Origin of the sequence: Streptomyces sp. NPDC097640 (genome assembly GCF_040302705.1) — a bacterium.
Classification (GTDB): domain Bacteria; phylum Actinomycetota; class Actinomycetes; order Streptomycetales; family Streptomycetaceae; genus Streptomyces.
Map to the genome: position 1 here is coordinate 269163 of NZ_JBEOSB010000009.1, position 104253 is coordinate 373415.

Here is a 104253-nt window from a genome sequence, read left to right on the forward strand (position 1 = left end):
CGATCCGCGCGGCGAACGTGACGAACTGCTGGGCCATCTGGTCGGAGAGTCGCTGTGCGCGCTCCGGGGTGTCGGCCGTGCCCGAGATCTTGATGATGTTCCCGTCGGCGGCCTTGGCACTCACCCGATCCCGCAGCTCGCTGCCGCTGACCCCGTGCCAGCCGAGCGTGGCGGCCGCGCGGTCGACCACCACCGAACTGGTCGCGATCTCCACCTGGGTCAGCAGCTCGCGCTCCTGCCACGCCCCGGGCAGCAGTACCGATGCCGACGTCGTGTAGCGCGGCGGAAACACCAACGAGGTGCCGTAGCCGACGAGCGCGCCCACCAGCGCGAGGATGGTGAGGAACCGCCGGCGCCGACGGATAATCCGCCCGATCGTGACCAGGCGTATCGTGTCGTCGCTCAACGGCGCGGCCTCTTCCCTGCCCGGTCCGGGTCGCCCGCCGACACCGGAGCGTGGCCACGGCAGGCAGCGGCGTAGGCGGCGAGCAGCGACGCTTGCGAGTTCCGCCAGGAGAGCGACCCGCTGATCCGCTCCTGGCCGATCTTGCCCATCCGGGCCCGCTGCTCCGGATCGTCCAGCAGCAGCGCGATGAGCCCCGCGAACTCGGCCTCGTCGTTGGCGGGCGCGTAGACGGCGGCGTCACCGGCGGAGACCCGCGCCTCCCGGAGGTCGAACGAGACGATCGGCCGGCCCATCACCATGTACTCCAGGACCTTGTTCATGGTCGACACGTCGTTGAGCGGATTGTGCGGGTCGGGGGAGAGGCACACGTCCGCGGTGGACAGGTAGCGCACCAGGTCGGCGTCCGGAATGCGCCCCGTGAACTGCACCTGCTCCGAGAGCCCGAGCCGCCGGGACAGCTCCACCATCGCGTCGAAGGTGTCGCCGCCGCCGACGAACACCGCATGCCAGTCGGTCCGCCCGAGCTCGTCACGCAGCTTCGCGAGGGCCCGTAAGGCGTAGTCCACGCCGTCCTGCGGGCCCATGACGCCGAGGTAGCACAGCAGATGAGGCTTGCCGCGCTTCAGCTCGGGCTCGGGCGGCACGGGGTGGAACCGGTCGATGTCGGGCGCGCTGCGCACCACGAAGACGTCCTCCGGCCGCCGGCCGCCACGGCGCACCGCGACGTCCCGGTAGCTCTCGTTCGTGGCGAGCACGACGTCCGCGGCCCGGTAGGTCCGCCGTTCCAGCGCGCACACGGCGCGGTAGAGCAGATCCTCGCCGCGGCCGAACCGGGAGAGATACAGCTCGGGTACCAGGTCGTGCTGGTCGAAGACGAACCGCGCTCCGCGCCGCTTCAGCCACAGTGCCGGCAGGAACAGCAGGTCGGGCGGGTTGCAGGCGTGGACCACATCGACCGGGCCGACCTTCCGGGCCAGCCGGACCGTATGCCACAGCGCCGATCCGTACTCCCGCAGATAGCCGGCCGGCCCTCCGGTGGCCGCGCGCAACGGGTAGCGGTGGATCCGCACCCCGTCGATCTCCGCCTCCGGCTCCGTGTCCCGCTTTGTCCCCCGGGGACAGATGACGTGCACCGTCCAGCCCGCGTCGCGCAGCGTCGTGCACTCCTGCCACACCCGCCGGTCGAACGGCACCGACAGGTTCTCCACCAGGATCAGCGCGCGCCGGCCCGGCCGGTCGCCGCTGACCGTGTCACCAAACGATGTGTCACCAAGCAAGGCCCATGTACCCCGGTTCGGCCCGGCGCGCCTCGGCGTCGGGAAGGCGGATGAGGTCGACGATCACCGGGCCGTCGCCATGGGGCAGCGCCGACAGTACGGCCGGATCCCGGGTCCCGACCAGGCACACCTCGGCGTGCTCGAGCACCTCGTCGACGGAGTCCGCGAGCAGCTGTGCGAGGTGCGGCAGCCGGGTCTCGATGTACTCGCGGTTCGCGCCGATCAGCCGGGAGAGGCTCACGTTGGCGTCGTAGATCCGCAGGTCGTACCCCTTGCCGAAGAGCCTCTCCGCCAGCTCGACGAGCGGGCTTTCGCGGAGGTCGTCGGTGCCGGGCTTGAAGGACAACCCGAACATTCCCACCCGGCGCTTGCCGGTGCGCTCGACCAGCTCCACCGCGCGTTGCAGATGTTCGGAGTTGGAGGGCAGCACATGGGCGAGGATGGGCACCGAGACGTCGGCCCGCTGCGCCGCGTGGACCAGGCTGCGCAGGTCCTTGGGCAGGCAGGAGCCACCGAAGGCGAAGCCGGGCCGCAGGTAGGCGGGGCTGATGTTCAGTTTGCGGTCGGCCAGGAACACGTCCATCACCTGGTGCGAGTCCACCCCGAGCGCCTGGCACACCGCGCCCAGCTCGTTCGCGAAGCCGATCTTGAGGCCGTGGAACGCGTTGTCCGCGTATTTGATCGCCTCGGCCGTCGGGACCGGCACCCGGAACACCTCGCCGGGCAAGCCGTCGTACAGCGCCGCCACCACGTCGCCGCTCGCCGGGTCGAGCTCGCCGATGACGGTCTTGGGCGGGTCGAAGAAGTCCCGCACACTCGTGCCCTCGCGCAGGAACTCCGGGTTGACCGCGACCCCGACGTCCACCCCGGCCGTGCCGCCGACGTACTTCTCCAGGATCGGTACCAGCAGGTTCAGGCAGGTACCCGGGAGCATGGTGCTGCGGAACACGACGGTGTGCCGCCCACTGCGCCCGCCGCGCCCACCGCGATCCGCCAGCACGGCGCCGATCTGCTCGGTGACCCGTTCCAAGTACGTGGTGCACAGGCCGCCGTTGGGCTCCGACGGCGTGCCCACGCAGACCAGCGACACCTCGCTGCCCATGATGGCCTCGCGGACGTCGCCGGTGGCGCGTAACGCCCCGGTCCGCACGACCTCGGCGATGAGCTCGCCGATCCGCTCCTCGACCACCGGGGCCTTGCCGTCGTTGACCAGGTCGACCTTCACCTGGTTCACGTCCACCCCGATGACCTCGTGACCCATGCTGGCCAGGCACGCGGCCGATACGCAGCCCACGTAGCCGAGCCCGAAAACGCTGACTCTCATGACTCGTTCCTCCCCCCAGGCAGGCCCCTCCGGCCTGCGATCCGTGCGTTGGCGCCACGCTTGAGTTGCGGCCCCCCGCGCATCAGTAGGCCCCCTGCCCTTGGAGCACCGCACGCAGCGTCTTCCACAAGATCACTGTGTCCAGCGCGAGCGACCAGTCCTCCACGTACCGCAGGTCGAGGCGGACCGCCTCCTCCCACGGCAGGTCGCTGCGTCCGCTGATCTGCCACAGGCCGGTGAGTCCGGGCTTGACCAGCAGCCGCCGCCGGATGTCCGGGCCGTACGCGGCGGACTCCTCCGGTAACGGAGGCCGCGGACCGACGAGCGACATCGATCCGGTGAGCACGTTGAACAGCTGCGGGAGCTCGTCGATCGAGTACCGGCGCAGCACCGCTCCCACCCGGGTCACCCGCGGATCCCGGCGGAGCTTGAACAGCAGGCCGGCGCCCTCGTTGAGGTCGGCCAGCTCGGCACGTGCCCCGTCAGCCCCGGCGACCATGGTGCGGAACTTGAGAATGGTGAACTCGCGGCCGTCCTTGCCGACCCTGCGCTGGCGGTAGAACGCCCCTCCTCGACTGTCCACCAGCACGAGCAGCCCGACGAACACCATCAGCGGCGTGAACAGCATCAGCAGGATCGCCGCGCCCATCCGGTCGACGACCCCTTTGACCGCCCGGCGGCCCCCGGTGAAGGTCGGCATGCTGACCCGCAGCAGCGGTATCCCGAGCACCGCGTCGACGTGCAGCCGCGGACCGGCCACCTCCATCAGCACGGGGGCCACGATCATCTCGGCGTCGCTGCCTTCGAGGTTCCAGGCCAGCCGCTGGAGCCGGTCCGGTGACCAGTGCGGGTCCGGTGTGACCGCGACGACACGGTAGCCGTCGCGGCGGACGTGGCCCGCGACGTCCGTCAGCCGGCCGACGACCGGCACTCCGTCCAGGTGGTCACCGTCGAGCCCGAGACCGTCCGTCGTGCACACCGCGTCCACCCGCCAGCCGAGGTGCGGGAACTTGCGGGTCCGGGTGATCAGGTCGTGCACGGTGGCCGGACTCCCGGCAGCGAGCACCGGTCTCAGGCACCGTCCTTCCTTGCGCTCTCTGTGCAGCCAGAGGCGCAGCAGATATCGCGCGGTCATGGTGACGAGCGCGATCGCGGGGATCGCGACGAAGATCCAGAGCTTGATGTTGCGCGAGGTGAGCGCGATCCCGCCGAGCGCCAGGACGACGGTCGCCGTGAACAGCGAGCGTCCGAGCCGGCGGAATTCCTCGGCGCCCTGGCCGAGCACGGCCGGAGCCCACGACCGGCTCACCGCAAGCGCCCCCAGCACCAGCAGTTCGGTGCCGAATGCGAGAATCCCCCACTTCTCGTGCCAGTTGGCCGCGTCCCGGGCCCCGAAGAAGTTGCCGATCGCCGCCACCACGAAGGCGGTGGCCACGGTATCGCTGGTGATCACGGTACGGCGGTACCGCTGCTCCCAGTCGATCGCGGGCTGACTGATTGCCCCGTCCGCCAGACGCCCGCGCGCTGACGGAAACGGGCTGACTAATCCCCCTCGCCGCACAGAACCCCCCAGGTCCCCAGTGATTCGACGTGTTCGCCCAACACTGTTCCTCCCCCTCGGGAGGCCCCCGCCTCCCGTACTGTCCCTCCCCTCGGGAGGCCCCCGCCCCCCGCGCCGCGCTGTTCGTCCCCCCGGGAGGCCCCCGCCTCCCGCGCATGACATCCCGGCTATTTCAGCGCCACTTGAACAACCCACCCTGGCGGCAGCAGGCTCGCCTGCCCCGCCAGACCCCCGAGTTGCGCCGGAACCCGTCGAAACCTCGGGTGCTCCCCGCACCCAAGGCCCCTCTCGGGCTCCGAGAACTGATCCACCCCCATGTCCGGCGCCGGGAAGGCGACTGCTGGCTTCCGTAGCGCCGGACCTATAGATCATTAGTGGTCGCCTCATGCCCGAACGGCTGAAGCACGGTCAATCTAGACCATCGGGGCCGGTGTGTAGAGAGGATGTGTGTAAATTGTGCGCAAGCTTTGAGACAGGATCCACCGATCGTCGAGCGCCTATGTGGGCCTTGACGCCACCGGAGATGAAGAACTGATGGCAGCAGGCGTACGGCTGCTGGGGCGGGAGCGGTGCCCGGGGTCAGATGTCGAGGAAGCGGACGTCCTTGGCGTTGCGCTGGATGAAGTGGCGGCGGGCTTCGACGTCCTCGCCCATCAGGACGGAGAAGAGGCCGTCGGCGACGGCCGCGTCATCGAGGGTGACCTGGCCCAGGACCCGGTGGTCGGGGTCCATGGTGGTGACGCGCAACTCCTCGGCGTTCATCTCGCCCAGGCCCTTGAAGCGCTGGATGGAGTCGTCCTTGATCCGGCGGCCGTCCTGGCGTCCCCGTTCCAGGAGCATGTTGCGTTCGCGGTCGGAGTAGGCGTATTCGACGTGGTCCCGGCTCCACTTGATCTTGTAGAGCGGGGGGCGGGAGAGGTAGGCGTGGCCATCTTCGATCAGTGGCCGCATGAAGCGGAACAGGAAGGTGAGCAGCAGGGTGTTGATGTGCTGGCCGTCGACGTCGGCGTCCGCCATCAAGATGATCTTGTGATAGCGGAGCTTGGCGATATCGAAGTCCTCGTGCACGCCCGTGCCGAACGCGGAGATGATCGCCTGGATCTCCTGGTTGTGCAGGACTTTGTCGATCCGGGCCTTCTCCACGTTGAGGATCTTGCCGCGGATCGGGAGGATCGCCTGGTACTGCGGGTTGCGGCCGGATTTGGCCGAACCGCCGGCGGAGTCTCCTTCGACGATGAAGATCTCCGACATCGCCGGGTCGTTCGACTGGCAGTCGGACAGCTTGCCCGGCAGCGCCGCCGTTTCCAGCAGGCCCTTGCGGCGGGTCAGGTCGCGCGCCTTGCGGGCCGCGACCCGGGCCGTGGCCGCCTGGACGGCCTTGCGCACGATGTCCGCGGCGTCGTTCGGGTTGCGGTCGAACCAGTCGCTCAGATGCTCGTGGACGACCTTCTGCACGAAGGTGCGCGCCTCGGTGTTGCCGAGCTTGGCCTTGGTCTGGCCCTCGAACTGCGGCTCGCCGAGCTTGGCCGAGACGATCGCGGTCAGGCCCTCGCGGATGTCCTCGCCGGAGAGGTTGGCGTCCTTTTCCCGCAGCAGTTTCTTCTCCCGCGCGTAGCGGTTGACCACGGTGGTCAGGGCCGTACGGAAGCCCTCCTCGTGGGTGCCGCCCTCATGGGTGTGGATGGCGTTGGCGTAGGAGTACACGCTGTCGGTGTACTGGCCGTTCCACTGCAGGGCTACCTCGGCCGACAGCCGCCGTTCCGTGTCCTCGGCGGCGATGGTGATGACCGAGGGATGGACGGGTTCGCCCTTGCGGGCATTGAGGTAGGCGACGAAGTCGGTGATGCCGCCGTCGTAGCGGTAGGAGACCGTCTTCGCTGCCGGGTCCGAGTCGGCTTCGTCGGCCGCGGCCGTCGCGCGCGCGGAGGGCCGTTCGTCGGTGAGGGTCAGGGTGAGCCCGCGGTTGAGGAAGGCCATCTCCTGGAAACGCCTGGCCAGCGTCTCGAAGGAGTACGCGGTGGTCTCGAAGATGCCGCCGTCTGCCCAGAACGTCAGGGAGGTGCCCGTCCGGGAGGTGGCCTCGTGGCGGGCCAGTGGGGCGCTGGGAGCGCCGTCCTTGTAGTCCTGCGTCCACCGGTAGCCGTCGGTCCGGATCTCCGCCGACAGCCGGGTCGACAGCGCGTTGACCACCGACAGACCCACACCGTGCAGACCGCCGGAGACCGCGTACCCGCCGCCCCCGAACTTCCCGCCCGCGTGCAGCACGGTCAGTACCACCTCGACGGCCGGCCGCTTCTCCACCGGGTGCATCCCCACCGGGATGCCGCGGCCGTTGTCGACCACCCGCACCCCGCCGTCGGCCAGGATCGTCACGTCGATCCGGTCGGCCACCCCCGCGAGCGCCTCGTCCACGGAGTTGTCCACGAGCTCCTGCACCAGGTGGTGCAGCCCGCGCTCTCCCGTGGAACCGATGTACATCCCGGGCCGCTTGCGCACCGCGTCCAGGCCTTCCAGGACGGTGATCGCGTTGGCGTCATACGACGCCGTCCCGGCATGGCCGGGCTGCTGGGATCCGGGGGTACCGCTGGCGGTGTGAGTGTCGTGAGTGGTCACAGATGCTCTCTTTCGGGCATGGCGGACCGCGCTCCCACACCGCGGTGCGGGAGCGGCCGGACAGCTGGCGGAGGCGGGGCGCGGCAGCCCGAACAGGGCCCCGAGGCTCACGGGCCTCGGGACCGTCGACTACCGGGACGCTGTCCAGGATATCGGAGATGCCCCTTGCCGATGGGGCGAGAATGCCTCCATGTGGCGCTGTGCGGCCCCCGAACCGCCTGAGCCAATCCCCCCTGCCTCAGTCCCTCGAAAATGCGACAGAGGGCTACTCGGCGGCTTTCTTGGCGCCTTGTCGCGTAGCGCCCGTGGCACTATTTCCGGCGTGACCCTCCGCGGTCACCAGTCGCGCCGCGCCAGACCGCAGGCCTCCCGCCGAACGCTGCCCCAGTGGGGTGCTCGGAGCCAGAGCGCGTAGCCGACACACAGCGCGTTCGCCACAAGGCCGGTGGCCCACAGGGCCCCGGTCAGTAGGTTGACAGTCATGACAGATCGCCGTCCTTCCGCGGTGGCTCCACCTCGCCCCAGCCGTGCTCTTCCGCCGCGTCCCTTCGGCGCCGGCGGGTCAGCCGGCGGCTGATCCGGCCGAATGCCCCCGGCCGGTTCCAGGCCCGGAACTCTTCCGCCCGGCGGGCACTTGTGCGTTCCAGGCATCCCTCGACGGTGGCGATATCGGCCTCGGACAGGTCTCGCGCCACCGGACGGAGCACCGAGTCCAGCAGCTCTGTACGCGTCTCCTGCCAGGCCTCGCCGGCTTGAGGGTGCGAACTCCAGGCATGGAAGCACTCGGCCGCATACGCGGGGTCGGTCCGCAGCCGGTCACGCACCCGGCCGGATCGAGCCGCGCGGCCGTACGCGCCGATGAGGTCGGGATCGTGGCTGTGGATGAGTGCGTACAGTTCTCCGTCCGGGCTTTCGGTGGACAGCAGCCGGTATGCGAGAGCCCCGAAAGTGTGCTCGAGAACGGTGCGTTCCACCGGTTCCGCCGCCGCCCGGAGCGACACCGCCCGGTCGGTCCAGCCGGGGCCGGCCGAGCCGCTCCGCAGCTCGCGTGCCAGCTCCAGGAGGAGCAGGGAGGCGCGCTCACGCGGTGTCAAATCCTCGGTGAAGCAGCGCAGCAGGTCCTGGGCGAGATCGGGTACGTCGAGATCGTCCTCAGGCCCTTCGAGCGCGGCCCTGACCAGGCTGGGCCAGGTACCCGCCGTGAGGTGGGTGTCCGACCCGGCCTCGACCAGCATCAGCCGCGCCTCCCCGGCGGTGGGCGTACTGTCCTGCCAGATCAGCCGGACCGCCGTGCGCAGGACGAGCGGATCGGCGAACATCGAGACTCCGCTCGCACGCACCACGGCCTTCAGCGCGCCGACACGGTCGCCGCCGCCCGCGGTCGCCTGCGGCGCCTCGGCGCACATCCGCAGATGGGGCAGGGCCTGGCTCTCCGCGAAGCGGAGCGGGATCCGCTTCAGCAGCCGGGCCGCGGCGTCCGGATCGCCGGCGGCCAGGTCGTCGAGCTCGCCGAGCAGTGTGGTCCGCAACGTGAAGTGTTCCTCCACGGCGAGGCGTACCGCGGGAGTGTGCGCATCCTCCGGAGCGGCCAGCAGCTCGTGGGCCAGCCTGCGCGCCACCTCCGGCAGCAGGTCCGAGCAGTCCACCCCGAGCAGGTTCGCGATGCGCAGCAGCTCCAAGGGGCGTGAGGCGCCCCGCTCGGTGTCCGCCACGCCCGCGCGCAGCTCGGGCGCCAGTTCGCCGGCGAGACGTTGGCGCAGCTCCTCGGTGAGGGCGTCGGGGCGCAGGGCGTCCAGCCCGGGCACCGACCCGGGCGAGCAAACAGCCTCGGTGAGGACCAGCGACGTGAGCGGCTCGATGGAGCCGATCGGTACCCGGCCGTCGAGCGCCGTGAACAACCGGATCAGGGCCGCCCTTTCGGGATCCGTCCGGTCCCCGGCGGGCGCGCCCAGCGCCGCCACCAGACGGTGCAGCCGCTCCTCGCCCAGTGCCTCCCGGTGGCTGTGCGCCCAGTCCGCCGCCTCGGCGCGGCCGGTGGTGTCGAGCCCAAGCCCGGCGCACAGCGCGACGCAGGCGAGCGGGCCGGGGGCGAAGCGGTCGTCCGCGAGCGAGGCCGCCTCCCGGAACAGCTCGGGGGCATCACCCAGCCAGATGGCCGCGGCCGCCTCCGCCCAGGCGTCGGCCACCGGCTCCCGGGGCTTTCCGCCGGCGCAGTCGTACACCCGATAGCGATGGTCGTAGCCGGTCAGCCCCCCACGATCCTCCGGCAGTACGCCGATCACTTGCTGCCGGGCGAGCTCCGGCCGCCTCGTATAGGTGGTGAAGGTCAGCCGGTGGGCGTCTTCGCGTGGCAGCACGGTGCTCGCCAGCGCGATCCACCGGGCCACATCCGCGCTGTTCCGCTCGATGACGATGATCCGGGGCGCGGACTCGTCCTGGCTCAGCCCGCGCAGATCGGCGAAGAAGCCCGCGAGCCACGGCGAGCGAGCGGCCGCGAACATCACCAAGCCGTCCCGGTCGAAGCGACCCGAGGCAGGCAGCGCTTCCAGCGGCTCCGGCACCCCGCCGTCCGGGGTGCGGCGGGCCCACTGGGGGGAACCCCAGGCGGTGATGGGCAGCGCCCCGCGCGGCGGTGTCGTGTCCGTGGGGAGATGCAGCGCGTGCGCATGGAAGTTGCCCTGGCGCCCGCTGTGGTCGACTCCCGTATAGACCGTGCGGGCCAGCAGCCAACTTCCGTCCGAGAGCCTGCTGTAGCTGAACGCCTCGGGGAACGTGGCCAGCTCGGCGCTGGTGGGACGTGGAGGGGCATCGCGTGGCGGCTCATAGCCGATGAGCTGCTCGGCCTCTTGGAGCAGCGATGCGGGTATCCCGGGGGTGAGCGCGGTGAACCGGAACCCCGAACCGTCCGCCCCCGGGGGCGCCGAGGTGTAGTGCAGCTGTGTCAGGCTCATGCTCCAGCCTCCCCGCCGGCCGACTTCCCGGGCTTCGTACATTTGTTCACGCGAAGGAGCCCGTCTTGGTCACAACCACCGTCATCGGGGTGGTCACCGTCCACCGGAAGGGGGCAGCGCCTGGCCGGACAGAGTTCCGGGTAGCCCGAGGCGATGCCCGAACTCTGGCCCCACTGATCGTCCCCCTGCTCACAGTTGGTCTGTGCGAACGATTATCCCAGCAGATCCACTCCTGGAGTGTGAAGACTTTGCAGGATACGGACCCGGGCGAGGGGGCCGGTCGTCGCCGGTGGGGCCGTCCGAGTTCAGGGCCGGCGCCGCCCGACGCTGACGTAGGAGTAGGCGAACCCCTCGCCCGCGCGTGGTGCCCGGGTCCAGGATCGGGTGGTGAAGGTGCGGAGTCGGCCCTGGGTCAGCGCGAAGCGAGGAAGCGAGAGCCCGAGTTCGGCGTGCAGCGCCTCCAAGGCGCGCAGTTCGCACTCCAGGTCAGTGTCTTCCGGGCGGAACAGCCGTGCGGGGTCCAGGGCCTCGGGTATCGCGCCGGAGCGCTGTATCTCCGTACCCCGCACGGTGAACGCGTAGATTTCCTCGCCCTGTTCGGCCACCGACAGGTGGAACGCGGCCGGGCGGTCACCGGAGGACGAGCTCCTCGGGTCGCGCCACACCACCACCGCGCGGCCGGACGAGGAGGCGGCCGGAGCGGGGGACAGGAACAGCTTGTTCACATGGCGGGAGCCGCCGTCGAAGGCGAAGGCCCACGCTCCGGCGGTGCGGCCGACGGCGACCACGGCCCGGTCCTCCCAGCGTTCCACGCCCTCCCGCTCGTGGGGCCGGGGTGCCCGCCGGAACGGGTCGCGCGGATCCGCGGGCGCGCTCAGTTCGGCGCCCTCCTCGCCGATCAGGGCGGGCAGGCGGGCGGGGTCGATGCCCTCGACCCAGACACAGCGGTATCCGTCGCGCGGCCCCCGGTTCGCCGCGGGCTCAGTCAGCCAGGCGAGGCCCGGCGGGTCGAGATCGGGCACCGGATCGGGAGCGGGCCCCCGCTCCCCGGCCCGCGGTGTCGCCAGGATCTCCCGCCCACGCTCCGGGGTGATCAGCGGACCCAGGACCGGATCGGCGAGCAGGCCGATCGGGGCGATCAGCCAGGGCCCGGGCGCCTCCCACAGCGGGAGCGCGTCCCGCAGCACCCGCCACGCGGCGCCGGTCGCCCCCCAGCGGGCCGACTCCCAGGCCTCGGCGACGGCCCGGCCCCATGGACCGGGAGGCGCGTAACGATGGGTGCCGTCGCGCATCGTGCTCAGCACGGCCTCGGCGGTCTCCCGAGCGGCCCCGCGAGCGGCCATCATCCCGAGCCAGCGGTCGTCCCCGCCCAGCCGCCATTCGCCGCGTGCCGGAGTCATGGCCTCCACGGGCAGAATCTCGGGCAGGTAGCGCGGGTCGGCCACCAGGTAGCCGTAATCCCGGGGACTGCGCGGGGCCAGCAGATGCCGGAGCTGGTTCAACAGGACGGCGCTCCGCGGCCGTCCGAAGGACAGCGCCTCCTCGAGCAAGGGCAGGGCGTCCTCGTACCGTCCGCGCAGGGCCAGCAGGCGGGCCTCCTCCACATGGGCGTCCTGGGCGCGCGTGGTCGCGTTCACGAAGTCGGGCCGCTCCGCCCGGTCGGAGTGGAAGTCGCGGTACATGGCCTCCATGTACACGCGGAACGACGGGTAACGGTCCGGCAGTTCACCGCTCCAGCCCTTGTAGACGTAGAGCGCCCACTCGCCGTCCTGGTCGCGGTCGCCCGGGTCGAGCAGGGCGTGCGACATGTCGGAGTCCGTCTCCAGCCGTAGCGCCCGTTGCCACATCCCGGCCAGCAGGACGTCTTCCCTGCGCGGGTTGTCGCCCAGATTCCGCTCGTACAGCGGGGTCATGCCGTACGGATCCTGGAACCAGTCGATGTCCGCGGCGCCGCCGAGCTGATAGACCCCGGCCGTCTCGTCCACGTGCCATCCGTCGCTCACGGCGAGGAACTCCCGGTACGAGGGCGGCAGCCGCCGTCCCAGCCGCTCCTCGGCCGCGGCGATCGCCGCCTCGTCCGCCCCGGGCCTTCCCGGGGGGACGACGGTCTGCCCGCCGTCCTCGCCGTCGTCCTCGTCCTCGTCCTCGCGCGGAGCCCACTCCGCCTGCCAGCGCCCCAGGAATTCGTGCCAGTTGAAAGACTCGCCACTCATGGCCGGATGGTGTCATCCGGCGCCGACAACAGTGTCGGACAGTAGTGCCGCGACCGCCTCCGGGGCCTCATGCATTGCGTCATGGCCGGTAGGGAGGTCGTGGACCTGCCATTCGGGATCGGCTTGAAGTCGGGTGCGGAGTTCAGCGAACGGCGTCCGGTCTTCCCATCCCGAGCAGTAGATGAACTCCCGGCGGGGGACCTGGGCGAGCGTGCCGGTGAGCCGGATCGTTTGCAGGAACGAGGCGAGGGGATGGGGACGGCGCCGGGGATCGCCGCCGTCCGGCGGTCGGACGGCATAGCCGGTGGTCGCAGCGCCGGCGGCGAACGCCTCCCGGTAGCGCTCGGTCGTTGACGACCAGCACGACTCGCCATCGCGTGGTACGTAGGCGTCGAGATGCACCAGTCGCGAGATCCGGCCGTCAGCGCGATCGGCGGCCGCGGCGATCACCATCCCGCCGTAGCTGTGGCCGACCAGCGTCGCGCTGGTGATGTGGGCGCGATCGAGGAGCTGCAATACGTCGTCGGCGTGCGTGTCGAGGTTGGCGGCCGCGACCGTCGCGTTGTCGTCGTCCGGCCGCAGACCGGTCAGGGTCAGGGCGTGAACGGCATGACCGGCACGCTCCAACAGCGGAACCACCGCCTCAAACGACCACGAGCCATGCCAACCGCCGGGCACGAGGACGAACGTCGCCATGCGTTTCTCCTTCTCTCAAGCCGTGGTCCGGTCGGGCGCTTTGCGCAACCGAAGACCACTTCGCATGGAGGCAGTGTCACCGGATGAAGGGATGGCGGGCTAACGATAGGATGCCAACTGATGCCTGTTCGCCGCCAACCTTCCCTGATCGCCGGTGTGACATCACATGTGTGGCCGTCCGGCGGGCGCCACCTGTGGCCATCCGGCGAAACAAGCGCGGTGCAGTCGCACGCACGGGGACACCTGGTATACGCGGCCGGCGGCGTCCTGACAGTTCACACCGAACGCGGCACCTCGATCGTTCCCGCCAACCGGGCCGCCTGGACCCCCGCCGGGTTCACGCACTACCACCGCGCCCACGGCGACACCGACATGCGGATCGTCTTTCTCGCGCCATCCCTCGCCCGGCTCATACCGGACCATCCCGCCGTGTTCCTGGCCTCCGGCCTCGCCCGCGAGGTCCTGCTCGCCCTGACCGGCCCCCGCAACTACGACGACGCCGCGCCTGCCTACAGCCGCTCGGCGCGCGCTCGCCTCCTTCGAGTCCTCGTCGATGAACTCCGCGAAGCACACGAGCAGCCACTGCACCTGCCGGAGCCACGGGACGACCGGCTGCAAGCCATTGCCCGGAAGCTGTACGAGACGCCGGCGGACAACGCCACGCTGTCCGAACTCGGGAAGACGATCGGAGCCAGCACCCGCACCCTCAGCCGACTGTTCCGCAGCGAACTCGGCATGACCTTCTATGAGTGGCGCACGCAGCTACGCGTCTACCACGCGCTCGTGCTCCTCGCCGACGGCCACGACACCACCCGAACCGCCTACGCCTGCGGATGGGCCAACCCCAGCAGCTTCATCTCAGCGTTCACCAACATCATCGGAACGACCCCGGGCCGTTACCGAACCAGTCGCCAGACCACCGCCCACACATCTCAACCCCCGACGGTGGTCCAGCCCTCGGGGTGACCGCTGCCCACCGGCCACCACACATGACGATGCGGCTGGATGATCCGCTAATCTCATCGCCTTGGCAGTGCTCCATCGGTTCCTGGTGAGGTTATGGCCCACTCAGCCCCGCACGATCTGCCGCTGTCCTTCGGGCAGGAGCAGCTCTGGTTCCTCGACAGACTGCGGCCGGGCAACTCGGTCTACAGCGTCGCTGTCGCCCTGCGCATCCGGGGAGACCTGGACATCGAGGCGCTGCGCCGGGCCTTTGGCGAGATCGTGCGGCGCCACGACACACTCCGGGCCCGCTTCCCCGACAGGGCCGGCGTGCCGGTGTGCGTACAGGCCGACAGCGCGGACCTTCCGCTGTCGTTCACCGATCTCGGCGGGCTCCCGGAAGACCGGCGGGAACCCGAGGCGGAGCGGCTGTTGAGCGAGGCGGCCGACGCTGCCTTCGATCTTGCGGCGGGGCCGCTGATCCGGTTGGAGCTGGTGCGCCTGTCCGGCGAGGACCACGCGCTGGCCGTCGCCGCGCACCAGATCGTCCTCGACAGCGCATCCATGGAGGTGCTGCTCCGCGAGTTCGGGCAGGTCTACGCGGCGTTCCGGGACGGCCGGCCCCCCGTGCTGCCCACGCCCCTCCCGCGGTACGTCGACTACGCGCGCGAGCAGCGCGGCCGGTCGTACGCCGCCTCGCTGGAATACTGGCGGAAGCGGCTGGATGGCGTGCCCGCGATGCTGCGGCTGCCCACCGACAGACGCCGGCCGGCCGCCCGCAGCGGACGCGGTGCGGTGGAGAGGTTCGAGATCGGCCGGGAGTTGACGGAACGGCTGACCGGCTTCAGCGACAGCCGGGGAACCACCGTGGCCACCACGGTCCTCGCGGCGTTCAAGACCCTGCTTGCCCACTACTGCGACCAGCGGGACATGACGGTGGGCACCACACTGCCCAACCGGCCGGAGGGCGAACCGGACCGCGCCATCGGGCACTTCGCCAACACGGTGGTGCTGCGCAGCGACCTCTCCGGCGAGCCCGGTTTCGGCGAGATCCTCCGCCGCGTGGACGCGGCGGTGCGGGAGGCCGGGGCCCACGGCGACGTGCCGTTCGAAGAGCTGATCAGAGTCCTTCAGCCGGAACGTGATCCGAGTTCCACCCCGCTGTTTCAGGTGCTGTTCCGCTCGTCGGAAGGGTTGGAGGAAACACCGGAGTTCGCTCGCCTCGCGGTGGAGCGCATCGACCTGCCGCGCACCGCGGCCAGGTTCGATCTCACCCTGGGGGTCAGGCAGCTGGGCGAACACCTGGCCTGTGAGCTGGAATACAACACCGACCTGTTCGAGCCCGCCACGATCCGGCGCGTGGCCGGACACCTGCGGCAGCTGCTCGAAGACGCCCTGACCCATCCCGACCGGCCCATCAGCGCACTGCGCCTGCTCACCCCGGCCGAACGCGAGCAGATCCTGACCGGCTGGAACGACACCGGCGCGGAGGGCCGGGAGCCCCGGTGCCTGCACACCCTCTTCGAGGAGCAGGTCTGCCGCACGCCGGAAGCGCTCGCGGTGGTGTGGCGGGATCAGCGCCTCACCTACCGCCAACTGGACGAGCGGGCGAACCAGATGGCGCACGCCCTGCGCTCCCGGGGGGTCGGGCCCGAAACCGGCGTCGCCATCTGCCTGGAGCGCTCGGCCGCGACTCTGATCGCCCTTCTCGGGGTGTTCAAGGCGGGGGGCACGTTCATCCCGCTGGACCCGGACTACCCGGCGGAGCGTCTGGCGTTCATGCTGTCGGACTCCAAGGCCTCGCTGCTGCTGTCCGACGCCGCCACGGCAGCGGCCCTGACCGGAGCCGACGCGGTACCCGTCCTCCTGATCGACAGGGACGCCCCGGAGATACGGTCGCAGCCGACGGCCCCGCCGGTCAGCGGCGTCCTCCCGGCGAATCTCGCGGGCATGCTCTACACCTCGGGCTCGACCGGAACCCCCAAATGCGCGATGCTCACGCACGCGAACTTCGCCAACTACTTCTACTCGTTCGAGGAGCGCTACGGCCTGAGCCGGAGCCTGAGGGCTCATCTCCAGATGGCGAGCTTCTCCTTCGACATGTTCATGGGCGACGCCACGCGCGCGCTGTTCACCGGCGCCACACTGGTGGTGTGCCCGCGCGAGGTCTCGCTGTCCCCTCCGGAGCTGCTCGACCTGATGCTCCAGGAAGGCGTCAACAGCGCGGAGTTCGTGCCGCCGCTGCTGCGGGTGTTCCTGGACCATGTCGAGGAGAGCGGGCAGTCGCTGGAGTTCCTGGACTTCCTCATGGCGGGTGGCGATGTCTGGTACGTACGCGACTTCGAGCGCGCGCGGCGCCTCTGCCACCCGGGGACGGTGATGGCCGGGACCTACGGCCTCACCGAGTCCGCCATCGACAACACCCACTTCGCCGAGGGGCACCCCGGCGACGACCCCGACGGCGCCCTCCCGGTCGGCCGCCCGCTGCCGGGCAGCCGGACCTACATCCTCAACAGCGCGCTTCAGCCGGTCCCGCCCGGAGTCGCGGGTGAGCTCTATGTCGGGGGTGACGGTGTCGGGCGCGGCTACTTCGGCCGGGCGGACCTGACCGCGACCCGTTTCGTTCCGGACCCGTTCAGCGGGATCCCCGGGGCGCGGCTCTACCGCAGCGGTGACCTGACCCGGTACCGCCCCGACGGCACGATCGAGATCGTCGGCCGCTCCGACCACCAGGTGAAGGTCCGTGGCTTCCGGGTCGAACTGGGGGAGATCGAGGAAGCCCTGCGCGGCCACCCGGATGTCGAGGACGCCCTGGTCCTCGTGCACGACAAGGCCCCCGGGGACCGGCATCTGGTGGCCTATGCGTCGGTCGCCCCCGGCCGGTGGCCGATCTCGGCCGAAACACGGCCCGACTGGGAGCGGGAGACCCGGGCCCGGCTGCGCGACCATCTGCGCGGGCGGCTGCCGGGCTTCATGGTCCCTTCGGCGATCGTTCTGCTGGAGAGCATGCCGCTCAATTCCAACGGAAAGCTCAATCGCCGAGGGCTGCCGAGCCCCGAACAGGAGCTGACCGCCCAGGCGGGCGGCGCCGCGGAGCCACGCACCCCGGCCGAGGAGATCATCGGGGGCATCTGGAGCGATGTCGTGGGGGTCGGCGGCATCGATGTGCACGACAACTTCTTCTCCATCGGCGGCCATTCACTCCTGGCCACCCAGGTGCTCGCCCGGATCCGTACCGCTTTGGGTGCCGAGCTCCCGGTTCGCGCGATCTACGAGAGCCCGACGATCGCGGGACTCGCCGAACGGGCGGAGGCGTCGCTGCGGGCCGGCACCCCGACGACGCCGCCGATCGTGCCCCTGCCCCGTGTCGCCGGTCAGCGGCTCCCGCTGTCGTTCGCCCAGCGACGCCTGTGGTTCATCGACCAGTTGGAGCCGGGCAGCCCGGCGTACAACATCGCCTCTCCGCTGCGGTTGCGTGGCGCGCTCGATCGGGAGGCGCTGCGCCGGAGCCTGGAGGCGCTGGTCGAACGCCACGAGGTGCTGCGTACCGTCTTCGGCGCCGATGACGGCGAGCCGTGGCAGGAGATCCGGCCCGCGCCGTCCTGGGAACTGCCTCTCACCGATCTCGCCGATCTCGGCGGGCCAGGCCCGCGAGAGCGGGCGCGCGAAGCCGAGCGGCTGGTCAGCGAGGAGGCCGTGCGCCCCTTCGACCTGGCCCGGGGACCGCTCATGCGGACGGAGCTGCTGCGGCTGGCCGCCGACGAGCACATCCTGCTGCTGACCATGCACCACCTCGTCACCGACGGCTGGTCCGGCAGCGTCTTCTTCGAGGACCTGGCCGCCCTCTACGCGGCCGGGGGTGACCGGGAGCGGGCGGGCCTGGCCGAGCTTCCGGTGAGCTACGCCGACTACGCGGTGTGGCAGCGCGACTGGCTGCGAGATGGGACTCTCCGACACCAACTGGTCTACTGGAAAGAGCAGTTGGACGGCGCGTCGACGGCCATCGACCTGCCCTTCGACCGGCCTCGCGAGTCCGGCGGCAGCTCGGCGGGGCGTGTCGTGGAATTCAGCGTCCCCGTTCATGTTCTGGAGGGGATTCGCACCGTCAGTCATGCCGCGAGCGCCACGGTGTTCATCACCCTGCTCACGGCCTTCCACTGCCTGATGGGCAGGCTCACCGGTCAGAGCGACATCGTGGTGGCCGTGCCGACCGCCGCCCGGGGCCGTACCGAACTCGACCGCCTCGTGGGTTTCTTCGTCAACACCCTGGCGCTGCGCGCCGACCTTTCCGGGAATCCCACCTTCCGGGCGTTGCTCGACCAGGTACGGCGAGTCGCGCTGGACGGCTACGCGCACCAGGACGTCCCGTTCGAGAAGATCGTCGAGGAGCTGAACCCGGACCGCAGCCCATGGCACAACCCGCTGGCCCAGGTGCTCTTCGTCCTACAGAACAACGCCCCGGAGACGGCCGAACTGACCGGACTCACGGTGGAGCCCGTACCGTTCGACGTCCGCACCTCACAGTTCGACCTCGGCATGCAGCTCTGGGAGACCGACACCGGGCTCCAGGGCGTGCTCTCGTACCGCACCGAACTCTTCGACGCGGACACCGCCGAGCGGATCACCTCCTTGTGGAGCACGCTGCTGCACAGCGTGGCGGCAGCCCCGGACACCCGCCTGTCCGACCTGACCCTCTCCGCCACCCGCCCGCTTGCTCCACCGCCGACCGGGGCGGAGCGCCCGCCACCGCCGATCGCCGACGGGCGGACCGTCACCGCCCTCTTCGACGCCCAGGTCCGGCGCACACCCGACCGGATCGCGGTGGTCTACGGCGCCACAGAGCTCACGTACGCCGAACTCGGCGAGCGGGTGGACCAGATGGCGCAGGCGCTGCGGGAGGCGGGGGTGGGGCCTGAGGCGACCGTGGCGGTGGCGCTGCCCCGCTCGGCCCACCTGGTGATCGCGACGCTCGCCGTGCTCAGAGCCGGAGGCTGCTGTCTTCCGCTCGACCCCGGCACGCCGCATCAGCGTCTCGAACTGCTGCCGGCCGCTTGCCCGCCCGTCCTGACCGTCACGGATCGCGCCCACGCCTGGTTCCTGCCGGCCGGCCTGCCCACGCTGGTCATCGGCGATCCGGGACCGGCCACCCCGCCGGATGTCAGCACACCGGCTCCACACCCGGCCGGCGCCGCCTGCGTGGTCCGGGCCGCGGGAGAGGACGGCGAACCCGTAGGGGCCGTCCTGTCCCATCAGGACGTGGTGCGTGTGATCACCGGGACCGGCCTCTGCCCCGGGCTCGGCGACGTCTTCGACCTCTCCGTATGGGAATGGTGGGGGCAGTTGCTGCGCGGCGGCCGCGTGACCGTCACGTCCCGCCCTTCGGCCGGGCAGGTCGCGGACACGGGCGCGAGCGCCGATGGGCCCCCGGCCTACGTACTGGACGGAGCCGGGCGGCGGGTGCCGCCCGGCGTCGTCGGCGAGCTGTACCTGGCCGGTCCGGGGCCCGCCCGGGGCTATCCGGGGCGACCGGCCCTCACCGCGGAGCGCTTCGTGGCCGATCCGTACGGGCCGCCCGGCGGGCGGATGTACCGCACCGGCCACCGGGCCCGGCTGCGCGGCGACGGCTCCGTGGACTTCGTGGGCGGGGCGGATCAGAGGGAGAGCGCGGTGGCGAGCGCCCTGCCGACCGTGGCCGACGGCCCCGGGGACAGCATCGCCGGATGAGCGCACGCGAGGGAGATCTCCTCGATCGCCCCGTCGATGAAAGGGGTCCATTCCCTGACCGGGTCCCGGCCCTCGGGCCGGTCCAGGGCGGCGGTGAAGAGGAGGAGCTCTCCCCGGTAACGCCGGGGTACGTAGCCCCGCCATAGCGCACGGTGATGCCTCAGGGCGGCCAGCACCCGCGGCAGCTCGTCCGCCGCCAGCCCGTCGAGCCCACCGATCGCCTCGTTGAGAAGTTCCACCGCGTCGTCCTCGCCCCCGCGGGGAAGCCCGTCGCCGTCGTCGTGGAACTCCGGATAGCTGTCGAGCATGCCGAGGAACCGCACCTCCTCGCCCGCCTCTTGGAGCTGTACGGCGACGGCATGCGCGACGAGACCGCCGAAAGACCAGCCCAGAAGCCGGTACGGGCCGGCGGGCTGTACGGAAACGATCTGCTCGCGGTAGTCGCGTGCCATCTCCTCGATGGTCGCGGGGTGCGTCGTGTCGTGCGACAGCGCCCGGGACTGTAGCCCGTAGACCGGCACATCCGGTGGGAGATGGCGGATCAGCCCGGTGTAGCACCAGCTGATGCCACCACCCGGGTGCACACAGAACAGCGGGGTGCCGGAACCGGCCGCCCTGAGCCGCAGAAGGACGTCGAAGGCCGCCCCGTCACGCTCACCGGACCGGTCCAGACGCCTGGCGAGGGCGGCGACCGTAGGCGCCTCGAACAGGTCGCGCAGCCGCACCTCCACGCCCAGCCGGGCCGCGATCCGGCCGACCAGCCGGGCGGCGAGCAGTGAGTGGCCGCCCAGTTCGAAGAACCCCTCGTCGGCGCCGATCCCGATGGCGCCGAGAGCTTCCGCGAACAGCTCGCACAAGACCTCTTCGACCGGCGTGCCCGGTCCCCGGCACGACTTTCCGATGCCGGCCGGCGGCGCGGGCAGGGCCGCCCGGTCGAGCTTGCCGTTCGGCGTCAGCGGCAGCGCCGGCAACGGCACCACGGCGGCGGGCACCATGTACTCCGGCAGCAGCCGCCGCGCCCGCTCGCGTACGGCCGAGTCGTCCATGCTCTCGGGGGTCGCGCCCTCGACGGGCACCACGTACGCCACCAGCCGCTGGTCTCCCCGTCTGTCCTCCCGAACCACCACCGAGACCTGGGCCACGACCGGGTCGGCGGCCAGAACGCTCTCGATCTCGCCGGGTTCGATGCGGAAGCCACGGACCTTGACCTGCTGGTCGGCCCGCCCCATGAAGTCCAGCACACCGGTCGGCCGCCACCGCGCCAGATCCCCGGTGCGGTACATCCGCTCGCCCGGGGCCCCGAACGGGCAGGCGACGAACCGCTCAGCCGACAGGCCCGGCCGGCCCAGATAGCCCCGGGCCAGGCCCGAGCCTGCGACATACAGCTCGCCCACGACACCGGGCGGCACCGGGGCGAGCGCCGAATCCAGCACATAGATCCGGGTGTTGGCCAGGGGACGGCCGATGGGCACCGTTCCGGGCGGGAGCTCGGCACCGGGCTCCACGGGGAAGTCGGCGCAGCTGACCGTGGTCTCCGTCGGTCCGTACACGTTGTGCACGGTCATGTCCGGGTGGCGGCGGCGCCATGCGCGAAGCGCCTCGGCGGTGAGGGCCTCGCCGGCGAGCAGCAGCTGGCCGGTGGGGGAGCAGGCGCCGGATGCCTCGGCCAGCAGCGGCAGATGACTCGGTGTGGCCTTCACGAAGGTGAAGGGCGCTTCGGCCGGCTGCTCCGGCTCCGCCATCTCTGCGATCTCGTCGATCGAGGTCGTGAACAGGCAGCCGCCGACCGTCAGCGGTGTCCACAGGGCGGTGACCGTCAGGTCGAACGCGAGCGAGGTGTGGAGCAGGACCGTCCCGGCGGTCGCCGGGTAGGCCCGGCGTGCCCAGGCCAGGTAGTCGGCCAGGGCTCCGTGGGTGACGACGACACCCTTGGGGCGGCCCGTCGACCCCGAGGTGTAGATGACATAGACCGGATGAGCCGGATGTGTGCGCACGGGCGGGCGGGTGGTGGGCCGGCCCTCCAGCTCGGCCCGGACCGGGGCGTCGTCGAGACGCAGCCGGGGAACGGCGGTCTCGGCCGCCGGGTCGTCCTGCCCCGTGGTGAGGACCAGCTCCGGCCGGGCGTCCCGGAGCATGGCGCCGAGCCGTTCCGCCGGATAGGCGGGGTCCAGCGGAAGATAGGCGCCTCCCGCCTTGAGGACGGCCAGGAGCGCGATGACGGCCTGCGCGGAACGGGGCAGGGCGACCGCGACCAGCTTCTCCGGGCCGACTCCGCGCCTGGCCAGCAGGTGTGCCAGCCGGTTGGCCCGCGCGTCCAGCTCCGCGTACGTGAGCACCAGGCCGCCGTCGGACACGGCCGGTGCGGCCGGGGTCCGGGCGGCCTGGGCCGAGAAGAGCGCGGGCAGGTCCGGGCCGGGCGCGTGTCGGTCGGTGTCGTTCCACGCGGTCAGCACACGGTGCCGCTCGGCGGCGTCGAGGATGTCGATGCGTCCGACGGGACCCTCCGGGCTCCGCGCGGCGCCGGCCAGGATCCGTACCAGGCGGGCAGCCATCTGCCCGGCTGTCCCGTGGTCGAACAGGTCGGTGCGGTAACGGAGTTCGCCGGTGAGCCCGGCCGGCTCCCCGTCGCGGCCGAATCGCTCTCTCAGACTGAGGGTCAGGTCGAACTTGGCGCTTCGCGTGTCCACGTCCTCGAGGCCGACCCGCAACCCCGGCAGATCCGGGACGGCATCCCCGTCGGGGTGGAAGACCAGCATCACCTGGAAGAGCGGATGCCTGGCCAGGGACCGTTCGGGGCTGACGAGTTCCACGACGCGCTCGAACGGAAGCTCACCATGTGCGTATGCCGTCAGGGCCTTGCTCCGCACCCGCTCGAGCAGCTCCCGGAAGGTGGGGTTGCCGGAGGTGTCGGTGCGCAGGACCAGAGTGTTGGCGAAGAAGCCGACCAGCTCCTCCAACGCCACCTCGTCGCGGCCCGCCGTCACGGTGCCGATCGGGATGTCGTTACCGCCCCCGAGCCTGGTCAGCAGCAGCGCCAGCGCGGCCTGGACCACCATGAAGGAGCTGGCCCGGGCCTCCCGCGCCAGCCGGGTCAGCCCGCGGTGGACCTCGGCGCCGACCTCGATCGGTACGGCCTCACCATGGAATCCGCTCACCGCCGGACGGGCCCGGTCGGCGGGCAGCGACAGTTCCTCGGGCAGGCCGGCGAGCTCGGCGGACCAGAAGGCCGACTGGCGGGACACCTCGCTGTCCGGGTCGTCCTCGTCGCCGAGCGTCTCCCGCTGCCAGAGGGCGTAGTCCGCGTACTGGACCGGCAGCGGGGCCCACCGCGGCGCTCGGCCATCCGCCTGGCACCGTGCCCGGTACGCGGTCCCGAGGTCACGGAAGAGCGGGCCGATGGACCAGCCGTCGCAGGCGGTGTGGTGAATCACCAGCGCCAGTACCGATTCCTCCGGCGCCAGCAGCAACAGCCGGGCGCGGAGCGGCAGCTCGCGCGCCAGGTCGAACGGGCGCGCGCCGAACTCCTCCAGCTCCTGCGCGAGTCCGTCCTCATGTGTCTCAGCCACCTCGAACGGCACGCTCAGCGCCTCCGGACCGAGGATGTCCTGGTGCGCCACCCCCTCCGTCTCGGTGAACACCGTGCGCAGACTCTCGTGGCGGACCACCACATCCCGCAGGGCGGCCTCCAGGGCGGCATGGTTCACGGCCCCGGAGAATCGCAGCGCCAGGGGGACGTTGTAGACCGCGCTGGGCCCTTCCAGCCGGTCGATGAGCCACAGGCGCTGCTGGGCGAAGGACAGCGGAATCAGGCCGGCCACCCGGACTCCCGGAGGGTGCGATTGAGGGTCACGGGTATCAGAGCGACCGCCAGCGCCACCGCCAGCACGGTGAACACGGCGTCGGGGGAGAGGAAGTCGAGCAGCAGGCCGCTGCCGAGCGTCCCGGCGGGCATGCCGAGGGTGAAGAGCATGAAGGTCGCGGCCATGACCCGGCCTCTCAGCTCGTCGGGGACCTGCTGGAAGATCAGCACATCGGTCATCACATCGAGCGCCGGGTCGCTGAGCAGCATCACCGCGAGTACGAAGAAGACCAGCACCGGGCTGCTGGACAGCGGCAGCACCAGGAGCGGCGGCACATAGAGCCAGGACGCGGCGATTAGCAGTTTCCCGGGGCCCATCAGCCGGTGCAGCCGGCTGACGAAGAGCACCCCGACGATCCCGCCCACCGCCTCGCCGGACAGGGCGAGGCCGGTGCCGGCACCGCCGACCCCCTCGCGCTGGAGGAGAACCAGGCACGACAGCACCGTGGCGGAACAGACCAGATAGAGCGCGAAGGTGATCCCCACCGTGGCCCGCAGCAGTGGGCTCCGGGCCAGGAAACGCATTCCCTCCAGGGCTCCGCCGCGCGCCTTCCCACTCGCCTCCGGTCTGCCGTCGAACCGGACCGCGCAGGCCGCGCCGAACGAGAGCAGCGACCCGATCGTCGCACCGATGAACGGGGCCGGGCGGTCGAGCCCGAAGAGGAATCCCGCCAGCGGCGGCCCCAGCAGCCCCGTGCCGTTGGTCCGCAACCCGTCCTGGGCGAGTGCCTGCCGCAGCTGTGCCTTGGGCACGACCGAGCGAATCGCGAGCGTCCGGACCGGGAACGCATAGGCCATGGTGGCGCCGACCACCACCGCGACCAGCAGGATGTGGGTGAGGGTCAGCCGGTCCATCGCGAGGGCGAGGGGGACGGTCAGGGACGCCAGGAATCGCAGGCCGTCGGCCACGATGAGGATCACTCTGCGGTTGTAGCGGTCCGCCACGGTGCCCGCGTGGATCCCGAAGAGCACCTGTGTCAGGAGCTGCACTCCGCTGAACGCTCCGGCGGCGAACGTCGATCCGGTCATCGCCAGCAACAGGAGCGGATACGCGGTGGAGGACATGCGCGAGCCGAGCAGCGAGGCCGCGGAACCTCCCCAGAGCATCTGGAACTGCCAGTTCCTGCGCAGCGGACGGATACCCGCGGCCGTCTCATCCGCTTCAACCGGCGTCATCCCCGGCCTCCGATCACCACTGCCCAAAATAATTCGGCAATGATTTCAGGGCGGAGATCAAATTTGCAAGGCTTGCCGTCGGGTTGAGGAATCTCCTAGATTGCCCGCAGTCATGACGGCGTATTCATCCGACGGGGAGAGGTTTGCCATGACAAATCCGTTTGATGGCGAGAACGGGCACTGGACCGTTATGCGGCCCGCCTGCCCGGTGGAGGCCATGGCAGCCGACTCGACGGGGGAAGCCGGATGAGTCTGGTCAATGTGCACAACGAGTGGGATCCGCTCGAAGAAGTCATCATCGGCACCGTGGCAGGCGCTCGCGTACCGGTCCCCGACAGGGGCCTTTTCGCTCTGGAGTACCCGGAATACGGCACGGTGGACAAAATCCCGTCCGGTCCGTATGCGCGGCATATTGTCGAGGAGACCGAGCATGAGTTGTCCATGCTCTGTGAGGAGCTCACGAAGCTCGGCGTGAAGGTCCGGCGGCCCGAGGCCCGTGATCACGCGGCGAAGCTCGCCACCCCGGACTGGCAGACCGACGGCTTCTACGACTACTGCCCGCGCGATGTCTTTCTGACCGTGGGCAGCACCGTCATCGAGACCCCCATGGTTCTCCGGTCGAGATTCCTGGAACCCTTCGCGTACAAGAACATGCTGCTGGAGTTCTTCGAAAGCGGAGCGCGATGGATATCGGCACCGAAGCCACGGCTCGGCGACGACATGTACGACCTGGACGCCGAGCCCGGGCGCCGGCTCGGAAACCTGGAACCGGCATTCGATGCCGCCAACGTGATGCGCTGCGGGACGGATCTGCTGTATCTGGTGTCGGACAGCGGAAATGAACTCGGCTGGAAATGGCTCCAGTCGGCGCTGGGGGACGCCTACACGGTTCATCCCTGCCGTGACATCTATACGGGGACCCATATCGACACCACCATCGTCCCGCTCCGGCCCGGACTCGTCCTCCTCAATCCCGAGCGCGTCAACGACAAGAACCTGCCGGACTACCTCCGCGGCTGGGACCACCTGTGGTGCCCGGACATGACCGAGACCGAGTATGCGGGCGAGCACCCCTACGGTTCCCCCTGGGTCGGTATGAACCTCCTGGTCATCAGGGAGGATCTGGTCGTGGCGGACGACCGGCAGCCCGCGCTCCTCCGCGCTCTCGAGAAGCGCGGGATCGACGTCCTTCCGATGCGCCTTACCCACGCGCGCACCCTGGGAGGATCGTTCCACTGCGTCTCCCTCGACATACGCAGAAGCGGAACACTGGAGACGTACCGCTGATGCGATCGGAGTTCACTGAAAAGGACCGCGTAACACCGGCCGTGTCCGCCCTTCAGCGTCGGCTGGCCATCGCCGAGTCACGACCCGGCGAACCATGGTCGGTACTCGTCGAGAATGTTCCCTGCTGGCCGGAGGGGACGCGGCCGGAATCCCGTACGGCTGCTCCGGATTCCGACGCCGCCCCGTACTTCTACGCGCCTTCGCAGGGGCTTCCGGTCCTGCGCGAGGCCATAGCCCGGCGCGAGCGCGAACTGTCCGGAAGCGCGGTCGTCCACCCGTCGAACATCGTGGTCAGTGCGGGCGGCATGCACGCCCTGGGGCTTGTGTTCCGGGACAGCGTCGCCAGGGGATACCGGAAGGCGGTCTGCCAGGCTCCGGTGTTCCGCGGAGTGCACGACGCGATGCTGGCGGCCGGGCTGTCGGTCGAGACGCTCCCGCTCACGGGCACGGCGGAGGACTGGAACGGGCTCGACCTGGTGTGCCGCGAGCCCACGGTCCTGTACGTCAATTTCCCGCACAACCCCACGGGAGCCACGGCGGCGCCCGGATATCCGCGTTTCCTGAGCCGGTTCGCGGATACGCACGACGTCCTGGTGGTCTACGACGCCGTTTACGATTCTTTCTCCTTCGGGCCGGAATTCTGTGCCGCTCCCGTCGATCTGGCCGTCAACAGGACCGATATGGTCGTGGTGAACTCCATGTCGAAGAACTACGGACGGCCCGGCGACCGGATCGGCTGGATCACCGGGCACGAGGAGACGGTCGGGCGGCTCGTCCCCCGTCTGGAGTGGGAGGCTGTTTCGATCAACAGCCGGGCGCAGCAGATCGCGGCGGACATCATCGGCCAGGGGAATGCCGCGCTGGTCGAGGGGGTTCGGGCCGGCCGCGACGCCATACGGCAGAGCGCGGCCGGCCACAAACTCCTTGACGCCCCGCTGCCGAACGGCGGCACCCAGCTCTGGCTGGACCTCCGGATGGCCGATGTCGAGGCTTTCGCCGACTTCGCTCTCGACGAATACCGGCTCGTGCTCACGACATCGGAGAACTACGCCCCGGTGATCCCGGGATTCATTCGCTTTCCCACCGGCCTGGCACCGCGGACCATCCGGGAAGGTCTCGCACTGCTCGATCGGGCCATGGACGCCTGGGCAGTCCGGCAGCGGACCTAGCCCGCCTTCCGGACAAGGAAGCCGAGTTCAAGGCCGGTCGAGTCGACCTCCGGGTCGGTGGTCAGGCATTCCACGACCGAACCACCCGCTTCGGCGAAGAGGTCCCGCCAGAAGTCGGCGGTCTCGAGCCGCTGCTCCGTCACCTGGTGCAAGAGGTAGTAGGGATTGTAGTAGGCCAGCCCCAGGCCATGCCTCATGACAGCGGGGTCGGTGGGCCGATGGTCGACCTCCACAACAATGAGATAGGACTCCGGCGCCTGCTCCAGAGCGGAGCGCACAAGCGCGACCACTGCCCCGCGGTCGCGCTGTTCCAGTACTTCCTGAAGGGAAAACGCCGTAATGAAGCAGACCGAGCGGTGCGGCAGATCGAGTGTGCGGGACAGGAAATCCTGAGCCGTGGACACATCGAACGTCACGTCCTCCGCGCGCCCCTGTTCCCGGGAGAGCGTACGAGCGCGCGCGATACTGCTCGCGTCCGGGTCGATGCCGATTCCCGGGCCGCGGTCCGCACAGATTTCGAGCAGGAACGAGCCGTCCCCGCAGCCGAGATCGACCACGACGCCGGGCGTGTCCGGCAACAGCGCCAGTAGGCGCCGTACCAGCGGGATGGCATCGTGGCGGCTGATCCCGCAGCTGCCCAGGCCCACCATGCCGCCGTTACGTCCCGCATACGCCCTCGGGTCGGCCATGACGGCCGGCAGTTCCCCAAGGGTCGCGGAATACCCGCCGATCAGCAGCTCGTACCACGGCCGGAACCGACGCGCCTCCTCCCCCTTGTGCGTCAGCCGTGGGGAGGTCTCCGTATCGCGCACGATGCCCTCGGCCGCGAAGTAGCGCAGGAGGCCGAGGAGGCGCTCGGGGTCCATGCTCAACCGCTTCGCCACCTCCGCCGACGACCGGTCGCCTGTCGTCCCGTCGGCAGCCAGTTCGTCCAGCAGCCCGGAGGTCAGGCCGAACTCGATCGCCTGCGCCAGGAAGAAGTGGCGCACCGGTTGCAGCGCCTCCACCAGGCGAGGTTCGAAATCATTCATTTGCGATATATCCCTTTCGAGCGCCCCGCGAATCCATAAAATATGGCATGCGAATATGGCAAGCGGCCATGCTCGGGCGGCGTGACGCAGAATACGATTGAGCTGCGGACCTCGGCACTTGAAGCCGTAGTGTGAGGGAAGATAGGCAGGTTGGCGGTAATGCCCGAAAAGAAGTCTTCAGACGGTCCTTCTGCGTCAATGGCGCCTCGCCCCGAGATGTTGCCGTTGTCCCCGGCGCAGCGTGGCCTGTGGTCCCTGTATCAGCTGCATGGCCCCGACGCGACGCACAACGTCCCGCTGGTCACCCGGATCCAGGGGGCGGTGGACCGCGACGCGCTGACCGCGGCACTGGCCGACCTCACGGCACGGCACGAGGCCCTGCGCACGCTCTGCGCCGAGCGCGACGGGGTGCCCGTTCAGATCGTCATCCCCGCCGACCAGGCCCGGCCCCGGCCGCGGTTCACCGACACCACGGCCGAGCAGACGGAGCAGGCCATCGCCCGGGCCTGCGCCCACGCCATCGATCTGTCCGCCGACCTTCCCCTGCACGCCGAACTCATCACCACCGGCCCACAGGACGCCACCCTCGTATTGAGTGTCCACCGCATCGCCATGGACACCTGGTCCGTACGCCCGTTGCTCAGGGATTTCGACACCGCCTACACGGCGCGCGCGGGTGGCGGGGCCCCACAGTGGGGCCCTTCGCCCCGTTACGCCGATCACGTGACCGAAGCGGTCAACCGGCTCCAGCAGCTGGGCGACCGCCAACGCGGTTACTGGAAAGACCAGTTGCTTCACCTGCCCGAGGAGCTGAGGTTGCCCGCCGACCGGCCTCGCGGGGAGGGGGCCGGCGACCGGGCCGCCACCGTGGACTTCACGGTCGGCGCGGAGCCGGCGCGGGCGCTGTGCGCCTCGGCCCTCGGCCGAGGCGTCAGCATGTCCACGGTGGCTCAGGCGGCCGTCGCCGCCCTGCTGCACCGCGTCGGCGCGGGCGACGACATCCCGCTCGGCATACCGGTCTCCGGCCGACCCCAGGGAGAATCGCGGGAGCTGGTCGGCCGCTTCGCGAACTCCCTGGTGCTGCGGGTCGACCTCTCCGGGGCCGGGGCCGGGGCCATGGGCTTCGATGAACTTCTCACCCAGGTCCATGCCACGTTCCTGGCGGCCCACGAGCACCGGGACCTGCCGTTCGAGGAACTGGTCGAGGCGACCGGCACGGCGGTCCGCCGCGGGCCGGCGCAACATCCGCTCCTCCAGGTGATGGTGGGCCCGCTCGCGGCCGTCGCCGCCCCCGAGGCGTACCCGATCGATCAGCGGGCGGACGGGTACGACCTCCGGTTCGACTTCGCCGAACAGGAGCCCGACGGCCGCCTTCACGGGCGGATCGCCTACCGCCCCGATGTCTTCGACACACACACGGCCGAATCGCTCGCCCGGCGACTGGTCCGCCTGCTGGAGCACGTGGCGGCGGACCCGGAACAGCCGGTGGGCCGACTGGACGTGCTGGTCGCGGACGAGCGGGCGTGGGCCGTGGACGGGTGGAACGACACCGCCCATGAGGTGCCGTCCACGACCCTGCCGGAGCTCTTCCGGGCGCAGGTGGCGCGGACACCCGACGCGACCGCGCTGGTCTTCCGGGACGAGCGGCTGACGTATGCCGACCTGGACGCACGCGTGGAGCGGCTGGCACGGGTGCTCGCCGGGAAGGGCGCGGGGCCGGGGGAGACGGTGGCGGTCGCGCTGCCGCGCTCGGTGGAGCTGGTGGCGACGCTGCTCGCGGTGCACCGTACAGGGGCGGCCTATCTGCCGCTGGACACCCAATATCCCGCCGAGCGGACCGCCTTCATGCTGGACGACGCCCGTCCGGTCCTCGTCCTGGACGGGGCGGCGCCGGACGGCCCTCCCGGTGAGTTGCCGAAGGCGTACGCTCCGAACCTGCCGGCCTACGTGATCTACACATCGGGCTCGACCGGCCGCCCCAAGGGTGTGGTCGTGCCGCACGCGGGCATCGTCAACCGACTGCTGTGGATGCGGGACGAGTACGGGCTGAGCGCCGCCGACCGGGTGCTCCAGAAGACGTCCGCGAGCTTCGACGTGTCGGTGTGGGAGTTCTTCCTGCCGCTGATCACCGGGGCCACACTGGTCGTGGCCGAGCCCGACGGCCACCGCGACCCGGCCTATCTCTCCGAGCTCATCGAGACCGAGCGGATCACCACCGTCCACTTCGTGCCGTCGATGCTGGAGGTGTTCCTGGACGCGCTCGCGGCAGAGCCGTCAGCGGCCGGGTGCACCACGGTGCGGCGCGTCATCTGTAGCGGCGAGGCCCTGCCCGCGCCGCTCGCCGGACGCTTCCACCGGCTCCTGCCGACCGCCGAGCTGCACAACCTCTACGGCCCGACCGAGGCATCGGTGGATGTGACGGCGGCCCGGGTCACCCCCGGCGCGGAACCGGTCCCCATCGGCCGCCCGGTCTGGAACACCCGGGTCTACGTCCTGGACACCGCCCTCCAGCCGGTGCCTCCGGGTGCCGTGGGGGAGCTCTACCTCGCGGGCGCCCAGCTGGCCCATGGCTATCTGTCCCGCCCCGGCCTGACCGCGGGGCGGTTCGTGGCCGACCCGTACGGGGATGCCCCCGGCGCTCGCATGTACCGCACCGGTGACCTGGGCCGACGGACCCGGGACGGGGTGCTGGAGTACCTGGGCCGGGTGGACGACCAGGTCAAGGTGCACGGCTTCCGGATCGAGCCCGGCGAGATCGAGGCGGTCCTGAGCCTGCACGAGTCGGTGGCCCGCGCCGTCGTGGTGGCCCATGAACAGCGGCTGCTGGCGTATGTGGTGCCCGCCCCGGGCCGGGTGCCGAACGCCACCGAGCTCCGTGCTCACGTCCGGTCGGTACTGCCCGAGCACATGGTCCCGTCCGCCGTCACCGCCCTCGACGCCCTGCCGCTCACGCCGAACGGCAAGCTGGACCGCAAGGCCCTTCCGGCGCCCCCGGCGCACGCCCCGGGCCCCGATGGTCCGGCGGCCCTGGGCGAGACCGAACGGGAGCTGGGCGCGCTCTTCGCCGAGGCGCTGGGCGTGCCCCGGGTCGGCCCCGACGACGGCTTCTTCGACCTGGGCGGTCACTCACTGCTCGCCATCCGCCTGATCAATCGCATCCGAGTCCGGTTCGGCGTCCGGCTGAAGGTGCGCACCCTGTTCGAAGCCCCGACCGTCGCCCAACTCGCCCCGCACCTAACCGAGGAGTCGGCCGACCGGACACCACCGGGGGTGGTGGCGGTCGTGCCGCGCCCCGAGGTGCTGCCGTTGTCCCCCGTCCAGCGTGGCCTGTGGTTCCTCCATCAGCTGCACGGCCCCGACGCGACGCACAACGTCCCGCTGGTCACCCGGATCCAGGGGGCGGTGGACCGCGACGCGCTGACCGCGGCACTGGCCGACCTCACGGCACGGCACGAGGCCCTGCGCACGCTCTGCGCCGAGCGCGACGGGGTGCCCGTTCAGATCGTCGTCCCCGCCGACCGGGCCCGGCCGCGGCCGCGGTTCACCGACACCACGGCCGACCAGACGGAGCAGGCCATCGCCCGGGCCTGCGCCCACGCCATCGACCTGTCCACCGACCTTCCCCTGCACGCCGAACTCATCACCACCGGCCCCCAGGACGCCACCCTCGTCCTGACCATCCACCACATCGCCATCGACGCCTGGTCCATGAGGCCGCTGACCGCCGATCTGGCCCGCGCCTACGCGACCCGCACCCGGGGTGAGGCCCCCGACTGGGAGCCGCTGCCCGTCCAGTACGCGGACTACGCGCTCTGGTACGAGGACACGCTCGGGGACGCCGGTGATCCGGCCGGTGCGCGGAGCCACCAGCTCGACTACTGGCGTGCGGCCCTGGCGGGCCTGCCCGAGGAGCTGACGCTGCCCGCCGACCGGCCCCGCCCGGCCCGCGCTTCCCGCCGCGGCGGCCAGGTCGGACTGCCGATCGACCAGGAACTGGACCAGCGGCTGCGCCAACTGGCCCGGACCCACGGGGTCACCCCCTTCATGGTGGCCCAGGCCGCCCTGGCCGCCCTCTTCACCCAGCTGGGCGCCGGCACCGACATCCCGCTGGGCACCGTCGTCGCGGCACGCCCCGACCACACCCTGCATGACCTCGTCGGCTATTTCCTCAACACCCTGGTCCTGCGTACCGACACCAGCGGCGACCCCGCCTTCTCCGACCTGCTCGCCCGGGTTCGCGCGACCGATCTGGCCGCCTTCGAGAACCAGCAGCTCCCCTTCGACCGCCTGGTGGAAGAACTCCAGCCGACGCGCTCCCCGTCACGCAATCCCCTCTTCCAGACGGCACTTGTCTGGACCGACGCCGCCGGCGCCGCCCTCGAGCTGCCCGGTCTTCGCTGCGAGCCCGGCCCGGTGCCGCTGGACGTCGCGAAGTTCGACCTCGAATTCGAGTTCAGCGAGCACCGCGGCGCCGGGCTCACGCTGAGCGTCGGATACGCGGAGGACCTCTACGCCCCCGCGACCGCGCTCAGCCTGGGCCGGCGGCTGATCCAGTTGCTGGAGCAGGCGACGGCCGCCCCCGATGCCCGGCTCAGCACCTACCAGGTGCTCCTCCCCGACGAGAGGAAGCGGATCCTCGCCGAGTGGGGCCACGGCACCGAGGTCGAGCCGGCGACCGTCCCCGACCTGTTCGAGGAGCAGGTGCGGCAGCGACCGGGCGCCATCGCCGTCGAGGACGGCGACGGGGGACTCACGTACGCCGAGTTGAGCCGATGCGTCAACCGGCTGGCACGCTGTCTGATCGAGCGCGGAGTGGGTCCCGAGGTCACCGTCGCCGTGTCGATGGAGCGCGGGCCCGGCCTCCTGGTGGCCATGCTGGCGGTGCTCACCGCGGGCGGGGTGTACCTGCCGATCGACCCGGCGTATCCCCCGACGCGCATGGCCTTCATGCTGGCGGACACCGCGGCCACGATGGCGCTGGTGGACGACCCCGCGCGGCTCGGCGACGCGGACATCGAAACCACCGTGCTGGGCGGCCTCGACCTGGCGGGCTTCCCCGCCACCGAGGTGAGCGACGACGACCGCCTCGGGCCGCTGAATATCGCCTCCACGGCATATGTGATCTACACCTCCGGTTCCACGGGGATGCCCAAGGGCGTCGCGGTCCCCCACACCGGGATCACCCGGCTGGTCAGCACCCAGACATCCGCCTTGGGAGTCGGCCCGCAGAGCGTGGTGCTTCAGCTGGCCTCGATCGGCTTCGACGCGTCCGTGTGGGAGGTCGTCATGGCCCTGCTCACCGGCGCGAGGCTGCGGTTCAGCCGGCCCGAGGCACTCGCCGAGGCCGAGCACGGCCGTACGCCCGCGCACGGCCGTACGCCCGCGCACGGCGCGACGCACGTGCTGCTCCCGCCGGCGCTGCTGTCCGCGCTGCCCTCGGCCGCCCTGCCGGCCGGAACGACGATCATCACCGCGGCCGAGGCGATACCGCAGACGCTGGCCGACCTCTGGTCCGTCGAGAACCCGCTGTTCAATCTCTACGGGCCGACCGAGGTCACCGTGGGATCCACCGGCACCTTCCTGGCCCCGGGCCGCCCCGTCACCATCGGCGGACCCGTCGCCGGCACCCAGGCATACGTCCTGGACGACGCCCTGCGGCCGGTGCCGCCCGGAGTCGGCGGCGAGCTGTATCTCGCGGGCCCGGGCGTGGTCCGGGGATACGTCGGACGCGCGGGACTCACGGCCACCCGGTTCGTCGCGTGCCCGTTCGGCGCGGCCGGGGAACGGATGTACCGGACCGGTGACATGGTCCGCTGGACGGCCGACGGCAACCTGCTCTTCCTGGGCCGTACCGACGACCAGGTCAAGCTCCGCGGCTTCCGGATCGAGCCGGGAGAGATCGAAGCCACCCTGACGGCCCTGCCCGGAGTACGGAGTGCCGTGGTGACACTGCGCGAGGACCGGCCCGGCGACAAACGACTCGTCGCCTACGTGATAGCGGACACCGGCGCCGCGCTGGACACGGCCGCGCTCGCCGACCGGCTCGGCGAGCGCCTGCCCACGTACATGGTGCCGTCGGCCTTCGTGCAGCTGGCGGCACTGCCTCTGACGATCAACGCCAAGCTGGACCGTGCCGCGCTGCCCGCCCCCGACCACACGGCCGCCTCGACCTCGCAACTCCCCCGCAACGCCCGGGAAGAAGCCCTGTGCACGCTGTTCGCCGACATCCTGGGGGTACCCGGAGTCAGCCGGGACGACAGTTTCTTCGAGTTGGGCGGGCACTCACTGCTCGCCATGCTCCTGGTCAACCGCGTCCGCGCGCAGTTCGGGACCGGCCTTGACCTCCAGACCGTCTTCGAGGCTCCCACAGTCGCCGAACTGGCGCCTCACCTGGACAACGGCCGACGCGCTCGCCCGGTACTGCGCCCGAGGGACAGATCCTGACTGACCGATCCGTGCTGGCGCGCTGGAAGTGGTGCCGAACCCACACCGCCCCGGTCAGCCACCACGGTGGTGCAGGGCGGTCTCGACCGCCCTGACCACCAGGCGGGCGGCGAGGACGATGAGCAGGATGTCGGCCGTCATCTGCGTCATGACGATGACGCGGGCGGTCTGTGAGTAGGCGGTGATGTCGCCGAAGCCCACGGTGCTGAACATGCTGAGGGCGAAGTACAGGGAGTCGGTCCGGGTGAGCGGCTCGCTGAAGCTGCCGGGTTCGGAGCGTTCGAGCAGGTAGTAGGTGGTGGCGAAGAGCAGGAGGAACAGGGGGAGGGTGGTGGCCAGTGCCTCGACCGCCCGCAGCCGGGGATGCCGGGAGCGGGCGATCGAGCGGATCTGCCAGGTGAACAGGGCCAGCAGTGCCAGGAGCCCGAGGACGAGAGCGGTGGTTGCGCTGCCGGTGAGTCTCGGGCCCATGGGCAGCAGGTAGTAGGCGGCGACGAGGCCGGTCGCCGTCGACACGGCGCGCACTGCCGCCGGGAGCGCCGGCGCGCGCCCGAATGTCCCGGAGCGCCGGGGCCGGGGGGTGGATCCTTCCCCGGGCCGGTGGCTGGGGCCGCTCATGTCCTGGCCTCACGTCCTGTCCGGGCGAGGCGGGCGGTGGGCAGGTGGCGAGTGAAGGCGAGGCCGGTGAGGGTGATGCCGACGGTCGCCAGGATGGCGGTTCTCAGGCCGGCGAGCTGGGCGGCGGCGTAGTCGTCGACGAGCGCCTCGGTCTCGGACGGCGGCAGCCCCTCGCGCTCGGCGGCAGCGCGCACGTGGTCGGTGCTGACGAAGCTGATGCCGGCTTCGATGGCGATGCCGGTCTGCTGTCGTGCGGCCTCGGAGATCCGCGGGTTGTCGGCGATGAGTGAGGTGAAGGCGCCGGCGAGAGCGCCGATGAGGATGGCGCCGATCAGGGCGGTGCCGAGGGAGGAGCCCAGGTTCTGGGCGGTGTACTGCAGGCCGCCGACCTCGCTGCGTTCGGCCTCCCCCACGCTGGACTGGACGACGTTGCCGAGCTGGGAGGCGAGCAGGCCCAGCCCGATGCCCAGCACGGCCATGGCGAGCGCGAAGGACAGGTCGTCGATGCGCGGACGGACGGTCGCGAGCAGCCACACGATCGCGGCGAGCAGCACCAATAGACCGAGACGCACAGTGATGCGGGGGCCGGCGACGCGGCCGAGGAGGGGACCGCTCATCGATGCCACCAGCATGGTGACCGATATCGGCAGCAGCCTGAGGCCTGTCTGGAAGGCGTCGAAGCCCTGGACGACCTGGAGGTAGAGGGGGATGACGAAGAACAGGCCCAGCAGCACGAGGTTCTGGACGAGCAGCATGGCAAGTCCCGCCCGCAGGGGCGGGACGCCCAGCAGCGAAAGCCGCACCAGCGGCTCCCGGCCGCGGCCTTCCAGGTGTCGCTCCCATGCCCACAGCAGCCACAGGGCCGCCGCTCCCGCGGTGATGACGAATACGGTGGGGGAGAAGCCGAGCACCGTGAACGGGGGGTTGCGGGGCTCCAGCCATCCCCAGGAACTGCTCTGCAGGACACCCAGGACGATCAAGGCCAGGCCAAGAGCGGACAGGATGGCGCCTCCGAGGTCGAGGCGGACTGGGGGGCCGGTCCGGGGGTGGTCCTGGATCCAGCGGACGCCGCACAGGATCAGCGCCACGACGACGACCTCGCCGGCGAAGACCACCCGCCAGGTCAGGTACGTGGTCGCCCAGCCGCCGAGCAGTGGCCCGACCGCGATGCCCGCTCCGGCCAGGCCGCCGATGACGCCGTAGGCCACGGCGCGCTCCCGGCCTGTGTAGGTGCCGCCGACGAGGGCGGCCAGAGCGGGGAGGACCAGCGCGGCGCCGAGCCCCTCGATCACCGACCACCCAAGGGTGAGGACCCACAGGGTGGGGGCCGCCGCGGTGAGCGCGGACCCCGTGGCGTAGACGACCAGTCCGATGGCGAAGACCCGGCGCCGCCCGAACATGTCACCGAGCTTGCCTCCGGTGATCATGAAGGCGGCCATGACCAGGGTGTAGACGGTGATGACGGCCTGGATGGCGGTGACGTCGGTGTGGAAGTCCTCGACCAGCCGGCTGATCGAGACGTTCATCACCGAGGTGTCCAGCACCATCAGGAACTGGGCGGTGCCCAGCACGGCCAACGCCCGCCAACGCCGCATCGCACCCACCTCCGCATTCCGGTCCCGCGAGCCCACGCATGCGTGTGTGAGCGGCAGCCGCGACGCCAGCATAAGGGGACAAAGGGAATGTTTCGTACTCTCGGTGATGCGGAGTGCCACGGTCGGCGTGAGCCATTCACACCGCCGCTTCACCTCGTCCCGGCCCCCGGGCCGTGGCCGACCGGCGTTCGCCGGGGGTCATGGCAGGTCGTGGCCCAGGTGTCGCGGTCCGGGTTCCGCGGTGCTTGAGTGGCGCGGCAGGTGGAGCGTGAAGGTCGAGCCGACGTTCGGAGTGCTGACCGCGGTGACCGTTCCCTTGTGCGCTTCGGCCAGGCGGCGCACGATGGCCAGCCCGAGGCCGCTCCCGCCGCTCTGCCTGCCGCGGGACTTCTCCGCGCGCCAGAACCGGTCGAAGACATGCGGCAACTCGTCGGCCGAGATCCCGGTTCCGGTGTCCGCCACGTCGATCACCACGGTCTCGGGATCGGCACGGGCGCTCAGGGTGACGGATCCTCCCGCGGGTGTGTGGCGAATCGCGTTCGACACGAGGTTGCCCACCATCTGCCGTGCCCGTACGGGATCGGCCATGACCACGATGGCCTCGCCGTCCGCCACGGTGACAGTGACACCTGCTGCCGCCGCGGTGGCCTGGTTGGCCATGGCCGTGGCCGACAGCAGTTCGGAGACCTGCACGGGCTCCGGAGCCAGGCGCAGCTCGCCGGCCTCGGCTGCCGAGAGATCCCGGAGATCGTCGATGATGTGCTGAAGCTGGCGCGACTGTCCCAGCAGGGAGGTCACCAGATCGACGTCGGGACGTGCGATGCCGTCCTCGACCGCCTCGAGCCAGCCCCGGATGTTGCTCACCGGGGTGCGCAGCTCATGTGCGATGTCGTTGGTCATGTCCCGGCGTACTGCCTCCAGTTGTTCGCGGCGTTGCGACATCGCGTTGAACGCGGTCGACAGCCTCGCGATCTCATCGCCTCCCCGTACCGGCACACGTGTGGACAACTCGCCGGCTTCCATGCGCATGGCCGCTTCGGTGAGTGTTCTGAGCGGCTTCACCAGGCGGATGCCCGCCAACGTGGTCACGGCCACCGTCATCACGAGCACGGCCGCGGACCAGCCGGCGATGCGGAGCTTGTTCGCGGGGGAGAGGTCGAAGAACGTCGTCGCGGTACGCCCGGGGCTGCCGACGTACATCAGGGCGGTGGGTGCGACGTACGGCGCCAGTTGCTGACTGCGGCTTGTCGTCAGGCATGAGGAGACTGCCGAGGCCGGGGGCGCGTGGCGGGTTCGCGCCTCCCAGCTGCCGTCGAGGGCCAGGCTCACTCCGTCCGTCTGCCGACGGGCGAGGCACGAGTTGACGAGCGCGTTGAGCGACGCCAGGGCTTCGGCTTCCTGCGGTGTCGGATCAGCGAGCACGGTGGTGGAGCAGCGTTGGTCACCGAGGGCGGGCACACCGCCCGGTGTCGGCACCACCACTCTCGGCCGTCCACTGGGCATCATCTGAACGTGGGCCCGGACGCCGTCGAACGAGCGCAGGCAGATGACCACCCGGTCCGCGGTGACCTTCAGCCGTTCACTGTCCTCCTTGGACAGCCTGAACGGGCCCACGGCCCGGGGGTCGATCCGCTCCGTCCCCAAGCCGTCATCCGTGCCCTTGCTCAGCTCCGGGTCGACGGCCAGCGGGTCGACGACCGCGGTCGCCTTGTGCGGAGGCTGGAAGGGACGGTTCTGGCCGGCAGCCGAGTCCGCCAGGGGATGGCCGCCCTTGCCGAGAAGAACGATGCGGTGACCGGTCGACTGCGCCAGCCGGTTCACGGTGGGACGGACGCCACTCCAGCTCGGATGAGTCGCGGCGTATCCCAGCAGGGTGTCGTAGACCCGGGCATCGTCGGCCAGCGCCTGTCCCCGCTCACGGCTGAGTACGACGGCGGTGGTCTGGAGCACCACCCACGCGGTCGCGGTGATCGAGCAGACCGACACGAGAGCCGACACCGCCAGCAGACGTATCAGGAGACTGCGCCGCAGCGGTACGGCGGAGATCCGGGCCCTACCCACGCGGCGGAGTCCGCTGGTCGTCCGTGAGCTTGTAACCCACTCCGTACACCGTCACCAGAGGCATGACGTGCTCCGTGTCCGGTTGTGCGTCCTTGATCTTGCGGCGCAGGTTCATGATGTGGACATCGACTGTTCTGGGGGTGATGAAGGGGTCGGCCCCGTGCAGACGCTCGAGGATCTGCGCCCTGGACAGGACCTGGCCCGGGTGCTCGGCGAGCATGTCGAGCACGCGGAACTCCCCGAGCGTGCAGCGGATCGCACGTCCGTACGCCCACACCTCGTGACGGGCACGGTCGACCGTCACCGGGCCGGCCCGCAGAACGGGGGAGTGTGCTTCCCGGTCGGCAGCGGTATCCGTACCCCGGTCGCTCCGCCGTAGCAGCGACCGGATGCGCGCCATGAGTTCGCGCGGGCTGAACGGCTTCGTCATGTAGTCATCCGCGCCCAGGTCCAGGCCGAGCAGGAGGTCGTCCTCGGACGCTCTGGCCGTCAGCATGAGCACGGGAAGGTCCGCGAGACGGGGCTCCGCACGCACGACGCGACACACATCGAGCCCATCGACCCGCGGCATCATCACATCGAGGACCAGCAGGTCCGGGCGTTGGCCGCGCAGCAGGTCGAGAGCCGCGCGGCCGTCATGAGCCAGGGACACCAGGTGGCCCTCGTGCTCCAGGTAACGGCGGACCAGTTCGGCCTGGTCGGGGTCGTCTTCAGCCACCACCACATGTGCACACGTGGCGTCAGTCTAGGAACAGGACAGCGGTCTTCCGCCCGTTCGGGGCCTGCTCCGCGCGGGAATACCGGACCACCAAAGGTCCCTGACAGTTGCCTGACAATGCTGCTGAAAGCTGTTCGGCATGTACACGAATTCGCCCCTGACCCCCCATCCGATCGACGCCCGCCGCCCGGGCCTTCGGCTCCTCGCCGTCGGCCTGGCCGTGGCCGCCGGAATGACACTGGCCGCCTGTAGCAGCGGCGAGGGCGGCCGGAGCAGTTCCGGCAAGAGTGTGGACAGTTTGGCGTCCGGCACACCGACAAGCGGAGACGCGGCATCGAAGGGCGGCACCCACGACTCGGCCGTTGAGGCCAAGCGTTCCCAGCTGAGGCTGGACACCTCCCCGGAAGAGGACCAGCGGCTCACGGACGCCTACAACGCGTGCCTCCAGGCTCACGGTGTCCCGATGAACCAGGAGAGGGCGGCTGCGGCAGGCGCCAAACAGGCACCCCCCAAGGTGGGCGAGGCGGATTCCCCCAAGTACCGGCCCGCCTACGACGCCTGTCTCGTCAAGCTGCCGCGGCAGCCTCCCGAGACCAGCCCCGAGACCAACCCTCACTACGCGGACGACTACCGCGCGTACGTCAAGTGTCTTCAGAACCGCGGCATGAAGATCCACCTCATCTCCGACACGAGTGTCAGCCCGGACGGCCTGGCCTGGACCTTCGACGACGACACCACGGGCAGCCTCCCCGAATCCAAGATCGACCAGGCCGACCGGTCCTGTTCGCTGGAGGCGTTCGGTGGCAAGTAGCAGCTCGCCCCAGAAGCGGCCGCGGCGGGCTGCCCACAACGCGACCGCGGTCGCGGTGGTGCTCGCCGTCGCCGCGGGCGGGATCTACGGCGCGAAAGCACTGTCGGACCAAGGCAAGCGGCAGCAACCCGGCCCCGCCGCGGCTCCCTCGGCCCAGACCACCCGGGTCAAGCGGGCTGATCTCTCCGATTCCCAGACCCTGCCCGGAGTGCTCGGCTTCGAAGGGCGTATCACGGTGAAGGGAACCGGGAAGGGCGTCATCAGCCGACTGCCCGCCTCCGGCTCGGTCGTCGCGCGAGGAAAACCCCTGTACTGGGTCGATGACGAGCCGGTCACGGCGTTCTTCGGCGACACTCCGTTCTTCCGCACGCTCGACAAGGCGGGAACGACCGGGCGGGATGTGACCGTCCTCGTCGAGAACCTGGAGGCTCTCGGTTACGACATCGGTCCCCGGCCCCGGCAGTCGTCGGAGCCGGCTCCGGGCGGTGACGCTGGTGGCATCGGCACCGAACTGACCACCGGAGTACTCGAAGCGCTCAAGCGCTGGCAGCACGACACGGGCCGGAAGCCGACCGGAACACTGGACCCGGGCCGGGTGATGGTCCTGTCCGGTCCCTCGCGCGTCGACGCCGTCATGGCGCAGCTGGGCGACCCGGCCGCCGAGTCCGTACTCACCCTGACCGCACAGCAGAAGACGGTCACGGTCAAGGTCGACGCGGGGAGCGCCGACTCCATTCACAAGGGCGCCGAAGTCACCATCGTCCTCCCCGACACCAAGAGTGTTCCCGGCAAGGTCGTGTCCGTCAGCACCACCGTGCAGGGCGGTGGCGACACCGACGCGGGCGACGGCACCGACACGGCCCCACGCTCCAGGTGAAGGTGCGGCCGACGCACAGCGCCGATGTCGCCAAGATCGACGCAGCGTCCGTACAGGTTGTCTTTACAGCCGAGACCAGGAAGAACGTCCTTGTGGTCCCGGTAGGCGCCCTCCTCGCCCTGAGCGAGGGCGGATACGCGTTGCAACGCCCCGGCGGGAAGCTGGTCGGCGTCACGACCGGCCTCTTCGCCAAGGGGCTCGTGGAGGTCAGGGGCGCCGGCGTCGAGGAAGGCGGCGTGGTGGTGACGGCATCATGACCATCCCGCCGGGAACGCGGGGCGCCGACTGCCAGGGCCATGACCGGGCTCCGATCGTGCTCGCCGTGCGCAACGTCAGCAAGGTGTTCGCGGGAGGGGTCACCGCCCTCGATGACGTATCCCTGACCATCCGGGCGGGCGAGTTGCTGGCGATCGTCGGCCGCTCGGGTTCCGGCAAGTCCACCTTGCTGAACATCATGGGCACCCTCGACCGACCGACCGGCGGCACGGTCCGGATCGGCGACCGGGACGCCGCACGACTGTCCGACCGGGAACTGTCCGCGCTGCGCGGACGATGGCTGGGATTCGTCTTCCAGCACTTCCACCTCACGGACGGCCTCACCGCGGAGGAGAACGTCGCCACAGGACTGCTCTACGCGGGCGTGCCACGCCGTCGGCGTCACCCGATGGCCGTGGCCGCCCTGGACCGCGTCGGTCTCGCCCACCGCACCCGCCACCTGCCGCACCAGCTCTCGGGAGGCGAACGCCAGCGGGTGGCCATCGCCCGAGCACTGGTCAACGAGCCCGCGCTGGTACTCGCCGACGAGCCGACCGGCGCCCTCGACACCGTGAACGGACAGTCCGTGCTCACTCTGCTCACCCAGCTGAACAGCGAAGGCACCACCATCGCCGTGATCACCCATGACCGGGACATCGCATTGCGCCTGCCACGCCGGATCGAGATGCGTGACGGGCGTGTCATGACGGACTCACACGATGAGGCGCTCACCTCCGGGAGCGGCGCGTGACCCGCGGGAAGGCTCACCACGAAGACCCGGCCCGGCCCGTGCGGCTGGCGCCGTCGGACGTCCTGCGCCTCGGCCTGCTCGGGATCCGCGTCCGCCGGATGAGGGCGGCTCTCTCCGCGCTCGGCATTTCGATCGGCATCCTCACCCTGGTCCTGGTCACCGGCATCCCGGCGTCGAGTCAGCGTGCCCTCAACGAGCAACTCGCGGCGCTGGGGACGAACCTGCTGCGGGCCCAGCCACAGCCCAACCAACGGCCCCCCGTGCTGCTGCCGCCGGAAGCGGCGAAGATGGCTGCCAGGATCGGTCCGGTGAGCCGCACGAGTGCCGTCGCCAACACGCATACGATCGTCCGGCGCTCCGACCGGACAGACCCCAACGACGGGCTCGGGCTCAGCGTTCTCGCCAGCCAGAACGACCTGCTTCCCACCGTGAACGGCCGCGTGAGATCGGGCCGCTTCCTGAGCCCGTCCACCGACCGGCTGCCCACCGTCGTGCTCGGCCACCAGGCCGCCGCCCGGCTCGGTATTCCTCGCATCGTTCCGGGTCAGCAGGGACAGCAGGTCATCATCGATCAGACGTGGTTCAGCGTCATCGGCATCCTCGACCCGGTACCACTCGCCGAGGACCTCGACCGCTCCGTACTGGTGGGCTGGCAGACGGCGAAACGGGAGCTCGGCTTCGACGGACACCCCACCGTCGTCTATGTGCGGGCCGATGAAGACGCCATGGAAGCCGTGGCCGACGTCCTTCCCGCCACCGTGTACCCGCAGCTCCCCGGGCTGGTGCAGGTCAGCCGGCCATCCGATGCCCTGGCCGTCAAGCGTGCGGCGGACAGCACGTTCTCGGCTCTCTTCCTGGGGCTGTCGGGGGTGGCACTGCTGGTCGGCGGCATCGGAGTCGCCAACACCATATACATCTCCGTCCTCGAACGGCGCGGTGAGATCGGTCTCCGGCGTGCGCTGGGGGCCAACCGCAGTCAGATCCGGGGCCAGTTCATGACCGAGTCCGTGGTGCTCTCGCTGCTCGGCGGCGTGGCCGGGACAGTGATGGGCACTCTGGCCACGGTCGCCTACGTGACGTATCAGGGCTGGCCGCCGGTGATCCCGATGACCGCCATCGCCATGGGCACGGGCGGGGCGACAGCCATCGGCGTCCTGGCCGGGGTCTACCCCTCCGTACGTGCCGCCCGCCTGGCACCCACCGAGGCGCTGAGCACCGCGTGAGCGCCGGAGAGGGGAGGGGTTGATGAGTGCCATGGCGACGGAGAGCCGCCCTGCGGGAGGGATGAGTGAGCGGCGGCGTTCGCGGTTGCGGTTGGAGATTTCGCGGGAGGCGGCGCGTCTGTTCTGGAAGCAGGGTGTGGCTGCGACGAGTGGTGATCAGATCGCGGATGCGGTGGGGTTGTCGACGCGTACGATCTGGCGGCATTTCCGGAGCAAGGAGGCGTGTGCCGAGCCGATCGTGATGCAGGGCGTCGTGACATTGATGAGTGTGCTGCGCGGCTGGCCGAAGGACAGGTCTCTTGAGGACCACCTGGTGGGGGAGTTGGTCCGGCTTCAGTATGAGACGCGGCCGGTCGATCTGGCGGATGAGATGCTGGCGATGAAGATGATCCGGCTGGCCGACACCGAGCCTGCGTTGCGTACGGCCTGGCTGATGGTCTGTGACCAGATCGAGCGGCAGATGCGGGTGATCATCGGTGATCGGCTGGGGCGTGCGGCGGGTGATCTGGAGGTGCGGGTGCACGCTGCGGCCGCTGCCGCGGTGGTGCGGGTGCTGGACGAGCAGATCGGCGTCGCCTTCCTCGTCGGCGCCGACGCCACGGAGCTGACGGAGGTGAAGGCCGCCGCCCACCGGTTCGCCCACGCGATCCGCGCGGCCACCGGCGGGGCCGTCGGTGACCCCATCGCCTGACCGAACAGAGATCGGCGGGGCACGGGCCGGGAGCAATGTGCGCGCGGCGCGGGTACGCGGTGTGGATTCCCGGCTCCGCGCCATGACACGCAACCTCCGCGTGTCCCGAGCCCTCTTCCCTACCGGCCATGACCGTACGCGCCGATGTGCGCTGGTCCGGGCCGCACACGGCTGACCGACTCCGGTTCCGACTCCACGAGGACACACCGCCCTGATGCCCGACGAACACCCACGGCCCGCCGATCAGCCGGTCCGCGTACCGGCCGGTGATGGTTCGCCACCTCGCGCTGCAGGAACCGTCCGAGCCGTCGTCTATCCTCGCGCAGACGGCCTCGGTGTACACGATCGACTTGGGACGGACATGCCGGAACTCGTACTGCATGCCAGTGGACGCACCTGGACCCTGGAGGCGTCCCGGAGCTACACCATCGGGCGTGACCAGCAGGCCGACATCTCGTTCATCGACCGCCGAGTCTCCCGGCGGCACGTCGTGATCCGTTGCGACGGCGGAACGTGGGTCATCGAAGATCTCGGCAGTGCTAACGGCACGTTCGCCGAAGGGCGTCGTATTCAGCGGATCGAGATCGGTCACGGTTCGATCATCCGGCTGGGAGAGGTCTCCACCGGCATGCGGCTGGACTTCACCGAAGCCTCGGCGGCGGTGAGTGACGATCAGGTGCGTGCCGACGTCCGGATACGCGAGGGGCAGCCCCAGGCCGAGGCCCGTCCCAAGGTCCGGGATGCGGCGGATCGGGGCACGTCGGTGGCCGCCGCCACACCCCCGGTGGTGCCCGGTCCCCGGCCGGGAGAGGTTCCGGGAGCCCCCATGGGGGCGGCGGCAGCCCGTGGCGACGACCAGTTCCGGCCCCTCCCTCACCACCCCGCATCCGGTTTCGCCCGTGCCGCAGTTCCCCCGACTCCCGGAGACGCGGGTGACCCCCGGGACAATCGCCGGTCCGAAGGACCCGCGGCCGGTCCCCGCGGAGCCGCCGCAGCCCTTTCCATCGACCGGGACCCCTCGGGCGTCTACCCACTCGTCCTGGGGCAACGGCTGCGTATCGGCCGCGGGCCGGAAAACGAACTCGTGGTGGAGGGCCCGTATGTCTCCCGCCACCACGCGGAGTTCCGGCCCCTGCCCGATGGCCGCTTCGAAATCGTCGACCTCGGAAGCCACAACGGCACCTATGTCAATGGGCAGCCCGTGGACCGCCGGATCATCGGCCCGTACGACATCGTCGGTGTCGGCCACTCCACCTTCCGGCTCGCCGGGGACCGGCTGGAGGAGTTCGTCGACACCGGTGAGGTGTCCTTCACCGCCCGCAACCTGACAGTGACCGTCGGGCGCGGCAAGACCATCCTGGACGACGTCTCCTTCGGCGTCCCCGAGAAGTCGCTGGTCGCGGTGATCGGGCCGTCGGGCTCCGGGAAGTCCACCCTTCTGCGCGCACTCACCGGATACCGGCCCGCGGACCGTGGCCAGGTGTTCTATGACCACCGCGATCTCTACGCCCAGTTCGCCGAGTTGCGCCACCGTATCGGCCTCGTCCCACAGGATGACATCCTGCACAAGGAGCTGACCGTCGACGTCGCTCTGAAATACGCCGCCAGGCTCCGCTTCCCCGGTGACACCAAGGCGGCCGAGCGCAAGGCCCGTATCGACGAGGTGCTCCAGGAGCTCAGACTCGACGTCCACCGGGGCAAGAAGGTCGCCTCACTCTCCGGCGGTCAGCGCAAACGGGTTTCCGTTGCCCTGGAACTGCTGACCAAACCGTCCCTGCTCTTCCTCGACGAGCCCACCTCCGGTCTGGACCCGGGCCTGGACCGTAATGTCATGAAGTTGCTGCGGGAGCTCGCCGACGACGGCCGCACCGTGCTCGTGGTCACGCACTCGGTCGCCGAACTGGCCCTGTGCGACCGGGTGTTGGTCCTGGCGCCCGGTGGCTCCGTGGCGTACTTCGGTCCCCCGGGCGAGGCCCTGGACTTCTTCGGTCACGAAAGCTGGGCCGATGTCTTCTCCGCCTTCGAGGACCATCGCGACGACGACTGGGGCGGGCGCTGGCGGGCTTCCCGGCAGTACGACCGGTGCGCCGCCGAGATCGACTCGGCCGAACCGCCGCAGCAGTCGGGCACCCCGGCGACGCAGCCGCCCGCGCGAGCCCGGCGGCCCAAACCACAAAGCTGGCTGGGCCAGTTGTGGACGTTGATGCGCCGCTATGCGTCGGTCATCGCCTCCGACAAGGGCTTCATGGCGCTGATGCTGCTGCTCCCGGCCGTGCTGGGCGGAGTGAGCTGTCTGGTTCCGGCGACATTCGGACTCGCCCCGCCGCCGCCCGACAGCCGTTTCCGCTACAACCAGGAGTCCGGAACCATTCTGCTGGTGCTGGTCGTCGGCATGTGCTTCTCCGGCGCGGCCAACTCCGTACGCGAATTGATCAAAGAGCGGGTGATCTACGAACGGGAGAGAGCCACGGGGCTGTCCCGATCGGCGTATCTGATGTCGAAGGTGATCGTCCTCGGTCTGATCACCGCCGTGCAGGGTGTCGTCATCTGCGCCATCGGCTTCTCCGTCCGGCAGCTGCCCGCCCAGGGGCTGCTCATGCCCACGGCCGTCGAGGTCTGCGTGGTCATCAGCGCGCTGGGCTTCACCACCATGATGTTCGGTCTGGTCATCTCCGCGCTGGTGAGGACCCCGGAGAAGACCATGCCGCTGCTCGTGATGTTCGCCGTCGTCCAGGTCGTCTTCACCGGGGTTCTCTTCCAGCTGTTCGACTCTCCGGGCATCGAACAGATCGGCTGGCTGATGCCCGCCCGCTGGGCGGTCGCCGGCGCCGGGACCACACTCGACCTCGCGCACACCATGCCGCCCTGGAATCTCGACAAGCCGGACGATGTCGACCCGCTGTGGGCCCACACCGTCGCCCAGTGGGGCATCGACCTCGGTGTGCTCCTGGCCATCGGGCTGGTCTGCGGCTTCGCGGTGGCCCGCCTGCTGCGCCGGCACGAACCCGAGGTCATGCGGGACTAGGGCTTTATCACGCCCGGCCCGGCTGTGCGGAGGCCGACAAACTGGCGCTCCTGGCCTCGTCCACACTCACGCCGACCGACCCGACCAGGGGGATCGGCTGCCCCGAGATGAGGCGGTGGCTGTGCGACCGTTGACACTGGCTTGGGTGAGCCGGCACCTGGAGGTCGGCGAACGGGTCGTCAGAACCGAGGCGCCGCACGGCGGCATCACTGCCGAGGTGCGGAGGCTGACCATCGGTACGCGGGACGGAGGCACCCGTGACCTGGTGCTGCGGACCTTCGTCGACGTGGAGCACGCCGAGGACTGGCTGAACAGGGGGGCCGGCGCCCTGACCCTGCTCACGGGGACCGGCGTGCCGGCTCCTGGACTGGTCGCGGTTGATCCGACCGCCGCGCATTGCGAGTATCCGTCGCTCCTGAGGACACATCTGGCGGGCCGGACGGTCCTCGACGATGAGGGATTGGAGACGCGCGTTCCCCTGCTGGCCCGTCAACTCGTGGCGATCCACGCGTTGCGGCCTGCCGAACGGCCCCCGGAGTACGTGGCGTTGACGACCGCCGACACCGTCGTGGTTCCGAACGGCGCCGACGCGGCGGTATGGGCCGCGGCGATCGACGTGATCCGCAAGCCCGCGCCGCCCTACGAGGGGCGATTCCTGCACCGGGACTTTCAGCCCGGCAATGTGCTGTTCGACGTGCCGCCTTCAGGGCCGGCCGGTGCCCGGATCACCGGCGTCGTCGACTGGGCAGCGACCTCCTGGGGCCCGGCAGATCTCGATGTGGCGCACTGCTCCACCAATCTCGCGCTGCTGCACGGCCCCGCGTGGGGTCTGCGGTTCGCTGAGGCGTATGAGGAGGCCGGCGGGGTGCTGGCCGCGGCCGCCAGCGAGCGGCTGTACTGGCAGGTGCGGGACGGGCTGGCGTGCTCGGAGGAAGTGCGGCTGGTGGCGCAGGCATGGCGGGAGGCAGGGAGAACAGAGCTGACGACGCCAGCCGTGGAGGAGCGGCTGGATGCCTATGTCACCGCCCTGATGGACACGCTGGGCTGAGCCGAAGCAGGCCCGGGCCCGGCGGCGAGCGCCGGGCCCGGCTGCGACGGGGGCGTTCGTTCCGACGCCGAACAGCACTAACGGCCCTGGTGGGGGCACTGGATGTCGTGTCCGCCCGCGGCGAGTCCCTTGCCGTCGATGTCGAAGGGAACCAGGGCCATCTGAAGCCGCCCGCAGGCGCAGCGGCTCCAGACCACGACACCCTTGCTGGTGGTGTGCCGGGAAACGATGGTGTTCGTTTTGGTGTTCATGGCAGCAGGATGACCCGGGACAACCGTTGCGGTCTATTGCATGTTTTGCTGGTGCTGTGTGCAAAATCATTTCATGATTGACCTGCGTCGGCTTCATATGCTCCGCGTGGTGCACCAGCAGGGCACGGTCACCGCGGCAGCGGAGGCCCTGCACCTCACCCCGTCGGCGGTTTCCCACCACATGCGCGAGCTCGCGCGGCAGCTCAAGGTCCCGCTCCTGGAGCCGCAGGGCCGCCGCGTCCGGCTGACCCCGGCCGGGCGTCTGCTCGTCGACCACGCCGACGCGCTGCTGGCCCGTTGGGAGGAGGCGCAGACGGAGTTGGAGTCCTATCGGGCGGGCGTGGCCGGGCCGCTGCGCATCGCGGGTTTCAACACCGCGATCGGCGGCCTGATCGCCCCCGCGGCCGGGCGGCTGCGGCACAGCCATCCCGACCTCCTGGTGCAGGTGCGGGAGTGTGACACGGCGGAGAGCATGGACCTGCTGGTGGCGGGCAAGGTGGATCTCGCGGTCGTGGAGCCCATCGAGGGCGGGCCGCCGCTGGACGACTCGCGGTTCGAGCAGAGCCTGCTGCTGGAGGAGCCGTACGTCATGCTGGTGCCCGCCGACCACCCGCTCGCGCGGGTGGCATCGGTGCGGTTGGAGGACGCGGCGGCCGAGGACTGGATCGTCGCCGACCCCGGCACCTGCGACCACGCCCAGCGGGTGCGGATGCTGTGCGCGGTGGCCGGATTCTCGCCGCGGATCGTGCACGCCGCCACCCAGTGGCAGGCGGTCTGGTCGCTGGTCGGGAACGGGCTGGGAGTCTCGCTGGTCCCGCGGCTGGCCGAGGGCCCGGCGGGCCGGTCGGTGGTGCGGGTCCCGGTGTCGGGCGAGAACATGCCGACGCGGCGGATCCTCACCTGTGTGCGCCGCGGCAGTCGGCGGAACCGGCTTGTCGACCTCGGGATACGTGCGCTGGAGGCCGGTGTTGATGGCCATGCGCAGCGATCAACACCGGCCCGTTGACGTATCGCTTACGCCTCAGCGGATGTCCGGGGACGGTGAACCTTGTGGCGGACGAACAGCGCCGCCGGCACGGCCATGACGATCAGTACAACTCCGCCTATGACGTTGCCCAGGTGCACGGCGTCGGTGAACGCCCTCGGTACGGCAGTTCCCACCACGCGAGCGAGGGATGCGGGGATGTCTGTCGCACCGCCGCCGTGTGACGCACCCTCCACGATCCTGTCCGCCTGGGGCGAGGGGATGCCTGCCTCGCCGAGACGCTCATGCAGGTTCCGGGGGAAGCGACTGGTGACGATGGTTCCGAGGACACTGGGGCCGAGCACCGTTCCCAGCTGACGAGCCATGTTCACCGCTGCCGCCGCCATGCCCTGCTGGTGTGGCGGGACACTGTTGACCGCGGCAGCCGTCGAAGGTGCCGTCAGCAGGCCCGCTCCGACGCCCGCCACGAGCAGCCCTGGCCACATCGCCCCGTAACCTCCCGAGGCATCGGTCGCGAGCATCGCGAGAGACCCGGCTCCGATGAGGACCAGGCCCGCAGTGATCAGGAGTGTGAAGCCGACCCGTTGTACCAGCACCCGGGCGGTCACTACGGTGACCAGGAGGAACGTTCCGAACAGCGGCAGCAGGCGCACGCCGACGTCGAGGGGACTGGTCTGTCCCACACGTTCCATGTAGAGCACGCTGAGCAGGGCGACACCGACCAGTCCGAAAACGCTGACAGCGGCCACGCCCATGACGGCCGAGAAGGAAGCGTTCCGAAAGAGCCTCAGGTCCAGCATGGGGTCGGGGTGACGGAGTTCTACGCGTATGAACATGAACAGAGATACAGCGAAGACCACATACATGGTGATGATCGGCGCCTCGGCGTATCCCGTGGCGCCACCCTGAATGATCGCGTAGGTGGCCGAGGCCGTCATCACTGTGCCCAGGACAAGGCCCGCGAGATCGGGCTTGCGCGTGGGGAGTCTGGACTCGGCTACGAAGACCGGGGCCAGGAGGATGGCCATGCCGGCGATGGCGATGTTGGCGATGTAGACGGTGTGCCAGGAGAAATGTTCGAGCAGGGCTCCGGCGAGGATCGGGCCGATGGCCAGGCCCAGTCCGGAGCACGCGGCCCAGATGCCGATCGCGGCGGTGCGCTCGTGCGCGTCGGTGAAGGTGGCACTGACAATCGCCAGGCTCGTCGGCAACACGGCTGCGCCACCGAGGCCCGCGATCGCCTGTGCGGTGATGAGCATGCCGGCGCTGTCGGCGAAAACGGCGAGTACGCTGCCGGCCAGGAAGACGGCGGCACCCAGGCTGAACACGCGTCGACGCCCGACGAGATCGCCGAAGGTTCCGGCGGACATTACGAAGCTCACGACAGCGAGGCTGTACGCGCTGGTGATCCATACCAGCGTGCTCGAAGTGACGTGCAGGTCGCTCTGTATTTCGCCCAGGGCCGAGATGGTGGAGGTGACGTCGACGAAGGCCATCATGACGCCGAGACAAACCACCAGAAGGCCAAGCCAGCGGGACCGCCCGCCGCCGGGGGCCGTGGCGCGGGAAGCCTGAGCCGGAAGTGACGCTGTCATCGGACTGCCACCACCTTTTTCTTCGATACGCCCAGAGACACCACGGCTGCGGCAGCCATGAGTCCCATCGCGACAAACCATGCGTGCCGGTAGGTCTCGAGAGATGCTCCACCGGAGGCGGTGCCGAGCAGGGCGACCAGGATGCTGATGCCGACGACCGAACCGATCTGCATGGCCATGGTCACGATGGCGCTGCCGGTAGCCGCCTGCTCGGGGTGCAGGCCGACCGTCGCGGAGGAGACGACGGTCGGAAGCGCCAGCCCGGCGCCGGCCCCGAAGATCAGCCAGCTCGGGAGGACTCCGGACGCGTAGTTCGGGTCGTTGTGCAGCAGTACGACGAAGAGCAGGATGCCGACAGCGGCGATGGCGCTGCCGACCGCGGCGATGAAACCGGCCGGGACCCGGAATCGGCGCTGGAGGGCTTCACCGAGAGCGGCAGCCAGTGCGAAGGCCACGGGACCGGGAAGGCTGGCGCATCCGGTCTTGATGGCGGAGTAGTGCCAGTGGCTCTGGAGCCAGAGGATCGTCGACAGCAGGAAGCCGGCGAACGAGGCCAGTTGCAGGGTGGCGGCGAGGTTCGCCGAGGCGAAGATCCGGTCACGGAAGAGTGAGAGGTCCACCACGGGCGCCTGGTGACGTGACGAGCGGAGCAGGAACACGACCACCCCGACCACCGCCACGACCAGAGACGAAACGACGCGGACGTCCGACCAGCCCCAGTCGGGCGCCTTGACCACGCCGAAGGACAGTCCGCCGACCACGATGATCAGCAGGACACCGCCGAGCAGGTCGGGGATGCGGGCGTCTTGTTCGTGCTTGACGTTGGTCACGAGTCGCGCGGCCAGCGCCATCGCGAGCAGCCCGATCGGAATGTTCACCAGGAACAGCCACCGCCAGGAGACCTGGACCAGCAGCCCGCCGAAGATCGGCCCGCATACCCCGGACAGCGAACCTGCGGTGAACCAGATCTTGACGTACCGCTCCACCTTGTCGGCGGGAGCACTCGTCAACACCAGGCCCAGGCTGGCCGGGGTCAGCAGGGCGGCGCCCACGGCCTGAATGGCACGGAAGACGACCAGCACCCATACATCGCCGGACAGACCCGCCCCCAGGCTCGCCGCCACGAAGACAGCCATGCCAAGGAGGAAGCCGGCCTTCCGGCCGAAGCGGTCGGCAAGCCGCCCCGCGGGGACCAGAAAGGCGGCATAGACGATCGCGTACCCATTGAGCACCCAGCTCAGATCCGACAGGGACGTCGAACCGACGCCCTGCCCGATGTCCGGCAGGCCGACGTTGGTGATCCACACGTCGAGTTGGCCAAGGAAACTCGCCATGGCCAGCACGGCGAGGATGAGAGCCGGACGGGCGTTCGGGGAGCCTCCACCTCCCCGCTGTGTTCGTGGAGGGGCCATCTGATCTTGCGAAGACATGCGTCTCATCCGTTCTGAGGGATTCGCGGGATGCCGTGAGTGACGGACACCAGAGTTCTGGACCGTTCTGTCAGGAACGGTAAGAAGTTGTGGAACGGAATGTCAAGAATGGCTGTGCGGCCTGTACGCTGGCCGCATGGGGCGCCCACCAGGATTCGACAAGGACAAGGTCGTAGCGGCCGTCGAGCGACAGTTCCGCCGTGCCGGATACGCCGGCACCAGCGTTGACGACATCGCCAAGGCCGGCGGGCTGGGCCGGGGCAGCCTCTACGCCGCCTTCGGCGACAAGAGCAAGCTGTACCTGCGGACGCTGGAGGCATACTGCGACCGCAGTGAGGCACGCTGGGCGGCCGTACTCGAAGGCCCCGATGACACCGCGCTGGAGCGGCTGCACGCGTATCTCGTGGAGTCGGCGCGATTTGTGCATGACGACCCCGACCAGCTCGGCTGCATGGTGACCGGCTTCGTCGTCGAGGGGGCCGACCACGATCCGCGGGCCGGTGCACGCGTCAGGCAGGCCCTCACGAGAATTGAAGGTTCACTGACCGAGTGCGTTCAGGCTGCGCAGCGACATGGCGACCTCGATCCCGAGGCGGACGCCCCCGGAGTCAGCCACCTGCTCATGGCGATCAACCGGGGCATGGAAGTGCTGGCCAAGGCCGGGTCCGACACGGCCGCACTGGAGCGCGTTGCCGATCAGGCATTCGGCGGACTCCCGCTCACGGCGCGGGCCCGGTCTCGGCAGGCGCCCCGCCCAGTCGTCTCCGACGCTTCCTGAGCGCTCACGCGCGGGAGCAAGCAGTCAGGTCTGCTCCGGCTCCGCTTTGTGGCGGAACAGGGTCCGGTATTCCTGGGGCGAGGTGCCGAGGTGCCGGTGGAAGGCGGCTCGCAGGGAAGCGGGAGCGCCGAAGCCGGTGAGGCGACCGACCTGTTCGACGGGCACTGCGCTCGCCTCCAGCAGTTCGCGTGCTCGGTCGATACGCGCGTCGGTCAGCCAGGCGATCGGCGTGGTGCCGGTCTCCTCACGGAAGCGGCGGATCAAGGTCCGCCGGGACATATGGGCGTGTTCTGCGAGATCGTCGACGGTAACGGGGTCTGCGAGGTTGTCGAGCATCCACTCCCGCAGGGGAGCGAGCTCGTCTCCGCTGGCTTCGGGGCGGAACTGTTCGATGAACTGTGCCTGACCTCCTCGCCGTCGTGGCGGCGCGACGAGTCCCCGCGCGTGTGTGTTCGCCGCCGCCGCACCCAGGTCGGTGCGGATCAGGTGCAGGCACAGATCGATCCCTGCCGTCACGCCGGCGGACGTGAGGATGTCGCCGTCGTCGACGTAGAGCTGATTCGGCAGGACCTTGACGTGCGGGTAGCGCCGTCGCAGTTGCTCGGTCTGCTGCCAGTGCGTGGTGGCCGGGCGCCCGTCGAGCAGTCCGGCCGCGGCGAGGACGAAGGCCCCGGTGCAGATGGAGACGAGCCGGGCGCCTCGGGCGTGAGCCGCCCGTAGCGCCGCCAGGAATCCTGCTGACGGGACCGTGTCGAGGTTCTCGTACCCCGGGATGATCACGGTGTCGGCGTCGTCCAGCGCTTCGAGGCCGGCTGCGACGGTGATCGCGAAGCCGGATCCGGGCACGGGTCCGGGCGCGCTTTCGGCGCACACGGTCAGCTCGTAGTGCGGGTCTGTCGAGAAGATCTGTGTAGCGGTGCCGAATTCAAGCGCGAGCACACCGGGCAGCACGAGCACCGCAACGCGATGTCTGTTCGTCATGGTGGCACGATGGTAGCGCTGATTGGCATCCGTGCCACTTTTTGTCCCAGATTGACTCTCGTAGCGTCAAAATCATGACCGACGCTCCTCCAGTCCTTCCGGACAAGCTGCCCGACGACGTACTCGCCCTCCCCTCCGGGCCGCTGGTCGAGGCGAGCCTCGCCGCAGCCCGCGCGGCGGTGCATCCGTCGCTGGAGCCCCCGCCGGGGATGTCGACAAGGTCTGGGAGGCTATTGCCTTTCACACCACTCCGCAGCTCCCCGAACGAATGGGGCTGTTGACCTACCTGACGTACGAAGGCGTCTGGATCGACTTCGGCAGGAATGCCGACCTCGTGGCGGAGGAGCAGGGGGAGATCCATGCCGCGTATCCACGGCTCGAGATGATCAGCAATCTGGCCGACGAGGTCATCGCCCACGGTGCCCGCTCCGAGACGGCCGCGCCTCCCTACGCACTCGCCTACCACCTCGCGCAGGAACGGAAGGCGGATGGCGTCACCACCATGGAGCGCGGCGTGGTCAATGGGCCGTGGGGGGAGTAGCGAAGAGCCCTCACCGCCATGGCATTCCCCATGTGAAACCTTCCTGGCTTGCCGAGAAAGCCGGGGAGCCAACCGCGAGAACCGGAGTCAAATGATGTCGGGTTATACAGAGTTCACGTTCCAAGGACAGCCGGGTTACGACGAAGCAGCGGCTCGGGAGATCATCGCCAGTGTGATTCCCGTCAGGACGATCGCCATGTACTGCTTCGACCCCCGGGCGTCCGGGGCCGCGAAGGCGGTGGCCGATTACTTCGGCGACGAGGTCTACCCCGGTGAACTCGTCCTCGACGAGGCCGGCAGGAAGATGGGCTCCACAGCGACGGTGTTCCCCCTCATCGTCGGGGGCGGGCGCGCGGCGGACGCTCTTCGCTCGATCACGGTCTCCCAGCACCTCTTCGGAATCGAGCGGGTTGTTGTCGTACACCACTCCTTCTGCGGCGCCACCTCCTTCACGGCTGAGGGAATCACCGCGGCGTGGAAAAATGAGCAGCACACCGACATCTCGTCGTTGTACGACTGGGACGGCATCTCCATCGCCGACTTCGAAAAGTCACTCAACTACGACGTGAGTCTGATCCGCAACAGCCCGGGCACCCCGAAGCACATTGAGATCTACGGCCTTTTCTACGACATCGACTCCGGCGAGCTGACCGAGGTCGTTCGCGACGTTCCCGCCGAGGTCGCGTAGCCGAGCATGACATCGAATGGACCGAGGCCCGCCGGCCTCGGTCCATTCGCCGTTCCGCCCGGCCGGAACGGTCAGCGCTCGGCGGCGAATGACTCGACGTACGCCAGGGCCCCGTACAGCGCGTCGCGCAGGGGTGTGGACTCGCCGGCCGCCTGGTCCAGCAGTGCTCCGCCCTGGAACGCGGCGGCGAGCAGGTGGGCGAGCGCGGCCGGGTCGGCCTCCGGCCGCAGTTCGCCGCGCTCGCGCATCGTGCTCAGGCCGCGCTTGAACAGCTCCTGCCACCGCCCGAAGCCGTCGGCCACCGCGTCCCGGTGGGAGGGCTCGGTCTTGACGACCTCAGCGGCCAGGGAGCCGAACGTGCAGCCGCCGCGCATCATGTCCTGCGAGGCGACGTACATGTCGGCCCATCGGTACAGGGCGGCGAAGCTGTCCAGTTCACCCAGCTCGGGCGCCTGGTGGCGGGCGACGATGCTGTCGGCCTGCCAGGCGAGCACCGCGCGCACCAGGGACTCCTTGGTGGGGAAGTGGCGCGTCAGCTGCGAGCCGCTGACCCCGGCGGCCGCGCGGAGCTGCTCGTTGTTGGTGTTCTGTGCACCGTGTTCGTAGATCAGCTCGGCAGCCGCCTTGACGATGCGTTCGCGTGTGGCCAGGCCTTTGGCGGTCAGCTTCCGGCCCGGCGCTTCGCCGGTGGTGGTCATGGCGGCCATCGTAGCAAAAAAAGGGCTTGACAGCCCATTCTTTGAGGTGTCTCCTGGATGCAGGCCAAAAAAGGGCTGTCAAGCCCATTCTTTTGAGGAGGCGGACGGGATGTCCACACAGGCCGCACCGCAGGCGGTCGCGACGACACCGCACACCGGCCCGGCTCCGGCCGTCACCGAGGCGGGCCACCCGCGCCGCTGGAGCGTCATGGCGGTGCTGGGTGCCGTCGCCTTCATGGCGCAGCTCGACTTCTTTGTCGTCAACGTCGCCCTCGACGGGATCGGGCAGTCGTTCCCGGGCGCGGGCGTCGCGAGCGTGTCGTGGGTCCTGTCGGCCTACGCGATCGTGTTCGCTGCCGTACTCGTGCCCGCGGGCCGGGTCGCGGACCAGTGGGGGCGCAAGAAGGTGCTGCTCAGCGGGGTGGCGATGTTCACCCTCACCTCCGCCGTCGCGGCTGCCGCGCCGAATCTCGGCGTGCTGGTCGGTGCTCGCGCGCTCCAGGCTGTCGGCGTGGCTGTGCTCGTCGCCCTCACGGCCCGGCCCACGCTCACGGGATTCGACCATGCCTGGTGGGTCCAGGCCGGCGCGGGCCTGGCCGCGGGCGTCGCCCTGCTCGCCCTCCAATCCCGCCGCACAGTCTCTGGTTCCAGCCATGTGAGCGCGACCAGGAAAGAGAAGGTCGATGAGCGACAATAAGTGGATGGTCGGATTCCGCCGTCGTTCTGCGGTGGGAGTTGCCGCGCTGCCGCCCGGATGGCCGAGTTCGCGCCCGAGTGTGCGGGCCGACGTGGCGGCGAACTCGACGTACTGCGGGTGCGGGTGCGGGTGCATCGAGTCATCTCTGATCAGCCTTATGGCCGCACGCCTCAAGCACCTCGAACGACACGACGTGCTGCGTCGCACCACGCTGCCCGGCTATACCGATCGCGCCGCCTGGTCCGTGGTGGCGATGCGCCTCACAGCTCCGGGAGAGGCGGCGCGCTTCGACACGCTCACCGCACCCGGTCTGCGTCTGACCTAGAAACGGAGAAAAGTCATGGAACGCAACCTTCTGGTGATCGGAGCGACCGGCAAGACCGGTGGCCACACCGCCGAACTGCTGCTTCAGCGCGGCCACCACGTCCGCGCGCTCGTCCGCCGTGCCGATGGGCGCTCCGCGAGGCTTGCCGGCCTCGGGGCGCAGATCGTGGAAGGCGACGTCCTCGACCTCGACTCCCTGGCGGAGGCGACGAAGGGGATCGATGCCCTGTACTTCACCTATCCGATCTTCCCCGGCCTGATGGACGCCACGGCGAACGTGGCCCTGGCGGCGGAGGAGAACGGGGTGCAGGCGATCGTGAACATGTCGCAAATCTCGGCCCGCCGCGATTCCGCCAGCAACGCGGCACGCCAGCACTGGGTCGCGGAGCGTGTCCTGGACCGCTTCCCGGTGGCCGTCACCCACATCCGTCCGACCTTCTTCGCCCAGTGGCTGATCGATACCTGGGCCGACGGGACCGGCGAACTGCGCCTGCCCTTCGCGGACGGACGCCATGCCCCGATCGCGGAAAGCGACCAGGCAAGGGTGATCGCGGCCATCCTGGAGGACCCCGCCCCGCACGCCGGCAAGATCTACCCGCTGTACGGGCCGGTGGAGCTCAACCACGACGAGATCGCCGAGAAGATGTCGCAGGCGCTCGGCAGTCAGGTCACCTATGTGCCCATCAGCCTCGACGAGTTCAGGGCCATCCTCGAAAAGCGCGGAGCGCCGGAACACCTCATCCAGCACCTTCTCGCCGTCGCGGTCGACTACCGCAACGGCATCTTCGCCGGCACGAACGACGTCGTGAAGAAGATCGGCGGCACCGACCCCCTCGATGTGGAGAGCTTCGTCGCCCAGAACCGGGCGGCCTTCGACTCACGCACCGCCTGAACCCAGGAGAAAACAATGAGTGTTTGGTTCATCACAGGATCGTCCCGTGGGTTCGGCCTGGAAATCACGCGCGCGGCGCTCGCGGCAGGACATCAGGTGGTGGCAACCGCACGGAAGGCGGAAGCCGTCCGCGAGCAGCTCCCCGACGCCGGTGACGCGCTGCTGGCCGTGCCGTTGGATGTGACCGACCCCGAGAGCATCCAGGCGGCTGTCGACACGGCAGTCGAACGGTTCGGACGCATCGACGTCCTGGTCAACAACGCCGGCACCGGCCTGCTCGCCGCCGTGGAGGAATCCAACGACGCGACGGTGCGCGCGGTGTACGAGACCAACGTGTTCGGTCCGCTCGCCGTCCAGCGCGCCGTGCTACCGCTACTGCGGCGCCAGCGCTCCGGGCACGTCGTCAACATCAGCTCCATCGTGGGCTTCGCCACCGCGCCGGGCTGGGGCATCTACGCCTCCACGAAGTTCGCCGTCGAGGGATTCACCGAGACCCTCCATGCCGAACTGGCGCCCCTCGGCGTCCACGTGACGCTCGTGGAGCCGGGCTTCTTCCGCACCGACTTCCTCGACCCGGCCAGCCTGCACACCGGCACCGACGTGATCGACGACTACGCGGCCACCGCCGGCACCATGCGTGAAGCGGCTACGGGGCTCAACCACGCCCAGCCCGGCGACCCGGCCAAGGCCGCCCGCGCCATCGTGGAGATGGCCGCCGCCCCCGAGCCTCCCCTGCGCCTCCAGCTCGGAGCCGACACCCTGCAAGCCTTCGACGCCAAGCTGGACAACTTCCGCAAGGAACTGGACGCCTGGCGGCACGTCGCCCTCTCCACCGACCACGACTGAGCCGGGTCGGTCAGTAGCCGACGGTGAAGCGCTGCCGGCGGTGGACGGGCTGCTCGATCTCGTCGAGGAGGGCGACCGCGTAGTCCTCCACGGTGATGGCGCTGTTGCCGTCGTCGTCGGTGATGAGGTCGTCCAGGGCGGTGCGGTAGCCGCCGGTGCGGGTGCCGGGCTCGATCGTGGCCGCGGGGCTGATGTTGGTCCAGTCGACGTCGGTGACGGTCCGGTAGTAGTCGAGGGCGTCGCCGTGGGCGTGCATGATCTGGAGCAGGAACTCGGGCAGGCCCGGGGCGTCCCACACCTGCTTGCCGTCAGGGGTGCGCAGGGACCCGGCGCCGCCGACGGCGATCAGGCGGGGTGCCTGCCCGCCGAGGGTCCGCAGTCCTTCGGTGAGGGCGACGGCGGCAGGCTTGATGGTGGCGATGTGGCCGGGGCCGTCACCGCCGCCGACAGCGCTGACGACGACATCGTGGCCCGTCGCGGCGGCGGCGACCGACTGGGCGTCGAGGGCGTCGCCGGTGGTGACGGTCAGGTTCGCGTGGCGTTCGGTGACCTTGGCGGGGTCGCGGACGACGGCGGTGACGGTGTGGCCGCGGTCGAGGGCCTCGCGGACGATGGCGGAGCCGATGGTGCCGTTGGCACCGAAGACAGCAATGTTCGTCATGGCAGTGTTTTCCTTCGTGATCTTTCGGGGTGGTTCGGTGGGCGGTCAGGCGGCGGCGGGGGCCAGGTGCCGGTCGAGGGCCTCGGTGAGCTGGAGGGTGCTGGAGAGCGCTCCGCCGAGCCGGTGGGTGCCGGTGGGGGTGTGCAGGAGCAGGGTCGGGTAGGCGTCGACGCCGAGCCGGCGCAGTTCCCGGAAGCCGCCTTCGGCCTCGGCGCGGGCGGCCGGGTCGAAGAAGGCTTCGGCGACGGCGTCGGCGTCGAGGCCGTGCCCGGCGGCGATGGACCGGTACACGTCGAGGTCGGAGAGGCTGCGGCCGTCGACGTACCAGGCGCGCTGGAGGGCGCTCGCCAGTTCCAGGATGCGTCCGGGAGCCTGGCTGCGCAGCGCGACCAGGCCGACGGCGGCGTCGGTGGAGTCCATCACCACGGCCCCCTCGGCCAGAACCTGCTGGTAGCCGTCGCCGAAGGTGACCCCCGTGGCGGCGGCGATGCGCTCGTTGGCGGCCGGGATGTGCGGGTACGCCGCCGCGGGCAGGGCGCGCGGGCCGGAGAAGAGGCCCCCGGACAGCACCTGCAACTCGATCCGGTCCGCGTTGGCGTCAGCGAACCGCCGCAACGCCGGGCCCAAGCCGTAGCACCAGCCGCAGTAGGCGTCGAACGCGTACGTCAGACGGATACGGTCTGTCATTCGGGACCTCCTGACATGGGTAGAAGTCAGTCATCGATATCGGCCGGGAGCTGCGACGCCCCTGCCGCCGCTTATGCTCTCGACTGACGTCAAACGTAGGAGCCGCGAACGGTTCCGCCCAGGTACGGTGAGGTCTCGTCGTGGTGAAAAACGGACACGAAGCGATCCCGGAGATCCAGTACGTCCCTCCGGCGGCCGGCGAGGTCGGTGTCGAAGTGATGCCGATCGCCGAACTGCGCCGCCGCCTGCATCACCACGGCGGGGCGGACGGCGCCCGGGACGCCGAGGGAGCCGGCCGCGCACAGCGCCCGGACTTCCACCTGCTCCTCACGGTGGAACAGGGGCTGCTGTGGCACATGATCGACTTCGCCGACTACGCCGTCACCGACAGCACCTGGCTGTGGGTCCGCCCCGGCCAGGTACAGCGGTTCGGCGACCTCGGCGCGGCCACCGGCACTCTGGTGCTGTTCCAGCCCGACTTCCTCGACCCGGCGACCGCCACCGACGTCCGCCTCGACGACCCCTTCGGGCGCACCCTGTGGCAGATCACCGGAGAGGACGCCCCCGCCCTGCACCGGGCCCTCGACCACCTCGCCCACGAATACGGCACCACCCACATGCCGGCCCCCACCCGCTCAGCCATCCTCCAGCGGCTGCTCGCCGTACTCCTGCTGCGCCTGACCCACTTGACCGCACCCGTGGGCACCCGGCCCGCCGGGCACGCGGAAACCTTCCAGCGCTTCCGTGCCGCCGTCGAAACCGACTTCGCCCGGGCCCGCGACGTCGGACACTACGCGCGCGCCCTCGGATACTCGCCGCGCACCCTGACCCGGGCCGCGCTCGCCGCGGCCGGCGTCGGCGCCAAGGAGTTCATCGACCGTCGCGTCGTGCTGGAGGCCAAACGCCTCCTCGCTCACGGCGAAGAGCCCGTCGCGGGCATCGGGGCCCGCCTCGGCTTCCTCGACACCAGCAATTTCGTCAAGTACTTCATCCAGCGCACCGGCACCACACCAGCCACCTTCCGTAGCCGGTACCACCCGGCCCGGGCCGCCCGCTGAAGCCGTCTGCCGAGGACCGCCACCTGGTGCTGATCAATTCGTCGAAGAAATTGACCCGATCCTGGCGATGCACGGCACTCGGGCCTCAAGACGGCCGGCGCCCGAGCCGGGGATCCCTGGGGACGTGAGGCTTTGCGGGTGTTCCGCGGTTGGGCCATGCGATGTCGTCAACGGCGAGAAACGGCTCGCCGGACACGGTCGCGGGGGTTGCCCCGGTGAACGCCCTGACGTCCCGATGCAGGTGGGACTGGTCGGCGTAGCCGGCGTCCGCCGCGACTTGGGCCGCGCCTTCACCCGCGACCAGGCGGTGCGCGGCATGGTCGAAACGGACCAGTTTCACGGCGCGCTTGGGCGGCAGGCCGAGCTGTGACCGGAACCGGGACCACAGCCGCTTACGGCTCCACCCGACCTCGGCCGCGAGTCCGTCGACCCGGGCCAGGCCACGGCTGACGACGATCCGGTGCCAGGCCCAGGCCACCTCCGGGTCCACCGGCGGCCCCGCCTCATGCCGGCGGGCGAGCAGGGTGTCCGCCAACGCGAAGCGATCCTGCCACGACGCGACATCGCCGAGTTGCTCGCGGATCCGTGACGCCTCCCGGCCCCACAGGTCGCCCAGGGACACGACGGCCCCGTCGAGGTCGGCGGGGGAGACGCCCAGGACCGCGCGTGCGATCACGGGGGACAGGCGCACTTGTACGCACTCGACGTTCTCTCCCCGAGCCCGGACCGCGCCCGCGGACCCGAGCCCGGGCCCGGCGACGAGGCTTCCCCGTTGCTGCGGCCCGGTGGCACATTCAACGACGGGCGAACCGGCGCCGAACTCCAGGAGCATTGTCACGGCCGGGTGCGGGACCATCCGGAGCGCGTCCAGGTCACGGACCCGGAACCCGGCCATGGCGACACCGGCCACCCGGCTGGGCCGCCTCGGGCACGCGACGTCCCACACCACCTCACCGTGCACGAACGTCCGCATCGTCCCATGCTAGGTGAGCCGGCTGAGGGGAACATTCGTCCAATCCACCGGCGCGTACCGGCGGGGACAGTGGGCTCATGACTGTTTCTGACGGCGGTTCGTACGTGAACGGCGGCGCCGAGACCACCGAGAGTTCGACCCTGTCGCTGGACGACGGCGACATCTACGTGTGCCAGGACGGCCCCCGCGACGCCCCCGCACTCCTGCTCATCCACGGGTCCGCATCCTCGACCCGCTCGTGGGACGCGATGGTTCCGCTGCTGACCGGATCTCACCGCGTCATCCGGATCGACCTGCTCGGGCACGGCCGGTCGGGCAAACCGGCCGACCGCAGCTACGAGCTCCCGGACCAGGCACGTCGGGCCGGCGTGGTACTCGACCGGCTCGGCGTCGAGCACTCCGTGGTCGTCGGACACTCCAGCGGCGGCGTCGTCGCCACCGCCCTCGCCGAACAGCGGCCCGACCTGGTGACCGCGCTCGCGCTGGTCAACACAGGCCCCAGCCTGGACGCCTTCATCGCACCGGAGTCCGCCGCAACCGCCCCCTCCCAGTGGCCGCCGACCGACGAGCAGCTCCGCCGGTTCGCGAGCACTGGTTTCAGCCGCGAGGGCTACCAGTTCCCGGAAGAGCTCCTGGACGAGGTGCGCAGCATGACCTCCCACACGTTCAGCATGACGATGCGGGGCACCCGCTCCTACCTGGAGCAGCGGGCGCTGCCGGATCGGCTGGCGGTCCTGGGCAAGCCGCTCCTGGTGATCTTCGGCGAGGACGACCGCAGATGGCGATCCTCATCCGCCGCCGACTACCGCGCCGTTCCGGGCGCGGAGATCGAGTTGCTGCCCGGGCTCGGGCACTCGCCCCTGCTCGAGGATCCGCCGCGGACCGCCACCCCCCTGCTGGCCTTCACCGCGATCCACGCCGTACGGGTGGACTGAACGAACAGGAGCGCCGGCGTCGCCGGTCCGGTCCTGGCCCAGGAGTCACGGTCTCCTGTGGTCCGGCTGTGCAAGTCGGGTGAGGGCCGCCGCGACCAGGGCCTGTACGCCCGTGTCCAGGGTGGGCTGGAGGACCGGGGCGAAGCGGGGGCTGTGGTTGACCGGGATGTCCTGCGCCACCGTGCCGCGCTGCTGGGCAGCCTGGTACGTGTCCGGATCGATGCAGCCGAGGGCCCAGTAGGTATACGGGATGCCGAAGGCGTCCGGGATGCGGCTGAAGTCCTCGCTGGCGCTCTGTAGTTCGCTGGTGCCCGCGCGGTCCCCGAAGGCCGCGGCGAAGGCGGCCGCGACCTCGCGGGTCAACGCCCTGTCGTTGACGGTCGGCGGAAATCGGGTGCCTTCCTCGATGTCCGGCTCGCGGGTCGCCCCGGAGGCGTCGCATTCGGCTCTGACGATGCGCCGGACCGCGGCCAGAACGGCCTGGCGGGTGTCCTCGTCGTAGGTGCGCACGTTGACCAGCAGCTCGGCCGACTCCGGGATCACGTTGCCGCTCGTGCCCGCCTGTACAGAGCCCACCGTGAGCACGACCGGCCGGGTGGCGGCCAGCTCGCGCGAGACGATCGTCTGGAGGCGGACGACGATCATCGAGGCCATCACCACGGGATCGATCGCGGCCTGCGGTGCCGATCCATGAGCGCCTCTGCCATGGACAGTGATCTTGATGTTGTCCGCCGCGGAGAGAAAGGAGCCTGCGCGCGTGCCGACCTGTCCGGCGGGATGGGGGAGCACGTGCTGGGCGAATGCGACGTCCGGGCGGGGAACACGGTCGATGAGCCCGTCGGCGAGCATCCGGTCGGCGCCGTCGCCGGGCTCCTCGGCAGGCTGGAACAGGGCCAGCAGGGTGCCCTGCCACGGCGCTCGGGCTGCCGCCAACAGGCGGGCCGCTCCCAGCAGACAGGTGACGTGCATGTCGTGGCCGCAGGCGTGCGCGACGGGCACCTGCCGGCCGGAGGCGTCCGTGGCGCTGGTCGTGCCGGCGTACGCAAGGCCGGTCGCCTCGCGGACCGGCAGGGCGTCCATGTCGGCCCGCAGCAGAACGGTGGGCCCGGCGCCGTTGGCCAGCACGCCGACCACGCCGGTGCCGCCGATCCCGTCGTGCACCTGGTAGCCGCACGTCCTCAGGCGGTCCGTCACCCGGGTCGCGGTCCGGTGCTCCTGGTGGCCCAGCTCGGGGTGGGCGTGCAGGTCCTTGTAGAAGTCCTCCAGCTCGGACCGGATGTCGCCGAGCCCGGCCGCGACCGCATCCACGGAATCCTTGAGGGACATCTGCTGTGTGCTCCTCTCCTCGACCTGTTTCCTGGTGCGGGACCGGCTCGCCCGTTCGGGTCAGAAACCGCGGCCGCGCGACGACTTCGGGCGCCAGTCGCGGCTCCCGGGCAGTTGCCAGCCCCAGGTGAGCGAGGCCACGCGCAGTGAGATGCCGACGACGAGCCCGGCCAGGATGCCGATGGTGGGTGCGCCGAGCTGGCTACAGACCACCATCACCGTGGCCACCAGCACCGCGACGGTCGCGTACAAGGGAGTGCCGCCGAAGATGGCGGGAGTCTCCCCCAGCATCAGGTCCCGGATGGCACCACCACCGACCGCCGTGATGGTGCCCAGCAGCACGGCCGGCAGCCAGCCCAGACCGACGGCGAGGGTCTTCTGCGCCCCGACAACCGCCCAGACGCTGAGCGCCGAGGCGTCCAGCAGGTCGAAGGCCCGGGTCGAGGTCGGCCGGCTCAGGTCGGCCACAAAGGCCAGAATGATGCCGCCGACCGAGACGGCGAGGTAGGTGTAGTCGGTCAGGGCCACAGGGGTCCCGTGCTGCAACAGGGTGTCGCGCAGGATGCCGCCGCCCAGGCCGGAGACGATGCCGATGACCAGGAAGCCGAACAGGTCCAGATGCCGGGCCCGGGCCAGCACCCCGCCGAGCGTGCTGTTGACGAACACCCCGCTGAGGTCCAGCACCCGGGTCACCCCGGTCACGTTCTCCGGCGACAGCCAGTCGGCCACGGATCAGCACCTCCCCTTCCTCCCACCATCGAAGAAGGCGGAGGTCGGCAGAGGTCAGCCGCTCTGCCGAGCACGCGAGCGGGCCGAAAGACACGCGCGCGGATCCGCCGGCTGTCACGGAAGGATCGCGATGGCGCTCGACCAGTTCAGACCGAGCCGTTCCTGGGACGCCATGTGCAGGAGCTGGAAGGCTTCCAGCTCGCGTGCCCGGCGCAGCGGTCCCACGTCCAAGGGGCGCATCCCGCCTGATGAGACCAGGCCCGACACGGCCTGTTTCGCGGTGTCGTCATCCGCGGCGACGAAGACGTCCAGGGGCCGGCCGGCGACCTGTCCGGTGGCGAGCGGCCCGGCGAAGGTGGTGTTGAACGCCTTGACGACCCGGGACTCCGGTGCGGCGGCGGCGATTTGTTCGGCGGCCGAGGTGCCGGGGGGCACGACGAGTGAGTCGAAGGTGGAGAAGTCCACCGGGTTGGAGATATCGACGACGATCCTTCCTGCCAGGGCGCCGCGCCAGGCGGCTGCGATGTCGCGCCCGGTCGGATAAGGCAGGGCGAGCACCACGACGTCGGAATCAGCCGCGGCGTCGGCGTCGACGACCGTGACCTCCGCTCCAGGTGTGGCCCGGCTCAAGGCGGTGGCCAGGTCTTCCGCCTTTGCCTTCTTGTGATCGTGCAGGCGGACGGAGTGTCCGCCTGCCGTTGCCCGGGCACCGATGCCGCGGGCCATGTTCCCGGCGCCGACGATGGTGACGATCATGCGTCGCTCCTCAGTGGACGTCACATGCCTTCCACCCTCACACCCCCAGCGGGCCGCTGCCACTGGCGAGCGTCCTGGTATCGGCCATCACGGTGTCGAAGACGGCCGTGAACCTTGAGCCGCGGTCGCGGACCGACGCCCCGCGCCGCGCCTTCCACTCCCGCAGCCGGGCCCCGGCGGCGGGAGTGGTCGTAGTGGCCGTGCCTCCAGGACGCCGCTCAATGAGAGGCAATCACCCGGCGGCGTGGCGCACTGCGCTGCGGATGCAGCTCGACGGTGAGTGAGGCGGCGATGAAGACGGAGGAGTAGGTGCCGACCGCCAGGCCGATGAGCAGGGCGAGGGCGAAGTCGGTGAGGGTGTCGTCGGCGAGGACGGCAAGGGCGGTGAGGATGAGTGCCGCGCCCATACCGGTGTTGACGGTGCGGGGCAGGGTTTGCAGGATCGCCCGGTTCGCCAGGCGGGGAAGCGGTGTGATGCGGTCGCGGGCGAGCAGCTCGCGGACGCGGTCGAAGACGACGACGGAGTCGTTGACCGAGTAGCCGATGACGGTCAGCAGCGCGGCCAGGAAGATCCCGTCGATCGGCTTGCCGAGCCAGGCGAAGACACCGATGAGGACCACCACGTCGTGGACGAGCGCGGCGACGGCCGCGGTCCCGAAGATCCAGCGGAACCGGACCGCGAGATACAGCAGTTGGGCGCCCAGCGCGAGGGAGAGGGCGATGAGGGCGTTGCGGCGCAGTTCGTCGCCCATGCTGGGGCCGATCAGCTCGTCGCGGATCTTCTCCGTCCCGCCGCCGAGGCCGCCGATGGTTCCGGTGACGGTGGCCTCTTCGGCGTTGGTCAGGTGCTCGGCGCGCACCGTGAGCCCGGTGTCGCCGGAGGACTGCACGACCCCGCGGGGGAACCCGGCGTCGGTGAGGGCGGTGCGGGCCCGGTCGGGGTCGACGGGGGTGCTGGTGGCGTACTCGATCAGCCGGCCGCCGGTGAACTCGATGCCGAAGTCCAGGCCGCGGGCGAGGATGCCCGACGCGGCCACGGCGAGGAGGACAGCGGAGGCGGCCAGCCAGCGACGCGGACGGCGCAGCAGGAACGGATCGCGGCGCAGCAGCCGGTCGCGCACCCATCCGGTGCTCGCGATGCCGGTGATACGAGGGCGGCGGAAGACCGCGGGGCGGTTGACCGCGTATTCGGCGAGTACCCGGCTGATCACCAGGGCGCTGACCATCGAGGCGAGGACGCCGATGCCGAGGGTGATACCGAAGCCGCGTACCGGGCCGGAGGCGAAGGCGAACAGGAGGCCCGCGGCGATCAGCGTGGTGATGTTGGAGTCGGCGATCGCGCTGAGGGCACCGCGGAACCCGGCCGTCAGGGCCGAGCGCGCGGTGGGGCGGCTGCGGGCCGCGTACTCTTCGCGGGCCCGTTCGAAGACCAGGACGTTGGCGTCCACGGCCATGCCGATCGCCAGGACGAACCCGGCGAGGCCCGGCAGGGTCAGGGTGGCGCCGAGCGCGGCCAGGGCGGCGTAGGAGATGAGGCCGTAGCAGACCAGGGCCGCGGTCGCGAGCAGACCCATGAGCCGGTAGACGGCGATGATGAACAGCGCGGTCAGTGCGGTGCCGATGGCGGCGGCCCAGGCCGCGGCCTCGATGGCCGCGTCGCCGAGCGTGGCGCCGACGGTGCGCTGTTCGACGGTCTCGACGGGTACGGGCAGGGCGCCGCCGGAGATGAGCAGGGCCAGTTCGCGGGCTTCGGTGCCGTCGAAGGAGCCGGTGATCTGGGTGGTGCCGCCCGGGATACCGGCCCCGCACGGCACGGAGGGGTCGACCTGCGGCGAAGAGATGATCTTGTTGTCGAGGACGATGGCGACCCGGCGCTGCGGATCGCCGGCCGGATGGCACGCGGCCCGTGCGGTGACCTGCTTCCACCGGTCCTGACCGGTCTTGGTGAAGTCGACGGTGACATGCCACCCGGCACCGCCCTGCGTGTCGAACAGGGCGTCGGCGCCTTCCACGTCCCGTCCGGTCAGGTCGGCGGCTCGCAGCCGCAGGGGCTGTCCGGACTCGTCCGGCAGCACACGCTCCGCGGCCGGATCGGCGGGCGGCGGGGCGGTGGCGCCGTCGGAGGTTCCGGCCGGGCCGAGGACCGCGTGGACGGTGAGCTGCGCGGTGCGGCCCAGCACGTCGGCGGCCTTCTTCGGGTCATGAACACCGGGCAGCTCGACGAGGATGCGCTGGTCACCGGAGCGGACGAGGGTCGGCTCGGCCACGCCGAGCGCGTCGATACGGCCGCGGAGCACCTCCAGGGTGCGGTCGGTGGCCGCGGCGTCGGCTTCGGTGGTGGGGGTGGAGCGGGTTTCCAGCATGATCTGGGTGCCGCCGCGCAGGTCGAGGCCGAGGCGGACCGGCACGGTGAGGGCGATGGCCAGCGATCCGGCGACCACGGCGAGGGCGATCAGCGCACGCGCGCGCAGGGACTTGTTCCGCTTGTTCCGGCTGCTGTTCCGTTTGTTCTGGTTGTTCCGGCGTTTCAACACGAGCCTCCGGCAGGCACGTCGCGGCTCGCGCGGCCGCGACGGGAAAGGGTGATGGGGTGCGTCAGGTACCGGAAGGCGCCGGAGGTGCCCGGCCGCGCTGGTGGGCCGATCGGCCGGAAGTGAGGGGTGCGCACGCGGAAGGCGACGAAGCGCGGATACCGACGGCCGGGCCGGTATCCGTACCGCGGGGGTCGGTGGCGTGGTGATCCGGCGGGTACGGACGGTCGCAGGGGCGGTCGTGCCGGACCCGGGCCTGGGCCGCGCAGCCGGCGGCACCCGGGTCGTCCGCGCGGGGCCCGGGGTCCGGGCGCTCGGCGCGCGTGGCCGCCGGGGCGGTGGCGGTGGCGGGGGCGGGCACCGGCCCGGAAGCGGTGCGCGCGGTATCCGCGGGCACCAGCGCCAGCAGGACGGCGAGGAGCAGGATGAGCGTTCCCGCGAAGCGGTGAAGCCGGTGAAGCCCGTGGAGCCGGTGGAGCCCGTGAAGCCCGTGACGACCGGCGGTCGGGACGGTGCGGGGTGCTGGGCGCATGCACCGTCCCCTTTCTGCTGGGCGTTCGACTTCCTGCCGGGTGCTCGACACGGGGTGCCCCGGTGCGGGAGGGCGGGTGTCAGGGTTCGACGAGACCCGCGCGGATGGCGTAGCGGGTCAGCTCCAGCCGGTCGTGCAGCCCGAGTTTGTGCAGGAGGTTGGCCCGGTGGCGGTGCACGGTCTTGACGCTGATGAACAGGATCTCGGCGATCTCCTTGGAGGAGTGCCCCTCGGCGACGAGTTTGAGGACTTCCTCCTCGCGAGGGGTGAGGAACTGGTCGGGGTTCTCCTCGCCGTGCCGGACGCGGTCCAGGTAATTGCGGATGAGGGCGGTGACCGCGCCGGGGTAGAGGAACGGCTCGTTGCGCATCGCGGCCCGGCAGGCGGCGACCAGATCGCGGTCGGCGACGGATTTCAGCACATAGCCGCAGGCCCCGGCCTTGAGCGCCTGGAAGAGGTACTGCTCGTTGTCATGCATCGTCAGCATCAGGATGCGCAGGCCCGGTTTGAGCGCCACCAGCTCACGGGCGGCCTGCAAACCGGTCAGGCGCGGCATGGCGATGTCGAGCACGGCCAGGTCGATCTCCTGGCTCCGGGCCGCCTCGATGGCCTCGGCGCCGTCCCCGGCCTCGGCGACGACCTCCAGATCGGGTTCCCGGTCGAGGATCAGCCGCACACCGCGGCGTACCAGGGCGTGGTCGTCGGCGAGCAGGATGCGGATCGGCGTCGCGGCCGTGGAAGCCGGGGCCGTGGGAGCCGGTGCCGGGGCCGTGGTGGGTGCGGGCGAGGTCGGATCGTGCATGGTCAGGACTGCTTCCTGGGGACGGGGGTGATCAGGCGGATCCGGGTGCCGGTGCCGGGTGTCGAGGTGATGTCCAAGGTGGCTCCGGTGAGCAGGGCCCGTTCGCGCATACCGCGGATCCCGGCGCCTTCGCAGGCGGCCTCGATACCGCGGCCGTCGTCGGCGATCTCCAGCACCACCGCCTCACCCGCGCGGTACAGGCTCACCTCGGCCCGATGCGCGTCCGCATGGCGGGCCACATTGGTCAGGCTCTCCTGAGCCACCCGGTACAGGACGAGCTCGCTCTCCCGGTCGAGGGTGGGCAGATCGGCGTCGAGGCGGCGTACGACCCGCAGCCCGGTGTGGGTGGCGAAGTCCTGTGTGAGCGAGGTCAGCGCACTGACCAGGCCCAGGTCGTCCAGAACACCGGGTCGCAGGCGGCGCACCAGACGACGGACCTCGTCCAGGCTCTCCCGGGTGATCTCCTGGGCCTGCTGGAGGTCCTCGCGCAGCGGCTCGGGGGAGTCGTCCGCGGCGCGCTTGAGCACCAGCAGGATCGCGGTCATGCTCTGCCCGACCTCGTCGTGCAGCTCCTGGGCGATACGGCGGCGTTCCGCCTCCTGGGCCAGCAGCACCCGGGCGCTGGACGTGGCGCGCTCGTGCTCCAGCCGGTCGAGCATGGCGTTGAAGGTGCGGATCAGCTCGGTCACCTCGCTGCCGGCACCGGCGCCGGGCACGGGCAGCCGCTGGCCGGGGCGCAGCAGGTCGACGGTGGTCATCAGCCTGGTCAGCCGGCCCAGCGGGGCCAGGCCCCAGCGCAGCAGGGTGCCGTTGGCGACCAGCATGACGGCGAGACCGCCGACCAGGATGACCGCCTCGGTCAGCACCACCGGCACGGAGACGGTCACCGGCGCCCACAGCAGCAGCGCCGTGGCGGCGCCGAGCACCAGGGCGTTGAGCCCGAAGATCCGCCAGAACAGCGACACCGCGGAAACTCCTCCTTCTGCGACCCGACTGTGATCACCTCTACTGTCGGTCATCCGCTGTCGGTCATCCGCATCGCACCCCCGGCGGAGCTGCCGCGACTGGCCGCGACCGATCCCGCCCCAGCCTGCCTCCCGCACCGCGCGCGGTCGATGGGGCACGCCACCCATATCCGAGGTCACCGGGTACCCATCCGCCGTTCCCCGCCATCGCCTCGTGGTCACCGCTGTCCCGGGCAAATGGGGTCCGCGCCCGATGGGCTTCCGGCGCCGGGTCGAGCAGAGTCGAACGTGACCGAGCCGCCCGGTTCGGCCCGTGCCGCGGTCGTGGAGACCGGGGCCGGCGGAACCGGGCGGCCGCTGCCGCGCGCAGCGCGCTTTTACGTTTCCACGCTTCCACGTTTCCGGGAAAGGACCTCATCGTGCCGCTCGACACCGCCCAGACCGATCCCCGCCCCGAGCGGCTGACCGCTCACGAGGCCCGCCAGCGCCTCGAACACGCCCGCAACAGCCGCCTGGCCCAGCTGCGCGCCATCGACGAGGCCCGACAGAGCACGGACGACCATCTGATGTCCGTGCAGGCGGAGGCGATCCGGCAGGTCCTCACCGAGATCGACGAGGCGTTCGTCCGCGTCGACGACGGCTCCTACGGCACCTGCCAGGGCTGTGCCAAGCCCGTCCCCGCCGAACGCCTGGAGATCCTCCCCTACGCCCGGCACTGCGTCGCCTGCCAGCGCCGCGCCGCCGACTGACCGGCCCTGTCCCAACCGCCTTCGTCTCCGCGCTGCTCAAAGGGGTGAAGTGGTGAACCACCAGATCATCGGCGACCGTCCCGCGCACCTGTCGCCCGAGGACCTCGCCGCGCTGCGGGAGAACCTGCGCGAACAGCGCCTGTTCCGCCAGGAGCAGCTGCGGCAGATAGCCACGGCGCCCCACGCCGCGGACCCGCGCCTGTGCCGCTCCGCGGCACAGGCCGAAGTGCAGGGGAAACTCGCCGCCTCCGCGTGCATGGTCCTCGCCGACGTGGAGGCGGCGCTGCAACGCATCGCCGAGGGCCGCTACGGCAGCTGCCACCTGTGCCGGCGCACCGTCGAACGCGAACGCCTGATGATCGTTCCGCAGGCCCTTTACTGCGCACGGTGCCAGCAGGTACGGGAGGCCGGACGATGACCGTCATCCGCCGCCGGGCCGACTCCACCGCCCGGCACCGGCACCAGCCCTGGCCGTTGTGCCGGCAGTGCTGCGGCCTCGCCCTCGACCTGGGCAGCGCCCGCACCCGGGCCTGGATGGCCGGCCGCGGACTGATCTTCGACGTGCCCACCGTCACCTTCCCCGGGGCCGTCCACCCGATCCGGCGCGGCGCCATCGTCGACGTTCCGGGAACGGCCCGGATGCTCGACCGGCTGCTCGGCCACCGTCTGCCCCGCCTCACCCGCCCGCTGGTGATGGTCACCACGCCCGTGCTGGACGGCCCCGGCTACCGGGAACGTGCCCGCAGCGCCGTGGAGGTGTTGCGCCCGCGCGCGGTCCTGACCGTCCCCACCGCACGCGCCATCGCCCTGGCCGCGGACGCCGACCTCTCCCTGCCGCTGCTCGTGGTGGACGTCGGCGCCCACCTGACCGAAGTGGTGCTCCTCGTCGACGGCGTCGTCTTCGACGCCCGCCGCACCACCCTGGGCACCAGCGACCTCTCCGGCGCCGGTACCACGGCGGAGCTCAGCGAGGCCATCACCGTCATGATCACCTCAATGCTCCGGCAGGACCGTACGTCCCTCACCGCCGAAGCCCTGAGCCGCGGCGCCCTCCTGGCCGGCGGCGGCGCACTGCGCCCCGACCTCACCCGCCGGCTCATCGGCGGCCTGCACGCGCCGCTGCGGGCGGTCCCCGCACCGCACACCGCCGCGATCCGCGGCGCCGCCACGATCCTGCACGCCGCGCACGCCCATCCCTCGGCCGGCGGCACGCCCTCGCGCGGCCCCGGCCCGCGGTCCGGGTGAGCCCCGCGGCCCCAAGGGGCGCGCGGCTCATCCGGTTCCTCAGGCATCCGGTCGTGCTGTCAGCATTGCATCACCGTCCAGACCCGATCGAACTGTGCTGCCGTCAGGTCCTCAGCGCGAATCCCAAAGCAGAGTCCGCCAATCGCGTCATCCACGGCGGCCAGCTCCGCAGGCAGACCGAGATCCTGTGGCCGGCCCAGGTCCGTAGCCTTGCGCCATGGGGAACGGGATTGATCGCGTGGAGAACGGCTGGGACGTCCGCTCGATACGTGGGGTGGGCGTCGGCGAGGTGGTTGTCGGCAGCATGATGCGGCTGCACATCGGTTCGCATGGGATCGAGGTGCACAGTCCGGCCGAGTTGACGGCCGGCGGGCAGGCCTATGCCCTTCACGCTGCGGGCCGAATCAATCTGGACAAGGTGACGCTGCTGCTCGATCAGGTGGTCGTTGAGGTTCATGTATCCGATGCGGGTGCGCTGAAGGTTCGGTTTGCCGGCGGGTGGCGACTGGACGTTCCGGTGGTGCCCGACGGCTTGGGCTGGATCGTCGCCCTCCGGGGGCGCCACTTCATCAGCCCCGTGCCGGGTGGTGGCGTGAGGATGTCCGATCGACGAAGTGGCTGAGCAGCCGCTCCTGTCTACTGTGGCCCCATGGCGCTGATTTCCTACCTCCACCGTTTGAATCAACGGCACCCATGGAGTCACAACGACCACTACGGCCCCTGGATCGCGCGCCGGGTGGCCGGGTCCGGGGCTCGCCACGTCCTCGACGTCGGGTGCGGCGCGGGGAATCTTGCCGCGCTTCTGCGCCGTCGGGCTGTCACCGTCACCGGGCTCGATCCCTCCTCCCAGATGGCCCGCGCCGCGGCGGAGCGCTTCGCCGACGACCCCGCGGTCACCATCGTCGAGGCCGACTTCGCCGGGCGCGACCCGCAGCGGCGCTTCGACGCGATCACCCTGGTCGCCGTCCTGCACCACCTGCCGCTGGTGCCCACTTTGCGGGAGCTGCGCGGCTGCCTCGCTCCGGGCGGGCGCCTCGTGGTCGTCGGCTGCTATCGGGAGACCGGGCCTGCCGATCTCCTCATCTCCCACCTGGCCCTGCTCGTGAATCCGGTCATGGGGCTGGTCAAGCATCCGGCCCGCGCCGTTGCGCTGCCCCTGCACATGACGGCGCCTACCGCTCTTCCGCAGGAGACCCTGGAGGACATCCGGGCCGCGGCCGCGCAGGAGCTGCCCGGCGCCCGGATCCGGCGTCGCCTGTTCTGGCGGTACAGCCTGGTGTACGACGCTCCCGCCGGGCACAGCCCGGCCTGATGCCGTTTTGGCATCGGTCACCGACGTCGAGGGCGGTCACCGAGCCGCCCAGGGCCTCCATGGCGGCTGTCAGCCCCCGGGCCGCCGCGCCCTCGAAGAGACACTCCCGCCTCCGCCTCGCGTGCTGCCGTCCGTTCGTCGGCGCTGTTCACGGGGTGTGCGCAGGGTCGGTTGTGCGGGCGGCGGGTGTGGCGAAGGACGCGGCCAGCACGAGTATCAGGACCAGGAACAGTGCGTTGCGGAGTCCGAAGTGTTCGCCGAGCTGGCCGAGTGAGGGAGGTCCGACGAGGAAGGCGACGTAGCCGAGGGTGGCGGCGAGGGAGACCCTTGCGGCGGAGTTGTCGCCGGAGTCGCCGGCCGCGGAGAGCGCGACGGGGAAGCCCAGGGACGCGCCGATGCCCCACAGGACGGCGGCCGCTGCCGCGACGGCCTGGTTGTCGACCAGGATCACGAGTGCGATGCCGACGGCGCCGACGACCGCGCTGGCGCACAGGGCGGCCGCGCGTCCGTAGCGGTCGACGAACCGGCCGCCGGCGAAGCGACCGACGGTCATCGAGGCCGCGAAGACCGCGTACACGGCCGATCCGAGGGCCGGGTCGAAGCCATGGCCGTCGACCATGACCAGCGGCAGCCAGTCGTTGGCCGTTCCCTCGGCCATGGCAAGGGCGAGGATGATGCCGCCGATGAGCAGGAGCCTCGGTTCCCTCCACACCGCGGGGCGCGCGGAGGCCTGCGCGGGCGTGCCGCTGCCGTTGCTGTTGCTGTTGCCGGTTCGTCGGCCCACTCCGGCGGGAACGTATCGGATCGTCGGTGCCAGTACGGCCAGTACCACGGCGGTGACGATGGCCAGATGCCACAGGACGGGGAACGAGACGGCGGTCAGAATCATGCCGCCGGCCGCGCCGACCACCGTGCCGAGACTGTAGAAGCCGTGCATCGCGGGGAGGGTGGAACGGCCGAGCAGCCGTTCCACCTCCGCCCCTTCGATGTTGAGGGCCACCTCGCCGCCGCCCATCCCGAGGCCGATGAGTCCGAGCCCGAGGGCCACGACCGCGTCCGCGCCCGCAGCGGCCCCCAGGCCGATGACACCGGCCCCCGCGGCGGTCGCCAGCGTTCCGGCGGCGATGAGGGGCCGGGCGCCCCAGCGGGCAACGAGCGGCCCCGAGCACAGGATGCCCGCCATGGACCCGACCGAGAGCCCGAACAGGACCAGGCCCATGCGTCCGGTGGAGGCCCCGAGCAGGTCGCGCACGTCGGGGGTGCGGGTCACCCAGGACGCCATGGCCAGGCCGGGCAGGAAGAACAGGGCGAACGCGGCGGTGCGACGCCGGCCGGGGCTGACAGTCACGGGGAATGCCTCCAGGAGATGACCGAACACAGAAGTCTGTACGATCGTACACACTCCGGTGGAGTCGCCTTGTGACAGATTGGGGGCGTGAGCGGCACACGGCGCGCGATCCCGAACGACCCCGGACGCAGGGACCGGATTCTCGATGCCGCCCTCGATGTCATCGCCGAGGGCGGTGTTCACCGGACGACCCATCGCAAGATCGCTTCACGGGCCGGCGTCCCTCTGGGCTCGCTGACGTACTACTTCGACGGCATGGACGATCTGCTGGCGCTGGCGTTCGCCCGCCTCGCCGACACGATGTCCCAGCTCTACCGCCGCACCGTGGCCAGTGCCGGGTCGACCGCCGAGGCGGAGGCGGCCGTGGTCGAGCTGATCTGCGGGCCGGCCTACGCCACTGACCGCGACATGACGCTCATCTTCGAGATGTACGCCTACGCCAACCACAACACCGCCGTAGCCACAACCACCCGCTCCTGGCTGGCGCGCAGCCGCGAGAGCCTCGCCCTGCACTTCACCCCCGGAGTGGCCCGAGCCCTCGATGCCCTGATCGAGGGCTGGCCCATGCACCGCCGCTTCGACGCCGCCCCCCTCAACCGGCAGCTCGTCGCCGGAGTCGTGCACGCCGTCGTCGACGCCGCGCCTCACCTCCCCGACGAACAGCTCTGAACTCCTCGCCTACGCCGCGGGCGTTGCCGCGGCGCAGAGCAGGTGTGTGTCGCATTCCGGGACCGTCGATATGACGTGGATCACTCACTGGCTGCTTTGGGGCGGGCATGCGTGATCATGATCGGAATGGACACTCGTTTCGTTGGCATTGCTGAGCTGGTCGAGGCACCGTCCGTGGCGGTCGTAGTCGACGTCATGCGTGCTTTCACCGTGGCTGCTTGGGCCTTTGCCCAGGGGGCGGAGAAGATCGTTCTTGCTGAGTCGCTGGACGACGCTCTGGCGCTCAAGGCTCGCCACCCGCATTGGGTGGCGCTCAAAGACGGTCCGCCCGCGCCCGGGTTTGACATGGTCAACTCGCCGGGTCTGCTGCGGTCTGTTGACCTAGGCGGACGGACCGTTGTGCAGAAGACCACGGCAGGGACGGTCGGCGCCCTTGCGGTCAAGGAGGCGTCGCTGGTGCTGTGCGCCGGCTTCGTGGTGGCGGAGGCAACGGCTCGGCTCTTGCGGACGCGCAAGAGTGACAGTGTCACGTTCGTGGTCACCGGCGAAGATGGGCAGGCCGATGAAGATCTGGCGTGTGCTCAATACGTCGCTCGGAGGGTCACCGAGGCTGAGACGGATGCTGCCGAGTTCCTCCGCCGCGCTGCCGAGTCGCGCGCCGCTGCCGAACTGGCGGAGGGTGTGCGTCAAGGAGTCCATCCTGATGACGTCGCACTCTGTCTTGAGCTCGACCGGTTTCCCTTTGCCATGGTGGCGGCCTTGGAAGACTCACTCATGGTCCTGCGTCTGTGCGCCGTGCCTTCGCCGGCCGAAGCCGGGCAGGGGTAGGCGGCAGTGGTCAGCCTCGCTGTCGAAAGTCCAGCATGTAGAACACCTTGTCGTAGCGGCGTTCGCCGACGGCGACGAAGCTGGGCAGACGGCCGTATTCCGTGAAGCCCAGCGACCGGTAGAGGCGCAGGGCATTGGCGTTGTCGCCCCGGGCGTCCAGGGTGAGGACCTCGATCCCCGCCTCCCGGGCGTCAGCGATCAAAGCAGCGGTCAGCGCCCGACCGACACCACGACCATGGACAGCGGCAGCGACCGCGATCTTCTCCAGATCGGCGTGCGGCCGATGGGTCGGCCGGGCGTAACGCAGCCAGTACCCCAACCCGACAAGCCGACGGTCGAGGTAAGCGGCGCGCAGGGCCGCGTCCCCGGCCTGCACCGCGGAGACGACGTGGCCGAGAAGTTCCGCCACCTCATCCCGCGAGGGTGGTTCGACCCAGCCCAGCGCGGCACCTCCACCGACCAGATCCGCCAGCATCCGGTGGGCCGACTCCGCAAACCGGGCCTCCAGCTCCGGATCGGAAGTCAGCTCCATGGCGTCAAGGATGACGGGCTCAGGGGTCACACCGCTGATCACAGTCGGCAGCATAGCCAGCACAGTTGACCCCCTTCACCCAGCCACCGCCGCTTGAGATCCGTCACCCGAAGCAAAGATCAACGTTCTTGTGGATGCAGACACGCAGCACGGTGGAAAGCTGCTGGGCGTCCTCGATGTGTCTTCCCATGCCGGCATCGAGAGGTTCCGAATTCCACCGACCGATGATCGCGTCCAGTTTGGGAAGAACGGCAGCGCAGTCCTCGGGAGACAGGTTCTTGCTGTGATCGTCCGGATGATTGAGAAACGGCTCAAGCTCGGTTGAGACCTCCGCCCATGGCCGGTCTCCTCCGAAGCCGGTCATCTCGTCAAGGTCGAAGCCGTCAGCGTGGGCCAGCCGGCGACGGAACTGAGCGAAGCCCCCGTACGAGAAGCAGGCGTCCGGCCCGTCGATGTCACCATCACTGGGAAACAGACACAGCCCCATGACATCCCCCCTTTCCAGGATGTACATGGTCGGCGCCCTCGATGCCGATGGCAACGGGATATCCGGCGTCCCCTCCGCCTCGGGCGCGTCGGCCGTGGCTGCTTCGGCGGCCTCGGCGCCGAGTGAGCCGGCGGAGGGGCAGGCGGTGGCCGGGCGGCGGCCGGAGTGGCTCAGACCGTGGAGCGCCCGCGCTCGGTGTCCTGCTGCGGCGTGTCCGCGATGACCGGCCTGCGCTCGATCAGCCGCTTGATGCCGAAGGTGGCGACAGTGGCCACGGCCATCGCGGCGACCAGGAACCACAGACCGGTGACAGGGGACGAGGTGCGGTCCACGATCACGCCGATCCCCATGGGGCCGAATCCGCCGCCCAGGTTGCCCACGGCGTTGATCATGGCGATGCCCGAGGCGGCCTGAACGCCCGCGAGGAACCGGGACGGCAGCGACCAGAGCACCGGCTGCCCGGCGAAGATGCCCACCGCGGCCACGCTGATGAACGCCATCTGTAGCACGTGGTTGTCGACCAGCGCGGTCGCGGCCAGGCCCAGGGCACCCACGGCCGTGGTGGCGGCGATCCACGGGTAGCGGGAGCCGCTGCGGTCGGCGAGCTTCGGCACGACGTACAGGCCGAGGGCGACGAAGACGTAGGGGATGGCGGTGATGAAGCCGGTGGCCGTGGAGGACAGGCCCCCGAAGCCGTCGACGATGGTCGGCAGCCAGAAGCTGAGGCCGTAGGCGCCGAGAGGGAAGCACAGGAAATACAGCGCCATACACACGACGCGCTTGTCGCGCAGTGCGCTCAGCGGGTTCTCGTGGGCCGCGCCCAGCGCGTCCGTCTCTCGGGCGAGTTCATCGGCGATCCAGCCCTTTTCGTCGGCGGACAGCCAGCGCACCCCGTCCGGTCCATCGGGGAGCACACGGAGAGTGACGAAGGCGAGCAATATGGCGGGCAGTCCGGTGGCAACGAAGATCCACTGCCAGCCCTCCAGGCCGAGGGTGCCGTCCAGGTCGCCGAGCGCACCCATGAGCGGATTGCCGATGATGAAGGCGAGCGGGGACGCCATCATGAACCAGCCGGTCATCCGCGCCCGGTAGCGGTAGGGGTACCACTTGGTGAGGTAGTAGAGGACGCCGGGGTAGAAGCCGGCCTCGGCCACGCCGAGCAGAAAGCGGGCGGCGTAGAACTGCCAGCTGGTGGAGACCAGGGCCGTGAGGACGGTGACCAGGCCCCAGCTGACCATGATCCGGGTGAACCAGCGGCGCGCTCCGAACCGCTCGAGAAGGATGTTGCTGGGCACTTCGAAGATCGCGTACGCGACGAAGAACGCGACCTGTCCGAAGGTGAACGCGGCGCTGGACAGCCCCAGTTCGTCTTGGAGTGTCAGCTTGGCGAACCCGACGTTCGACCGGTCGACATAGGCGACCAAATAAAGCAGCACCAGGAACGGCATCAACCGCCAGGTGACCGTTTTCATCACTTTCGCTTCCATGCGGCTCTCTCCCAGGAGTTCGACGTTGATCCTCTGGACGGTGACGGACGGTATCGTGATTTGATAGCACCATTGAAGAGGTGGATGGGACACAGCTTGGTCACGGCCACCTCAGCGCACGGAAAGGACATCGCGCATGGCCGCGCTCGACCCCCTGCCCACCGCCACCGCCGACAGCGCCACCACCGCCGCCACCACTGCTGGCAGCGCCGCCCCCCTACGCAGCCGCGCCTGGTTCGGCGACGGGGGGAAGAACGGTTTCATCTCGCGCCACCATCTGCGCGCCATGGGCCGCGGCGGTCATAACTTCGACGGCCGCCCCGTCATCGGCATCTGCAACACGTACTCCGAACTGACGCCGTGCAACGGCCACTTGCAGATCCTCGCCGACGCCGTGAGGCGCGGTGTGCTCCAGTCGGGGGGCTTCCCGCTGGAGTTCCCCGCGATGTCGCTGGGCGAGCCGTTCCTCCGCCCCACCTCGATGCTCTACCGCAACCTCGCCGCCATGGAGATCGAGGAGCAGATCCGGGCCAATCCGCTGGACGCCGTCGTCCTCCTGACCGGCTGCGACAAGACCACCCCCGCCGCGCTGATGGGCGCCGCGAGCGCCGGGGTGCCGGCGATCGTCTTCACCGGTGGTCCGATGCTCAACGGACGGTTCCGCGGCCGCAACGTCGGCTCGGGTACGGACATCTGGCGGATGACCGAGGAGTTGCGGGCGGGCACGATCACCCAGGAGGAGTTCACCGAGTTCGAGTCCTCGCTGAACCGCTCGGCGGGCCACTGCATGACCATGGGCACCGCTTCGACGATGGCCTGTCTCGCCGAGGCGCTGGGCATGATGCTGCCGGGCGCCTCCGGGCTGCCCGCCGTGGACGCCCGCCGCGGCACACTCGCCGAGGCCACCGGCGCCCGTGCCGTCGAACTCGCGGGCAGCGCCCTCACCCCCGGCCGGATCATGACCCGTGAGGCGTTCGAGAACGCCATTCGGGTCAACGCGGCGATCGGCGGCTCCACCAACGCCGTCGTGCACCTCCTCGCCCTGGCCGGCCGCCTCGGCGTACCGCTCGCGCTCGACGATTTCGACCGGCTCGGCGCCGAACTGCCCCTGCTGGTGGACCTGATGCCGTCCGGCCGCTTCCTGATGGAGGAGTTCGCATACGCCGGCGGGCTGCCCGCGCTCATCAACGATCTGCGGGACCGGCTGCACCAGGACACCGTCACGGTGACCGGCCGGAGCCTCGTCGACAACTGCGCGGGCGCCGAGGTGTACGACCGTGAGGTGATCCGCCCGCTCGACCATCCGGTGCAGCCCGCCGGCACCGGCACCGCCGTGGTCCGTGGCAACCTCGCGCCCGACGGCGCGGTCGTCAAGCAGTCCGCGGCCGACCCGGCACTGCTCCGGCACACCGGCCCCGCCCTGGTCTTCGACTCCCTGGAGGAGTATCTGGCCGTCGCCGAGGACGACGACCTCGATGTCACCGCCGACACCGTCCTCGTCGTCCGCAACACCGGCCCGCGCGGCTACCCCGGGATGCCGGAGGTGGGCAATCTGCCGCTCCCCAAGAAGCTCCTCGACGCCGGGGTCCGGGACATGGTGCGGATCTCCGACGCGCGCATGTCCGGCACGGCCTTCGGCACCTGCGTGCTGCACGTCGCCCCGGAGGCGGCGGTCGGCGGCCCGCTGGCGCTGATACGTACGGGGGACCGGGTCCGCCTCGACGTACCGGGGCGGCGCCTGGACATGCTGGTCGAGGACGGCGAACTGGACGAACGACGGGCCGGGTGGCAACCGCCGAAGCCGCCCGCCGACCGCGGCTGGACGTATCTCTACACCCGGCATGTCACCCAGGCCGACACCGGCGCCGATCTCGACTTCCTGGTCGGCTCCACCGATTCCGCCCCGCCGCGGCAGGCGTTCTGAGGCATTCAGAGGCGTTCAGAGGAGTGCGCATGTCCTACGAAGAACAGTCACGCATGGCCGAGCGTTTCCCGCCGGAGCGCGGGAGCGCTGCCCCGGGGCGGCCGGCGCCCGAGTTCGTGACCTGCGGCGAGGCGATGCTCCTGATGGTGGCGGAGCCCGGGGTGCCGCTGGAGCGGGCGACGGTGTTCCGGCGCTCGGTGGCGGGCGCGGAGACCAACGTCGCGACCGGGCTCGCCAGGCTCGGACACCGCACGCGCTGGCTGGGCCGCGTCGGCGACGACCCCTCCGGCCGGTCCGTGCTGGCCGCGCTGCGCGCGGACGCCATCGACACGTCGTACGCCGTCGTGGATCCCTCCGCGCCCACGGGGCTGCTGCTGCGGGACAGCCATCCGGCGCGGGCGATCGATGTGCAGTACCACCGGGCCGGCTCGGCGGCGTCCCGGCTCACCGCCGACGAGCTGACCGCCGAGATGGTGGCGGGCGCCCGGCTGGTGCACATCACGGGCATCACCCCCATGCTCTCGGACTCCGCCCACACGGCGACGCTGCGGCTGCTGGAGCTGGCCCGCGCGGCCGGCGCGACGGTCTCCTTCGACCCGAACGTACGGCTGAAACTGGGCACCCCCGAGCGCTGGCGCACGGTCGTCGCCCCGCTGCTGGAGCAGTCGGACATCACTCTGGCCGGCGAGGACGAGCTGGAGCTGCTGGGCATGACGGCCCACGGGCTGCTCGCCGCGGGTGTCACCACGGCCGTAGTGAAGCACCGCGACAAGTCGGCCACCTGTAGTACGGCGGACGGCACGTGGCGGCAGGACGCATTCCGGGTACCGGCCGCCGACCCGGTGGGGGCGGGCGACGCGTTCGCCGCCGGGTTTCTCTCCGGGGTCCTGAGCGGCACACCGTACGACCGCTGCCTGGCGGCGGCGGCCGCGGTCGCCGCGCTCGTGGTGCAGTGCACCACCGACACCGACGGCCTTCCCGATCGCGCGGGCCTGGCTCGCGCGCTGTCGTCGTTCACGGGCGCCGCGGAGACCGTCCACCGCTGACGCCCCGCACTCACCGCACCGCCCCGCACTCACCGCACACCGCACCACACCAGGAGCACTCATGTATCGATGGGACATCGTCCGGGCCGTCACCGCACAGCGGGTGTTCGGGATCGTCCGGACGGCCGGGCCGCGCGAGGCCCTGGCCGCGGCCGTGGCCGTGCTCGACGCCGGGCTGAACGCCGTGGAGGTGGCGCTGACCACGCCGCGCGCGCTGAGCGCCGTCGCCGAGTTGACCGCGGAACGGCCGGACGCGCTCGTCGGCGCCGGCACGGTCATCGACGCCCCCGCCGCGCGGGCCGCGGTGGAGGCGGGCGCCCGGTTCCTGGTGTCGCCGAGCCTGCACCCGGAGGTGATCCGTACCGGACACCGCTACGGCGTGCCGGTCTTCCCCGGAGTCGCCACCCCGACCGAGATGGTCCGCGCGCTGGAGGAGGGCGCGGACGCGCTCAAGCTCTTCCCGGCCTCCGGCGCATCGCCGTCCTGGCTGCGCGACGTCCGGGCCGCGCTACCCCAGGCCCCCGTGATCCCGACCGGTGGTGTGACAATAGACAACGCACCGGAGTGGATCGCGGCCGGGGCCGTCGCCTGCGGCATGGGCTCGGCGCTCACCTCGGGCGGCGCCCAGGCGGCGGGCGAGCGGGTTGGCACGCTCCTCGGCCGACTCGCACAGGCCCGCTGAAACCCCGGGACGGTCGAGGGCGGTCAAGAGACAGGACGGAGACGCGGAGCGCGTGGAACTACAGGGGCTGCACGGACAGGTCGTGGACCAGATCGGCCTGTCCCTCGCCGCGGAGGAGACCCGCGCCGGCGAGGTGCTGCGCCTGGAGGACGTCCAGGAGCGCTATGGAGTCTCGCGGACCGTCGCCCGGGAAGCGGTCCGAGTGCTGGAGTCCAAGCGGGTCGTCACCTCCCGCCCCCGCGTCGGCATCACCGTACGGCCGATGACCGAGTGGAACCTGTACGACCCCCAGGTCATCCGCTGGCGGCTGAACTCGCCGCACCGCGGGGCCCAGCTGCGCGAACTGGCGGAACTGCGCGCGGCCGTCGAGCCGTCCGCGGCCGCGCTCGCCGCGGCCTCGGGCGACGACGAAACCTGCGAGGCGCTCGTGGCGCACGCCCGGGCGATGGCGACCGCGGCCGCCGAGGCGGACACGGCCGGGTTCGTCGCGGCGGACGCCGCGTTCCACCGGGCGCTGCTCACCGGGTCGGGCAACGGTATGTTCGCCCAGCTCGCCGAGGTCACGGAGGAGTTGCTGACGGCCCGCCGCGAGCTGAGCCTGATGCCGGAGCGGGTCGATGAGGCAGCGGTCCGGCGCCACCAGGAAGTCGCCCAGGCCGTCGTCGAGCGGCGCCCGGCGGAGGCCGCGGCCTGTGTGCGGTCCATCGTGGACACCGCCCACAGCGAGGTCGAGGGCCTGCTGGACGTCTGAGGGGGAGTCAGGGTCGAGCGCCGGGTGATCAGGAGACCGTGGTGGCCGGTGGGGTCCATCGGCGGGTGCGGGGCACCGTGCTCGGGACGTCGTAGTCCTTTTTGAGCTGTTCGGGGATGGCGTAGTGCATGACGCGGCCCCGGGTGAGGGAGGACAGTTCGAAGACGGTGGTGAGGTGGCCGAGGCGGTCAAGGGCCCACGCGCCGAGCGGAGAGCGGTCCTCGATGGTCTCCAGGATGCCGAGGAGGTGGGGTACGGCCTTGACGACGGTGTCCCACGGGGTGTGCGGGACGTGAAGCCAGTCGGCGCAGGTGTCGCCGATGAGGTAGCGGATGAGGGCGGAGACGATCGGGTCGAAAAGGGTGCCGGGCACGACCTCCTCGTAGAGGTCGATGAGCTGCCGGGTCAGGTGCGCGCCCTCCTCGGAGGGCCCCATGTGCCGGACCATGTACAGGTCGAGGAATCGGCGGGCCTCCTCCAGGTTTTTGGGGACGGCGTCCTGGTCGACGCCGAGCATGGCGCCGACCACGCGCCAGGCGTAGTAGTAGGCCTCCGCGCCTTCCTGTGACATATGGATGCCGAGGCGGTGCAGGCTGTCCAGGACGAGCAGGGAGAAGAACATCTGCCCGCCGATCATGTCCTCCTGGCAGATGGGCGTCCCCAGGGCGGGGGTGTCCCACCGGTTCTCGCGCTTGAGGTGGTGGCGGATGGAGGCGTGCAGAAGGCGGACCTTCTGGGCGGCGGGGATGAAGCGGCTGCCGGCTTCGAAGGCGTCCGGCTGCATCAGGTAGACGGTGAACTGGCCGGTCTCCGCCATGCGTTTGGAGGGGTAGTTCAGCCCGTGGGCGGCCGACAGCAGCTTCGCCAGATGCGGGACGACGTAGCAGGCGGGCATGGAGGCGAAGGACAGCGCGGTGGAGATGTGCACGTTGTTGTCGATGAAGAACAGCCGGGCCTTCTCCATCTCGCCCCAGTCGACCCAGCCCGGCGGTAGGCGGGTGGCTTCGAGGTACTCGTGCGCGACGTCGGGCAGACCGTCCGGCAGGGGAGCGCCGACGGTGGAGACGTAGCGCATCAGGGTGTTGAACGTGCCCACCTGGCCGCGTTCGAAGAGGGCGGTGACGGTGGCGTCGGCGAGTTCGTCACCGGCCTGCCGCAGGGCGTCCATCGATGCCTCGGTACAGGTCATGGCAGGGCTCCTTGTCTTCCACGGGATGGTCCACGGGATCGCCCACGGGGTCGTCCACGGGCGGCGGGAGAGGCCGGCGGGCGGGGATGGCACGGGCTGTGCCACCCGGGGGCGAAGGTTCAGGACAGGCGGTCCGCCGCCGACTGCGCCAGCGCGGTCAGGGCGGCGGTGGCGTGCGCGGGTACATCCAGTTCGTGGAGGGCGCCAAGTGCCTCCTCGACCCGTGCGCTGATCATGTCCTCGATGCGGTCGGGCGCCTTCAGCCGGTGCATCACCTCGCGGACCGCGTCCAGAGCATCCGCGTCCGGGCGGCGCCGGCCCAGCAGGGCGCGCAGCCGCTCGCGGTCGTCGTCGCCGGCCAGGCGCCAGGTCTCTGCCAGCAGGGCCGTGGGCCTGTGGCCCCGCACGTCGTCGGCGTTGGCCTTGCCGGTGCGTTCCGGGTCTCCGAACAGGCCAAGCAGGTCGTCGCGCAGCTGGAACGCCTCGCCCAGGGGCAGCCCGTACGCGGAGTAGCCCTCGCGCAGCCGCGCGCCGGCCCCGGCCAGGGCGCCACCGATCAACAGGGGCTGCTCCACGGTGTACTTGGCGGTCTTGTAACGGATCACCTTCAGCGACGCGGTGGTGTCCGGACCGGTCCCGGTGCGCAGGATCTCCAGGCACTCGCCGGCGATCAGCTCCCGGGCCATCACCGACCACAGCGGACGCGCGCGGGCGAGATAGGCGACGGGCAGACCGCTGCCGGCGAACAGCTGCCCGGCCAGCGCCATCAGCAGGTCCCCCACCAGCATCGCCAGTGACCTCGCGGCGGCGTCGGCGCGCGGGCGACGGCGCACCGCACCGCGCAGGGCGACGTGCGCGGTAGGGCGCCCGTGCCGCAGCGAGCTGTCGTCGATGAGGTCGTCGTGCACGACGGCGGCAGCGTGCACCAGCTCCATCGACGCCGCCGCCCGCACCAGCGCGTCGCTGTCCGGCTGTCCCACCGCGCGCCACCCCCAGTAGCAGAACGCCGCCCGCAGCCGTTTGCCGTCCGCGGCCGCCGCCTCCAACTGCGCGGCCACCGGGGTGAGGAGCGGATCGACCGCCGCGAACTGGTCAGCCTCCTGGGCGACGAACCGGCGCACCACCTCGTCGACGCGGGTCTTGAACGCGGCCGGTTCCCACCGGTCAGACCTCATCGACAGCCTTTCGGGCCCGGGCGTGCCGGGCGAGGACCTCCAGGTGGGCCGGGGGCGCGGCCGCGTACCGGTCCAGCACCAGACGCCCTCGAGCCATCAGCTCGTGCTCGGCGTCCACCGCGAGCTCCGCGGTGTCCGAGCGGCGCAGCAGCCCCCGCACCGCCCCCAGGGCCGAACCCAGGGTGCCCACCGCGAGATCGGCCAGCCCAGCCACGAGCAGCACCACCCGCTCATCCAAGCCGTCGCGCCGTCCCACTTCTCGCGTCATGTTTTCCCCCACCCACAACACAGCCGGGCGGCACCGGTCACGCACCGCCCTCCGAGCATCGCGCCGGACCGGGCGCCGGAGCGGAAGAACTCACGATCGAGGGACCAATCGCTCTGCTGTGCGGATCGGCGCCGCGGGCTCGGTGCGGAGGGCTCGTTTGGCCTGGGTCCTGCCCCGGCCCCCCTCCTGTTGTTACGGCGGCTGACGTCACACCCGTTGACGCGCAGACCGGGACCGTCGAAGAATGTGCGGCACCCCTCCTCTGACAACGTTGTCCAGTCTGTGAGGTATCGTTCCGTGTCGCACCCATCCCTGCCCCTCGACCGCCGCCGCTTCCTGCACCTCGCCGGTCTCACGGGCGCGCTGGCCGCCCTGCCCCCGCTCACCGGAGCCGCGAGCGCCCACGCGGCGCACGGCCGCACGGACACACCGCCCGACGCCGTCGCGGCCACCTACCTGCGGGTGCTCCTGGACCACACCCGGTGGTCCGAGACGCAGTGGGACGAGGCCCAGGGCCACTACCGGGCCAAGGACTTCGGGTTCGCCGTGGTCCTCGGCAACGCGGTCCTGCTCACCCACGGCACCTACGACGCGGCGCGCGCGGGCACCGACCGGGAGACCCTCGCGCGGCGCACGCTCGCCACCATCCGTCACTTCGCCGCGTCGAACCGGCTCACCGGCGGCAACGAGTGGGGTCGCACGCTGTTCTTCGACACCACCTTCCAGTCGTACTTCGTCCTCGCCGCCCGGCTGCTGTGGAAGGACCTCGACACCGCGACCCAGCAGAACGTCGAGACCATCGTCCGCGAACAGGCCGCCTACACCGTGTCGTTGGGCAGCGGCGACGACCCCGCCTCGGGCGGCTGGACGCCGAACGGCCTGAGCGGCGGACACGTCGGCGACACCAAGCTGGAAGAGATGGGCCTGTACGCGCAGACCCTCGCACCGGCGCTCGCATGGGCCCACGACGACCGCCGCGCCGCCGACTGGGCCACGTGGTACGGCATCTGGTCGCGCAACGAGGCGGGGCTGCCGCCCGCCGACCTCGCCAACCCCGCCCGTGTGGACGGCGTCGCCGTGTCCGAGAACACCGCCCGCAACCTGTACGACACCTTCATCGTCGAGAACCACGGCTCTTTCGGCCCGCACTACCAAGAGGAGCTGTGGCGCACCTCCGGCCGCAACGCAGCGCACTTCCTGGCCGCCGGACGCCCCCTCCCGCAGGTTCTCGCACGGCAACCGAACGCCCAGCCGCTGTGGCACACGCTGCTGGGCGTCATGAGCGACGCGGGCGAACCGCTGATGCCGATGGTCAACGACCGCGAGCACCTCTACGGCAGGGACGTCATCCCGCTCGCCTTCCTCTCCCAGGTGAGGCGCGACCGGGCCGCGGCACGCGCGGAGCAGGAACTGGCGTCGCGGCTGGAGGCGTACCAGCAGTACCCGCCCGAGCACCGGATGGCGAAGTTCTCGGGGGAGCCGAAGTACGAGCCGGAGGCGCGTGCCGAGATCGCGATCAGCTACCTGCTGCACGTGTGGGCGGCGGCGTCCGGGCGGCCCGTCGAGGCGCTGTCGCGCGAGGAACTGTTCGCGCGGGCCTCCGGTGTCACGGACTTCGGGCCCGGCCCCGGACTGGTGTCGCACCAGTCGCGGGCCGCGTGGGCCGGTGCCGTGACGAAGCCCGGGTTCGTGAAGTTCGCCTGGCAACCGGCCCACGACGACTGGCTGTTCCGGCTCAGCGGCGCGACCCCGATGTTCCTGCCCGCCACCGCCGCGAAGGTCCAGGGCCGTACCGTGCGCGTGTACGAGTCCCTGCGCGACGGCTTCGACGGCAGCGCGACGCTGCTGCGCCTCGACGGCGGCTGGGCAGGGTTCGCGACGCTCCCCACGGGCGCCGTCGTCTACGCGAGCAGCGGCACCGCCGACGCGGAGGGCCACCTCGACGTGCACAACCTGACGATGCCCGGCATGCCGGGGCTCGACGGCACGCGCACCTACCGCTTCGAAGAGGGTGAGGCGACCGTCCGCGCCCGCGACACCTCCACCGACACACCCGCCGGACGGGTCGACGACCTCGACTTCACGCCCACGACGGTGCGCCACGTCCGCATGCTCGGCGTGCGGCCCGACCCGGCCTACGGGTACTCCCTGTACGCCTTCGAGGTGCGCGACGGTGCCCAGGGGGCGGACCTCGCGCGCGGCGGGTCCGCCACCGCCTCGTCGGCCGACGCCGGGAAGGGCGCGCCGCTCGCGGCCGACGGCGACGCGGCCACCCGCTGGGCGGTGTCGAGGGCCGACCGTCCGCGCGCCGACAGCTGGCTGGCCGTCGACCTGGGCGCCGAGCGCCGGGTCGACCGGGTCACCCTGCGCTGGGAATCGGCGGCCGGCCGCGCCTACCGCATTCAGGGGTCGACGGACGGCCGGGACTGGAGCGATCTGGCGACCGGGCCGAGGCCGGCGGTGAGCAGCCGCGGCGGCTGGCTCGACGTCGAGGGACGCGCCGGGCTCGTGGTGCGTGGCGGCCGGAACCCGATCGGCGTCTACGACGACAAGATCGTCCTCGGCGACGGCCCGGCGGCACCTCTCCTCGTCGAGGGCTTCCCCGGCGCCTCGGCCGAGAGGCTGCGTGCGACCGCCCGGGGGACCGCACCCACGGCGGAGGCCACCGAGGTACGCACGACGCTGACGGACGGGCACCTGACCCTGTTCAACTTCTCCGGCGAGTCCGTCAGGACGCGGATCACCATCCCGCGCACCGGCACGGACACGGAGGTCTTCGAGGGCACGCAGTGGCTGACCGCCGACGGCACGTCCTTCGAGGCCGTGCTGCCCGCCGCCACGGCGGTCGTGCTGGCCCCGCGCTTCACGCTCACCCCCCTCACGAGCCGACAACTGCCGTCGGGCCTGCGGGTCCAGGCCGTCGACGGTGCGACCGTGCGCCTGTCCGGGGCCTCGTGCACCGTGCGCGTCCGGGCCCAGGGACGCAGCAGGGTCGCCGTCGTCCGAGCGGGCCGGACGATCACCGTCGTCCTGGACGGCGCGGCCGCCCACCCGCACGACGACCTGGCCCTCGGCAGGACCGTCTTCCCCACGAGCCCGCTGCCGGAGGGCATGTCCGACCCCGCGGCGGCGGTGGACGGCGACGCCGTCACGGCGTGGAATCCGGGCACGCGCGGCCGCATGGTCGTGGACCTCGGCGCGGCCCGCCCGGTCCGCCTGGTGGAGACCGAGTGGACGGCGGCCGCGGCGCCGGGCGAGAAGGTCGGCTTCAGCATGGACGGGATCACCTACCGGGACGCCGGAACCCTCACCGGCCGGGGCCCTGTGCGCCGGCTGACCGCCTCCGAGACGGCCCGCTACGTCAGCCTCGAGGTCGACGGGTCGGCGCACCCGGCGGTGTCACGCCTGCGGCGCCTGACGGTGCGCTGAGCGCTCCGCGGCCGCCCGAGACCGTGGCTTCGTCGGGAGTCGTCCCATCGGCGGGTGACGAGCCCGCGGTTCCGCGGTCTTGGTGCGCCGGTGATGGCTTCTTAGCAGTTCACCGGCATGCAGACCCGGGTGAACACTGCCGGGAACCGGCAATGCGCGGGCCGGCCCCGGTGGTGCACCATGGCGGCCGGGGAGCGCCGCGAATGGTTCCGGTGCCGGACACCGGCAGGTGCGCCGACGAGTGCCCCACGGAGGCCGCGCGCCATCCACAGGTGCTGTGCGCGGGAAGGGGGCCGGACGATGCTGATGCTCGTGGCGGATCGGCCTTCCCCGCCGACGGGGCTCGCCCGGCGGACGTCCTCACTCTTCGTCCGGCCGCGGAATCGTCTCTCGCCCGACGAACCCGGGCCCGCCCGCGTGGCGGCGCACCTGCGCGCCGCCTGAACGGCGGCCCGACTCCGCCGGGACCGGCCCCGCTTTCCCCTTCGACTGCCTTATGCCTCAAGGACGTATGCCATGGATGTCATCGGCGTGCTCGCCGCCGTCTGCCTGATTCTCGTTGTCGTCGTACTGCTCCTCGTCTCCCGGCTGTTCCGCAAGGTGGAGCAGGGCAAGGCGCTGATCGTTTCCAAGATGCGCAGGGTCGACGTGACCTTTACCGGGCAGGTCGTGCTGCCCGTGCTCCACAAGGCCGAGGTGATGGACATCTCGGTGAAGACGATCGAGATCACTCGGGCCGGCAAGGAGGGGCTGATCTGCAGGGACAACATCCGTGCGGACATCCGGATCTCGTTCTTCGTCAAGGTCAACAAGACCGTGGAGGACGTCGTCAAGGTCGCCCAGGCCGTCGGAACCGCGCGGGCCAGCGACCGGGACACCTTGCAGGAGCTGTTCCACGCGAAGTTCTCCGAGGCGCTGAAGACCGTCGGCAAGCAGCTGGACTTCACCGACCTGTACACCAAACGCGATGAACTGCGGTACCGGATCATCGAGGTCATCGGTGTCGACCTCAACGGCTACCACCTCGAGGACGCGGCGATCGACTACCTGGAGCAGACGCCGCTGACCCAGCTCGATCCGGCCAACGTCCTCGACGCCCAGGGCATTCGCAAGATCACCGAGTTGACGGCCGTCGAGCATGTGCGCACCAACGAGGCCCAGCGCAACGAGCAGAAGGAGATCACCCGGCAGAACGTCGACGCCCGCGAGGCGATCCTGGAGCTGGAGCGCCGCCAGGCAGACGCCGAGATCAAGCAGCGGCGGGAGATCGAGACCGTACGGGCCCGGGAGGAGGCCGAGACGGCGCGGGTGGTGGAGGAGGAGCGGCTGCGGGCGCAGAGCGCGTTCCTCCGTACGGAGGAACAGCTGGGGATCCAGCGGGAGAACCAGGCCCGCGAGGTCGCCGTCGCCGCGAAGAACCGCGAGCGGGTCATCGCGGTCGAGAGCGAGCGCATCGAGAAGGACCGCCTGCTGGAGGTCATCGCCCGGGAGCGGGAGACCGAACTGACGCGGATCTCCGCCGAGAAGGAGGTCGAGGCGAACAAGCGGGACATCGCCGAGGTCATCCGGGAGCGGATCGCCGTGGACCGTACGGTGGCCGAGCAGGAGGAGTCCATCAAGAAGCTGCGGGCCGTGGAGCAGGCGGAGCGCGACCGCCAAGCCGTGATCATCGCGGCCGAGGCGGAGGCGCAGGAGAGGCTGGTCAAGGACATCAAGTCCGCCGAGGCGGCCGAGCAGGCGGCTGTCCACCGTGCCGCCGAGGAACTCACCCTGGCCGAGGCCCGGTTGAAGAGGTCCGACCTCGAAGCCCAGGCCAAGCTGCGGTTGGCCGAGGGAATCCAGGCCGAGGCCGCGGCCGAGGGCCTGGCGGCCGTGCAGGTCCGCGACAAGGAGGCCGAGGTCGTCGAGAAGGCCGGCCGCGCCGAGGCCGAGGCGACCGGGGCGCGGATGCGTGCCGAGGCGGAGGGCGCCAAGGCGAAGGCGCTCGCGGAGGCGGCGGCCATCGGCGAGAAGCTCAAGGCGGAGGCCGCCGGCCTCACCGAGAAGGCGGCCGCGATGGCCGCCCTCGACGAGGCGTCCCGCGGCCACGAGGAGTACCGGCTGCGGCTGGAGGCCGAGAAGGACATCCGGCTCGCCGGTCTCGAGGTGCAGCGGCAGATCGCCGAGGCGCAGGCCACGGTCCTCGCGACGGGGCTGGAGAACGCCGACATCGACATCGTCGGCGGGGAGTCCGTCTTCTTCGACCGGCTGGTCGGGGCGATCTCGCTGGGCAAGGGCGTCGACGGCTTCGTCGAGCACTCGCAGACCGCACAGGCCCTGGCGAAGCCCTGGCTGGACGGCACGGCGAGTCTGACCGACGACCTGAGCCGGATCCTCGGCTCGGTCTCGACGGCGGACGTGCGGAACCTGACGGTCTCCGCGCTGCTGATGAAGCTCGTGAAGGCGGGCGGCCCGAACACGGGCCAGGTGCGGCAGCTCCTGGACCGGGCCGATGAGCTGGGACTCGCCGACCTGCCGCTGACCGCCCTGAACGGCGCCGTCAGGACCTGATGACCAGCGGTGCGGGAGCTGCCGAACAGGGGACGGCAGCTCCCGCACCGCCTCTTCGAAAGGGATCGCGATCCATGGCAACCGGCCTGGACACGGAGACGTACGACGCCGTCGACACCGGCACGTACGAGGTGCTGCGCGACCGGCTCGCCGTGCAGGCCGCCGAGCTCGCCCGCCGGGCCGAGGCGCTGAACGCCCGCCGCATCGCGGAGTTCGGCGCCACCCGGCTCGAACTGACCGGAACCGAGCGGCTGCGCACCGAGCGCGGGAGCGTGCCCCGCGACATCGTGTCCGTCGGCGGCCGACTGCTCCTCGGCTACAACGACGCCTCCGGTCCGCACGCGGGGACGGCCGTGGGCGACGTCTTCGCCCTGTATGACGCGGACCGGACCCGGCTGCCCGAGGACGCGGTGCCCGGCCTCCTCGACGACCCGGCCTTCGTGCGGGAGTTCGAGGCTCTGTACCGCTACTACCGGCAGGCTCGCCTCCTCAGGCTCCGCCGACTCGGGGACAGGCTGCTGGCCGTGTTCCAGACCGGCGACAAGGCCGAGGACACCAAGGTGCTGCGCTGGGCCGTCTCCGGCGACGGGCGGCCGTCGTTCCTCGACCCCCGCGGCGAGCACGACGACGTGCTCCCGCCCTCCCACGACTTCGCGTGGACCGAGGCCACCCGCGAGGACCACGTACTGGGCAGCCACCCCACGGTCCGGGTGCGGGGCGAGATCCTGGTCTCCACCGTCGGCGGCGCACTCACCGTCCGGACGGAGGCGGGGGAGGAGCTCTTCGGCGAGCCGGTGGACGAGCCGCTCCAGTCCCTCGCGGACGCCGACATCGCCCACGCGCGCGTGGGGGCGCTGATCCTGCTGCGGATCCGCCCCTACAAGGAGGACACCCACCGGTACCTGGTCTTCAACACCCTCACCAGGACGGTCATCCGCCTCGACGGCGTCGGGCAGGCATGCCGCCGGCTGCCCGACGATCAGGGCGTCGTCTTCCCCGGCGGCTACTGCCTGGCCACGGGCGCGCACAAGACCTTCGACCTCGACACATCGGACCTCGAGTTCGAGGGCGAGGTGCGTTCGCCGTACGGCGAGGACACGCTGTACGCGTTCCACGCGCGTGCCGAGGGCCGCAGCCTGCTGCTGTCGTACAACACCATCCGCAAGGAGGCCGCCGCCCCGCTGCCCTGCCACGGCTGGGCCCTGTTCGACGACGGCACCCTGTTGGTGCTGCGGGCGGACGGTGCCGAGCCGGCCCGCGTACACCCCCTTCAGGTGTGGACCTCCCCCTACGCCTCCGACACCTACGCCGCCGCCCAGCCCCTGGGCGAGGGCCCGCTGGCCCGCATCGGCAACTCCGACCTCGTACGCGCCATCTCCACCTGCCTGTCCCTCGCCCGCGCGGTCGCCGAGACCACGCCGACGAGCGAGGTGTACGAGGCGCTCGTCGCGGCCTGCGTCCGGGCGGCCGACGCCCATCACTGGCTGGGCGAGGCCGAACTCGGCGATCTGCGCACCCCCCTGGACGCGGTCCGGGACACGGCCGAGCAGGTGCTCACCGAGTTCGAGACCGTTCAGACGCTGACCCGGCAGGCGTCCGAAGCGCTCGACCAGGCCGCCGGCCGTCTCGCGACGGTGGTGCGGCGGCTGCGCGGCGGGGCTCCTCGCGAGGCCACCGCCTGGGTGAGCGGGCTGACCGAACTCCGCCACGCCCAGGGCCACCTGCTGACCCTGAAGGACATGCGGTACGCGGACACCGCCCGCATCGACGAACTCGCCGCCGAGGCCGAGGCGGACCTCGCGTCCTTCGGGCAGCGCGCCCTCGCCTTTCTGGCCCGCGAGGACGCCTTCGCCGGGCACCACCGGGACGTCGAACAGCTCGCGGCCGACGCCGAGTCGATCCGCAGCGTGGCGGAGGCCGCATCCGTCGCGGCCCGGCTCGACGGTCTCGCCGACGCGCTGCGCACGGTCACCGAGGTCGTCGCCGGCCTCGACACCGGCGACGCCACCGTACGGACATCCGTGCTGGAGCGCACCGCCGAGGTGTTCGGCGGCGTCAACCGGGTCCGCGCCGTTCTCGACGCCCGGCGCCGGGCCCTGCGCGACAGCGAGGGGCGCGCCGAGTTCGCGGCCGAGTTCACGCTGCTCGGCCAGACGGTCGCCGGTGCGCTCACCGCCGCCCGTACTCCGGAGGAGTGCGAGGCGCACCTGGCCTCCGTGCTGGCCCAGCTGGAGAACCTGGAGTCCCGCTTCGCGGAGTTCGACGACTTCGTCGGCGAACTCGCCGGCCGGCGCACCGAGATCTACGAGGCGTTCTCCGCCCGCGAGCAGACCCTCCTGGACGCCCGCGCGCGCCGCGCCGAACAGCTCGCGGTATCCGCCGACCGCGTCCTGGAGACGATCACCCGCCGTGCGGCCACGCTCGGGGACGCCGACGCGGTCAGCACGTACTTCACCTCGGACCCGATGGTCGCGAAGGTCCGCCGCACGGCCGACCAACTGCGGGAACTCGGCGACCCGGTACGGGCGGAGGAACTGGACGGCCGGCTGCGGGCCGCGCGTCAGGAGGCGGTTCGTGCGCTGCGCGACCGCGCCGACCTGTTCGCCGACGGCGGCCGCACCCTCCGCCTGGGCGCCCACCGCTTCGCCGTCACCACCCAGCCCCCAGGCCTCACCCTGGTCCCGCACGGCGACGGCCTCGCCTTCGCCCTCACCGGCACCGACTACCGCTCACCCGTCTCCGACCCCGACTTCGCCGCCACCCGCCCCTACTGGGACCGGCACCTGCCGTCCGAGTCGCCCGGGGTCTACCGCGCCGAACACCTCGCCGCCCGACTGCTGCGCCGGCACGGGCCGGCGGCCCTCGCGGCGGCCGACCTCCCCACCCTGGTACGCGCGGCGGCGGAGGAGGCCTACGACGAGGGCTACGAGCGCGGCATCCACGACCACGACGCGACCGCGATCCTCAGCGCTCTCCTTCCCCTGAACGAGCAGGCCGGCCCGCTGCGGCACGAGCCCGCCGCCCGGGCCGCGGCCCAGCTGTTCTGGGCACACGGCACGACGGCCGGGGCACGGACCACATGGGCCCGCCGGGCGAGCTCCCTGGCCCGGGCCCGGGACACGTTCGGCCAAACGCCCGCGATCGCCGAACTGGAGGAGGAGTTGGCGCGGGCCATCGGCGCCTGGTCCCCCGACGCGGATCCCACGGCGTCCGCCGGGTACCTCTTCGAAGAGCTGACGACCGGCCCCGACGGCTTCACCATCAGCGCTGCCACCCGCACCCTGCTGGACAAGTTCCACCGAACAGTGGGCGACCCGGGCTACGCCGAGGACCTCGCCGCCCTCGACGACCTGGCCGCGCGCCGCCAGCTGGCCGCGGCCTGGCTGTCGGCGTACGCCTCCGCCACCGGCACGGAGATCACCGCCGGCGACCTGGCGGAGGCGGTGGCCGCCGAGCTGTGCCCGGACCTGAGCCGCCACGCGTCCGACGCCGTGCTGGAGACGGCCGTCGAGGGCCTGCTCGGCACGCACCCGCGCATCACGGGCCGCCGCATGCTCCTCCGGATCGATGAATTCCTGGCCCGCACGCGGCGCTTCGCCGACCAGGACGTCCCCTCCTTCCGCGGCTACCAGCGCCGGCGCACCGCCCTGGTGGCCGCCGAACGGACCCGTCTGCGCCTGGACGACCACCGCCCGCGCTCCATGGCGGCCTTCGTGCGCAACCGGCTCATCGACGAGGTGTACCTGCCGCTCATCGGCGACAGCTTCGCGCGGCAGCTCGGCACCACGGGTGAGACGAAGCGCACCGATACCGGGGGCCTGCTCCTGCTCGTCTCCCCGCCCGGCTACGGCAAGACGACGCTGCTGGAATACGTCGCCGACCGCCTGGGCCTGATGCTGGTGAGGGTCAGCGGCCCGGCGCTCGGCCACGCCGTCACCTCGCTCGACCCGGCCGAGGCCCCGAACGCCACCGCCCGGCGGGAGATCGAGAAGATCAACTTCGCGCTCGCGGCGGGCAACAACACCCTCCTGTACCTCGACGACATCCAGCACACCTCACCGGAACTGCTCCAGAAGTTCATCCCGCTGTGCGACGCCACCCGCCGTGTCGACGGTGTGTGGGACGGCGAGCCGCGCACCTACGACCTGCGCGGCAAGCGCTTCGCCGTGTGCATGGCCGGCAACCCCTACACCGAGTCCGGCGCCCGCTTCCGCGTGCCCGACATGCTCGCCAACCGCGCCGACGTCTGGAACCTCGGCGACGTCCTCACCGGTAAGCAGGACGTCTTCGCCCTCAGCTTTCTGGAGAACGCGCTCACCTCGAACCCGGTGCTGGCCCCGCTCGCCGGACGAGACCGCCACGACCTCGACGTGCTCCTGCGGCTCGCGGCGGACGACCCCACCGCCCGCGCGGACCAGCTCACGTACCCCTACGCCCCGGCCGAGGCGGACCAGATCGTGGCCGTCCTGCGCCATCTGCTCACCGCGCGCGAGACCGTTCTCGCGGTCAACGCCGCCTACATCGCCTCCGCGGCGCAGTCCGACACCACCCGCACCGAGCCGCCCTTCCGGCTCCAGGGCTCCTACCGCACCATGAACAAGATCGCCCAACGCGTCCGGCCCGTCATGAACGAGGCCGAACTCGCCGCCGTCATCGACGACCACTTCACCGCAGAGGCCCAGACCTTGACCAGCGGAGCCGAGGCCAACCTGCTGAAACTGGCCGAGCTGCGCGGGAGGCCGACCCCCGCCCAGGCGGAGCGCTGGGCCGAGCTGAAGGCCGCGTACGTCCGCACACAGGCCCTCGGCGGCCCCGAGGAGGACCCCCTCAACCGAGCCGTCGCCGCACTCGGCCTGCTCGCCGACCGGGTGGCAGCCGTCGAGTCCGCCATCATCCGGGCCGCGGAGCAGCCGTAAGCCCGCCCCGGGTGCCTGGTTGGTAGGGTGCGCAGGTTGCACCGCTTGGAGAGACATGGCAGCGCTCAAGGGAGAGGGGTCAGGCGACGATGCAGGCGTCAGAGGTCTCGCGTGCGGTGGCCGCGGCCATGTCGATCGCCTCATCACATGGCCTGACAGCCGACGACGCGATCGTTCTTCATAACTCGAACAAGCTCAGTCTGCGTCTGCTGCCTTGTGACGTCCTGGCCCGGGTGGCACCAGTAGCGCATCAGGTCGCACAGTTCGAAGTCGACCTTGCTCAGCGGCTCGCCGCATCCGGGTGCCCCGTGGCTGCTCTCGACCCTCGAGTGGAGCCACGCGTCTATGAGCGTGACGGCTTCGCGGTCACGCTATGGACCTACTACGAACCCGTGACACCTCGAGACGTCTCACCAGCCGACTTCGCCCATGCGCTCGAGCGGCTGCATGCCGGCATGCGCGAGCTCGATGTCCCGACGCCGCGATTCACGGACCGAGTCGAGCAGGCTCAACAACTCGTGGCGAACCCCGACCTCACTCCGGCGCTCGCCGACGCGGACCGGGAACTGCTCGCCGACACGCTACGAAGCCTGAGACGAGTGATCGGTGAGCGCGCCGGCGCCGAGCAGCTGCTGCACGGCGAGCCGCACCCGGGCAACCTGCTCACCACGAAGAGCGGGCTGCTGTTCATAGACTTCGAGACGTGTTGCCGTGGGCCCGTCGAATTCGACCTCGCCCATGCGCCCGAAGAAGTCAGCGAGCACTACCCGGGTGTCGATCGGGACGTGCTGCGCGAGTGCCGGATCCTGGTGCTGGCGATGATCACAACGTGGCGCTGGGATCGAGACGACGAATTCCCCAACGGGCGTCGGCTGGGCACGGAATGGCTCGGCCAGATCCGAGCGGCACTCGATCGCAACGGCCTGGATGCCCAGGGCTGATCGCGGACCCTCGAGGTCGTAGCCGGCTGTGTGCGTGCCGACCGGGCGAGGGTCCGAAGCCACGCCGCCGTGCCCACGGGATTGTCAGAGAGTCAGGTCCCAGACACGTATGACGCCGTCCCGACCGGCGGTCAGGGCGACCGGGCGATCCCGCATCGTGGTGACCGCCACGGCTTCAACGCGCGCATCGTGGCCCGTCAGCGGCGGCCCGACCGGTCGACCGCCGGCGAGGTCCCAGATCCGCACCGTCCCGTCCTCGCCGCCGGTCACCGCGACCGCACGGTCGCCGACCATGGCGACGTCCAAGGCGTTGATCCTGCCCTCATGACCGACAGCCGGTTCGTGGATCGGGTCACCGTCTTCGCCCCCGGACAGGTCGAACACGTATACCTTTCCGGAGTCCGTGCCCGCCACGACGACAGGACGACCGTCGAGCTGGGAAAAACCGACAGCGTATGCGGCTTCCCCGTCGTTCACGTAGAACGACGCGAGCTCCTCGCCATCCATGACATCCCATACCGTCACCCCCTCTTCCCCGCCACCGGCGACCAGCGAGCGGCCGTCGATCCACGCGGTGGCGAGACCCCAGACGGGTCCGGCCTCCAGCTCGACCGACGGCTCCTCGCCGGGCCCCCACACCTCGGCTCCGTCCCAGTGGACCCCACTGCTTGCCACGAACAGCGGTGGCCCCTCGTTCTCCACCGCGGCGATGGACGAGATGTAGGGCCCGTTGTCGGCCATCCCACGCAGCAACTCGCCGCTGTACAGGTCCCAGATGGCCGCTCCCTGCTCATCACCCCCGGCGGCCAGCACCACGCGCCCGTCGAAGACGACCGCGGCAACCGAGTCGATATCGTTCTCGGCATCCGGGTGCTCGGCGGCGAATGGGCCCTCGGCGAAGGGGGACGCCAAGGGCCGCTCCAGCCATTCGTCCCGCAGCGGAGCCCAGCTCCACAGCTTGGAGAAGCCGGTGCACACCACCAATGGCTCCCCGTCCACATCGACGACGGAAAGGCCGTGGACCGGGCCGCCGGGCGCCACGCTGCTCAGAATCAAACGTTCGTCAGACACCCCGGCAGAATAATCGGCGCGTACGACAGCCGGTGCGGATGTCGTCGAACAGATGTCACACGCCCGGAGCGGGCCCGGGGCCGCGGTTGGGGCGTGCTCAGTCGGCGAAGTTGGCGCCGAACTCCGGCGTGCCGGTGGTGGAGACACCCGACGCGCTCGGCGAGATGGAGCGGGCGCCGGTTGTGGTGATCTTCGTGCCGTTGGAGGGCAGATACGTCACCGCACCGTTGCCGGAGTTTTCCCAGGAGCTGACCAGCAGGTCGGCCCTGCCGTCGCCGGTGACGTCGTCGAGCTTGGTGTCGGCGCCGAACCCGTCGTACTTCTCGTCGTCGCCGGGCACGCCCGCGGTGCTCTGCGCGAAGTACTGGGCGCCGGAGCTGGTGTTCAGGCCGCTCGCCGAGCCGTACAGGACGGTGACCGCGCCGGTGTCGGCGACGCCGTTCAGGTCCTCGCCCGCGGCGCTGATGACGATGTCCTGGTAGTGATCACCGTTGATGTCGCCCAGGTCGAGCTCGTAGCCGAACAGGTCGTTCTTCTCCGACCCGCCGGGGACGTTGCCGGTGTTCTGGGTGATGCCCGTGGTCGAGCCGGGGCCGGTGGCGGAGCCGTAGGTGATGTTGACCTCGCCGCCCAGAGCGGAGTTCGGGATGGTCGTGCCGTCGTCCGTCGTGTTGTTCCAGTAGGCGCCGCTGACAATGTCGCCGAAGCCGTCACCGTTGACGTCGCCGATGGCCGTGATCACGCCTGGCTTGAGGGCCTTCGCCGAGGAGATGCTGAGGCCGCTCGCGGTGCCCGGCACGTAGTAGTTGGTGTTCCAGCCCCAGTCGGTCTGCGTCTCGAAGCCGTCGACCACGAGGTCGGTGCGGCCGTCGCCGTTGACGTCACCGGCGGTGAGGTTCAGCGGACCCCGGGCGCTGCCGCCGGACTGGATCGGGGGCTTGATCGTGTAGCGGCCGCCGGCGGTGCCGGAGGTGCTGATGCCGCCCTTGTAGACGTAGACGGTGCTGGACGAGTTGCCGACGGCCAGATCGTCCTTCCCGTCGCCGTCGAAGTCGCCGGCGGCCAGGTTCTTGCCCCAGAAGTCGTGCGACGAGGCGGCCGGGTCCGCGATCGTGACACCGGTGCCGGTGATGCCCGAGGCCGAGCCCCACAGCACGGCGAGGGTGCCGCCGTCGATGTCGCCGCCCACGTCCTCCCCGGCCGCGGCCACGGCGATGTCGTCGTAACCGTCGCTGTTGAAGTCGCCGTAGGCGGTCTCGCCACCGAAGGCGTCCTTGGCCTCGGCGGTGCCGGGGACACCGGCGCTGTTCTGGCTGAGCACGGTCCGCTTGGCGGACGACACACCGGTGGAAGTGCCGTAGAGCACCACGAGCTGGCCCGCGGTCTCCTTGCCGCTCACATAGGCGCCGGCGGCCGAGAAGGCGACGTCGCCGATGCCGTCGCCGTTGAAGTCGGCCTGGGGGACCGTCGTCGAGTCCGCTGCCATGGCCGTCGTCGTCGGTAACGTGAGCACACCGCCCGTCAGCGAGGCCGCGGCGGCCGTCGCGAGGGCGATACGAAGGTGCTTGTGCATGCGGGGTTCTCCTGCGGCATGCGGGGGATGCCTGGCAGGCATCCGCAGTCAATGGGGTGTGTTCCGCCCGCGTTTGCCGCGAGTTCGCCGAAGGGCGGCCACGGCTTCGCGAGACGGTTGGCGATCAGGAGACTCGCGAGGGACCCCAAGGGTTGTAGGTGAAAATGAAGAATTTCCGGGCGTCCCAGGCAGGCTCGACGAGTACCACACCACGCCACCCGGCCGCCCGCGGTCACAGCACTAGCCGCCCCGCTTGACCCACTCGCTGCTGCCCGGCTGGTAGTTGTAGCCGGGGCGGCGGGCGCTGGTGCGGAACGGGGTGCCCTTGTTGTCGATGAGCACGGTGCCGTGGCGGTCGCCGCTGGACCAGTCCAGGGCGAGGTTCCAGCGGACGTCGTGCGCTTTGGTGCGGGCGGTGACGTAGAAGACCTCCGGGTCGGACTCGCTGACCTTGCGCGGGAAGTCGCGGGTGCCGTTGATGACGGTGATGCCGGGACTGCCCTTGTCGAGGTCGACGTCGAACGACTCCGACTTGACGGTGGCGCCACCGCCGCCGCAGATGACGCCCATCGAGTAGTCGTTCCAGTCGAGCGGGGCGCCCTTCGTGACGATGCGTACATGCAGCGCCTCCAGGACGACCGTGTCCTTCCCGGTGCCCTGCACGGAGAGGGCGACGCGCTGGTCCCCCGAGGGGACCGCGCCGTACGCGGCGGCCCAGCGGGGTGCGTCCTGCTCGATGGCGGGCGGGCCGACCTGTTCGGGCTCGCTGTCGACGAGGAAGTGCTGGTCGCACGGGCTCTTGTAGGCGTAGGGCCGGGTGGTGACCTTGACCGGTGCCGCTTCGGCCTGCTCGGTGGTGACTCCGCCGGTGTGGGCGGCGGACTGCGACGCCGAGGGTTTGCCGTTCTTCGCGGGCTGGGACGGGGAAGGGGAGTCCGAGGCGGCCGGGATTGTGTCGGCCGGGACTGTCTCGTCCCCCGAGCCGGCGATGGTGGCCACGGTGGTGTCCCCGGCCCTCCGGTAGCCGTTGTCGCCTCTGAAGGACGGCAGAAGCGCGGCGAGCGCGACGGCTCCCAGAGCGCCGGCCGCGGCGACGGGGGCCATGAGCGCGATGCGGCGCCGGCGGGCGCGCGCGGGGGCGGACGGCGCGGCGCCGCTGACGACTGGTTCGTCACTTCCGGCTGGTTCGCGGAGTTCGCTGCCGGTGGGTGCCGACGCCATTTCCTCCGGTCCCGCCCCGGCCGGTGCCGTTCTCTCCGGCTCTGTTCCGCCCGGCGCCGTTACCTCCGGCTCTGTTCCGCCCGGACTCGGCCTCCTGCGTGCCCGCGCCGCATCCGCCAGAATCCACCTCCGGTGCAGCTCGACCTGCTCCTCGCGGCTCGCCCGGCACACCCGGGCGAGCCGCTCGATCGGCGCGTAGTCCGTCGGCACCGCGCTGCCGTTGCAGTAACGGTGCAGCGTCGAGGTGCTCATGGCGAGCCGCTTGGCAAGCGCCCCGTAGCTCAGCCCCGAGCGTTCCTTGAGCCCCCGCAGCAACTCCGCGAACGCTTCCGCGTCCTCGGTGGGCCCGGTCGCTCCGGTGGACCCCATCGACCCTGACACCGTTCCTCCCCATGTCCCACGTGGCCTGCCGCGTCCCATTCCCGCATTCCAGGCTCCCTGGATCGCTCCTGGTCAAAGCCTGTTTCGGTGTCCCAGCGTATCCAATTGCCGGTCCTTCGTGGCGGCTGGGATGGATCACCCCACACACTCCGGTTATCCAAGCACCCCCCACTGCGCCACAGAAGGGCACCACCCACATGTCCAGTGTCCGGGACACCCGTACCCGCCTGCCTACCGCTGCCGCGGCCGTCGTGATCGCCGTTCTCTCCCTGGCCGCGTGCGGCGACGGATCGGCCTCCGGTAAGTACGCGAAGTCGGGCGTCGGTTCGGGGTATGACGGGGACGCGCCCACGGGGCATTCCGGTGGGGGTGGCAACAAGGCCGTCGTCTGCGGGGGTTCCGGCATCAAGACGGTCGCGGCGCCGGTGAACCGGCCGGTGAACCATATGCTGCTCACGGTCACCAACACCGGCAGCGCCCCCTGCGACCTCTACGGCTACCCGGCCGTCCGCTTCGGCAAGGCCCAGTCGGTGCCGCCGGTCAACGAGGACTCCAAGCCGCGGGTCGTCGTCAGACTCGCCCCGGGCGAGTCCGGCTACGCCGCCGTGAACCTGTCGGCCACCGACGGCAGCGGCACGAACGGCCGCACCGTGAAATCTCTCGCCGTCACCTTCCAGGACCGCGCCGGAGAGGACACTTCATGGGCCGCCCATCCGCCTCTGCCCGCCAAGGGCCTTTACGTCGATGACTCCCTGAGCGTCACGTACTGGCAGCAGTCGATGGACAACGCTCTCAGCTGGTAACACCACCGCCGGCCGCGCACTGCCGCGCATCGGTTCATTTTTGGAGAGGAGAAGGGTTGATGAGTGCCATGGCGACGGAGAGCCGCCCTGCGGGAGGGATGAGCGAGCGGCGGCGTTCGCGGTTGCGGTTGGAGATCTCGCGGGAGGCGGCGCGTCTGTTCTGGAAGCAGGGTGTGGCTGCGACGAGTGGTGATCAGATCGCGGATGCGGTGGGGTTGTCGACGCGTACGATCTGGCGGCATTTCCGGAGCAAGGAGGCGTGTGCCGAGCCGATCGTGATGCAGGGCGTCGTTACGTTGATGAGTGTGCTGCGCAGCTGGCCGAAGGACAGGTCTCTCGAGGACCACCTGGTGGGGGAGCTGGTGCGGCTTCAGTACGAGACGCGGCCGGTCGATCTGGCGGATGAGATGCTGGCGATGAAGATGATCCGGCTGGCCGACACCGAACCGGCCTTGCGTACGGCCTGGCTGATGGCCTGTGACCAGATCGAGCAGCAGATGCGGGTGATCATCGGTGATCGGCTGGGGCGTGCGGCCGGTGATCTGGAGGTGCGGGTGCACGCCGCGGCCGCTGCCGCGGTGGTGCGGGTGCTGGACGAGCAGATCGGCGTCGCCATCCTCGCCGGCGCCGGTGTCGGCACCGGCGCCGCGGCCGCGAACCCCGCGCGGA

General features: G+C 70.7%; 81 protein-coding genes (1 of these 81 cut by a window edge). 40 read left to right on the forward strand and 41 right to left on the reverse strand.

The genetic code is table 11. The features are described from left to right. The 9 genes from ABTY62_RS16855 to ABTY62_RS16895 form a co-directional block, all read right to left on the reverse strand. A protein-coding gene (locus tag ABTY62_RS16855) for a Wzz/FepE/Etk N-terminal domain-containing protein (protein ID WP_352130167.1) crosses the window boundary here: on the reverse strand, nucleotides 1-406 show its 5' end (the start). Its footprint begins 971 nt before the window's first position; only the first 406 of its 1377 coding nucleotides appear in the window; its start codon is at nucleotides 404-406; its stop codon lies beyond the left edge, outside the window. Then, a complete protein-coding gene (locus ABTY62_RS16860; RefSeq protein WP_352130168.1) occupies nucleotides 403-1683 on the reverse strand; it encodes a glycosyltransferase family 4 protein in 1281 nt (426 codons plus the stop codon). The genes ABTY62_RS16855 and ABTY62_RS16860 overlap by 4 nt, the downstream gene beginning before the upstream one ends. Further along, entirely contained in the window at nucleotides 1673-3007 is a 1335-nt protein-coding gene (locus ABTY62_RS16865; protein ID WP_352130169.1) for a nucleotide sugar dehydrogenase, read from the reverse strand. The genes ABTY62_RS16860 and ABTY62_RS16865 overlap by 11 nt, the downstream gene beginning before the upstream one ends. Before the next feature lie 82 nt (nucleotides 3008-3089). Next, nucleotides 3090-4568: a sugar transferase gene (locus ABTY62_RS16870; protein WP_352130170.1), complete on the reverse strand. Its 1479-nt coding sequence runs from the start codon at nucleotides 4566-4568 to the stop codon at nucleotides 3090-3092. 579 nt (nucleotides 4569-5147) lie between these two features. Continuing rightward, complete coding sequence (gene gyrB / locus ABTY62_RS16875; RefSeq protein ID WP_352130171.1) at nucleotides 5148-7181, reverse strand: DNA topoisomerase (ATP-hydrolyzing) subunit B; 2034 nt, start codon at nucleotides 7179-7181, stop codon at nucleotides 5148-5150. A gap of 336 nt (nucleotides 7182-7517) precedes the next feature. Then, nucleotides 7518-7664, reverse strand: a complete 147-nt coding sequence (locus ABTY62_RS16880; RefSeq protein WP_352130172.1) for a hypothetical protein — start codon at nucleotides 7662-7664, stop codon at nucleotides 7518-7520. Next, complete coding sequence (locus tag ABTY62_RS16885) at nucleotides 7661-10132, reverse strand: GTPase-associated protein 1-related protein (RefSeq protein ID WP_352130173.1); 2472 nt, start codon at nucleotides 10130-10132, stop codon at nucleotides 7661-7663. Before ABTY62_RS16885 ends, ABTY62_RS16880 begins: the two co-directional genes overlap by 4 nt. 305 nt (nucleotides 10133-10437) lie before the next feature. Continuing rightward, on the reverse strand, nucleotides 10438-12345 hold the full coding sequence (locus ABTY62_RS16890; RefSeq protein WP_352130174.1) for an SMI1/KNR4 family protein: 1908 nt from the start codon (nucleotides 12343-12345) through the stop codon (nucleotides 10438-10440). Nucleotides 12346-12357: 12 nt separating this feature from the next. Next, on the reverse strand, nucleotides 12358-13041 hold the full coding sequence (locus tag ABTY62_RS16895; protein WP_352130175.1) for an alpha/beta fold hydrolase: 684 nt from the start codon (nucleotides 13039-13041) through the stop codon (nucleotides 12358-12360). Between the two features lie 219 nt (nucleotides 13042-13260). On the opposite strand from ABTY62_RS16895, the gene ABTY62_RS16900 reads away from it, so the two are divergent. Further along, entirely contained in the window at nucleotides 13261-14007 is a 747-nt protein-coding gene (locus ABTY62_RS16900; protein WP_352130176.1) for an AraC family transcriptional regulator, read from the forward strand. Between the two features lie 93 nt (nucleotides 14008-14100). Then, a complete protein-coding gene (locus ABTY62_RS16905) occupies nucleotides 14101-19707 on the forward strand; it encodes a non-ribosomal peptide synthetase (protein ID WP_352130177.1) in 5607 nt (1868 codons plus the stop codon). Here ABTY62_RS16905 and ABTY62_RS16910 read toward each other — a convergent pair. Together ABTY62_RS16910 and ABTY62_RS16915 are read right to left on the reverse strand one after the other, a co-directional pair. Further along, nucleotides 19635-23525, reverse strand: coding sequence for a non-ribosomal peptide synthetase (locus tag ABTY62_RS16910; protein WP_352130178.1), 3891 nt, complete (start codon nucleotides 23523-23525; stop codon nucleotides 19635-19637). The genes ABTY62_RS16905 and ABTY62_RS16910 overlap by 73 nt on opposite strands. Beyond that, nucleotides 23513-24742: an MFS transporter gene (locus ABTY62_RS16915; protein WP_352130179.1), complete on the reverse strand. Its 1230-nt coding sequence runs from the start codon at nucleotides 24740-24742 to the stop codon at nucleotides 23513-23515. Before ABTY62_RS16915 ends, ABTY62_RS16910 begins: the two co-directional genes overlap by 13 nt. A gap of 246 nt (nucleotides 24743-24988) precedes the next feature. On the opposite strand from ABTY62_RS16915, the gene ABTY62_RS16920 reads away from it, so the two are divergent. Both ABTY62_RS16920 and ABTY62_RS16925 read left to right on the forward strand, forming a co-directional pair. Beyond that, nucleotides 24989-26029 carry an inosamine-phosphate amidinotransferase 1 gene (locus ABTY62_RS16920; protein ID WP_352130180.1) on the forward strand — a complete coding sequence of 347 codons (1041 nt, stop codon included), beginning with the start codon at nucleotides 24989-24991 and terminating at the stop codon, nucleotides 26027-26029. Between the two features lie 41 nt (nucleotides 26030-26070). Next, nucleotides 26071-27198 (forward strand): beta-methylarginine biosynthesis bifunctional aminotransferase, encoded by a 1128-nt coding sequence (locus ABTY62_RS16925; protein ID WP_352130181.1) that lies wholly within the window; start codon nucleotides 26071-26073, stop codon nucleotides 27196-27198. Here the strand turns inward: ABTY62_RS16925 and ABTY62_RS16930 are convergent. After that, nucleotides 27195-28229 carry a 2-ketoarginine methyltransferase gene (locus ABTY62_RS16930; RefSeq protein WP_352130182.1) on the reverse strand — a complete coding sequence of 345 codons (1035 nt, stop codon included), beginning with the start codon at nucleotides 28227-28229 and terminating at the stop codon, nucleotides 27195-27197. The two genes, ABTY62_RS16925 and ABTY62_RS16930, sit on opposite strands and share 4 nt — an antisense overlap. A 225-nt stretch (nucleotides 28230-28454) precedes the next feature. Here ABTY62_RS16930 and ABTY62_RS16935 point away from each other — a divergent pair, with 225 nt between their 5' ends. Beyond that, nucleotides 28455-34673, forward strand: a complete 6219-nt coding sequence (locus ABTY62_RS16935; RefSeq protein ID WP_352130183.1) for a non-ribosomal peptide synthetase — start codon at nucleotides 28455-28457, stop codon at nucleotides 34671-34673. A 54-nt stretch (nucleotides 34674-34727) separates the two neighbouring features. On the opposite strand, the gene ABTY62_RS16940 is transcribed toward ABTY62_RS16935, so the two are convergent. The 4 genes from ABTY62_RS16940 to ABTY62_RS16955 form a co-directional block, all read right to left on the reverse strand. After that, entirely contained in the window at nucleotides 34728-35189 is a 462-nt protein-coding gene (locus tag ABTY62_RS16940) for a potassium channel family protein (protein WP_352130184.1), read from the reverse strand. Nucleotides 35190-35287: 98 nt separating this feature from the next. Continuing rightward, nucleotides 35288-36886: an MFS transporter gene (locus tag ABTY62_RS16945; RefSeq protein ID WP_352130186.1), complete on the reverse strand. Its 1599-nt coding sequence runs from the start codon at nucleotides 36884-36886 to the stop codon at nucleotides 35288-35290. A gap of 198 nt (nucleotides 36887-37084) precedes the next feature. After that, complete coding sequence (locus ABTY62_RS16950; protein WP_352130187.1) at nucleotides 37085-38947, reverse strand: sensor histidine kinase; 1863 nt, start codon at nucleotides 38945-38947, stop codon at nucleotides 37085-37087. Further along, a complete protein-coding gene (locus tag ABTY62_RS16955; protein WP_352130188.1) occupies nucleotides 38940-39671 on the reverse strand; it encodes a response regulator transcription factor in 732 nt (243 codons plus the stop codon). Before ABTY62_RS16955 ends, ABTY62_RS16950 begins: the two co-directional genes overlap by 8 nt. A 133-nt stretch (nucleotides 39672-39804) precedes the next feature. Between ABTY62_RS16955 and ABTY62_RS16960 the strand changes: the two genes are divergently transcribed. The 8 genes from ABTY62_RS16960 (at nucleotide 39805) to ABTY62_RS16995 (ending at nucleotide 48346) form a co-directional block, all read left to right on the forward strand. Next, entirely contained in the window at nucleotides 39805-40476 is a 672-nt protein-coding gene (locus ABTY62_RS16960; protein ID WP_352130189.1) for a hypothetical protein, read from the forward strand. Continuing rightward, complete coding sequence (locus tag ABTY62_RS16965; RefSeq protein WP_352130190.1) at nucleotides 40466-41353, forward strand: hypothetical protein; 888 nt, start codon at nucleotides 40466-40468, stop codon at nucleotides 41351-41353. The genes ABTY62_RS16960 and ABTY62_RS16965 overlap by 11 nt, the downstream gene beginning before the upstream one ends. A 2-nt stretch (nucleotides 41354-41355) precedes the next feature. Continuing rightward, on the forward strand, nucleotides 41356-41610 hold the full coding sequence (locus ABTY62_RS16970) for an efflux RND transporter periplasmic adaptor subunit (RefSeq protein WP_352130191.1): 255 nt from the start codon (nucleotides 41356-41358) through the stop codon (nucleotides 41608-41610). After that, nucleotides 41607-42359: an ABC transporter ATP-binding protein gene (locus ABTY62_RS16975; protein WP_352130192.1), complete on the forward strand. Its 753-nt coding sequence runs from the start codon at nucleotides 41607-41609 to the stop codon at nucleotides 42357-42359. Before ABTY62_RS16970 ends, ABTY62_RS16975 begins: the two co-directional genes overlap by 4 nt. Next, entirely contained in the window at nucleotides 42356-43582 is a 1227-nt protein-coding gene (locus ABTY62_RS16980; protein WP_352130193.1) for an ABC transporter permease, read from the forward strand. The genes ABTY62_RS16975 and ABTY62_RS16980 overlap by 4 nt, the downstream gene beginning before the upstream one ends. A 22-nt stretch (nucleotides 43583-43604) precedes the next feature. Beyond that, a complete protein-coding gene (locus tag ABTY62_RS16985) occupies nucleotides 43605-44273 on the forward strand; it encodes a TetR/AcrR family transcriptional regulator (protein ID WP_352130194.1) in 669 nt (222 codons plus the stop codon). Between the two features lie 361 nt (nucleotides 44274-44634). Then, entirely contained in the window at nucleotides 44635-47298 is a 2664-nt protein-coding gene (locus ABTY62_RS16990) for an FHA domain-containing protein (protein WP_352130195.1), read from the forward strand. Between the two features lie 145 nt (nucleotides 47299-47443). After that, nucleotides 47444-48346: a phosphotransferase family protein gene (locus tag ABTY62_RS16995; RefSeq protein WP_352130196.1), complete on the forward strand. Its 903-nt coding sequence runs from the start codon at nucleotides 47444-47446 to the stop codon at nucleotides 48344-48346. A 77-nt stretch (nucleotides 48347-48423) separates the two neighbouring features. Here ABTY62_RS16995 and ABTY62_RS17000 read toward each other — a convergent pair whose 3' ends face one another. Continuing rightward, on the reverse strand, nucleotides 48424-48597 hold the full coding sequence (locus tag ABTY62_RS17000) for a hypothetical protein (protein WP_352130197.1): 174 nt from the start codon (nucleotides 48595-48597) through the stop codon (nucleotides 48424-48426). Between the two features lie 73 nt (nucleotides 48598-48670). Here ABTY62_RS17000 and ABTY62_RS17005 point away from each other — a divergent pair, with 73 nt between their 5' ends. Further along, nucleotides 48671-49603 carry a LysR family transcriptional regulator gene (locus ABTY62_RS17005; protein ID WP_352130198.1) on the forward strand — a complete coding sequence of 311 codons (933 nt, stop codon included), beginning with the start codon at nucleotides 48671-48673 and terminating at the stop codon, nucleotides 49601-49603. A gap of 8 nt (nucleotides 49604-49611) precedes the next feature. Here the strand turns inward: ABTY62_RS17005 and ABTY62_RS17010 are convergent, their stop codons facing one another. Both ABTY62_RS17010 and ABTY62_RS17015 read right to left on the reverse strand, forming a co-directional pair. Then, nucleotides 49612-51177 (reverse strand): MFS transporter, encoded by a 1566-nt coding sequence (locus ABTY62_RS17010; protein ID WP_352130199.1) that lies wholly within the window; start codon nucleotides 51175-51177, stop codon nucleotides 49612-49614. Beyond that, nucleotides 51174-52511, reverse strand: coding sequence for an MFS transporter (locus ABTY62_RS17015; RefSeq protein ID WP_352130200.1), 1338 nt, complete (start codon nucleotides 52509-52511; stop codon nucleotides 51174-51176). Before ABTY62_RS17015 ends, ABTY62_RS17010 begins: the two co-directional genes overlap by 4 nt. A 232-nt stretch (nucleotides 52512-52743) precedes the next feature. Here ABTY62_RS17015 and ABTY62_RS17020 point away from each other — a divergent pair, with 232 nt between their 5' ends. After that, nucleotides 52744-53385, forward strand: a complete 642-nt coding sequence (locus ABTY62_RS17020; RefSeq protein WP_352130201.1) for a TetR/AcrR family transcriptional regulator — start codon at nucleotides 52744-52746, stop codon at nucleotides 53383-53385. 24 nt (nucleotides 53386-53409) lie between these two features. Here the strand turns inward: ABTY62_RS17020 and ABTY62_RS17025 are convergent, their stop codons facing one another. Beyond that, nucleotides 53410-54366: a GlxA family transcriptional regulator gene (locus tag ABTY62_RS17025; RefSeq protein ID WP_352130202.1), complete on the reverse strand. Its 957-nt coding sequence runs from the start codon at nucleotides 54364-54366 to the stop codon at nucleotides 53410-53412. A gap of 277 nt (nucleotides 54367-54643) precedes the next feature. Between ABTY62_RS17025 and ABTY62_RS17030 the strand changes: the two genes are divergently transcribed. Continuing rightward, nucleotides 54644-54907: a hypothetical protein gene (locus ABTY62_RS17030; RefSeq protein ID WP_352130203.1), complete on the forward strand. Its 264-nt coding sequence runs from the start codon at nucleotides 54644-54646 to the stop codon at nucleotides 54905-54907. 172 nt (nucleotides 54908-55079) lie between these two features. Continuing rightward, entirely contained in the window at nucleotides 55080-55595 is a 516-nt protein-coding gene (locus ABTY62_RS17035; protein WP_352130204.1) for a carbonic anhydrase, read from the forward strand. A 71-nt stretch (nucleotides 55596-55666) separates the two neighbouring features. Here the strand turns inward: ABTY62_RS17035 and ABTY62_RS17040 are convergent, their stop codons facing one another. Continuing rightward, entirely contained in the window at nucleotides 55667-56293 is a 627-nt protein-coding gene (locus ABTY62_RS17040; RefSeq protein ID WP_352130205.1) for a TetR/AcrR family transcriptional regulator, read from the reverse strand. Nucleotides 56294-56402: 109 nt separating this feature from the next. Between ABTY62_RS17040 and ABTY62_RS17045 the strand changes: the two genes are divergently transcribed. From ABTY62_RS17045 to ABTY62_RS17060, 4 genes are all read left to right on the forward strand, one after another. Next, the gene (locus tag ABTY62_RS17045) at nucleotides 56403-56990 is read left to right on the forward strand and encodes an MFS transporter (protein ID WP_352130206.1); all 588 of its coding nucleotides are present in this window, start codon (nucleotides 56403-56405) and stop codon (nucleotides 56988-56990) included. Nucleotides 56991-57147: 157 nt separating this feature from the next. Next, nucleotides 57148-57315 carry a hypothetical protein gene (locus ABTY62_RS17050; RefSeq protein ID WP_352130207.1) on the forward strand — a complete coding sequence of 56 codons (168 nt, stop codon included), beginning with the start codon at nucleotides 57148-57150 and terminating at the stop codon, nucleotides 57313-57315. A 15-nt stretch (nucleotides 57316-57330) separates the two neighbouring features. Beyond that, the gene (locus ABTY62_RS17055) at nucleotides 57331-58206 is read left to right on the forward strand and encodes an NmrA family NAD(P)-binding protein (RefSeq protein ID WP_352130208.1); all 876 of its coding nucleotides are present in this window, start codon (nucleotides 57331-57333) and stop codon (nucleotides 58204-58206) included. A 15-nt stretch (nucleotides 58207-58221) separates the two neighbouring features. After that, nucleotides 58222-59052: an oxidoreductase gene (locus ABTY62_RS17060; RefSeq protein WP_352130209.1), complete on the forward strand. Its 831-nt coding sequence runs from the start codon at nucleotides 58222-58224 to the stop codon at nucleotides 59050-59052. A 10-nt stretch (nucleotides 59053-59062) separates the two neighbouring features. Here the strand turns inward: ABTY62_RS17060 and ABTY62_RS17065 are convergent, their stop codons facing one another. Both ABTY62_RS17065 and ABTY62_RS17070 read right to left on the reverse strand, forming a co-directional pair. Next, on the reverse strand, nucleotides 59063-59713 hold the full coding sequence (locus ABTY62_RS17065; RefSeq protein ID WP_352130210.1) for an NAD(P)-dependent oxidoreductase: 651 nt from the start codon (nucleotides 59711-59713) through the stop codon (nucleotides 59063-59065). Between the two features lie 45 nt (nucleotides 59714-59758). Beyond that, a complete protein-coding gene (locus ABTY62_RS17070) occupies nucleotides 59759-60400 on the reverse strand; it encodes a DsbA family protein (RefSeq protein ID WP_352130211.1) in 642 nt (213 codons plus the stop codon). A 143-nt stretch (nucleotides 60401-60543) separates the two neighbouring features. On the opposite strand from ABTY62_RS17070, the gene ABTY62_RS17075 reads away from it, so the two are divergent. After that, a complete protein-coding gene (locus ABTY62_RS17075; protein WP_352130212.1) occupies nucleotides 60544-61458 on the forward strand; it encodes an AraC family transcriptional regulator in 915 nt (304 codons plus the stop codon). Between the two features lie 85 nt (nucleotides 61459-61543). On the opposite strand, the gene ABTY62_RS17080 is transcribed toward ABTY62_RS17075, so the two are convergent. Further along, nucleotides 61544-62431 carry a helix-turn-helix domain-containing protein gene (locus ABTY62_RS17080; RefSeq protein ID WP_352130213.1) on the reverse strand — a complete coding sequence of 296 codons (888 nt, stop codon included), beginning with the start codon at nucleotides 62429-62431 and terminating at the stop codon, nucleotides 61544-61546. Nucleotides 62432-62508: 77 nt separating this feature from the next. Between ABTY62_RS17080 and ABTY62_RS17085 the strand changes: the two genes are divergently transcribed. Then, a complete protein-coding gene (locus tag ABTY62_RS17085) occupies nucleotides 62509-63366 on the forward strand; it encodes an alpha/beta fold hydrolase (RefSeq protein WP_352130214.1) in 858 nt (285 codons plus the stop codon). A 45-nt stretch (nucleotides 63367-63411) separates the two neighbouring features. On the opposite strand, the gene ABTY62_RS17090 is transcribed toward ABTY62_RS17085, so the two are convergent. The 7 genes from ABTY62_RS17090 to ABTY62_RS17120 form a co-directional block, all read right to left on the reverse strand. After that, complete coding sequence (locus tag ABTY62_RS17090) at nucleotides 63412-64692, reverse strand: amidohydrolase (protein WP_352130215.1); 1281 nt, start codon at nucleotides 64690-64692, stop codon at nucleotides 63412-63414. A gap of 60 nt (nucleotides 64693-64752) precedes the next feature. Beyond that, nucleotides 64753-65421 (reverse strand): trimeric intracellular cation channel family protein, encoded by a 669-nt coding sequence (locus ABTY62_RS17095; protein WP_352130216.1) that lies wholly within the window; start codon nucleotides 65419-65421, stop codon nucleotides 64753-64755. 114 nt (nucleotides 65422-65535) lie between these two features. Then, nucleotides 65536-66177 (reverse strand): NADPH-dependent F420 reductase, encoded by a 642-nt coding sequence (locus tag ABTY62_RS17100; RefSeq protein WP_352130217.1) that lies wholly within the window; start codon nucleotides 66175-66177, stop codon nucleotides 65536-65538. 218 nt (nucleotides 66178-66395) lie between these two features. After that, on the reverse strand, nucleotides 66396-68708 hold the full coding sequence (gene secD, locus ABTY62_RS17105; RefSeq protein WP_352130218.1) for a protein translocase subunit SecD: 2313 nt from the start codon (nucleotides 68706-68708) through the stop codon (nucleotides 66396-66398). A 64-nt stretch (nucleotides 68709-68772) separates the two neighbouring features. After that, complete coding sequence (locus ABTY62_RS17110) at nucleotides 68773-69240, reverse strand: hypothetical protein (RefSeq protein ID WP_352130219.1); 468 nt, start codon at nucleotides 69238-69240, stop codon at nucleotides 68773-68775. Between the two features lie 79 nt (nucleotides 69241-69319). Further along, nucleotides 69320-70042, reverse strand: a complete 723-nt coding sequence (locus tag ABTY62_RS17115) for a response regulator (RefSeq protein WP_352130220.1) — start codon at nucleotides 70040-70042, stop codon at nucleotides 69320-69322. A 2-nt stretch (nucleotides 70043-70044) separates the two neighbouring features. Further along, nucleotides 70045-71007, reverse strand: coding sequence for a HAMP domain-containing sensor histidine kinase (locus ABTY62_RS17120; RefSeq protein ID WP_352130221.1), 963 nt, complete (start codon nucleotides 71005-71007; stop codon nucleotides 70045-70047). Between the two features lie 419 nt (nucleotides 71008-71426). Here ABTY62_RS17120 and ABTY62_RS17125 point away from each other — a divergent pair, with 419 nt between their 5' ends. The 5 genes from ABTY62_RS17125 to ABTY62_RS17145 all read left to right on the forward strand — a co-directional run bounded on the left by ABTY62_RS17125 (nucleotide 71427) and on the right by ABTY62_RS17145 (nucleotide 74313). Beyond that, complete coding sequence (locus ABTY62_RS17125; RefSeq protein WP_352130222.1) at nucleotides 71427-71756, forward strand: TraR/DksA family transcriptional regulator; 330 nt, start codon at nucleotides 71427-71429, stop codon at nucleotides 71754-71756. A gap of 49 nt (nucleotides 71757-71805) precedes the next feature. Then, complete coding sequence (locus tag ABTY62_RS17130) at nucleotides 71806-72174, forward strand: TraR/DksA family transcriptional regulator (protein WP_352130223.1); 369 nt, start codon at nucleotides 71806-71808, stop codon at nucleotides 72172-72174. Then, nucleotides 72171-73001: a hypothetical protein gene (locus ABTY62_RS17135; RefSeq protein ID WP_352130224.1), complete on the forward strand. Its 831-nt coding sequence runs from the start codon at nucleotides 72171-72173 to the stop codon at nucleotides 72999-73001. Before ABTY62_RS17130 ends, ABTY62_RS17135 begins: the two co-directional genes overlap by 4 nt. A 217-nt stretch (nucleotides 73002-73218) precedes the next feature. After that, entirely contained in the window at nucleotides 73219-73623 is a 405-nt protein-coding gene (locus ABTY62_RS17140) for a DUF6188 family protein (protein WP_352130225.1), read from the forward strand. A gap of 27 nt (nucleotides 73624-73650) precedes the next feature. Then, complete coding sequence (locus ABTY62_RS17145) at nucleotides 73651-74313, forward strand: class I SAM-dependent methyltransferase (protein ID WP_352130226.1); 663 nt, start codon at nucleotides 73651-73653, stop codon at nucleotides 74311-74313. 148 nt (nucleotides 74314-74461) lie between these two features. On the opposite strand, the gene ABTY62_RS17150 is transcribed toward ABTY62_RS17145, so the two are convergent. Further along, nucleotides 74462-75661, reverse strand: a complete 1200-nt coding sequence (locus ABTY62_RS17150; protein WP_352130227.1) for an MFS transporter — start codon at nucleotides 75659-75661, stop codon at nucleotides 74462-74464. An 87-nt stretch (nucleotides 75662-75748) separates the two neighbouring features. Between ABTY62_RS17150 and ABTY62_RS17155 the strand changes: the two genes are divergently transcribed. Both ABTY62_RS17155 and ABTY62_RS17160 read left to right on the forward strand, forming a co-directional pair. After that, nucleotides 75749-76330, forward strand: coding sequence for a TetR/AcrR family transcriptional regulator (locus ABTY62_RS17155; protein WP_352130228.1), 582 nt, complete (start codon nucleotides 75749-75751; stop codon nucleotides 76328-76330). Between the two features lie 126 nt (nucleotides 76331-76456). Next, complete coding sequence (locus ABTY62_RS17160) at nucleotides 76457-77158, forward strand: 2-phosphosulfolactate phosphatase (RefSeq protein ID WP_352130229.1); 702 nt, start codon at nucleotides 76457-76459, stop codon at nucleotides 77156-77158. 10 nt (nucleotides 77159-77168) lie between these two features. Here ABTY62_RS17160 and ABTY62_RS17165 read toward each other — a convergent pair whose 3' ends face one another. The 3 genes from ABTY62_RS17165 to ABTY62_RS17175 all read right to left on the reverse strand — a co-directional run bounded on the left by ABTY62_RS17165 (nucleotide 77169) and on the right by ABTY62_RS17175 (nucleotide 79664). Further along, on the reverse strand, nucleotides 77169-77690 hold the full coding sequence (locus ABTY62_RS17165) for a GNAT family N-acetyltransferase (protein ID WP_352130230.1): 522 nt from the start codon (nucleotides 77688-77690) through the stop codon (nucleotides 77169-77171). 103 nt (nucleotides 77691-77793) lie between these two features. Next, nucleotides 77794-78204, reverse strand: a complete 411-nt coding sequence (locus tag ABTY62_RS17170; RefSeq protein ID WP_352130231.1) for a hypothetical protein — start codon at nucleotides 78202-78204, stop codon at nucleotides 77794-77796. 143 nt (nucleotides 78205-78347) lie between these two features. After that, on the reverse strand, nucleotides 78348-79664 hold the full coding sequence (locus ABTY62_RS17175; protein WP_352130232.1) for an MFS transporter: 1317 nt from the start codon (nucleotides 79662-79664) through the stop codon (nucleotides 78348-78350). A 136-nt stretch (nucleotides 79665-79800) separates the two neighbouring features. Here ABTY62_RS17175 and ABTY62_RS17180 point away from each other — a divergent pair, with 136 nt between their 5' ends. The 4 genes from ABTY62_RS17180 to ABTY62_RS17195 all read left to right on the forward strand — a co-directional run bounded on the left by ABTY62_RS17180 (nucleotide 79801) and on the right by ABTY62_RS17195 (nucleotide 84067). Then, on the forward strand, nucleotides 79801-81588 hold the full coding sequence (locus ABTY62_RS17180) for an IlvD/Edd family dehydratase (protein WP_352130233.1): 1788 nt from the start codon (nucleotides 79801-79803) through the stop codon (nucleotides 81586-81588). 29 nt (nucleotides 81589-81617) lie between these two features. Further along, nucleotides 81618-82634 (forward strand): sugar kinase, encoded by a 1017-nt coding sequence (locus tag ABTY62_RS17185; RefSeq protein ID WP_502997471.1) that lies wholly within the window; start codon nucleotides 81618-81620, stop codon nucleotides 82632-82634. A gap of 61 nt (nucleotides 82635-82695) precedes the next feature. Beyond that, the gene (locus ABTY62_RS17190; RefSeq protein WP_352130234.1) at nucleotides 82696-83316 is read left to right on the forward strand and encodes a bifunctional 4-hydroxy-2-oxoglutarate aldolase/2-dehydro-3-deoxy-phosphogluconate aldolase; all 621 of its coding nucleotides are present in this window, start codon (nucleotides 82696-82698) and stop codon (nucleotides 83314-83316) included. 52 nt (nucleotides 83317-83368) lie between these two features. Further along, entirely contained in the window at nucleotides 83369-84067 is a 699-nt protein-coding gene (locus ABTY62_RS17195) for a FadR/GntR family transcriptional regulator (RefSeq protein ID WP_352130235.1), read from the forward strand. A 28-nt stretch (nucleotides 84068-84095) separates the two neighbouring features. On the opposite strand, the gene ABTY62_RS17200 is transcribed toward ABTY62_RS17195, so the two are convergent. The 3 genes from ABTY62_RS17200 to ABTY62_RS17210 all read right to left on the reverse strand — a co-directional run bounded on the left by ABTY62_RS17200 (nucleotide 84096) and on the right by ABTY62_RS17210 (nucleotide 86699). Continuing rightward, complete coding sequence (locus ABTY62_RS17200; protein ID WP_352130236.1) at nucleotides 84096-85256, reverse strand: oxygenase MpaB family protein; 1161 nt, start codon at nucleotides 85254-85256, stop codon at nucleotides 84096-84098. Nucleotides 85257-85375: 119 nt separating this feature from the next. Further along, entirely contained in the window at nucleotides 85376-86431 is a 1056-nt protein-coding gene (locus ABTY62_RS17205) for a polyprenyl synthetase family protein (RefSeq protein ID WP_352130237.1), read from the reverse strand. Next, nucleotides 86421-86699 (reverse strand): polyprenyl synthetase, encoded by a 279-nt coding sequence (locus ABTY62_RS17210; RefSeq protein ID WP_352130238.1) that lies wholly within the window; start codon nucleotides 86697-86699, stop codon nucleotides 86421-86423. Before ABTY62_RS17210 ends, ABTY62_RS17205 begins: the two co-directional genes overlap by 11 nt. 297 nt (nucleotides 86700-86996) lie before the next feature. Between ABTY62_RS17210 and ABTY62_RS17215 the strand changes: the two genes are divergently transcribed. The 4 genes from ABTY62_RS17215 (at nucleotide 86997) to ABTY62_RS17230 (ending at nucleotide 98535) form a co-directional block, all read left to right on the forward strand. Then, on the forward strand, nucleotides 86997-90128 hold the full coding sequence (locus ABTY62_RS17215; protein ID WP_352130239.1) for a discoidin domain-containing protein: 3132 nt from the start codon (nucleotides 86997-86999) through the stop codon (nucleotides 90126-90128). A 516-nt stretch (nucleotides 90129-90644) separates the two neighbouring features. Next, nucleotides 90645-92678 (forward strand): flotillin family protein, encoded by a 2034-nt coding sequence (locus tag ABTY62_RS17220; RefSeq protein ID WP_352130240.1) that lies wholly within the window; start codon nucleotides 90645-90647, stop codon nucleotides 92676-92678. Between the two features lie 74 nt (nucleotides 92679-92752). Beyond that, nucleotides 92753-97594 (forward strand): DNA repair ATPase, encoded by a 4842-nt coding sequence (locus tag ABTY62_RS17225; RefSeq protein WP_352130241.1) that lies wholly within the window; start codon nucleotides 92753-92755, stop codon nucleotides 97592-97594. 89 nt (nucleotides 97595-97683) lie between these two features. Further along, nucleotides 97684-98535, forward strand: coding sequence for a phosphotransferase enzyme family protein (locus ABTY62_RS17230; protein ID WP_352130242.1), 852 nt, complete (start codon nucleotides 97684-97686; stop codon nucleotides 98533-98535). Nucleotides 98536-98619: 84 nt separating this feature from the next. Here the strand turns inward: ABTY62_RS17230 and ABTY62_RS17235 are convergent, their stop codons facing one another. The 3 genes from ABTY62_RS17235 to ABTY62_RS17245 form a co-directional block, all read right to left on the reverse strand. Beyond that, nucleotides 98620-99576 (reverse strand): WD40 repeat domain-containing protein, encoded by a 957-nt coding sequence (locus ABTY62_RS17235; RefSeq protein WP_352130243.1) that lies wholly within the window; start codon nucleotides 99574-99576, stop codon nucleotides 98620-98622. Nucleotides 99577-99703: 127 nt separating this feature from the next. After that, nucleotides 99704-101179 (reverse strand): FG-GAP-like repeat-containing protein, encoded by a 1476-nt coding sequence (locus tag ABTY62_RS17240; RefSeq protein ID WP_352130244.1) that lies wholly within the window; start codon nucleotides 101177-101179, stop codon nucleotides 99704-99706. Between the two features lie 240 nt (nucleotides 101180-101419). Then, nucleotides 101420-102769 (reverse strand): transcriptional regulator, encoded by a 1350-nt coding sequence (locus ABTY62_RS17245; protein ID WP_352130245.1) that lies wholly within the window; start codon nucleotides 102767-102769, stop codon nucleotides 101420-101422. Nucleotides 102770-102978: 209 nt separating this feature from the next. Between ABTY62_RS17245 and ABTY62_RS17250 the strand changes: the two genes are divergently transcribed. Then, on the forward strand, nucleotides 102979-103584 hold the full coding sequence (locus ABTY62_RS17250; protein WP_352130246.1) for a DUF4232 domain-containing protein: 606 nt from the start codon (nucleotides 102979-102981) through the stop codon (nucleotides 103582-103584). A 98-nt stretch (nucleotides 103585-103682) separates the two neighbouring features. Beyond that, nucleotides 103683-104253 (forward strand): TetR/AcrR family transcriptional regulator (locus tag ABTY62_RS17255; protein WP_352130248.1); only part of this gene is annotated, 571 nt, incomplete at its 3' end.

Bases quoted from the DNA above. Each gene is read 5' to 3' on its own strand.
- ABTY62_RS17080 (WP_352130213.1), bottom strand. From the start codon at position 62,431: ATGCGGACGTTCGTGCACGGTGAGGTGGTGTGGGACGTCGCGTGCCCG.
- ABTY62_RS17165 (WP_352130230.1), bottom strand. From the start codon at position 77,690: ATGGAGCTGACTTCCGATCCGGAGCTGGAGGCCCGGTTTGCGGAGTCG.
- ABTY62_RS16920 (WP_352130180.1), top strand. From the start codon at position 24,989: ATGAGTCTGGTCAATGTGCACAACGAGTGGGATCCGCTCGAAGAAGTC.
- ABTY62_RS17065 (WP_352130210.1), bottom strand. From the start codon at position 59,713: ATGACGAACATTGCTGTCTTCGGTGCCAACGGCACCATCGGCTCCGCC.
- ABTY62_RS16990 (WP_352130195.1), top strand. From the start codon at position 44,635: ATGCCGGAACTCGTACTGCATGCCAGTGGACGCACCTGGACCCTGGAG.
- ABTY62_RS16885 (WP_352130173.1), bottom strand. From the start codon at position 10,132: ATGAGCCTGACACAGCTGCACTACACCTCGGCGCCCCCGGGGGCGGAC.
- ABTY62_RS16890 (WP_352130174.1), bottom strand. From the start codon at position 12,345: ATGAGTGGCGAGTCTTTCAACTGGCACGAATTCCTGGGGCGCTGGCAG.
- ABTY62_RS17010 (WP_352130199.1), bottom strand. From the start codon at position 51,177: ATGACAGCGTCACTTCCGGCTCAGGCTTCCCGCGCCACGGCCCCCGGC.
- ABTY62_RS17185 (WP_502997471.1), top strand. From the start codon at position 81,618: ATGTCCTACGAAGAACAGTCACGCATGGCCGAGCGTTTCCCGCCGGAG.
- ABTY62_RS17230 (WP_352130242.1), top strand. From the start codon at position 97,684: ATGCAGGCGTCAGAGGTCTCGCGTGCGGTGGCCGCGGCCATGTCGATC.
- ABTY62_RS17160 (WP_352130229.1), top strand. From the start codon at position 76,457: ATGGACACTCGTTTCGTTGGCATTGCTGAGCTGGTCGAGGCACCGTCC.
- ABTY62_RS17085 (WP_352130214.1), top strand. From the start codon at position 62,509: ATGACTGTTTCTGACGGCGGTTCGTACGTGAACGGCGGCGCCGAGACC.
- ABTY62_RS17200 (WP_352130236.1), bottom strand. From the start codon at position 85,256: ATGACCTGTACCGAGGCATCGATGGACGCCCTGCGGCAGGCCGGTGAC.
- ABTY62_RS17180 (WP_352130233.1), top strand. From the start codon at position 79,801: ATGGCCGCGCTCGACCCCCTGCCCACCGCCACCGCCGACAGCGCCACC.
- ABTY62_RS17175 (WP_352130232.1), bottom strand. From the start codon at position 79,664: ATGGAAGCGAAAGTGATGAAAACGGTCACCTGGCGGTTGATGCCGTTC.
- ABTY62_RS17210 (WP_352130238.1), bottom strand. From the start codon at position 86,699: ATGACGCGAGAAGTGGGACGGCGCGACGGCTTGGATGAGCGGGTGGTG.
- ABTY62_RS16945 (WP_352130186.1), bottom strand. From the start codon at position 36,886: ATGCGGCGTTGGCGGGCGTTGGCCGTGCTGGGCACCGCCCAGTTCCTG.
- ABTY62_RS17225 (WP_352130241.1), top strand. From the start codon at position 92,753: ATGGCAACCGGCCTGGACACGGAGACGTACGACGCCGTCGACACCGGC.
- ABTY62_RS16895 (WP_352130175.1), bottom strand. From the start codon at position 13,041: ATGGCGACGTTCGTCCTCGTGCCCGGCGGTTGGCATGGCTCGTGGTCG.
- ABTY62_RS16905 (WP_352130177.1), top strand. From the start codon at position 14,101: ATGGCCCACTCAGCCCCGCACGATCTGCCGCTGTCCTTCGGGCAGGAG.
- ABTY62_RS17050 (WP_352130207.1), top strand. From the start codon at position 57,148: ATGGCCGCACGCCTCAAGCACCTCGAACGACACGACGTGCTGCGTCGC.
- ABTY62_RS17000 (WP_352130197.1), bottom strand. From the start codon at position 48,597: ATGAACACCAAAACGAACACCATCGTTTCCCGGCACACCACCAGCAAG.
- ABTY62_RS16985 (WP_352130194.1), top strand. From the start codon at position 43,605: ATGAGTGCCATGGCGACGGAGAGCCGCCCTGCGGGAGGGATGAGTGAG.
- ABTY62_RS17040 (WP_352130205.1), bottom strand. From the start codon at position 56,293: ATGACCACCACCGGCGAAGCGCCGGGCCGGAAGCTGACCGCCAAAGGC.
- ABTY62_RS17090 (WP_352130215.1), bottom strand. From the start codon at position 64,692: ATGTCCCTCAAGGATTCCGTGGATGCGGTCGCGGCCGGGCTCGGCGAC.
- ABTY62_RS16930 (WP_352130182.1), bottom strand. From the start codon at position 28,229: ATGAATGATTTCGAACCTCGCCTGGTGGAGGCGCTGCAACCGGTGCGC.
- ABTY62_RS17100 (WP_352130217.1), bottom strand. From the start codon at position 66,177: ATGATCGTCACCATCGTCGGCGCCGGGAACATGGCCCGCGGCATCGGT.
- ABTY62_RS17045 (WP_352130206.1), top strand. From the start codon at position 56,403: ATGTCCACACAGGCCGCACCGCAGGCGGTCGCGACGACACCGCACACC.
- ABTY62_RS17110 (WP_352130219.1), bottom strand. From the start codon at position 69,240: ATGCGCCCAGCACCCCGCACCGTCCCGACCGCCGGTCGTCACGGGCTT.
- ABTY62_RS16880 (WP_352130172.1), bottom strand. From the start codon at position 7,664: ATGACTGTCAACCTACTGACCGGGGCCCTGTGGGCCACCGGCCTTGTG.
- ABTY62_RS17015 (WP_352130200.1), bottom strand. From the start codon at position 52,511: ATGGCGAGTTTCCTTGGCCAACTCGACGTGTGGATCACCAACGTCGGC.
- ABTY62_RS17145 (WP_352130226.1), top strand. From the start codon at position 73,651: ATGGCGCTGATTTCCTACCTCCACCGTTTGAATCAACGGCACCCATGG.
- ABTY62_RS17240 (WP_352130244.1), bottom strand. From the start codon at position 101,179: ATGCACAAGCACCTTCGTATCGCCCTCGCGACGGCCGCCGCGGCCTCG.
- ABTY62_RS17140 (WP_352130225.1), top strand. From the start codon at position 73,219: ATGGGGAACGGGATTGATCGCGTGGAGAACGGCTGGGACGTCCGCTCG.
- ABTY62_RS17135 (WP_352130224.1), top strand. From the start codon at position 72,171: ATGACCGTCATCCGCCGCCGGGCCGACTCCACCGCCCGGCACCGGCAC.
- ABTY62_RS16915 (WP_352130179.1), bottom strand. From the start codon at position 24,742: ATGACGCCGGTTGAAGCGGATGAGACGGCCGCGGGTATCCGTCCGCTG.
- ABTY62_RS17220 (WP_352130240.1), top strand. From the start codon at position 90,645: ATGGATGTCATCGGCGTGCTCGCCGCCGTCTGCCTGATTCTCGTTGTC.
- ABTY62_RS17060 (WP_352130209.1), top strand. From the start codon at position 58,222: ATGAGTGTTTGGTTCATCACAGGATCGTCCCGTGGGTTCGGCCTGGAA.
- ABTY62_RS17025 (WP_352130202.1), bottom strand. From the start codon at position 54,366: ATGACGAACAGACATCGCGTTGCGGTGCTCGTGCTGCCCGGTGTGCTC.
- ABTY62_RS16975 (WP_352130192.1), top strand. From the start codon at position 41,607: ATGACCATCCCGCCGGGAACGCGGGGCGCCGACTGCCAGGGCCATGAC.
- ABTY62_RS17070 (WP_352130211.1), bottom strand. From the start codon at position 60,400: ATGACAGACCGTATCCGTCTGACGTACGCGTTCGACGCCTACTGCGGC.
- ABTY62_RS17005 (WP_352130198.1), top strand. From the start codon at position 48,671: ATGATTGACCTGCGTCGGCTTCATATGCTCCGCGTGGTGCACCAGCAG.
- ABTY62_RS17205 (WP_352130237.1), bottom strand. From the start codon at position 86,431: ATGAGGTCTGACCGGTGGGAACCGGCCGCGTTCAAGACCCGCGTCGAC.
- ABTY62_RS17250 (WP_352130246.1), top strand. From the start codon at position 102,979: ATGTCCAGTGTCCGGGACACCCGTACCCGCCTGCCTACCGCTGCCGCG.
- ABTY62_RS17170 (WP_352130231.1), bottom strand. From the start codon at position 78,204: ATGTACATCCTGGAAAGGGGGGATGTCATGGGGCTGTGTCTGTTTCCC.
- ABTY62_RS17245 (WP_352130245.1), bottom strand. From the start codon at position 102,769: ATGGGGTCCACCGGAGCGACCGGGCCCACCGAGGACGCGGAAGCGTTC.
- ABTY62_RS17115 (WP_352130220.1), bottom strand. From the start codon at position 70,042: ATGCACGATCCGACCTCGCCCGCACCCACCACGGCCCCGGCACCGGCT.
- ABTY62_RS17020 (WP_352130201.1), top strand. From the start codon at position 52,744: ATGGGGCGCCCACCAGGATTCGACAAGGACAAGGTCGTAGCGGCCGTC.
- ABTY62_RS16865 (WP_352130169.1), bottom strand. From the start codon at position 3,007: ATGAGAGTCAGCGTTTTCGGGCTCGGCTACGTGGGCTGCGTATCGGCC.
- ABTY62_RS17190 (WP_352130234.1), top strand. From the start codon at position 82,696: ATGTATCGATGGGACATCGTCCGGGCCGTCACCGCACAGCGGGTGTTC.
- ABTY62_RS16960 (WP_352130189.1), top strand. From the start codon at position 39,805: ATGTACACGAATTCGCCCCTGACCCCCCATCCGATCGACGCCCGCCGC.
- ABTY62_RS17055 (WP_352130208.1), top strand. From the start codon at position 57,331: ATGGAACGCAACCTTCTGGTGATCGGAGCGACCGGCAAGACCGGTGGC.